Annotated in this window: 96 protein-coding genes, 1 tRNA gene and 3 pseudogenes (1 of these 100 running past the window's edge); 59 read left to right on the top strand and 41 right to left on the bottom strand. The window is 70.1% G+C overall.

What is annotated here, in order from left to right; all coding sequences use genetic code 11:
• The 3 genes in view from ACGFX9_RS01415 to ACGFX9_RS01405 are tightly spaced (at most 19 nt apart) and all read left to right on the top strand, a layout consistent with a single transcriptional unit that may run on beyond the window.
• On the top strand, positions 1-389 hold the end of the coding sequence (locus tag ACGFX9_RS01415) for a sugar ABC transporter substrate-binding protein (protein ID WP_393463158.1). 913 nt of this gene lie to the left of the window's left edge; 389 of the gene's 1302 nt are visible here — the last part of the coding sequence; its start codon lies off the left edge, out of view; the stop codon is at positions 387-389.
• Between the two features lie 19 nt (positions 390-408).
• Positions 409-1401 carry a carbohydrate ABC transporter permease gene (locus ACGFX9_RS01410; protein WP_393463157.1) on the top strand — a complete coding sequence of 331 codons (993 nt, stop codon included), beginning with the start codon at positions 409-411 and terminating at the stop codon, positions 1399-1401.
• Positions 1398-2231 (top strand): carbohydrate ABC transporter permease, encoded by an 834-nt coding sequence (locus ACGFX9_RS01405; protein ID WP_393463156.1) that lies wholly within the window; start codon positions 1398-1400, stop codon positions 2229-2231. Before ACGFX9_RS01410 ends, ACGFX9_RS01405 begins: the two co-directional genes overlap by 4 nt.
• 33 nt (positions 2232-2264) lie before the next feature.
• Here ACGFX9_RS01405 and ACGFX9_RS01400 read toward each other — a convergent pair whose 3' ends face one another.
• Positions 2265-3164 (bottom strand): chitosanase, encoded by a 900-nt coding sequence (locus ACGFX9_RS01400; RefSeq protein ID WP_393463155.1) that lies wholly within the window; start codon positions 3162-3164, stop codon positions 2265-2267.
• Between the two features lie 113 nt (positions 3165-3277).
• Between ACGFX9_RS01400 and ACGFX9_RS01395 the strand changes: the two genes are divergently transcribed.
• Together ACGFX9_RS01395 and ACGFX9_RS01390 are read left to right on the top strand one after the other, a co-directional pair.
• Positions 3278-3496, top strand: coding sequence for a hypothetical protein (locus tag ACGFX9_RS01395; protein ID WP_393463154.1), 219 nt, complete (start codon positions 3278-3280; stop codon positions 3494-3496).
• 14 nt (positions 3497-3510) lie between these two features.
• Positions 3511-4608: a hypothetical protein gene (locus ACGFX9_RS01390; protein WP_393463153.1), complete on the top strand. Its 1098-nt coding sequence runs from the start codon at positions 3511-3513 to the stop codon at positions 4606-4608.
• An 87-nt stretch (positions 4609-4695) separates the two neighbouring features.
• Here the strand turns inward: ACGFX9_RS01390 and ACGFX9_RS01385 are convergent, their stop codons facing one another.
• The gene (locus ACGFX9_RS01385; protein ID WP_393465510.1) at positions 4696-5427 is read right to left on the bottom strand and encodes an SDR family NAD(P)-dependent oxidoreductase; all 732 of its coding nucleotides are present in this window, start codon (positions 5425-5427) and stop codon (positions 4696-4698) included.
• Positions 5428-5456: 29 nt separating this feature from the next.
• Positions 5457-6404: a tyrosine-protein phosphatase gene (locus ACGFX9_RS01380; RefSeq protein WP_393463152.1), complete on the bottom strand. Its 948-nt coding sequence runs from the start codon at positions 6402-6404 to the stop codon at positions 5457-5459.
• A gap of 381 nt (positions 6405-6785) precedes the next feature.
• Between ACGFX9_RS01380 and ACGFX9_RS01375 the strand changes: the two genes are divergently transcribed.
• From ACGFX9_RS01375 to ACGFX9_RS01365, 3 genes are all read left to right on the top strand, one after another.
• Positions 6786-6989 carry a cold-shock protein gene (locus ACGFX9_RS01375; protein WP_160504463.1) on the top strand — a complete coding sequence of 68 codons (204 nt, stop codon included), beginning with the start codon at positions 6786-6788 and terminating at the stop codon, positions 6987-6989.
• A 94-nt stretch (positions 6990-7083) separates the two neighbouring features.
• Entirely contained in the window at positions 7084-8751 is a 1668-nt protein-coding gene (locus ACGFX9_RS01370) for a DEAD/DEAH box helicase (protein WP_393463151.1), read from the top strand.
• Between the two features lie 439 nt (positions 8752-9190).
• The gene (locus ACGFX9_RS01365) at positions 9191-10078 is read left to right on the top strand and encodes a pentapeptide repeat-containing protein (RefSeq protein WP_393463150.1); all 888 of its coding nucleotides are present in this window, start codon (positions 9191-9193) and stop codon (positions 10076-10078) included.
• A gap of 45 nt (positions 10079-10123) precedes the next feature.
• Here ACGFX9_RS01365 and ACGFX9_RS01360 read toward each other — a convergent pair whose 3' ends face one another.
• Positions 10124-11047 carry a hypothetical protein gene (locus tag ACGFX9_RS01360; RefSeq protein ID WP_393463149.1) on the bottom strand — a complete coding sequence of 308 codons (924 nt, stop codon included), beginning with the start codon at positions 11045-11047 and terminating at the stop codon, positions 10124-10126.
• A 283-nt stretch (positions 11048-11330) separates the two neighbouring features.
• Between ACGFX9_RS01360 and ACGFX9_RS01355 the strand changes: the two genes are divergently transcribed.
• Both ACGFX9_RS01355 and ACGFX9_RS01350 read left to right on the top strand, forming a co-directional pair.
• Positions 11331-12128: a S1 family peptidase gene (locus tag ACGFX9_RS01355; RefSeq protein ID WP_393463148.1), complete on the top strand. Its 798-nt coding sequence runs from the start codon at positions 11331-11333 to the stop codon at positions 12126-12128.
• Between the two features lie 465 nt (positions 12129-12593).
• Complete coding sequence (locus tag ACGFX9_RS01350; protein WP_393463147.1) at positions 12594-15692, top strand: endo-alpha-N-acetylgalactosaminidase family protein; 3099 nt, start codon at positions 12594-12596, stop codon at positions 15690-15692.
• 7 nt (positions 15693-15699) lie between these two features.
• On the opposite strand, the gene ACGFX9_RS01345 is transcribed toward ACGFX9_RS01350, so the two are convergent.
• On the bottom strand, positions 15700-17496 hold the full coding sequence (locus ACGFX9_RS01345) for a beta-galactosidase family protein (RefSeq protein WP_393465507.1): 1797 nt from the start codon (positions 17494-17496) through the stop codon (positions 15700-15702).
• 129 nt (positions 17497-17625) lie between these two features.
• On the opposite strand from ACGFX9_RS01345, the gene ACGFX9_RS01340 reads away from it, so the two are divergent.
• The 5 genes from ACGFX9_RS01340 (at position 17626) to ACGFX9_RS01320 (ending at position 24599) form a co-directional block, all read left to right on the top strand.
• Positions 17626-18534: a helix-turn-helix domain-containing protein gene (locus ACGFX9_RS01340; protein WP_393463146.1), complete on the top strand. Its 909-nt coding sequence runs from the start codon at positions 17626-17628 to the stop codon at positions 18532-18534.
• Positions 18535-18545: 11 nt separating this feature from the next.
• The gene (locus tag ACGFX9_RS01335; protein WP_393463145.1) at positions 18546-18881 is read left to right on the top strand and encodes a chorismate mutase; all 336 of its coding nucleotides are present in this window, start codon (positions 18546-18548) and stop codon (positions 18879-18881) included.
• Between the two features lie 84 nt (positions 18882-18965).
• The gene (gene pepN, locus ACGFX9_RS01330) at positions 18966-21479 is read left to right on the top strand and encodes an aminopeptidase N (protein WP_393463144.1); all 2514 of its coding nucleotides are present in this window, start codon (positions 18966-18968) and stop codon (positions 21477-21479) included.
• 292 nt (positions 21480-21771) lie between these two features.
• The gene (locus ACGFX9_RS01325; protein ID WP_393463143.1) at positions 21772-23169 is read left to right on the top strand and encodes a pyridoxal phosphate-dependent decarboxylase family protein; all 1398 of its coding nucleotides are present in this window, start codon (positions 21772-21774) and stop codon (positions 23167-23169) included.
• Positions 23166-24599, top strand: a complete 1434-nt coding sequence (locus ACGFX9_RS01320) for a lysine N(6)-hydroxylase/L-ornithine N(5)-oxygenase family protein (RefSeq protein ID WP_393463142.1) — start codon at positions 23166-23168, stop codon at positions 24597-24599. Before ACGFX9_RS01325 ends, ACGFX9_RS01320 begins: the two co-directional genes overlap by 4 nt.
• A 114-nt stretch (positions 24600-24713) precedes the next feature.
• Here the strand turns inward: ACGFX9_RS01320 and ACGFX9_RS01315 are convergent, their stop codons facing one another.
• Positions 24714-26522, bottom strand: a complete 1809-nt coding sequence (locus ACGFX9_RS01315) for a bifunctional metallophosphatase/5'-nucleotidase (protein WP_393463141.1) — start codon at positions 26520-26522, stop codon at positions 24714-24716.
• Between the two features lie 127 nt (positions 26523-26649).
• On the opposite strand from ACGFX9_RS01315, the gene ACGFX9_RS01310 reads away from it, so the two are divergent.
• Together ACGFX9_RS01310 and pyk are read left to right on the top strand one after the other, a co-directional pair.
• Positions 26650-27366 (top strand): SIMPL domain-containing protein, encoded by a 717-nt coding sequence (locus ACGFX9_RS01310; protein ID WP_393463140.1) that lies wholly within the window; start codon positions 26650-26652, stop codon positions 27364-27366.
• Positions 27367-27488: 122 nt separating this feature from the next.
• A complete protein-coding gene (gene pyk / locus ACGFX9_RS01305; protein WP_393463139.1) occupies positions 27489-28925 on the top strand; it encodes a pyruvate kinase in 1437 nt (478 codons plus the stop codon).
• 76 nt (positions 28926-29001) lie between these two features.
• Here the strand turns inward: pyk and ACGFX9_RS01300 are convergent, their stop codons facing one another.
• Both ACGFX9_RS01300 and ACGFX9_RS01295 read right to left on the bottom strand, forming a co-directional pair.
• A complete protein-coding gene (locus tag ACGFX9_RS01300) occupies positions 29002-29790 on the bottom strand; it encodes a helix-turn-helix domain-containing protein (protein ID WP_393463138.1) in 789 nt (262 codons plus the stop codon).
• A 79-nt stretch (positions 29791-29869) separates the two neighbouring features.
• Positions 29870-29952: transfer RNA gene (locus ACGFX9_RS01295), tRNA-Leu, on the bottom strand.
• Between the two features lie 98 nt (positions 29953-30050).
• On the opposite strand from ACGFX9_RS01295, the gene ACGFX9_RS01290 reads away from it, so the two are divergent.
• Positions 30051-30707 (top strand): ANTAR domain-containing response regulator, encoded by a 657-nt coding sequence (locus ACGFX9_RS01290; protein WP_393463137.1) that lies wholly within the window; start codon positions 30051-30053, stop codon positions 30705-30707.
• A gap of 87 nt (positions 30708-30794) precedes the next feature.
• On the opposite strand, the gene ACGFX9_RS01285 is transcribed toward ACGFX9_RS01290, so the two are convergent.
• The 7 genes from ACGFX9_RS01285 to ACGFX9_RS01255 form a co-directional block, all read right to left on the bottom strand.
• Positions 30795-31511, bottom strand: coding sequence for an ABC transporter ATP-binding protein (locus ACGFX9_RS01285; protein ID WP_393463136.1), 717 nt, complete (start codon positions 31509-31511; stop codon positions 30795-30797).
• Complete coding sequence (locus ACGFX9_RS01280; RefSeq protein WP_393463135.1) at positions 31508-32410, bottom strand: ABC transporter ATP-binding protein; 903 nt, start codon at positions 32408-32410, stop codon at positions 31508-31510. Before ACGFX9_RS01280 ends, ACGFX9_RS01285 begins: the two co-directional genes overlap by 4 nt.
• Positions 32407-34200, bottom strand: a complete 1794-nt coding sequence (locus ACGFX9_RS01275; RefSeq protein WP_393463134.1) for a branched-chain amino acid ABC transporter permease — start codon at positions 34198-34200, stop codon at positions 32407-32409. The genes ACGFX9_RS01280 and ACGFX9_RS01275 overlap by 4 nt, the downstream gene beginning before the upstream one ends.
• Positions 34201-34205: 5 nt before the next feature.
• Positions 34206-35135: a branched-chain amino acid ABC transporter permease gene (locus ACGFX9_RS01270; protein WP_393463133.1), complete on the bottom strand. Its 930-nt coding sequence runs from the start codon at positions 35133-35135 to the stop codon at positions 34206-34208.
• A 131-nt stretch (positions 35136-35266) separates the two neighbouring features.
• Entirely contained in the window at positions 35267-36481 is a 1215-nt protein-coding gene (locus ACGFX9_RS01265; RefSeq protein ID WP_393465504.1) for a branched-chain amino acid ABC transporter substrate-binding protein, read from the bottom strand.
• A 569-nt stretch (positions 36482-37050) separates the two neighbouring features.
• Positions 37051-37524, bottom strand: a complete 474-nt coding sequence (locus ACGFX9_RS01260; RefSeq protein WP_393463132.1) for a PaaI family thioesterase — start codon at positions 37522-37524, stop codon at positions 37051-37053.
• Positions 37525-37570: 46 nt separating this feature from the next.
• On the bottom strand, positions 37571-39850 hold the full coding sequence (locus ACGFX9_RS01255) for an FdhF/YdeP family oxidoreductase (protein WP_393463131.1): 2280 nt from the start codon (positions 39848-39850) through the stop codon (positions 37571-37573).
• A gap of 122 nt (positions 39851-39972) precedes the next feature.
• On the opposite strand from ACGFX9_RS01255, the gene polA reads away from it, so the two are divergent.
• The 4 genes from polA to ACGFX9_RS01235 all read left to right on the top strand — a co-directional run bounded on the left by polA (position 39973) and on the right by ACGFX9_RS01235 (position 45993).
• On the top strand, positions 39973-42714 hold the full coding sequence (gene polA / locus ACGFX9_RS01250; RefSeq protein ID WP_393463130.1) for a DNA polymerase I: 2742 nt from the start codon (positions 39973-39975) through the stop codon (positions 42712-42714).
• Positions 42715-42909: 195 nt separating this feature from the next.
• On the top strand, positions 42910-44628 hold the full coding sequence (locus ACGFX9_RS01245) for a lytic transglycosylase domain-containing protein (protein WP_393463129.1): 1719 nt from the start codon (positions 42910-42912) through the stop codon (positions 44626-44628).
• Positions 44629-44795: 167 nt separating this feature from the next.
• Positions 44796-44930: an SPW_0924 family protein gene (locus tag ACGFX9_RS01240; protein ID WP_393463128.1), complete on the top strand. Its 135-nt coding sequence runs from the start codon at positions 44796-44798 to the stop codon at positions 44928-44930.
• A gap of 61 nt (positions 44931-44991) precedes the next feature.
• Positions 44992-45993: a DUF3068 domain-containing protein gene (locus tag ACGFX9_RS01235; protein ID WP_393463127.1), complete on the top strand. Its 1002-nt coding sequence runs from the start codon at positions 44992-44994 to the stop codon at positions 45991-45993.
• Here the strand turns inward: ACGFX9_RS01235 and hrpB are convergent.
• Entirely contained in the window at positions 45983-48556 is a 2574-nt protein-coding gene (gene hrpB / locus ACGFX9_RS01230) for an ATP-dependent helicase HrpB (protein WP_393463126.1), read from the bottom strand. The genes ACGFX9_RS01235 and hrpB overlap by 11 nt on opposite strands.
• Before the next feature lie 4 nt (positions 48557-48560).
• On the bottom strand, positions 48561-49391 hold the full coding sequence (locus ACGFX9_RS01225) for a class I SAM-dependent methyltransferase (protein ID WP_393463125.1): 831 nt from the start codon (positions 49389-49391) through the stop codon (positions 48561-48563).
• 421 nt (positions 49392-49812) lie between these two features.
• Here ACGFX9_RS01225 and rpsA point away from each other — a divergent pair, with 421 nt between their 5' ends.
• The 4 genes from rpsA (at position 49813) to ACGFX9_RS01205 (ending at position 53850) form a co-directional block, all read left to right on the top strand.
• Positions 49813-51342 carry a 30S ribosomal protein S1 gene (rpsA, locus tag ACGFX9_RS01220; protein WP_393463124.1) on the top strand — a complete coding sequence of 510 codons (1530 nt, stop codon included), beginning with the start codon at positions 49813-49815 and terminating at the stop codon, positions 51340-51342.
• Positions 51343-51759: 417 nt separating this feature from the next.
• A complete protein-coding gene (locus ACGFX9_RS01215; RefSeq protein ID WP_393463123.1) occupies positions 51760-52698 on the top strand; it encodes a PAC2 family protein in 939 nt (312 codons plus the stop codon).
• Between the two features lie 23 nt (positions 52699-52721).
• Positions 52722-53327 (top strand): dephospho-CoA kinase, encoded by a 606-nt coding sequence (coaE, locus tag ACGFX9_RS01210; protein WP_393463122.1) that lies wholly within the window; start codon positions 52722-52724, stop codon positions 53325-53327.
• A gap of 127 nt (positions 53328-53454) precedes the next feature.
• On the top strand, positions 53455-53850 hold the full coding sequence (locus ACGFX9_RS01205) for a tetratricopeptide repeat protein (protein ID WP_393463121.1): 396 nt from the start codon (positions 53455-53457) through the stop codon (positions 53848-53850).
• Positions 53851-53939: 89 nt separating this feature from the next.
• Here the strand turns inward: ACGFX9_RS01205 and ACGFX9_RS01200 are convergent, their stop codons facing one another.
• Positions 53940-54200 (bottom strand): DUF6343 family protein, encoded by a 261-nt coding sequence (locus tag ACGFX9_RS01200; protein ID WP_393465500.1) that lies wholly within the window; start codon positions 54198-54200, stop codon positions 53940-53942.
• A 252-nt stretch (positions 54201-54452) separates the two neighbouring features.
• Here ACGFX9_RS01200 and ACGFX9_RS01195 point away from each other — a divergent pair, with 252 nt between their 5' ends.
• The 3 genes from ACGFX9_RS01195 (at position 54453) to ACGFX9_RS01185 (ending at position 56822) form a co-directional block, all read left to right on the top strand.
• A complete protein-coding gene (locus ACGFX9_RS01195) occupies positions 54453-55355 on the top strand; it encodes an acyltransferase domain-containing protein (RefSeq protein ID WP_393465497.1) in 903 nt (300 codons plus the stop codon).
• A 70-nt stretch (positions 55356-55425) separates the two neighbouring features.
• On the top strand, positions 55426-56235 hold the full coding sequence (locus ACGFX9_RS01190; protein ID WP_393465492.1) for a class I SAM-dependent methyltransferase: 810 nt from the start codon (positions 55426-55428) through the stop codon (positions 56233-56235).
• A 137-nt stretch (positions 56236-56372) separates the two neighbouring features.
• The gene (locus ACGFX9_RS01185; RefSeq protein WP_393463120.1) at positions 56373-56822 is read left to right on the top strand and encodes a DoxX family protein; all 450 of its coding nucleotides are present in this window, start codon (positions 56373-56375) and stop codon (positions 56820-56822) included.
• A gap of 190 nt (positions 56823-57012) precedes the next feature.
• On the opposite strand, the gene ACGFX9_RS01180 is transcribed toward ACGFX9_RS01185, so the two are convergent.
• The gene (locus ACGFX9_RS01180; RefSeq protein WP_393463119.1) at positions 57013-57459 is read right to left on the bottom strand and encodes an RNA-binding S4 domain-containing protein; all 447 of its coding nucleotides are present in this window, start codon (positions 57457-57459) and stop codon (positions 57013-57015) included.
• A 153-nt stretch (positions 57460-57612) separates the two neighbouring features.
• Between ACGFX9_RS01180 and ACGFX9_RS01175 the strand changes: the two genes are divergently transcribed.
• From ACGFX9_RS01175 to ACGFX9_RS01145, 7 genes and pseudogenes are all read left to right on the top strand, one after another.
• Positions 57613-59004 (top strand): M20/M25/M40 family metallo-hydrolase, encoded by a 1392-nt coding sequence (locus ACGFX9_RS01175; protein ID WP_393463118.1) that lies wholly within the window; start codon positions 57613-57615, stop codon positions 59002-59004.
• The gene (locus ACGFX9_RS01170) at positions 59001-60560 is read left to right on the top strand and encodes a YfcC family protein (protein WP_393463117.1); all 1560 of its coding nucleotides are present in this window, start codon (positions 59001-59003) and stop codon (positions 60558-60560) included. Before ACGFX9_RS01175 ends, ACGFX9_RS01170 begins: the two co-directional genes overlap by 4 nt.
• Positions 60557-61756, top strand: coding sequence for an MFS transporter (locus tag ACGFX9_RS01165; RefSeq protein ID WP_393463116.1), 1200 nt, complete (start codon positions 60557-60559; stop codon positions 61754-61756). The genes ACGFX9_RS01170 and ACGFX9_RS01165 overlap by 4 nt, the downstream gene beginning before the upstream one ends.
• Positions 61757-61803: 47 nt before the next feature.
• A pseudogene (gene pip / locus ACGFX9_RS01160) lies at positions 61804-62756 on the top strand (prolyl aminopeptidase).
• Positions 62757-62834: 78 nt separating this feature from the next.
• Positions 62835-63308: pseudogene (locus ACGFX9_RS01155) on the top strand (cytosine permease); the annotation flags it as partial.
• Positions 63308-64093 carry an aspartate/glutamate racemase family protein gene (locus ACGFX9_RS01150; protein ID WP_393463115.1) on the top strand — a complete coding sequence of 262 codons (786 nt, stop codon included), beginning with the start codon at positions 63308-63310 and terminating at the stop codon, positions 64091-64093. The pseudogene ACGFX9_RS01155 and the gene ACGFX9_RS01150, both read left to right, overlap by 1 nt.
• Positions 64094-64653: 560 nt before the next feature.
• On the top strand, positions 64654-65748 hold the full coding sequence (locus tag ACGFX9_RS01145) for a glycoside hydrolase family 6 protein (RefSeq protein WP_393465489.1): 1095 nt from the start codon (positions 64654-64656) through the stop codon (positions 65746-65748).
• Between the two features lie 62 nt (positions 65749-65810).
• Here ACGFX9_RS01145 and ACGFX9_RS01140 read toward each other — a convergent pair whose 3' ends face one another.
• From ACGFX9_RS01140 to ACGFX9_RS01125, 4 genes are read right to left on the bottom strand one after another with little or no spacing between them, the layout of a single operon-like run.
• Positions 65811-66224, bottom strand: a complete 414-nt coding sequence (locus ACGFX9_RS01140) for a RidA family protein (protein ID WP_393463114.1) — start codon at positions 66222-66224, stop codon at positions 65811-65813.
• Between the two features lie 42 nt (positions 66225-66266).
• Complete coding sequence (locus ACGFX9_RS01135; RefSeq protein WP_393463113.1) at positions 66267-67304, bottom strand: TolB family protein; 1038 nt, start codon at positions 67302-67304, stop codon at positions 66267-66269.
• Entirely contained in the window at positions 67301-68677 is a 1377-nt protein-coding gene (locus ACGFX9_RS01130) for an MFS transporter (RefSeq protein ID WP_393463112.1), read from the bottom strand. Before ACGFX9_RS01130 ends, ACGFX9_RS01135 begins: the two co-directional genes overlap by 4 nt.
• Before the next feature lie 9 nt (positions 68678-68686).
• On the bottom strand, positions 68687-69667 hold the full coding sequence (locus ACGFX9_RS01125; protein WP_393463111.1) for a metallophosphoesterase family protein: 981 nt from the start codon (positions 69665-69667) through the stop codon (positions 68687-68689).
• 232 nt (positions 69668-69899) lie between these two features.
• Between ACGFX9_RS01125 and ACGFX9_RS01120 the strand changes: the two genes are divergently transcribed.
• From ACGFX9_RS01120 to ACGFX9_RS01100, 5 genes are all read left to right on the top strand, one after another.
• Positions 69900-72812: a DEAD/DEAH box helicase gene (locus ACGFX9_RS01120; protein WP_393463110.1), complete on the top strand. Its 2913-nt coding sequence runs from the start codon at positions 69900-69902 to the stop codon at positions 72810-72812.
• Positions 72809-74086, top strand: coding sequence for an SWIM zinc finger family protein (locus ACGFX9_RS01115; protein ID WP_393463109.1), 1278 nt, complete (start codon positions 72809-72811; stop codon positions 74084-74086). The genes ACGFX9_RS01120 and ACGFX9_RS01115 overlap by 4 nt, the downstream gene beginning before the upstream one ends.
• Before the next feature lie 152 nt (positions 74087-74238).
• Positions 74239-75270, top strand: a complete 1032-nt coding sequence (locus ACGFX9_RS01110; RefSeq protein ID WP_393463108.1) for a hypothetical protein — start codon at positions 74239-74241, stop codon at positions 75268-75270.
• A gap of 302 nt (positions 75271-75572) precedes the next feature.
• Complete coding sequence (locus ACGFX9_RS01105) at positions 75573-76439, top strand: hypothetical protein (RefSeq protein WP_393463107.1); 867 nt, start codon at positions 75573-75575, stop codon at positions 76437-76439.
• Between the two features lie 47 nt (positions 76440-76486).
• Entirely contained in the window at positions 76487-77062 is a 576-nt protein-coding gene (locus ACGFX9_RS01100; RefSeq protein WP_393463106.1) for a Uma2 family endonuclease, read from the top strand.
• A 662-nt stretch (positions 77063-77724) separates the two neighbouring features.
• On the opposite strand, the gene ACGFX9_RS01095 is transcribed toward ACGFX9_RS01100, so the two are convergent.
• The 4 genes from ACGFX9_RS01095 to ACGFX9_RS01080 all read right to left on the bottom strand — a co-directional run bounded on the left by ACGFX9_RS01095 (position 77725) and on the right by ACGFX9_RS01080 (position 83248).
• A complete protein-coding gene (locus tag ACGFX9_RS01095) occupies positions 77725-80040 on the bottom strand; it encodes a tetratricopeptide repeat protein (protein ID WP_393463105.1) in 2316 nt (771 codons plus the stop codon).
• A gap of 322 nt (positions 80041-80362) precedes the next feature.
• Positions 80363-81160, bottom strand: coding sequence for a nucleotidyl transferase AbiEii/AbiGii toxin family protein (locus ACGFX9_RS01090; RefSeq protein WP_393463104.1), 798 nt, complete (start codon positions 81158-81160; stop codon positions 80363-80365).
• Positions 81161-81802: a type IV toxin-antitoxin system AbiEi family antitoxin gene (locus tag ACGFX9_RS01085; RefSeq protein ID WP_393463103.1), complete on the bottom strand. Its 642-nt coding sequence runs from the start codon at positions 81800-81802 to the stop codon at positions 81161-81163.
• A gap of 111 nt (positions 81803-81913) precedes the next feature.
• Entirely contained in the window at positions 81914-83248 is a 1335-nt protein-coding gene (locus tag ACGFX9_RS01080; protein WP_393463102.1) for a hypothetical protein, read from the bottom strand.
• A 258-nt stretch (positions 83249-83506) separates the two neighbouring features.
• On the opposite strand from ACGFX9_RS01080, the gene ACGFX9_RS01075 reads away from it, so the two are divergent.
• The gene (locus ACGFX9_RS01075) at positions 83507-85276 is read left to right on the top strand and encodes an FUSC family protein (protein ID WP_393463101.1); all 1770 of its coding nucleotides are present in this window, start codon (positions 83507-83509) and stop codon (positions 85274-85276) included.
• A 37-nt stretch (positions 85277-85313) separates the two neighbouring features.
• On the opposite strand, the gene ACGFX9_RS01070 is transcribed toward ACGFX9_RS01075, so the two are convergent.
• Positions 85314-85799, bottom strand: a complete 486-nt coding sequence (locus ACGFX9_RS01070) for a DUF3574 domain-containing protein (protein ID WP_393463100.1) — start codon at positions 85797-85799, stop codon at positions 85314-85316.
• A 210-nt stretch (positions 85800-86009) separates the two neighbouring features.
• Between ACGFX9_RS01070 and ACGFX9_RS01065 the strand changes: the two genes are divergently transcribed.
• Positions 86010-87071 (top strand): phosphatidylinositol-specific phospholipase C domain-containing protein, encoded by a 1062-nt coding sequence (locus tag ACGFX9_RS01065; RefSeq protein WP_393463099.1) that lies wholly within the window; start codon positions 86010-86012, stop codon positions 87069-87071.
• A 36-nt stretch (positions 87072-87107) separates the two neighbouring features.
• Here the strand turns inward: ACGFX9_RS01065 and ACGFX9_RS01060 are convergent, their stop codons facing one another.
• Positions 87108-87608 (bottom strand): winged helix-turn-helix transcriptional regulator, encoded by a 501-nt coding sequence (locus ACGFX9_RS01060; protein ID WP_393463098.1) that lies wholly within the window; start codon positions 87606-87608, stop codon positions 87108-87110.
• Between the two features lie 137 nt (positions 87609-87745).
• Between ACGFX9_RS01060 and ACGFX9_RS01055 the strand changes: the two genes are divergently transcribed.
• The gene (locus tag ACGFX9_RS01055; RefSeq protein WP_393463097.1) at positions 87746-88183 is read left to right on the top strand and encodes a nuclear transport factor 2 family protein; all 438 of its coding nucleotides are present in this window, start codon (positions 87746-87748) and stop codon (positions 88181-88183) included.
• A gap of 29 nt (positions 88184-88212) precedes the next feature.
• Here ACGFX9_RS01055 and ACGFX9_RS01050 read toward each other — a convergent pair.
• Positions 88213-89186 (bottom strand): annotated as a pseudogene (locus ACGFX9_RS01050) (endonuclease/exonuclease/phosphatase family protein).
• A 146-nt stretch (positions 89187-89332) separates the two neighbouring features.
• On the opposite strand from ACGFX9_RS01050, the gene ACGFX9_RS01045 reads away from it, so the two are divergent.
• The 3 genes from ACGFX9_RS01045 to ACGFX9_RS01035 all read left to right on the top strand — a co-directional run bounded on the left by ACGFX9_RS01045 (position 89333) and on the right by ACGFX9_RS01035 (position 91942).
• On the top strand, positions 89333-90694 hold the full coding sequence (locus ACGFX9_RS01045; RefSeq protein ID WP_393463096.1) for an amidohydrolase: 1362 nt from the start codon (positions 89333-89335) through the stop codon (positions 90692-90694).
• Positions 90695-90885: 191 nt separating this feature from the next.
• A complete protein-coding gene (locus ACGFX9_RS01040) occupies positions 90886-91584 on the top strand; it encodes a DUF899 domain-containing protein (RefSeq protein ID WP_393463095.1) in 699 nt (232 codons plus the stop codon).
• Positions 91585-91753: 169 nt separating this feature from the next.
• Positions 91754-91942: a hypothetical protein gene (locus ACGFX9_RS01035; RefSeq protein ID WP_393463094.1), complete on the top strand. Its 189-nt coding sequence runs from the start codon at positions 91754-91756 to the stop codon at positions 91940-91942.
• A 4-nt stretch (positions 91943-91946) separates the two neighbouring features.
• On the opposite strand, the gene ACGFX9_RS01030 is transcribed toward ACGFX9_RS01035, so the two are convergent.
• The 3 genes from ACGFX9_RS01030 to ACGFX9_RS01020 all read right to left on the bottom strand — a co-directional run bounded on the left by ACGFX9_RS01030 (position 91947) and on the right by ACGFX9_RS01020 (position 95117).
• Positions 91947-93893 carry an ABC transporter ATP-binding protein gene (locus tag ACGFX9_RS01030; RefSeq protein ID WP_393465486.1) on the bottom strand — a complete coding sequence of 649 codons (1947 nt, stop codon included), beginning with the start codon at positions 93891-93893 and terminating at the stop codon, positions 91947-91949.
• A gap of 249 nt (positions 93894-94142) precedes the next feature.
• A complete protein-coding gene (locus ACGFX9_RS01025; RefSeq protein WP_393463093.1) occupies positions 94143-94595 on the bottom strand; it encodes a hypothetical protein in 453 nt (150 codons plus the stop codon).
• Between the two features lie 45 nt (positions 94596-94640).
• Entirely contained in the window at positions 94641-95117 is a 477-nt protein-coding gene (locus tag ACGFX9_RS01020; RefSeq protein ID WP_393463092.1) for an ATP-binding protein, read from the bottom strand.
• A 155-nt stretch (positions 95118-95272) separates the two neighbouring features.
• Here ACGFX9_RS01020 and ACGFX9_RS01015 point away from each other — a divergent pair, with 155 nt between their 5' ends.
• Both ACGFX9_RS01015 and ACGFX9_RS01010 read left to right on the top strand, forming a co-directional pair.
• Complete coding sequence (locus ACGFX9_RS01015) at positions 95273-96133, top strand: helix-turn-helix domain-containing protein (protein ID WP_393463091.1); 861 nt, start codon at positions 95273-95275, stop codon at positions 96131-96133.
• Positions 96134-96226: 93 nt separating this feature from the next.
• On the top strand, positions 96227-96442 hold the full coding sequence (locus ACGFX9_RS01010) for a DUF397 domain-containing protein (RefSeq protein WP_361188955.1): 216 nt from the start codon (positions 96227-96229) through the stop codon (positions 96440-96442).
• A 31-nt stretch (positions 96443-96473) separates the two neighbouring features.
• Here the strand turns inward: ACGFX9_RS01010 and ACGFX9_RS01005 are convergent, their stop codons facing one another.
• Together ACGFX9_RS01005 and ACGFX9_RS01000 are read right to left on the bottom strand one after the other, a co-directional pair.
• Positions 96474-96953 (bottom strand): DUF1772 domain-containing protein, encoded by a 480-nt coding sequence (locus ACGFX9_RS01005; protein ID WP_393463090.1) that lies wholly within the window; start codon positions 96951-96953, stop codon positions 96474-96476.
• A gap of 248 nt (positions 96954-97201) precedes the next feature.
• A complete protein-coding gene (locus ACGFX9_RS01000; RefSeq protein ID WP_393463089.1) occupies positions 97202-97900 on the bottom strand; it encodes a DUF2293 domain-containing protein in 699 nt (232 codons plus the stop codon).
• Between the two features lie 122 nt (positions 97901-98022).
• On the opposite strand from ACGFX9_RS01000, the gene ACGFX9_RS00995 reads away from it, so the two are divergent.
• The 3 genes from ACGFX9_RS00995 (at position 98023) to ACGFX9_RS00985 (ending at position 99734) form a co-directional block, all read left to right on the top strand.
• Positions 98023-98682: a uridine kinase gene (locus ACGFX9_RS00995; RefSeq protein ID WP_393463088.1), complete on the top strand. Its 660-nt coding sequence runs from the start codon at positions 98023-98025 to the stop codon at positions 98680-98682.
• A 101-nt stretch (positions 98683-98783) separates the two neighbouring features.
• Entirely contained in the window at positions 98784-99188 is a 405-nt protein-coding gene (locus ACGFX9_RS00990; RefSeq protein WP_393463087.1) for a PPOX class F420-dependent oxidoreductase, read from the top strand.
• Positions 99189-99314: 126 nt separating this feature from the next.
• Positions 99315-99734, top strand: a complete 420-nt coding sequence (locus ACGFX9_RS00985) for a CBS domain-containing protein (protein WP_393463086.1) — start codon at positions 99315-99317, stop codon at positions 99732-99734.
• A 31-nt stretch (positions 99735-99765) separates the two neighbouring features.
• Here the strand turns inward: ACGFX9_RS00985 and ACGFX9_RS00980 are convergent, their stop codons facing one another.
• The gene (locus ACGFX9_RS00980) at positions 99766-100902 is read right to left on the bottom strand and encodes a magnesium and cobalt transport protein CorA (RefSeq protein ID WP_393463085.1); all 1137 of its coding nucleotides are present in this window, start codon (positions 100900-100902) and stop codon (positions 99766-99768) included.
• A gap of 159 nt (positions 100903-101061) precedes the next feature.
• Here ACGFX9_RS00980 and ACGFX9_RS00975 point away from each other — a divergent pair, with 159 nt between their 5' ends.
• Positions 101062-101865: a methyltransferase domain-containing protein gene (locus tag ACGFX9_RS00975; RefSeq protein WP_393463084.1), complete on the top strand. Its 804-nt coding sequence runs from the start codon at positions 101062-101064 to the stop codon at positions 101863-101865.
• Here the strand turns inward: ACGFX9_RS00975 and ACGFX9_RS00970 are convergent.
• Together ACGFX9_RS00970 and ACGFX9_RS00965 are read right to left on the bottom strand one after the other, a co-directional pair.
• Positions 101780-102790 (bottom strand): carbohydrate kinase family protein, encoded by a 1011-nt coding sequence (locus ACGFX9_RS00970; RefSeq protein WP_393463083.1) that lies wholly within the window; start codon positions 102788-102790, stop codon positions 101780-101782. The genes ACGFX9_RS00975 and ACGFX9_RS00970 overlap by 86 nt on opposite strands.
• On the bottom strand, positions 102787-103692 hold the full coding sequence (locus ACGFX9_RS00965; protein ID WP_393463082.1) for a pseudouridine-5'-phosphate glycosidase: 906 nt from the start codon (positions 103690-103692) through the stop codon (positions 102787-102789). Before ACGFX9_RS00965 ends, ACGFX9_RS00970 begins: the two co-directional genes overlap by 4 nt.
• 120 nt (positions 103693-103812) lie before the next feature.
• Between ACGFX9_RS00965 and ACGFX9_RS00960 the strand changes: the two genes are divergently transcribed.
• Entirely contained in the window at positions 103813-104178 is a 366-nt protein-coding gene (locus ACGFX9_RS00960; protein WP_393463081.1) for a cupin domain-containing protein, read from the top strand.
• A gap of 24 nt (positions 104179-104202) precedes the next feature.
• Here the strand turns inward: ACGFX9_RS00960 and ACGFX9_RS00955 are convergent, their stop codons facing one another.
• The 3 genes from ACGFX9_RS00955 to ACGFX9_RS00945 all read right to left on the bottom strand — a co-directional run bounded on the left by ACGFX9_RS00955 (position 104203) and on the right by ACGFX9_RS00945 (position 107069).
• Complete coding sequence (locus ACGFX9_RS00955; RefSeq protein ID WP_393463080.1) at positions 104203-105465, bottom strand: MFS transporter; 1263 nt, start codon at positions 105463-105465, stop codon at positions 104203-104205.
• 73 nt (positions 105466-105538) lie between these two features.
• Positions 105539-106096, bottom strand: coding sequence for a methylated-DNA--[protein]-cysteine S-methyltransferase (locus tag ACGFX9_RS00950; protein WP_393463079.1), 558 nt, complete (start codon positions 106094-106096; stop codon positions 105539-105541).
• 64 nt (positions 106097-106160) lie between these two features.
• The gene (locus ACGFX9_RS00945; protein ID WP_393463078.1) at positions 106161-107069 is read right to left on the bottom strand and encodes a glycerophosphodiester phosphodiesterase; all 909 of its coding nucleotides are present in this window, start codon (positions 107067-107069) and stop codon (positions 106161-106163) included.
• A gap of 250 nt (positions 107070-107319) precedes the next feature.
• On the opposite strand from ACGFX9_RS00945, the gene ACGFX9_RS00940 reads away from it, so the two are divergent.
• From ACGFX9_RS00940 to ACGFX9_RS00920, 5 genes are all read left to right on the top strand, one after another.
• Positions 107320-108183, top strand: a complete 864-nt coding sequence (locus ACGFX9_RS00940; RefSeq protein ID WP_393463077.1) for an MHYT domain-containing protein — start codon at positions 107320-107322, stop codon at positions 108181-108183.
• Between the two features lie 40 nt (positions 108184-108223).
• Complete coding sequence (uvrB, locus tag ACGFX9_RS00935) at positions 108224-110362, top strand: excinuclease ABC subunit UvrB (protein WP_393463076.1); 2139 nt, start codon at positions 108224-108226, stop codon at positions 110360-110362.
• Positions 110363-110495: 133 nt separating this feature from the next.
• Entirely contained in the window at positions 110496-111074 is a 579-nt protein-coding gene (locus ACGFX9_RS00930) for a TerD family protein (RefSeq protein ID WP_393463075.1), read from the top strand.
• Positions 111075-111120: 46 nt separating this feature from the next.
• Positions 111121-113100, top strand: a complete 1980-nt coding sequence (locus ACGFX9_RS00925) for a TerD family protein (RefSeq protein ID WP_393463074.1) — start codon at positions 111121-111123, stop codon at positions 113098-113100.
• 221 nt (positions 113101-113321) lie between these two features.
• Positions 113322-114323 (top strand): TerC family protein, encoded by a 1002-nt coding sequence (locus ACGFX9_RS00920; RefSeq protein WP_393463073.1) that lies wholly within the window; start codon positions 113322-113324, stop codon positions 114321-114323.
• Positions 114324-114465: the final 142 nt, after the last annotated feature.

Below are 114465 nucleotides of genomic sequence, written 5' to 3'. Positions count from 1 at the left end.
AGAACGGCGGCATGAGCAAGTCCTTCCTCGGCGGCTCCTACCTGTCCACGTTCAACACGGACAAGAAGGAACTCGCCTGGGAGTTCGTGAAGATGCTGACCACCGGTGAGTTCGCCGCCAAGTGGGCCGAACAGACCAACTACTTCCCCGGTCAGAACTCCGAGCTGAAGAAGATCGAGGCGAAGAAGGACCCGCTGGTCGAGCCCTTCGCCAAGCAGATGCTGGAGGCCGGCGCGACCGTCCCCAAGACCAAGGCGTACGGAGAGATCCAGGCGTCGAAGGTCATCCCCCGCATGGTCCAGTCGATCCTCACCGGCAAGTCGTCCGTCAAGGAAGCGGCGGACACGGCCGCCAAGGACATGGACGAAATCTTCGCCAAGGACAAGTAGGCAAGGACGAGTCGGCACTGTGAAAGACACGCTCGTCGACGGCGGGCCGAAGACATCGGCCCGCCGCGTCACCCGGCAGGCGGACGGCGGAGCCGAGGCGGCCCGCCGCCGCAAGAAACTCATCACCCTCACCCGCCCCTGGGTCCTCCTCGCCCCCTCCCTCCTCGTCCTGGCGGGCCTGCTGCTCTGGCCGCTGATCCAGGTCGGCAAGCTCTCGCTGCAGGACTACGCCGTCAAGTTCGGCGGCGGCGTGGGCACGTACATCGGATTCGAGCACTACTCCGACCTGCTCACGAGCGAACTCCTGTGGCAGACGGTGCTGCCCAACACGGCGTTCTTCGCGATCGCCTGCGTCGGCCTCACCGTCGCGATCGGCACGCTCGTCGCGCTGCTGCTCAACCGCCTGGGCCCGGTATGGCGGCTGATCTGCTCCATCGCGATCCTCGCGGCCTGGGCCATGCCTGCCGTCACCGGAACGTACGTCTGGATCTGGCTCTTCCAGCCGCAGGACGGCATGGTCAGCCAGATCGCGGGCTCGATGGGCCTGATCGACCCGGAGACCACCAACTGGTTCACCGAACGCGGACCGTTCTACGCGATCGCGACCCTGAACGTCGTCCACCACGGCTTCCCGTTCGTCGCCATCACCGTCCTCGCGGGCCTGATGACGATCCCCAAGGAACTCTACGAAGCAGGGGAGTTGGACGGCGCCAACGCCTGGCAGCGGTTCTGGAAGATCACGCTGCCGACGATCAAGCCCGTCTTCCTCGTGGTGACCATCCTCTCCACCATCTGGGACTTCAAGGTCTTCACCCAGATCTATCTGATGCCGGGCGGTGACGGCTCCAACGAAGAGGTCTACAACCTGGGCGTCTTCTCCTACATCCAGGCCTTCGCCAAGAACGACTACGGCACGGGAGCGGCCGCCGCCGTCCTGCTCACGCTGCTGCTCCTGCTCATCACCGTCGTCTACATCCGTACGCTGTTCCGCCAGGGGGAGGAGGACCTGTGACGGCCCGCCGTACGACACCCGCCGCACGCGTCGGACTGCCCGTGGCGGTCGCCGCGCTGCTGCTCTTCACGCTCTTCCCCGTGTACTGGATGATCTCCACGGCACTCGACCCGAAGGCCGTCACGCGCGGCTCGGACGTGCTGCCGAGCGGCCTCAGCTTCGAGCACTTCACCTACGTGTTCGAGAAGGGCAACTTCGGTACGTACCTGCTGAACTCGGCGCTCGTCGGCTTCGGCACGGTCCTGGCGGCCGGGGTGCTCTCGCTCTTCGCGGCCATCGCGGTGGCCCGCTTCAAGTTCCGGTTCCGCACCTCCGTACTGATCATGGTCCTGATCGTGCAGATGGTGCCGCTTGAGGCCCTGGTCATCCCGCTCTTCATCCAGATGCGGGACTACGAACTGCTCAACTCCCTGATCGGCCTGACCATCGTCTACATCGCGCTATCGCTCCCCTTCGCGATCTGGACCCTGCGCGGGTTCGTCCAGACCGTGCCCAAGGAGGTCGAGGAAGCGGCGTACATCGACGGGGCGTCCTGGTTCCGGATGTTCCGGTCGGTGCTGCTTCCGCTGGTGGCGCCCGGGCTTGTCGCGACCTCGATCTTCGCGTTCATCACGGCGTGGAACGAGTTCGTGTTCGCCTACACCTTCATGAAGGGCAGCGACAAATACACAGCGGCCGTGGGCATTTACCAGTTCTTCGGTGAGAACTCCACGGCCTGGGGTCCTGTCATGGCCAGCTCCACGCTGGTCACCGTGCCGGTGATGATCTTCTTCGTGATCGTGCACCGGAAGCTGGGCTCGGGCCTGGCGGCGGGAGCGGTGAAGGGCTGAGCCCCGGGGGGGCGTTCAGGGCCACGGGTCTGGTTACGGAACCCTGAACGTCTCCCCGTACACCTTCCACGTCAGTGGCGTCTTCAGGGCCAGATTGCCGTCGTAGAGGAACTGGCGCTGCGCCGTGTCCACGCGTGTCGTGTCGTGGTGCGCCTTCTCGGACTTCATCGCCGTGCGGCGGATGTCCAGGAAGATGTCGAGGTACGCCTTCTCCTTGCCGTCCTGCGCGGGAGTGTTCGCCTCCTTGAGCGCCTTCTCGCGCAGGCCGTAGAAGCCGTTCGGTCCGGTGCCGGGGCCGTGCAGCACCATCGCGTCGTAGTAGATGAACTGCCCGAGCGTGCCGAGCCCGTCGAGCTTGGCGAGACGGACCGCCGGGTCGAAGTAGATGCGGTCGCGCGCGGTGTTCTGGGCCTTGCGGAACGCGGGCTTGTCGGCCTCCGCCTTCCAGGCCTTGGTGAAGCCGGGGTCCAGGCCTTCGTGCGAGTCGCTGCCGTCGACCTTGCGCAGGGCGGGCAGATAGCGGGCGAGGCCGTTGTCCGGGTGGTCCTTCGTGTACCGCTCGACGAGGGTGAGCAGGTCGTGCGTACCGGTGCAGAAGCCGATGATCCCCGCGGTGTAGCCGTGGCTGTCGCCTATGTCCTCTATGTAGCCGTACTGCCCGCGCCAGTTCAGCGTGGAGTTCTCCGCGCTCGCGATCAGCTTCTGGGCCAGATCCTTCTTCGCGGGCGCCGCGAGCCCCGCGGGGAGGTCCGCGATCAGCTCGTCGTCGGCCTTGATCTCGGCCGACGACTTGTCCTTGTCGTAGGGCCGCTGGGTGCCGGGCGCCTTCTGGCCGCCCGCGGCGTCACCGCTGTCCGAGTCCCCGCCCATGAGGTAGACGGCGACCGTGGCGAGCGGGGCGACGGCGAGAAGAAGGAGGCCTGCACGTTTCATTCGGCCAAGATTACGTGCGGTTGTGCGGTAGCGCGCCTTCCGGATCCTGCTCTATTGACTAATAGTCAATTTCGCATCAGTCTCGGGAGCCGTACCCGGTCATGGGAGGCCCTATGAGCACCGAAGCGCGGGAGCAGCTCGGCAAGGAGCTGCGGGACGAACCACCGGAGTCCTTCGGCCAGTTGGCGCCCGAAGAGCTCGCCACGCTCGCCGATGCCTTGCGGCGTGAGCGCCAGAAGCGGGCCGCAGGCCTCAACGAAGCCGCCGAGGAGGCGCTGAAACTGGTGCCGGCGCTCGCACGCGGTCCGGTCCGCCGGATTCTGTTCCGATAGGGAGGCAGTGGGCCATGGACAAGCTACGCGGCAGGGCGGAGACCCTGAAGATCGCCCGTCTGCTGGACGTCGAGCCGGCCGAGCTCGCCTTCCTCCAGACGCTGCCTGTGGACGACGTACGCCGCTTCCGCGAGGAATGCGTCGCGGCGCTTTTCGACCGTACGCCCGAGATGCTGGACCGCATCGCGTCCGCGACGAAGCTGGTGCCCGCCGGGGTCGCCGCCGCGATCTCGCAGAAGGCCCTGGGCCCGCGGCTCGCCGCCGGGGTCGCAGGGCGCCTCGAACCGACGCGGGCCGCCGACATCATCGAGAAACTGCCGGTGGCCTTCACCGCCGAGTCGTGCGGACACCTCGACCCGCGCCGCATCAAGGGCATCGTCGACCGGCTCGACGAGGGCCTGGTCGTGCGGATCGCGGTGGCGCTCGCCGAGCGGGGCGACTACCTGACGATGGGCCGGTTCGTCGGCTACCTCCGGGACTCCGCGCTGAGCCGGATCCTGCCGCAGGTGGACGATGCCGCGGTCCTGCGGACCGGCTTCACGATCGACGTCCCCGAACGGCTCGGCCAGATCATCGAGCTGATGGGCGCGGAGCGGCTCGCCTCGGTCATCGCCTCGGCGTCGGGGGAGGGGCTGTGGCCCGAGGCGCTGGCCGTCGCCGGCATGGTGACGGGAGAGCAGCGTTCCCGCATCGCCTCGCTTGCGGCGGCGCAGCCGCAGGACCGGCTCGACTCGCTGGTCACGACGGTTTCGGAACAGGACCTGTGGGAGTCACTGCTGCCGCTGGTCGCGCTCCTCGGGGAGGAGGAACGCCGGGCGGTCGCGGTGCTTCCTTCGCTGCGGGACGCGGAGGTGCTGGGCGGGGTCGTGCGGGCGGTGGTGGTGACGGGGCTGTGGGCGGAGTTCCTGCCGCTGGTGGAGCTGCTGCCGGAGGAGTCCCGCAAGGTGGTCGCCGACGCTGCGGGGGCGCTGCCCGCGGCTGACCTGGACGCGCTTGCCCTGGAGGTGGACAAGCGGGACCTGTGGGAACTGGTCATGCCGCTGGTCGAGTTGATGGACGACGACGCGAAGACGCGGATCTTTGAGCTGCCGGCGTTTCAGGGGCAGGCGTAGGCCCGGAGCCTTGCATGCCGTCATCACCGGCTCCGCCGAGTTCGTCCTCAAACGCCGGACGGGCTGAGAACCAGCCCGTCCGCCCCCTCACCCCGCCGTCGACCCCCCGTCCACCGCGAACTCCGCCCCCGTGATGTACGACGACGCCTCCGAGGCAAGGAAGAGGACCAGCTCCCCCACCTCCTCGGGGCGTCCCATCCGGCCCAGCGGCAGATGGGACCAGTCCCGCCCCGCGGAGGCCGCGGAAATCATCGGGGTGTCAACAGCCCCGGGGTGAACGGAGTTGACCCGCACCCCGTACCCCGCGAGGTCGAGCGCCGAGGACCGGGTCAGCCCCCGCAGCCCGAACTTCGTCGAACCGTACGCCGCATGCCCCGGTATCCCCACGAGCCCAGCAGTCGACGACACGTTCACGATCGAACCGCCGCCCGCCTCCCTCAGCGCGGGCAGCACCGCCTGGATGCCCAGGAAGGGACCCAGCAGATTGACCCGGAGCAGGGTCTCGAAGTTCTCGTACGTCTCGTGCTCCACGGAAGCCGTCCGCCACAGCGCGGCATTGTTGACGAGGGCGTCCAGGCGGCCGAAGGCCTCCACCCCGGCCGCCACGGCCGACGACCAGCTCTTGGCGTCCGTGACGTCATGACGTACGAAAAGGCCCTGCGAACCAAGGGACTCGGCGACCTCGCGCCCCTCCTCCTCCCGCACGTCCGTGACCACGACCCGCGCCCCGGCCTCGGCGAAGAGCCGCGCCTCCGCGGCCCCCTGGCCCCGGCCCGCGCCGGTGATCAGGACAGCCTTGCCCTCAAGTCCGTAAGAGATCACGTCACCCCTCCAGCCTCGCTCACGCCCTAGCCGACCATCCGCTCCCGCAGCGCGAGAATCGTCCGTGCGTCAAGTCCGAGCCCCTTCGTCAGATAGCCGTTGAGGCTGCCGTACTTCTGCCTCACCTCGGTCAGCGCCGCCTCCAGATAGCCGGTGCGGACCTCCTGGAGCGGGATGAGCAGATCGGGATTCTGCATCAGACCGGCCTGCCTCAGGCCGTCGCGCACCTTCGCGTCGTACGCGGCCCGGTAGGTGTTGGACGCCAGGAAGTCGCCCACGACCGTCTGCTCGGGGACGCCGATGGCGCGCAGCAGCAGATAGCTGGTCCAGCCGGTACGGTCCTTGCCGGCCGTGCAGTGGTAGAGCAGCGGTGACGAGTCGCCGCCGCGCGCGATGTCGCGCAGGGTCGCCGCGAACTGCGCGCGGTTCGAGTCGTCGGTGACGAAGGTGCGGTAGACGCCGCGCATGAAAGCGTCCGCCTTGCCGTTGCCGAGCATCTCCTCCTGCTTGACCGGGTCCCTGGAGCCGATCACGGTCATCAGCGTCGCGAAGAGGCCGTTGTCGCTGATCGCCCGTGACGTCACGGCGAGCCCGGCGGGCAGCCGGTCGGCCCCGTCGTACTGGACCTCGGCGGGCACCCGGAAGTCGACGACCTTCTTCAGACGCAGCCCGGCGAGGGTGGCGACATCGGCGTCGGTGAGCTTCGCAAGGGCATCGGCGCGGAACACCTGCCCGTAGCGGACGCGCTCGCCGTCGTAGGTGCGGTAGCCGCCCAAGTCCCTTACGTTCACGGCGCCTTGGAGAGGGATGAGGCGTACCCCGTCGGATGCGGGGCGGGAGTGGTGCGGTGCGTGCCGCGCCGTGCTTCGCTCGGGAGCGGTGGGTTCGGCGTGGGCCGCCCAGGCGGGCAGGGTGCCCAGGGCGAGGGCGGAGATCGCGACTCCGACTGCCGTACGGGTGCGGGTGATGCGCATTGGGCCGCCTTCCTCGGTAGCGGTCGCCATGGCCACTCGTCGCTCAACCAAGCGATTGTTTGGTTGGAAGGTAGCGGGGCGCCCTGACACAGGGAAGATGCGTGGGGCAGGTATCTGGCCGGGGGTGGTGCTGCCGAGTGGAGTAAGGGGCTCCGCTTCGGCCCCCATGCGGCGCGAGAGGCCCGGAAGCATCGCGTCCCTCGTCCGTGTTAGGCTTATGCGTCGCAGTTTTGGTACCCATGAACTTTGTGTGCGCCTGACGGGAACGCTCCGAGGGCGCACTATTGTTTTCTTCCGGTCTCTCCGGGATGGGGGTCATTGCAGCGCTGGAAATCCACAATTCCGTGGTTTTCCTTTTCTGCCCCTGTTGAGGAGATTGACATGGCAACTGGCACCGTTAAGTGGTTCAACGCTGAAAAGGGCTTCGGCTTCATCGAGCAGGACGGCGGCGGCCCCGACGTCTTCGCCCACTACTCGAACATCGCGTCCTCGGGCTTCCGTGAGCTCCTCGAGGGCCAGAAGGTCTCCTTCGACGTCACGCAGGGCCAGAAGGGCCTGCAGGCCGAGAACATCGTTCCCGCCTGATCGTCGTAGCACGCGAACCTCATAGCCGGGGCCCGCACCAGGAAGGTGCGGGTCCCGGCTTGTGCTGTCACCAGGTCCAGGAAGGCATTTCCGTATGAATCGCTCCGAACGCCCCGCACGTCCTGCCCGCGGGCGCTCCACGAACGCACGCGGAAAGGCCCCGGTGGCCGGAGGCGGCCAGGCGAAGGGCGCCGCGAAGAAGCCCGGCCGCGCCAAGGCCAAGCCCGTCGGCGGTGAATTCGCGCTGCCCGAGAGCACCACGCCCGCACTCCCCGCGGTCGAGGCGTTCGCCGACCTGGACATGCCCGAGGCCCTCCTGAAGACGCTGGCCGCGCAGGGCGTGACCGAGCCCTTCCCGATCCAGGCAGCCACGCTCCCCAACTCCCTCGCCGGCCGTGACATCCTCGGCCGCGGCCGTACCGGCTCCGGCAAGACCCTCGCCTTCGGCCTCGCGCTCCTCGCCCGCACCGCGGGCCGCCGCGCCGAGCCGCGCTCTCCGCTCGCCCTCGTCCTGGTTCCTACGCGTGAGCTCGCGCAGCAGGTGACGGACGCGCTGACGCCGTACGCGACGTCCGTGAACCTGCGGATGTCGACCGTGGTCGGCGGCCTCTCCATCACCAAGCAGGCGGGTACGCTCCGCCGCGGCGCCGAGATCATGGTGGCGACCCCCGGCCGCCTCAAGGACCTCATCGAGCGCGGCGACGCCGACCTCTCGCAGGTGCGCACGACGGTCCTCGACGAGGCCGACCAGATGGCCGACATGGGCTTCATGCCGCAGGTCACCGCGCTTCTGAAGCAGGTCGAGCAGGGCGGCCAGACGATGCTCTTCTCCGCCACGCTCGACAAGAACATCGACCGTCTGGTCCGGATGTTCCTGACGGACCCGGTGGTGCACTCGGTCGACCCGTCCGCGGGCGCGGTCACGACGATGGAACACCACCTTCTGTACGTCGCCGACGAGACCGACAAGAAGGCAGTGGCCCTCCGTATCGCCGCCCGAGAGGGCCGGGTGATCCTCTTCCTGGACACCAAGCGAGCCGTGGACCGCTTCACCAAGCGGCTGCTGGCCGCTGGTGTGCGGGCGTCCGGTCTGCACGGCGGCCGTTCGCAGCCGCAGCGCAACCGGACCCTTGACCAGTTCAAGACCGGGCAGGTCACCGCGCTGGTCGCCACCAACGTGGCGGCGCGCGGCATCCACGTCGACGACCTCGACCTGGTCGTGAACGTCGACCCGCCGACCGACCACAAGGACTACCTCCACCGCGGCGGCCGTACGGCACGCGCGGGGGAGTCCGGCAGCGTCGTCACCCTCGTCCTGCCGGACGAGAAGCGCGAGATGACGCGGCTGATGTCCGACGCGGAGATCAGTCCGAGGACGGCGCGGGTGAAGTCCACGGACGAGGAGCTTTCGCGGATCACGGGTGCGCGGGAGCCGTCCGGGGTGCCGGTGGTCATCGACGTCCCGCAGCAGCAGCAGGCTTCGCCGCAGCGGGGGCGGCGGCGTCCTGCCGGGCAGGGTGGTGGGGGCCAGCGTCGCTCCCGCCCCCAGGGGTCGACCACCCAGGGCCAGGCCTCGCAGGGCCAGGGCCAGGGCCAGGGTCAGTCCAGGACTCGCTCGCAGTCCCAGGGCCAGGGTCAGGGTCAGTCCAGGACCCGGTCCCAGTCCCAGGGCCAGTCCAGGTCCCAGCCGCAGGGCGGCGGCAGCGGTGCCGGTGCCGGGGGCGGGCGTGGCCGCGGGGGCGCGGGGCGCCGGGCCGCGTAGCCCCGGGGGCGGGGGTGCCGCCGGGATTTTCAGCTCCCGGGGGTTGTCCTGCCGAACGGGCCTCTCCCACCCACCCGCCCGATTGCCCCGCATCCACCCGCACCGAACAGACCTTTCCCGCCCACCCGCCCGATTGCCCCGCGGTGCTCGCGGGCGGGCAGCCCCCACCCGGTCGCAGTCGGCAGCGCTCGCGAGGGGACGTGTCGGTATGTCTGCCCGGAGCACGGTGAGCCGGACTCCGGAGCCGGAGTGGCCCGGCGTTCGGACCGTGATGGCGAGGACGGACATACCGGCGCGGCCCCGCCCCACAGGCGAACAGGCACCGCACCCCGGTCACCCCGCACCCCTGTCACCCCGCACCCCGGCCCCGCCCCCAAGACGGGCCGCGTCGGCGGGGGATCCGCCACCAGTAACCGGAGCACAGAGGAGGAGGCCCCCCATGGCCGAGAAGTCGAAGCCGCGGCACAAGCCCCCGCGTGAGCGCGAGCGTCAGCCCGAGCGCACGCTGCTACCCCTGGCCGCCGACGACCGCCAAGACCTCCGCGCCGACTGCGGCAACTGCTTCGGCCTCTGCTGCGTAGCGCTCACCCTCTCGAAGTCCGCCGACTTCCCCGTCAACAAGCCCGCCGGCACCCCCTGCATCAACCTCCAGCAGGACTCCCGCTGCGGCATCCATCAGAACCTCCGCCAGAAGGGGTTCTCGGGCTGCACGGTCTACGACTGCTTCGGCGCGGGCCAGAAGGTCTCCCAGACCACCTTCGACGGCACCGACTGGCGACAGGACCCGGACACCGCCCGCCAGATGTTCGACGTCTTCCCGGTGATGCGCCAACTCCACGAACTGCTCTGGTACTTGACGGAAGCGCTCACGCTCCCACAGACCGGCCCGATCGAAGCGGAACTCAGCCGCGCACGGGAAAAGACCGAGCGACTCACCCAGGGCACCCCCGCCGCCATCGCCGAGACGGACGTCGCCACGCACCGCGAGGACGTCAACGTCCTCCTCCTGCGCACCAGCGAACTCGTCCGCGAGGGCATCCGCCGGAAGAAGAAGGACCGCCGGGGAGCCGACCTGTTCGGCGCCAGGCTGAAGGGCGCCGACCTCCGAGGCGTCACCCTCCGCGGCGCGTACCTCATCGCCGCCGACCTCCGCGGCGCGGACCTCCGCGAGACCGACCTGATCGGCGCGGACTTCCGGGACGCGGACCTGCGGGGCGCCGATCTCACCGGCAGCATCTTCCTGACCCAGTCGCAGGTGAACGCGGCAAAGGGCGACGCGGAGACGAAACTGCCGCCGTCCTTGGCCCGCCCCGCGCACTGGGGCTGAGAGCACTGGGCCTGAGGGGAACCAAGGCCGCAGAAAGCCAGGGGCTTACGTATCGCACTCCAGCACAGTCCGGCACACCCCACACCGCGCCCGCACCCGCCCCTGAGCAGGCAACCGGATCCGCTGCTGACACGTAGGGCAGGGGAACGAGACCCGCAGAGGCTCGGCGGCCCCGCCTGGCCCGCGGGAGAACGAGTACACCCCGCCGTCCCGAAGCGAGGCCCCCGCCGCCGCTCCACCGGAGCCCCGCCCCTCCGCCGACCGCCGATCCTTCGCGTACCGCCTCCGCCCCGCCCACCCCGCAGCCGTCAACGGCGGCTGCTGCTCGTCGCGCCGGGCCTGCGCGAGGCCCTTCGTATAGGCGGTGTACGCCTGCGCGCTCGTGAACCACGTCTCCGGTGCCTCACCGAAGGCAATGGCCCGTTTGGCGAGTACGTATCCGAACTCCTCCGGCGTGAGATAGCCGAGCTTCTGCGACGAGACGCCGTCCTCCCGATAGGCGTCGAGCAGTAGCCAGCCCGCCCCCAGATAGGTCGTGGCGGTATCGGTGAGGATTTCGTTGTCGCGCGTGCCGGGGAATGCCAGATCGAGCCGGTGCAGATACACGTGCATGACTTCGTGGGCGAGCGCCGCGCCGATGTCCCTGCGGTGCGTACGGAACCGGTCGTTGAGTTCGATGAAGTACTCGGGCCCCGCGGCGAGTTCGACGTACGCCGCGTGTTCCATCTCGCGGAAGCTGACGATCATGCGGGCGTCCGGCAGCCGGAGGTGCCGCACCATCTCGCGGGCCACCCGCTGCACGCCCAGATGCAGATCGTCCTGGTCGCAGAAGGCGACGTCGGCCGGGGCGATGCTGGTGTCGAAGGTGTGGACGGTGTCGTACGAGAGGCGCTTGTAGAGCGCGGTGATGGCGGAGCGCACCGTCTCCAGGTGGGGATAGCCATGTACCACCGGTCCGCCGTCCGTCACGCCAGTACCCCCCTGGAGACGTTTCAACTCGCCTCCACTGTAAGGCGGGTGCTCAGGCGGGTGCTCAGGCGGTCGCCAAGGTCGCTCCGATTGACGGAACCAGGCCATACGGGGTCGCTGGCCGAAAACCGCCCCTTGCTCTATGCGGACACCGATCTCCATAATCCGCAACAACGCTTTGGCGGGCTCATGCCATTCTCGCGTTCGTCGCGGGGAGGGGATGGGTCCGCCGTCGCGTGCAACCCCCACAACCCCCCACGAACCCCCCACGAAGGGAACCCCGTTGAACACCAAGCTGCGTGGAGTCAAGAGAGCCGCAACCCTCGGTGCCATCGCCCTCGCCGCCGTCAGTCTCCAGCCCGTCGCCGCCTCCGCGGCCCCGCACCCCGGCCCCACTCCGGGTGAGCGCGTGGTCGGCGGTACCCCCGCCGAGCAGGGTGAGTTCCCGTTCATGGTCCGTCTGTCGATGGGCTGTGGCGGCGCGCTGTACGCCAAGGACATCGTGCTGACCGCCGCCCACTGTGTGGACGGTTCGGGCGACAACACGAGCATCACCGCCACCGGTGGTGTCGTGGACCTGGAGAGCGCGGACGCGATCAAGGTGAAGTCCACGAAGGTCCTGCAGGCGCCGGGTTACAACGGCAAGGGCAAGGACTGGGCGCTCATCAAGCTCGAGAAGCCGATCGACCAGCCCACGCTGAAGATCGCCAAGGACACCAAGTACAACGAGGGCGAGTTCGACATCGCCGGCTGGGGTGCCGACAAGGAGGGTGGCGAGCAGCAGCGCTACCTCCTCAAGGCGAAGGTCCCGTTCGTCAGCGACGCGGACTGCGAAGCCGCGTACGGGGCGGACCTCACGCCCGGCGAGGAGCTCTGCGCGGGGAACCTGGCGGAGGGCGGCACGGACACCTGCCAGGGTGACTCCGGTGGGCCCATGTTCCGCAAGGACGAGGCGGGCGAGTACGTCCAGGTGGGCATCGTGAGCTGGGGCAACGGCTGTGCGCAGCCGAAGTTCCCCGGGGTGTACACCGAGGTGTCGACGTTCGCCGGTGACATAGAGAAGGCGGCGTCGGAGCTCTGAGGTTCCGCTGGGCGCGGGGCCGGACCAGATCTTGGTTCGGCCCCGCGGTCGTGCGGTGCGGTCCTTCCTGATTCGGCCCGCGGTCGTGCGGTGTCTGTTCGTCTGTGGGGGCGGGGCCGCGCCGGTATGTCCGTCCTCGCCATCGTCCGGTGGCTGCGTGGGTGCTGCGGCACCCGGAGTGCCGCGAACCGTGCTCCGGGCGGAAATACCGACACGTCCCCTCGCGAGCGCTGCCGACTGCAGCCAATCGGTTGTGCTGCGGGGCAATCGGGTGGGTGGGCGGGAAAGCTTGTTCGTCCAGGGCTGGATGCGGGGTGAACGGGCGGGTGGGCGGGAAGGGCCTGTTCGGTGCCGGCACGTGCCGGGTGCGGTTAGTCCAAGACCTGTCACCCCTTTGTCCATGGGCGCAGAACTCCCTCCCGGCGCAGGGTGACCGCACCGAGATCCGTCCCACGGAGGGGTGCCATGCAGCAGCCGTCAGACACGTCCGGCCCAAGCCGCAGAGCCGTCGTCGCCACGGGAGCGCTGGCCGGAGCGGGCGCCTTCATCGGCCTCGGCGCCGGAACCGCCTCGGCAAAGGCGGGGGAGGCGGATGGGGAGGAGGAGGTCGTTCTTCGCTCCGGTGACCTGGCCGTGCGCGTCGCCACCGACTTTCCTCGCATCGTCTCGTACACCGACCGAGTGACCGGCGCCGTCCTGCACGCCGCCTCGGAAGCCGTCGCCACGCTTGTGGTGGACGACAAGACACACACCCCCGCCGTGACCCACACCGCCGGGGACGACCGCGTCGCGTACACCCTCAGCCTTGCCGGTGGCACCACCATCGCCGTCGAGATCTCCCTCAAGGGCCGCCACGTCCAGTGGCGGGTGACAGCCATCGACGACACCGACGCCCTGCGCGTGGGCACACTCCGCATTCCGGGCCTCGCCCTCCTCTCCGTACGCAGCGATCAGCCCGGTGCCACCCTCCTCGCCGCCAAGGTTCAGCTCGACAAGGCCAAGAGCGGCGACACCGAGGTCAAGCTGACACCGGACACCGCCGCCGAGGTGGCCACCGGATGCGCCTACGCCGTCGTCGCACACGACACGCTCGCTGGCGCCGTCGAGACCAACACCGTCTACGACAAGCCCACCAGCCAGGCCGGGACCACCTGGGACAACGGGCGGCTCTGGCGGGAGACCGTCAGGAAGAGCGGGTACGTGGAGGCGCGGTTGGCCCCCGGCCAGTGGACGCACCGTGCGGCCACCGCAGGCGTCGACGACACCGAGCCGCTGCCCTATGCCACGGTCGTCATCACCGGTGACCGCAACGGCGACGGCAAGGTCGACTGGCAGGACGCCGCCATCGCCTTCCGCGACATCATGGTGAAGCCGCTCGGCGCCGACGAGCAGCATCTGCGGGTCGTCCCGCACATTCCCTTCAACTTCGCGTCGCAGGCCACCAATCCGTTCCTCGCGACCCTCGACAACGTCAAGCGGATCCACTTGGCCACGGACGGGCTGCGGCAGTACACCTTGCTCAAGGGATATCAGTCCGAGGGGCATGACTCCGCGCACCCCGACTACGCGGGCAACTACAACACGCGCGCGGGCGGGCTGAGTGATCTCAATATCCTCGTCAGAGAAGGCAAGAAGTGGAACAGTGATTTCAGTGTGCATGTGAATGCCACCGAGTCCTATCCCGTCGCGAACGCCTTCTCCGAAAAGCTCGTCGACAAGGCCAATGAGCAGTGGGACTGGCTCGATCAGAGTTACCGCATCGACCAGCGAAGAGACCTGGTGTCCGGCGACATCATCAAGCGGTTCGCCGATCTGCGGGGCGAGGCCGATGGTGCGCTCAACGCCCTCTACATCGACGTCTTCCGTGAGTCGGGGTGGACATCCGACCGGCTGCAGCGCGCCTTTCGGGAGCAGGGCTGGATCGTCACCAGCGAATGGGGGCACGGCTTCGAGCGCTCCTCCCTCTGGTCGCACTGGGCGACGGAGACGGACTACGGGCCGGATACGTCACGGGGCATCAACTCCCGGCTGATCCGCTTCATCCGGAATCATCAGAAGGATGTCTTCGCCGACAAGTGGCCGACCCTTCTCGGCATTGCTCGCATGGGCAATTTCGAGGGGTGGGTCGGCAAGACCGATTGGAATTACTTCTACGATCTGATCTGGACCGATTCGCTGCCCGCAAAGTATCTCCAGGCCCATCCCATCAAGTCCTGGGGCGAGCACGAGATCACCTTCTTCGGGGAGGGCGGTACGGCGGTCTCCGACACCGGAGGTGTCCGCCGCATCGTCACAGACGGCCGTGTCGTCTATGACGGCGGCAGCTATCTGCTCCCCTGGGAGCCCCGCGAGGCCACCGACCCCGGCAAGCTCTACCACTACAACCCCGAGGGAGGTTCGGGGAGTTGGCGGCTGCCGCGTGGGTGGGCCGGGCTCGGCAAGGTGGCGTTGTACCGGCTCACCGATCAAGGGCGTGTCTTCGTCGCGGACGTTCCCGTGCGCGGCGGCAAGGTCACCCTCGATGCCAAGGCCAAGCAGCCGTACGTCCTCTACCGCAGGCGTACGGCGGCGCTGCCCGACCCCGGCTGGGGGCAGGCGACCCCGCTGTACGACCCTGGATTCAACTCCGGCTCCCTGGACGGCTGGAAGGTCTCCGGGCCGGCCTCCGTCGAGCTCAGTGAGCTCGGGGACCACGAACTCGTCGTCGCCGCGGGTGGCAAGGCCTCCGTCGGTCAGCGACTGCGGCGGCTGAAGGCCGGGGCGTATGTGGCCTCCGTACAGGTCGAGGTCGGGGAGAAGGCCGGTGAGGAGCGCAGGGCCTCCCTCGAAGTGCGTACGGCCGACGGTGTCACCGCCACCAACTGGACGCGCACCTCCACGGCGGGCAACTACGTGGCGGCCGACCGCAAGCACGGCACCCGCTTCCAGCGCATGTTCGTGCGCTTCACCGTCCCCCCGGGCGGTGGGTCGGCCGAGCTGACGCTCCGGGCCGGCGAGGGCCACGCGCGCGTGCGCTTCGACAATGTGCGCATCGTCCCCTCCGTGCGTGACGGCGCCCCCGTAGAGGGCCGGATTGTCTCCGAGAACTTCGAGCACGTCCCGCAGGGCTGGGGGCCCTTCGTCAAGGGCGACTCGGGAGCCGTCACCGACCCGCGTACGCACATCGCGCAACGCCACGCCCCCTTCACGCAGCGCGGCTGGAACGGCAAGGCCATCGACGACGTCGTCGACGGCTCGCAGTCGCTCAAGTCCCGCGGCGAGAACACCGGCCTCGTCTACCGCACCGTCCCGCACACCGCGCGCTTCGAGGCGGGCAAGCGCTACCGCGTCTCCTTCCGGTACGAGAACGAGAAGGCGGGGCAGTACGCCTGGATCACCGCCGTCGACGAACCCGCGGCCCGCGAACTCGACCGCAAGGAGCTGCCGGTAGCCGTCGAACCCACCCTCATCTCCTACGAGTTCACCGCCCCCACCGAGGGCGAGGCATGGGTCGGGCTGCGCAAGAGCGGGGACGACGGCACCGCGGAATTCGTCCTTGACGCCTTCGACGTACGCGAGGTCTAGGGGCCGCCTAGGGGAGGGCCGGGATGGGGGAGAGGCAAACAGCCCCCATCCCGGCCGCTCCCTCACCCGCCCCCTCCAGCTCAAGCACCCACACCTCATTGCTCCCCTCCCGCAGCACCACTCCAGGGACGTACAGCGAGAACTGCGGCCCCACCCCCCAGTAGCGCCCCAGATTGAAGCCGTTCACCCACACGAACCCCCGCCCCCAACCCGGCAGTTCAATCAGCGCGTCGCCCGGCCCGTGCACCTCCATCTGACCCCCGTACAGCCCGGGACGCCCACCGACGGACCCGCCGCCGGACCCGCCCTCGCCAAGCACCCCCCGCACCTTCTCCGCCTCGGAGAACGAGTCGAGCCGCAGCCCCGCCGCCTCCACCCCGTGCAGATACTGCCGCTCATGCAGCACCCCGCCCGTGATCCCCTTGGTCTCCCCGGTCCGCGGCCCGTAGTTGACCCGCCCCAGGGACTCCACCCACAGCTCCACGCGCGCGTGGCCCGCGACAGGCTCGGGAAGCGTCGGCTCCTCCTCGGTGAGGACACCCGCCCGCACCCCGTCCACGTACACCACGGCCCGGTCCCGCAGCCCCCGCACACTCAGGGGGTACGGCCGCCGCGGACCCGGCACGGTCAGCGTGTACCGGACCAGGCCGCGGTCCACGTCGAGCTCTTCGAAGGTGGGCGGTACGGCGTATTCCGCCACGGGGCCGCCGAGCGACTCCATGACGGCCGACAGCGGCGCCCACCGCGTCAGTTCCACCGAAGCGTGCTCCCCGAGCGAAGGCGGCGACGTCGGCAGATCCGGTAGCGGCCCCTCCGCGTACCGCGCGAGCACCTCGCGGAAGCGCCAGAACTTCTCCGTGGGGCGCCCGTACTCGTCGATGGGCGCGTCATAGTCGTACGAGGTGACGTCCGGCTCCAGGACCCCGTCGTGCAGGGCGCCGCCGCCCCGGTTCGCCCCCGCCCATCCGGCGAAGTTCGTGCCGCCGTGCGCCATGTAGAGGTTGACCGAAGCTCCGCACTCCAGGATCTCGCGCAACGCCTCCGCCGCGTCGCCCGCGTCCCGTACGACGTGCTCCGCGCCCCAGTGGTCGAACCAGCCGCACCAGAACTCCATGCACATCAGCGGCCCCTTGGGGCGGTGCACGCGCAGCGTGTCGAAGCCCGCGCGGGCCTGCGAGCCGAAGTTGGCCGTGGCCAGGACACCGGGGATGGAGCCGCCGGTGAGCATGTGGTCCTCAGGGCCGTCGGAGGTGAAAAGCGGCACGGTCACACCCTCGGTGCGCAGCAGCTCCGTGAGGCGGCGGAGGTAGACCTGGTCCGAGCCGTAGCTGCCGTACTCGTTCTCCACCTGCACCATGATCACGGGGCCGCCCCGGTCGTGCTGACGCGGGACGACCTCCCCCAGGAGGCGGCCGAACCAGCTGCCTACGTAGCCGAGATACTCCGGATCGCGGGTACGCGCGCGTGCCCCTACCGCGCCCGTCACCCAGTGCGGAAGGCCGCCGTTCTCCCACTCGGCGCAGATGTACGGGCCCGGCCGGACGATCGCCCACAGGCCCGCGTCCCTCGCGGCGTCCAGGAAGCGGCCGAGCGCCCCCACGTCACTGAACTCCCCGGGACGCGGCTCGTGCAGGTTCCACGGGACGTACGTCTCCACGCAGTTGAGCCCCATCGCCCGCAGCATCGCCAGGCGGTGCCCCCACTGCGCCTCGTGCACCCGAAAGTAGTGCAGCGCCCCGGAGAGCAGCCGTACGGGCCGCCCGTCCAGTTCGAAGTCGTCCTCGCCCACCCTGAAGCCGTCCATCGTGTCCCTCTCGCTCACGTACTGCTTCGCCACGATCACCTCTGGCGGGCGGCGGGGTCCATGGACAAAGATCGAGGCGGGTTGGACGCAGCGAGCGGGCCGCGGCCCGGACGGAAGGGGCAGAAGCGGATGTACCACACGTGGATGCGGTATTTCACGCCGAGCCCGGCCCACCACCGCCTCGGCCTTGCCTGCCTCGGCGTCGGCCTGCAGCACGGCACCCTGCCGACTGTGGGCCCGCGCACCCTCGACCACCACGTCGCCGTCGTCGTGAGCGCGGGCGGCGGCTGGTTCCAGGGGCCTGACGGCAGGCGTACGACGGTGACGGCGCCCGCGCTGATCTGGCTCACTCCCGGAGTGCGCCACCACTACGGGCCCGACCCGGAGACCGGCTGGGACGAGTGCTTCGTCGACTTCACCGGGCCCGCCACATCGACGTACACCGAACTCGGCTACATCGAACCCACCCGGCACGTCGTGCCGCTCTCCGACGCGACCGGCGCCCGGGCCGCCGTGGGGCGCATCGCGCGCGCGGCACGCCGCGGCAACCCCCTCCTGGAGGTGGAGACAGGCGCCGCGGTCCACGAACTGCTCGTCGCGCTGCGCCGGGCCCGCGCCGACATCGCCCCCGACGGCGACCCCGTGCTGCAAGCCCTGGCCCGCGACGCCTTCCAGCCACTTTCCGTCGCCGAACACGCGGCACGGCACGGCATGACCCCCGCCGAACTGCGCACGGCGGTGCGCCGCGGCGCGGGCTGCAGCCCCAAGGACTACCTCCTCGGCATCCGGCTCGGACGCGCCAAGGAGCTGCTCGCCGCCACGGAACTCCCGGTCGCGGCGGTCGCACGCCGCGTCGGCTACGACGACCCGGCCTACTTCTCGCGGCTCTTCACACGCCGCGTGGGAATGGCGCCCGTCCGCTTCCGCGACCAGCAAGGACGCACGGTCCCCGGCGGCTGGTCGCAACAGATACCCGATCCGGACGACCCGCCGATGGTGCGCTCTTCCGCCGTCGGCGGCGGCGGACCGGCAACGTAGGCTCGTGACCCATGACCACCAGCCACACAAGTGACGCGAACGGCGCCGGGGCCACGGACGAGGCCGTGCGCGCCGAGCTGTCCCGCCTGCGCGCCAGCATCGACAACATCGACGCCGCCGTCGTCCACATGCTCGCCGAACGCTTCAAATGCACCCAGCAGGTCGGCCACCTCAAGGCCGACCACCACCTCCCGCCCGCCGACCCGGCCCGCGAGGCCCGCCAGATCGAGCGCCTGCGCGAACTCGCGGAGAGCGCGAAGCTGGACCCGGCGTTCGCCGAGAAACTGCTGAACTTCATCATCGCGGAGGTCATCCGCCACCACGAGACGATCGCCAAGTCGGCCTGACGCGGGCCCGCTCCATCGCTCACGGCTGAGCCCCGATCTCCGGGCGCCCGCACCGTTGTCAGTGGCATCAGGCAGCATGGACCCATGCCCGTACTGACGCGCGACGAAGCGCAGACCCGAGCCCAGCTCATCGACGTCCAGCGGTACACGGTCGAGCTCGATCTGACGTGCGGAGCCGAGACCTTCGACTCCCGCACCGTCATCCGGTTCACGGTGCTAGGCGAGCCCGCCGCCGCGGTGGACACCTTCGTCGAGCTCAAGCCCGCCGAGCTGCGCTCCGTCACCCTGGACGGGCGGCCACTGGACCCGGAGGGCCTCGCCGACAACCGGCTCCCGCTCACCGGACTCACCGCGGGCGAGCACGAACTGCGCGTCGACGCGGCCATGCGCTACTCGCACACCGGCGAGGGCATGCACCGCTTCACCGACCCCACGGACGGCGAGACGTACACGTACACGCAGCTGTTCATGGAAGACGTGCAGCGCGTCTTCGCCGCCTTCGACCAGCCCGACCTGAAGGCCGTCTTCGAGCTCACCGTCACCGCCCCCGAAGACTGGACCGTCCTCGCGAACGGCGTCACCGAGGACATCGGCGGCGGCACCTGGCGGGCCGCGGCCACCCCGCTGATCTCCACCTACCTCGTCGCCGTCGCCGCGGGACCCTGGCACTCGGTCCGCACCGAACACCGCGGACTGCCCTTCGGCATCCACTGCCGCCGCTCCCTCGCGCCCTTCATGGACGCCGACGCCGACGAGATCTTCGACGTCACGCGCGCGTGCTACGACCGGTACCACGAGAAGTTCGAGGAGCCCTACCCCTTCGACTCCTACGACCAGGCGTTCGTCCCGGAGTTCAACGCGGGCGCCATGGAGAACCCCGGACTCGTCACCTTCCGCGACGAGTTCATCTACCGCTCCGCCGTCACCGAGACCGAGCGCCAGACCCGCGCCATGGTCATCGCCCACGAGATGGCCCACATGTGGTTCGGCGACCTCGTCACCCTCAAGTGGTGGGACGACATCTGGCTGAACGAGTCCTTCGCCGAGTACATGGGCTTCCAGACCACCGCCGAGGCCACCCGCTTCACCGACACCTGGACCGACTTCGGCGTCGCCCGCAAGGCCTGGGGGTACGACGCCGACCAGCGCCCCTCCACCCATCCCGTCGCGCCCGACCCCGACGCGGTGCCCGACACCGCGTCCGCGATGCTCAACTTCGACGGCATCTCGTACGCCAAGGGCGCCTCCGCCCTGCGCCAACTCGTCGCCTGGCTCGGCGAGAAGGACTTCCTCGCCGGCATCAACACCCACATCGCCCGGCACCGGTTCTCCAACGCCACCCTCGCCGACTTCATCGAGTCCCTCGCCCACGCCACCGACCGCGACGTGCACGGATGGGCCGCCGACTGGCTGCGCACGACCGGCGTCGACACACTCACCTCCACGGTCACGCACACCGCCCGGGAGTGGAGCCTCGCCGTCGACCGCGCAGGCAGCCGCCCCCACCGCATCTCCGTCGGGGTCTACGACCGCGACCTCGGCGACGCCCAGAGCCTCGTCCTGCGCGAGCGGTACGAGACGGACGTGCCCCGCTCCGCCCCCGTGGCGCCGCGCGACGGCGGGCGCCCCGCCCTGATCGTCCCGAACGACCAGGACCTCACGTACGCCAAGATCCGCCTCGACGAGGTCTCCCAGGAGACGGCCCTGCGCAGCCTCTCCAGCGTCCCGGACGCCCTCACCCGCGCCGTCCTCTGGAACGGCCTGCGCGACCAGGTCCGGGACGGTGAACTCCCGGGCGCCACCTATGTGGACACCGCCCGCGCGCACCTCCCCGCCGAGACGGATCTCGCCCTCGTCCAGGGCGTCCTCGCCTTCGCCACCACCTACGTAGCGGGCCGCTACCTCCCCGCCGCCGGGCGGACCGCCGCCCTCGCCACCCTCACCGAGCTGTGCCGCGACCTGATCCGGCGCACCGAGGACGGCTCCCACCCGGGGCTGCGGCTCACCGCCGTACGCGGCTTCATCGACGTGGCGACGCGGCCCGAACCCCTCCAGGCATGGCTCACCGAGGGCACCGTCCCCGGCGGCCCCGAACTCGACCCCGAGCTGCGCTGGCGCGCCCTGACCCGCCTCGCCGTCCTCGGCGCCGCCGACGAGGACGCGATCACCGCCGAGCTGGAGCGCGACCCCAGCGCCACCGGCCAGGAAGGCGCGGCCCGCTGCCGTGCCGCGCTGCCCGACCCCCAGGCCAAGCGCCGCGCATGGGAGGAGATGTTCGCCGCCGACGACCTCTCCAACTACCTCCTGACGGCCACCGCCCAGGGCTTCTGGCAGCCCGAACAGGCCGACCTCGTCCGGGAGTACATCCCGCGCTACTTCGAGGACGCGGTCGCCGTCGCGGCCAGGCGCGGCCCCGCCATCGCCGACGTCGCGGGCCGCTGGGCCTTCCCCGCCCCCATGGTCGACGCCGAGACCCTCCGCCTGGGCGAGCAGTGCCTGCGCGACGCCGCCCCCATCCCGGCCCTTCGCCGCAAGCTGGCCGACCAACTGGACGACCTGGCAAGGGCGTTGAGCGTCCGGGAGGCGACAGGGTCCTAGCCCGACGGCGCGAGGACCAGGTCCGCGGCCCTACCGCGGACCTGGTCCCGCCCGACGAACCCGCGGGGCCGTGCGGCCGGGCGCGGGGAACGGCGCGACAAGCCACGCCGAACCCGCGGAGACAGGAAGCCGCCCACCCCGCGGAGCGCCTAGCACACCCCTGCCCCGCCAACACGCCCCCACCGCAGGGCAGTACCACTTTCGGGTTCGGATCGTTGAGCTCCCCGGGCGTGCCGCCTGATCGGCAGACAGGCTGGTGCCCCCGCTCACGCGCACCCGAAGGACGTCCCTCATGAGCACTCCGCCGCCCCTCGCCGGAGGCGCCCAAGGATCCCAAGCGCTGCGGCCGCTGCTCACCGCCACCCTGGAAGCCCTGCGCACCGGCGCCGCCGCCCGCGGCGGTCCGCTCCCGGCAGGCGGCCCCACCGCCGTCGCCGCCCGCGTGCGCGAGGCCACCGGAGAGGTCCTGCCCGAACGCGGCGAAGGCGCCGAAGCGGCCCTGCGCACCCTGGTGCACGCGCTCGCCGAAGGCGCCGCCGACCCCGCCGACGCCCTGTGCGCGGCCCACCTGCACTGCCCGCCTCTCGCGCTCGCCGTCGCCGCCGACCTGGCCGCCTGCGCCCTCAACCCCTCCATGGACTCCTGGGACCAGGCCCCCGCCGCCTCGGAGATCGAAGCCCTGGTCACGCGCGCCCTCGCGGCAGAGCTCTACGGCACCGGCCAAGGCGGCGCAGACGCCCTCGTCACCACCGGCGGCACCGAGTCCAACCAGCTCGCCCTCCTCCTCGCCCGCGAACGCACCGCCGCCCACGGCCCCGTCCAGCTCCTCACCGGCGAGAACGCCCACCACTCGCTCGGCCGCGCCGCCTGGCTCCTCGGCATGCCCGACCCGGTCACCGTGCCCGCGCCCGCCGGAGTCCTCGACCCCGCCGCACTCGACGAAGCGCTCACCCAACTCACCGGCCCACCAGGCACGTTCCTCGTCGCCGCCACCGCCGGCACCACCGACGCCGGACTCATCGACCCCCTCGGCCAGATCGCCGACCTCTGCGCCGAGCACGGCGCCCGCCTGCACATCGACGCCGCGTACGGCGGCCCCCTCCTCTTCAGCGGCGTACGAAGAGAGCTCCTGCACGGCATGGAGCGCGCCGACAGCGTCACCTTCGACCTGCACAAACTCGGCTGGCAGCCCGTCGCCGCCGGGCTCCTCCTGGTCCGCGACCCGCACGACATCGCCGCGCTCGGCCACCACGCCGACTACCTCAACGCGGACGACGACACCGAAGCCGGGCTCCCCGACCTCCTCGGCCGCTCCCTGCGCACCACACGCCGACCCGACGTCCTCAAGATCGCCGTCACCCTCAAAGCCCTAGGACGCGAAGGCATCGGCGCGCTCGTCGACCAAGTCTGCGACCAGGCTCTGGAGTTCGCCGCGCTCATCGACGCCCACCCCGGCTTCGAACTCTACGACCGGCCCGCCCTCAGCACGGTCCTCTTCCGGCCCGTCGGCGCCGACGACGACCACATCGCGTACGTACGACGCGAACTGCTCAACCAAGGCCGCGCCGTACTCGGCCGGGCCGTGATCGACGGACGCCGCTGGCTCAAGGCCACCCTGCTCAACCCGCACACCAGGTCCGGCGACCTCGCCGGGATCCTGAAGCTCGTGGAAGGAACCACCCCCCGATGACCGGCCAGAACGCCAACCCCGCCCCGCCGCTCACCACACCCGAGGAACCCCGGGACCTGGTAGGCATCGGCATCGGCCCCTTCAACCTCTCCCTCGCCGCCCTCGCCCACCCCCTCACCGGACTCGACGCTGCCTTCTACGAACAGCGCCCCGGCTTCCACTGGCACCCAGGGCTCCTCATCGACGGCGCGAGCCTCCAAGTGCCCTTCCTCGCCGACCTGGTGACCCTCGCCGACCCCGCGAACCCCTGGTCCTTCCTCAGCTACCTCAAGACCCGCGAGCGGCTCTTCCCCTTCTACTTCGCCGAGCGGTTCCACATCCAGCGCGCCGAGTACGACGCCTACTGCCGCTGGGTCAGCGAGAACCTCCCCGCCCTGCACTTCGGGCACCAGGTCGACGCGGTGCGCTGGAACCCCGAACGTGACCTCTTCGAAGTCGACTTCACGCAGCTCGACGCAGACGGAGAAGCCGAGGCGCTCGGCCGGACATACACGAAGAACGTCGCCGTCGGCGTCGGCACCGCCCCCTTCATCCCCGAACCCCTCAAGCCCCTCGCGGACGCCCCCGCCGTCCCCGTGATCCACTCCGCGGACTACCTCCTGCACCGCGACCGCCTGCTCGCCGCCGACCACATCACCGTCATCGGCTCCGGCCAGTCCGGCGCCGAAGTCTTCCTCGACCTGCTCAGACACCGCCCCCCGGGCGCCGAGAAGATCCACTGGCTCGCCCGCACCGAGGCCTTCGCCCCCATGGAGTACTCCAAGCTCGGCCTCGAACACTTCACCCCGGACTACACCCGCTACTTCCACTCCCTGCCCCAGTCCGTGCGCGACGGCCTCGTCCCCCACCAGTGGCAGCTCCACAAGGGCATCGACGCCGACACCATCGCCGCCATCCACGAAGAGCTCTACCAGCGCACACTCCACGGTGGCTGGCCCGACGCCGTCCTCACCCCCGGCGTCTCCGTGCGCACCGCGGGCCGCGTCGCCAACACCCGCGTGGAACTCCACCTCGAACACCTCCAGCAAGGCACCCGCTCCCGCCTCACCACCGACGCCGTCGTCCTCGCCACCGGCTACCGCGAACGCCCCCTCGACCAGCTCCTCGCCGGCCTCGACCCGTACATCCGCCGGGACTCCGCCGAGCGCCCCCGCATCGACGAGCAGTACCGCCTGGTCCTCGACCCCTCCGTCACCGGCGACATCTACGTACAGAACGCCGAGCGCCACACCCACGGCGTCGGCGCCCCAGACCTGGGCCTCGCCGCCTGGCGCAGCGCCACCATCCTCAACACCCTTACGGGAACGTCCCCTTACCCGCTGCCGCGGCGCACCGCGTTCACCAGCTTCGGCCTCCAGGAACCCAAGCAGCACACCGCGACCGGCCTGATCGGCGAGCAGCGCGGCAACCTCGTACGCCTCAAGAACTGACGGACCCGCCAACTGCTGCGCCGCGCCCTGATACTCCTGAGTGCGTCATCCATCACCATCCCGGTCGGCGAGGAGGTCGTCAGCGACGCCGTCGACCTCACGCCCCCTGACGGCCTAGAAGACCGGCGTGCCGTCCCGCGTCAGCTTCCAGTCCACCGAGGCGAACTGGGCGGGATCCACCGTCCCCTTCGCCCGCACCCACTGGATGATCGTGTTCCGGATCTCGTCCGAGTTCGCCCACAACTGCTTGGCGCCCGGCACATGCGGGAAGTTGCCGCCGCCGCTCGCCCGGTAGTTGTTGACCGCGAGCACGAACTCCGCCTTCGGGTCGAGCTCCTTGCCGTCGAAGCTCAGCTTCGCGATGCGCGAACCCGCCGGCTTGGCGATGTCGATCTCGTACGTCACGCCGTACAGCGCGTCGTAGTTGTAGTCCGGAGTGCTGTTCGCGTTGGTCAGCTTCGCCGGGTCCACCGGCGCGCCGGCCGCCGTCTGGACGTAGTAGCGCGCCGAGAACTCCAGGTAGTCCCTGAGCTGCGCGCCCGTGATGAGCCGCGCCTCAAGAGTGTTCTCGAACGGGTAGAGCCCCGCCGCGTCCTTGATCGTCACCTCACCCGCCGGGATCCCCGCTGTACGCGAGAAGCACGACGCCTGGGAGATGACGGGCAGCGCCGCGTACTGGCCGCCCTTCAGCGCCTCCCTCACCGTCTCCGCCTGGACATGGCTGATCAGGTCGATGATCGCGACATCCTTGTACGGGCCTTCGGCCGTGCTCATCGCCTGCGTCGACGTGCCGATGACCTGGTTGACGTACGCGACGACCTTCTTGTGCTCGTCGGCGAGAAGCCCGGTGACCTTCTTGTCCTCCGCCGCCGTGTTGGAGTTCAGAACCTTCGCGCCGACCTTCTCCACCGTCCAGCGGCCCTTCGACCACACCAGGTCGAAGTCGAACAGAGTCAGGCGCTGGCCCCACTTCAGCGGCTCGGACAGGACGACCTTCTTGCCGGTCTCCTTGTTCTGAACGAAGTACTCGGGGATCTCCGTGTGCGCGTGCCCCACCAGGATCGCGTCGATGCCGGGCACCTGCTCGGCCACCAGACCGGCCGCGTTCTCGATGTACGGGAGCTGATCACCGTACGAGGATGTGCCGCTGGAACCGGAGTGCGCCGAGACGATCACCACGTCCGCACCCATCGAGCGCAGCTTCGGCACCCACTTCGCCGCCTGCTCCTCCAGACCCGGGAACGTCATCTTGCCCTGCACGTTCGCCTTGTCCCAGATCGCGATACCGGGATTCGTCAGGCCGAGGACCGCCACCTTCACGTCGTGGCCGTGCGGGGTGCGCAGACGCTTCATGAAGTACGGCGGGAAAGCGGGCCTCTGCGTCTTCGCGTCGAGCGCGTTGGCACCGAGCAGCGGGAAGTCGCACTGCTCCTCGAATTTCCGCAGCACCGGAATGCCGTAATTGAACTCGTGGTTTCCGAGCGCCGCCGCGTCATAGCCGATGCTGTTCATCGCCTGCGCCATCGGGTGCACCGGGCCGTGCTCGGCCGTGATCGGATCGATCTTGGCGTAGTAGTACGAAAGCTGCGTGCCCTGAATGGTGTCGCCCGCGTCGATGAGAAGCGTGTTGCGGCGCCCTCTCTCCTCGCGGATCTCGTTCACGAGCGTCGAGATCTTCGCCAGGCCCACGTCGTTGTGGTCCTTGTCGTCGAACTCCTTGTCCGTGAAGTAGTCCCAGTTGAAGACATTGCCGTGCAGATCCGTGGTGCCCATCACGGTGAACGAGTACCGCTTCTTCCGCTTGGCGGGCCTCCCGGCTGCCCGCGCGCTCGCGGACGGCGCGGCGGCCACCCCGCCCACCAGCGCCACACCCACACCCGTGGCGGCGGACTTGCCCAGGAACTTCCGGCGGTTCAGCGGCATTTCGTACTCCTTGGTCGACCGATGTAACGCGCGTAGATTCTGACCCCCGTCACCCCACCCGCAACAGACCCCGCAGGTTTCGATCCGATGACTGTCCGGTGCCGCCCCCCGGTGCGAGAGTGGCCGCATGAACGAGACCACCCCTGCCCCGGCCCCCTACGGCACCCCCGACTTCCCCCGCCTGGCCGTCAAGGGCGAGGCGCACCTCGAAGTCGACCCCGAGATCGCCCGCATCGGCATCACCGTCAACGCGCGCGGCACCGACCGACGTGACGCCCTCAACGACCTCACACGCCGCAACGCCACCGTCATCGACCTCGTCAAGACCTACGGCGAAGCCGTCGAGAAGCTGGAGACCGGCTCCTTCTCCATCAGCCCCGAACTCACCAAGCACGGCCGCGCCGAACGCGTCCGCGCCTACCACGGCCGCGTCCACGTCACCGCCGAACTCGCCGACTTCACCGCACTCGGCGAACTCACCACACGCCTCGCCGACCTCGAACTCACTCGCGTCGACGGCCCCTACTGGGCCCTGCGACCCGACTCACCCACCCACCGCCAGGCCCGCCAGCAGGCCGTACGGGAAGCGGTACAGCGGGGCCGGGAGTACGCCCAGGCACTGGGGACCACCCTCGCCGCCCTCGTCGAACTCGCCGACATCGGCGCCGAGAACGCCCAGCCCTACGGCTACGGAGGCCCATCGGCCCCCTCCATGCGCACCGTCGCCTACGGCGGCGCGGGCGACATGACCGAGCAGGCCGCGCCCCTCGACCTCGAACCCGAACGGCAACACGTGTACGCACAGGTCAACGCACGCTTCACGATGGCACCGCCCCAGCTGTAAACCGCTCATCGGAGCAGCGCCCCGCACACATTCAATTCTTGTCAATAGCCCTTCACGCAAAGGTTGTTGAGTAGTCATGCTCAGCCAATTCCCTACCGGTCGGTAGGGCCTAGGCTCGAAACATGCGCCGAGCAAAAATCGTCTGCACCCTGGGCCCAGCCACCCACTCGTACGACCAGATCAAGGCACTGGTCGAAGCCGGAATGGACGTGGCCCGATTCAACCTGAGCCACGGCACCTACGCCGAGCACGAGGAGCGCTACCAGCGTGTACGCAAGGCCGCCGACGAGACCGGCCGCAGCGTCGGCATCCTCGCCGACCTTCAAGGCCCGAAGATCCGCCTCGGCCGCTTCAGCGAAGGCCCTGTACTCCTTGAACGCGGCGACGAGTTCACCATCACCGTCGAGGAAGGCTTCCAAGGCGACCGGCAGACCTGCGGCACCACCTACGCCGGCCTCGCCCAAGACGTCACCCCCGGCGAGCGCATCCTCGTCGACGACGGCAAAGTGACACTGGAGGTCACCGGAGTCGACGGACCCCGCGTCACCACCACCGTCGTCGAAGGCGGCATGGTCTCCGACAACAAGGGCCTCAACCTCCCCGGCGTCGCCGTCTCCGTCCCCGCCCTCTCCGACAAGGACGAGGCGGACCTCCGCTGGGCCCTGCGTTCAGGATTCGACGTCATCGCCCTGTCCTTCGTACGCAGCGGCCGCGACATCGAAGACGTCCACCGCATCATGGACGAGGAAGGCCGCCGCCTCCCCGTCATCGCCAAGGTCGAGAAGCCACAGGCCGTCGAGAACATCGACGACATCGTCGCCGCCTTCGACGCGATCATGGTCGCCCGCGGCGACCTCGGCGTCGAGATGCCCCTCGAACAGGTGCCGATCGTCCAGAAGCGCGCCATCAAACTCGCCAAGCGGAACGCGAAGCCGGTCATCGTCGCCACCCAGATGCTCGACTCGATGATCGACAACTCCCGCCCCACGCGCGCCGAAGCATCCGACGTCGCCAACGCCGTCATCGACGGCACCGACGCCGTGATGCTCTCCGGCGAGACCAGCGTCGGCAAATACCCCATCGAGACCGTCCGCACCATGGGCCGCATCGTCGAAGCCGCCGAGGAGGACATCCTCGCCAAGGGCCTGCCGCCCCTGACCGAGCGCAGCAAGCCCCGCACCCAGGGCGGCGCCGTGGCCCGCGCCGCCGCCGAGATGGGCGACTTCCTCGGCGCCAAGTTCCTCGTCGCCTTCACCCAGTCCGGCGACACGGTCCGCCGCCTCTCGCGCTACCGCTCGCCGATCCCCCTCCTCGCCTTCACCCCGGACCGCGCCACGCGCTCCCAGCTGAACCTCACCTGGGGCGTGGAAACCTTCCTGGGCCCGCACGTCGACTCCACCGACGCCATGGTCGACCAGGTCGACGAACTGCTCCTGAAGATCGGCCGCTGCGAGAGGGGCGACGTGGTGGTCATCACCGCGGGCTCCCCACCCGGAGTCGCGGGCTCCACCAACCTGGTACGCATCCACCACATCGGCGAGGACGACAGCCCCAAGTAGCCGATCGCAGACGGGTGTTGAGGGACCGCTTCCGGGGGGAGCGGTCCCTCGACTGTGTGTGAGGGGAGTGCAGGGCTCAGTACTTGGGGCCTACGTGGGTGTCCATGAGGGCTACTGAGGCTTTGCGGGCTACGGAGATGTTGTACGGACTGCCGTGGCGGGTGCAGTGCTTCCATTCGACGCCAAGTTTGTCGAGCGTGTCCGTGTAGAGCTTCCGGATGTCGTCCGAGACGTTGGTGAACCAGTACCGGGGATACTCGTAGCGCTTGCGCTCACCGCCGACCAGACGGGTCGTCCAGTTGATGTTCCGGCATCCGTCGGAGTGAATGAGACCGCGGATGAAGCCCCACGGCTGGGCATCGACAATCTCCTGTTGCCAGGGCTCCAGGACGATCCGGCGCTGGTGCTTCTTGCCTGTTCCGTGCTGCGGGAACATGCACCACAGGTGGTTCGAATAGAGCTTGATGTTGCGGCAACCGGTCCTGCGGACCCGGCAGACGGAATTCTCGGGGAAGACGTCGCGCATGGCTTGCTCGCAGGCGTCCATGAGGCCCGGCCATGACTCGGCGCAGGTGATCATGAGGCTGGGAACGCGGTGCCCCGAGTACTGGATGATGTGCCCGTCCCCGAGGTAGAGCCCCAGCAAGTACGAGTAGGCGGCCTCGTCTAGCCGGCGGCCGTCGCACCGCGGACACTCGGGGTCGGGTCTGCCGGGACACTCGCCCCGCTTGGCGCGGTCCATGTGCAGCCAGTAGCCCACGGTGCCGTGCGGGACGTTCAGCAGGCGCGCCACGTCGGCGTTCTTCGTGCCGCCTCGGAGCAGAGTGAGAGCCCTCTGCCGTATCGCTGTGCCATGGAAGATCATGTGGCCACTTTGCGTGACTGACCGTGGCTCCGCGTATAAAAAAAGAGAGGTCCACGCGAACGTGGACCTCCACTTGAAGTGCCGGGTGCGGGACTCGAACCCGCAAGCCCTTTCAGGCAGAGGTGTTTGAGACCTCCGTGTATACCGTTCCACCAACCCGGCCAGCCACTGCCGGAACTATACCGGGTCACCGCACAGCGCCGCAGCTAGGTAGGCTGCAGAGGCAGCAGTACCTGCCCGGCCCGTTACAAGGAGCCCCCGTGACTTCCCCCGAGTCGCCCCAGCCCGTAGCCGATGACGACGACAAGTCGCACGTGCCTCCGCTGACGACCCGTGTCGTCATCGCCGAGGACGAGGCTCTTATCCGGCTCGACCTCAAGGAAATGCTCGAGGAAGAGGGTTACACCGTCGTCGGCGAGGCCGGAGACGGGGAGAAAGCCGTCGAGCTGGCCCGGGAGCACCGGCCGGACCTGGTGATCCTTGACGTGAAGATGCCCGTCATGGACGGCATCTCCGCGGCCGAGAAGATCGCCGAGGAGTCCATCGCCCCGGTGCTCATGCTGACCGCGTTCTCGCAGCGTGACCTGGTCGAGCGGGCCAGGGACGCGGGCGCGATGGCGTACCTCGTGAAGCCCTTCAGCAAGACCGACGTCGTGCCGGCGATCGAGATGGCCGTCTCGCGCTTCACGGAGTTGAAGACGCTGGAGAAGGAGGTCGCCGACCTCACTCTGCGTCTTGAGACGCGGAAGCTGGTGGACCGCGCGAAGTCGATCCTGCAGACCGAGTACGGCCTGACGGAGCCCGCCGCGTTCCGCTGGATCCAGAAGACGTCGATGGACCGGCGTCTTTCGATGCAGCAGGTCGCGGAGGCGGTCATCGAGGACGCCGACGAGAAGAAGGCGTCCAAGGGGCAGTAGCCCCTGGTTCACGTCGTACGACAAGGCCCGCACCCCGAAGCCGGGGTGCGGGCCTTGTCGTATACGTACGAATACGTACGAAGCCGCTCAGTCCTCGCCGAGGTACGCCTTCCGCACGGACTCGTCGTGCAGCAGATCGCTGCCCGAACCGGACAGGACGATCTTGCCGACCTCCATGACGTGACCATGGTCGGCGAGCGAGAGCGCGGCCTGCGCGTTCTGTTCGACGAGCAGGATGGTCGTGCCGTTGGATTTGAGCTCGGCGATGGTCGCCATGATCTTCTGCATCATGATCGGCGAGAGGCCCATGGAGGGTTCGTCGAGCATGAGCAGTTTCGGCTGGGACATGAGGGCGCGGCCCATGGCGAGCATCTGCTGCTCGCCGCCGGAGAGGGTGCCCGCCGCCTGCTTCCGTCGTTCCCCGAGGATGGGGAAGAGGTCGTAGGCGCGCTGGATGTCCTTCTCGATGCCCGCCTTGTCGTCGCGGAGGTACGCGCCGAGCTGGAGGTTCTCCGTGATGGTGAGCCGGGGGAAGATGTGCCGGCCTTCGGGGGAGTGGGCGAGTCCCAGCGCGACGATCTTGTGTGCCGGGACCGTGTTGAGCGGCTTTCCGTCGAAGGTGATCTTCCCGCCGAGCGGCTTGAGGAGCCCGGAGAGGGTGCGCAGGGTGGTGGTCTTGCCCGCGCCGTTGGTGCCGATCAGGGTGACGACCTGGCCTGCCTCGACGCTGAAGGAGATGCCCTTGACGGCTTCGATCTTGCCGTAGGCGACCCTGAGGTCTTCGACCTCGAGGAGTGCGGTCACTGGGCTGCTCCTTCCGGACCGGTCGTCTTGCTCCCGGTGTTGCTCTGTGCCTCTGAGGCGTTGGCCTCCGCGGCTTCCACCTCGGCGAGTTCGGCGTCGCCGGGGGCGCCCTCGAAGGGTGTTCCGAGGTAGGCGGCGACGACGCGTTCGTCGGCCTGGACCACTTCGGAGGTGCCTTCGACGAGTTTCTTGCCCTGGACGAGGACGGCGACGCGGTCGCAGAGGTTGAAGATGAAGCGCATGTCGTGCTCGATGACGAGGACGGCGATGCCCTGGTCGCGGATGGACAGGACGAGTTCTTCGGTCGCCCTTGTCTCCTGCGGGTTCATGCCGGCGGTGGGCTCGTCCAGGAGGAGCAGACCGGGCTCGCTGGCCAGTGCCCTGGCGATCTCCAGCTTGCGCTGTTCGCCGTAGGGCAGGTTGCGGGAGAGGTGGTCGGCCTTGTGGGCGAGGCCGATGAACTCGAGGAGTTCCATGGCCCGGGCGTGGGATGCGGCTTCGGCCTTCTTGAATCCGGGTCCGCGCAGGAGGGCCGACCAGAGGCCTTCCTTCGTCCTGGTGTGGCGTCCTACGAGGACGTTCTCCAGGACGGTCATGTTGGCGAAGAGCCGGATGTTCTGGAAGGTGCGGGCGATTCCCGCGTCGGTGACGAGGTGGGGCTTGGCGGGCAGGACGCGCCCTTTGTACGAGACCTTGCCCTCGGTGGGGACGTACAGCCCGGTGAGGCAGTTGAAGAAGGTGGTCTTGCCCGCGCCGTTGGGCCCGATGAGCCCGACGATTTCGCCGCTGTTGACGGTGAGATCGACGGAGTGGACGGCGGTGAGGCCGCCGAATCGCATGGTGACACCGCTGGCGTCGAGGACGGTGTCCGTGGTGGTCGTCGCGGTCATGGTGTTCACGCCCCCGCCTTGCTGGTGCCGACGGTGCCTTCGGGCAGTTGCTGTTGGTCCGGTACGTCGAGCTGGCCGGTCTCGTGGTACTCGAGCTGGGCGCGCTTGTTGGCGACGAGCCCTTCGGGCCTGAAGCGCATGAGCAGGATCAGTGCGAGCCCGAACAGGAGGAGCTGGAAGTCCTCGAGGAACTGCAGCTTGGCCGGGATGAGGTAGAGCAGTGCCGCGCCGATGAGGGGGCCGCTGATGGTGCCCATGCCGCCGAGGATGACCGCGGCGAGCAGGAAGGCGGAGTTGGGCGGCACGGTGTTGGCGAAGAGGTACTGCTCGGGGGTGATGCTGTAGGAGACGTGGGCCTGGACGCTGCCGGCGAAGCCGGCGAGGGTCGCGCCGAGGGCGAAGGCGATGAGCTTCACCCGGAAGCCGTTGATGCCCATGGCGGTGGCCGCGGTCTCGTCCTCGCGGATGGCGACCCAGGCGCGTCCGATGCGGGATTCCCCGGAGCGCCTGAAGACCAGGACGACGACTGCCGTGAACAGCAGCATCAGGAGGTAGTAGTTGGCGGACCGGCCGAGGGCGAATCCGGCGACGTCGTGCGAGATTCCGAGGTTGAACCCGAAGATTTCGAGGTCGGGGATGTTCGGGATGCCCTGGGAGCCGTTGGTGAGGTCGGGGCCGCTGTTCCCGTTGAGGTTGTTCATGGTGATGCGGAAGATCTCGCCGAAGCCGAGGGTGACGATGGCGAGGTAGTCGCCGCGCAGCCGCAGGGTCGGGGCGCCGATGAGGACGCCGAAGACGAGTGAGGCGGCGGCGCCGGCGAGGACGGCGGCCCAGAAGGGGAACTGGACGCCGAAGTAGGCCTGGGGCGAGCCCGAGACGAGGGCGGCGGTGTATGCGCCGACGCCGAGGAAGGCCACGTAGCCGAGGTCGAGGAGGCCGGCGAGGCCGACGACGACGTTCAGTCCGAGGGCGACGGTCGCGAAGATGAGGATGTTGACGCCGATGAGGGCGTACGACTCGTCGGTCTGGGTGAACGGGAAGAGCGCGGCGGCGATGAGTGCCGAGGCGAGGGTGACGTTGCGGTGCTTGGCGGTGAGCGTGTTGAGGCGGGCGATGAGGCCTGCTCGGAACAGTGCGGTGGCGCCGAAGGAGGTGGTGATCAGGAACCCGATGAAGAGTTCGGAGTAGGCGTCGATGCCGTAGGCGAAGATGTACAGGCCGACGCCGAACGAGGCGGCGATGATGAGGAGTTCGGCCCACGCCGGGAGTTCTTTGGCGCGTGGCGGATTCGGTGCCTTGAGGCTGGTGCGCAGGCGCTGCCAGGCGTTCTCCTTCTCCCCGGTTCCGGCCTCGGGGGGCAGGTCGACGGGGAGGCCGAGGGCGGCGATGACGGCGATGAGTGCGCCGATGCCGGAGACCCATGCCCCGGGGTCGAGGTTGACGACGCCGCCGAGCTGCTGGGATATGGCTCCCATGGCGTATCCGGTGGTGCCGAGGACGCCGAGGGTGAGGAAGAGCACGGGGCTGTTGGTGCCGCCGGGGGTGAGCCAGCTCAGGCCGCGGATGCCGTATCCGGAGAGGGTGAAGAGCAGGGCGAGCGCGGAGCCGGCGAGGGTGATGACCTGGAGGCCGCCGGGGTAGCCGGTGACGGTGAGGTCGCCGGGGAACGCGCTGGTCCAGGTCCAGGCGAGGAAGGTGCCGATGAGGGCTGCGGCGGAGCCGATGAGGACGCCGAGTCGCGCGGTGGCTTCGGGCAGCCGGAGGACGGGCGTGGGCGTGGTGTCGGTTTTCGTGGTCATGGGTATCACGCCCTGTCCGCGACGCGTTCGCCGAGTAGCCCTTGGGGCCTCAGGAGGAGGACGAGGATGAGGAGCGCGAAGGCCCAGACGTCCTTCCAGGCGCCGCCGCCGAAGAGTTCCATTCCGGGTACGTCGGCCATGTAGCCGGTGGCGAGTGATTCGGCGACGCCGAGGACGATGCCGCCGAGCATGGCGCCGTAGATGTTGCCGATGCCGCCGAGGACGGCTGCGGTGAAGGCCTTGAGGCCCATGATGAAGCCCATTTTGAAGCCGACCTGGCCGTTGTGGAGGCCGTATCCGACTGCTGCGACGGCGGCGAACGCGGCACCGATGGCGAAGGCCATGACGATGATGCGGTCGGTGTTGATGCCCATCAGCTTGGCGGTGTCGGGGTCCTGGGCGGTGGCCTGCATGCCTCGGCCGGTGCGGGTCTTGTTGACGTAGAAGCCGAGCGCGAGCATGCAGACGGGTGCGGCGATGATCAGGAAGAGGTCACCGCGCTGGATGCTGATGCCGAAGACGTCGATGGCGTTGCCGGAGAACTGGGGGAAGGAACGGTCCTTCTTGGCTTCCGGGTACCACTTCCACACTGCTTGCTGGAGCAGGATGGACAGCCCGATGGCGGTGATCAGCGGGGCGAGGCGGGGTGCGCCGCGCAGTGGCCGGTAGGCGAAGCGTTCGGCTGCGGTGCCCACGGCGACGGAGCATATGATGCCGCCGATGATCATGAGGGGTATCGCGGCCAGGAGAGAGAATCCGCTGGGGAGCCAGAGGAAGACGGTGAGAGCGCCGAACCCTCCGACCATGAAGATCTCGCCGTGGGCGAAGTTGATGAGCTGGACGATTCCGTAGACCATCGTGTAGCCGATCGCGATGAGACCGTACATCGCGCCGAGGATGAGTCCATTGGCCAGCTGTTGCGGCAGTTCGTGCACCGCAGGGCCTCCGTGTGGGTGGTTCGGATATGGCGCCGCGCGGGAGCGCTCGTAGCGCTCCCGCGCGGTCGTGGTCAATGCCCTTGTCGTGCGGGCGGGGGAGACTTCGTGGCCGCCCGCACGGTGTGCGCCTACTTCTTGTACGCCTCGCTGAACTTCGGAACCCACTTGTTGGACTTGATCTCGTAGGCCGTCATCATGGTGTTCGTGGTGTCGCCGTACTCGTCGAACGAGACGGCGCCGGTCACGCCGTCGAACTTGACCTTGCTCATCGCGCCGAGGACCTTGGCGCGGGCATCGTCGGGCAGCTTGCCGTCGTTGTCGTCGGCAGCGACCTTGACCGCCTGGATGATGGACCACGTGGCGTCGTAGGTGCCGCCGCCGTAGGTCTCCATGTTCTCTTTGTAGCTCTTGTTGTACTGCGAGATGAAGGTCTTCGCGGAGTCGAGCTGCTCGACGGGCGCGCCGACGGAGGTGCCGAAGTCACCTTCGGCCTTCTTGTTGAGCTTGGGGAACTCGTCGCTCTTCATGCCGTCGCCGCCCATGAGCGGGATGTTGGCGCCGGTCTCCTTGAGCTGCTGGCTCAGGGGCGCCGCGGCGGGGTACTCACCGCCGTAGTAGACGGCCTTGGCGCCGGTCTTCTTCACCTTGGAGACGACGGACTTGAAGTCGCGGTCCTCGGGGTTGACGTGGTCGTTGCCGACGATGGTGCCGCCGAGCTCCGTGTAGGTGCTCTTGAAGGAGGCGGCGAGGCCCGCGCCGTAGGTCTTCTGGTCGTCGATCAGGTAGACCTTTTTGATCTTCGCCTTGCTGTACAGGTAGTTGGCGGCGAACTGGCCCTGGACCTGGTCGGTGGTGGCCGTGCGGAAGAAGGACTTGAAGGGGCGCTTCTTGTCGCCGGTCTTCCAGCCGTCGCCCTGGGTCAGCTCGGTTCCCGTGTTGGCGGGCGAGATCTGGGTGAGGTTGGCGTCGTTGAAGGGCTTCTGCATCGACTGCGAGACGCTGGAGTTCAGCGGGCCGACGACCCCGAGGACGTCCTTGTTGCTGATGAACTTCTGGGCGTTCTGGCCGCCGACGGAGGGCTGAGCCTGGTCGTCGAGGGGCTCGAGCTTGAACTCGACGCCGTCGACCAGGTTTTCCTTGTTCGCGTTCTTGACGGCCAGTTCGGCGGAGTTGCGCATGCCGATGCCGAGCGCGGAGAGGTCACCGGTGAGGGGGGCGTCGAAGCCTATGACTACGGTCTTCTTGTCCCCGTCGCTGCCCCCGTCCTTTTTGTCGTCGTCGCGCGAGCCGCAGGCGGTGAGGGTGAGTGCCCCGGTGGTCAATACCGTGGTGAGGAGGAGCACGGAACGGTTTCGCACGATTGGTCCTTTCCCTGGCGCGGCTCCTCTGCTGAGGTGCCGTGGAGATCGCCGGGCCGTACTGGTGGTGGTACAGGGCCGTGCAATTCAGTTCGCGCCCGGCGGCGCGGTGACTGGCCGTGACTCTAAACGCAGGTGAAGGGCTCGGGGAGAAGCTGGCAGAGGATGTGACTGTCTTGTTATCCGAGGTGAAACGGGGCGGGGCCCCACCTACGGCGTACACCACCAGTGGCGTCGCCAGGTGTCCACGTTGTGAGAACTTGCAGTTCCGCTAAGGGGCTTGAGGCGGTATTGCTACTGACATGGGCCGATGCGGCGCGGAAGCCCGTGCGGCTGCGCCGGGGTGCGGGCGGGCGCGGCGTGCGATGACGTGATCGAGGCCGGCGTATGTCGTGCTTGTTACGCAGGGTGAGGGGCGGCCGAGGAGCCCTGTGCAAAGCAGAGGGCCGCGCACCGTGATGCGCGGCCCTGTTTCCGTGCTGAAGGCGTCCCGCGTGTTTCTGTGCTGGAGGCGTCCCGCCTGTTTCTGTGCTGGAGGCGTACCGCCTGCGGGATCAGCCCGCCGAGCCGTTCGGCGCCACGTCGCGCAGCAGGCAGGTCAGGCGCGCGGTGCACACCCGCTTGTCCTGCTCGTCGCTGATCACGATCTCGTACGTCGCCGTGGAGCGGCCCCGGTGCACGGGCGTCGCCACGCCGGTGACCAGGCCCGAACGCGCGCCGCGGTGGTGCGTGCAGTTCAGGTCGACGCCTACGGCGAGCTTCTTGCTCCCGCCGTGCAGCATCGAGCCGACCGAGCCGAGGGTCTCGGCGAGCACGGCGGACGCGCCGCCGTGCAGCAGGCCGTACGGCTGGGTGTTGCCCTCGACCGGCATGGTGCCGACGACGCGGTCGGCGGAGGCCTCGATGATCTGGACGCCCATCCGGGTGCCGAGGTCGCCCGCGGAGAACAGGGCGGGCAGGTCGACGCCCAGCGCGGCGTACTCGTCGATGACCTCTTGCGGGAACTTCACGCTGTGCTGCTCACCCATCGGGCCCGGCTCCGTTCGTCGTCCTCACCTGTGGCTGAGCGAACGCTCAGTCGGTGCCCGATTGTTCCAGGCGCACGACGACGGACTTGCTGGCGGGGGTGTTGCTGGTGTCGGCGGTCGCGTCCAGCGGGATCAGTACGTTCGTCTCCGGGTAGTACGCCGCCGCGCAGCCACGGGCCGTCGGATAGTGCACGATCCGGAAGCCGGGCGCGCGCCGCTCGACGCCGTCCTTCCACTCGCTGACGAGGTCGGCGTACGACCCCTCGGCGAGGTTCAGCTCGCGGGCGTCCTCGGGGTTGACCAGGACGACACGGCGGCCGTTCTTGATGCCCCTGTAGCGGTCGTCAAGGCCGTAGATCGTGGTGTTGTACTGGTCGTGCGAGCGCAGCGTCTGGAGCAGCAGCCGCCCTTCGGGGAGGGCGGGGAACTCGACCGGCGCCGCGGTGAAGTTGGCCTTTCCGGTGGCCGTCGGGAAGCGGCGCTCGTCGCGCGGGGCGTGCGGCAGGGCGAAGCCCGCGGGGTCCGCCACCCGCGTGTTGAAGTCCTCGAAGCCGGGGATGACGCGCGCGATGCGGTCGCGCACCGTGGCGTAGTCCTTCTCGAACTCCTCCCAGGGCGTGGCCGATCCGGGTCCGAGGACACGGCGGGCGAGGCGGCACACGATGGCAGGCTCGGAGAGCAGGTGCGCGCTCGCGGGCTCCAGGCGGCCGCGGGACGCGTGCACCATGCCCATGGAGTCCTCGACGGTGACGAACTGCTCGCCGCTGCCCTGCAGATCGCGCTCGGTGCGGCCGAGGGTCGGCAGGATCAGGGCGCGTGCGCCCGTGACGGCGTGCGAGCGGTTCAGCTTCGTCGACACATGGACGGTCAGGCGGGCCTTGCGCATCGCCGCCTCCGTCACCTCCGTGTCCGGTGAGGCCGCCACGAAGTTGCCGCCCATCGCGAAGAACACCTTCGCCTCGCCGTCCCGCAGCGCCCTGATCGCGCGGACGACGTCGAAGCCGTGCTCGCGCGGCGGCGCGAAGCCGAACTCCTTCTCCAGGGCGTCCAGGAAGGCGGGCGCGGGCCGCTCGAAGATGCCCATCGTGCGGTCGCCCTGCACGTTGGAGTGCCCGCGCACCGGGCACACGCCCGCGCCGGGGCGGCCGATGTTGCCGCGCAGCAGAAGGAAGTTGACGACCTCGCGGATGGTCGGCACGGCGTGCTTGTGCTGCGTCAGGCCCATCGCCCAGCACACGACGGTGCGCTTGGAGGCGAGCACCATGGCGAGTGCTTCCTCGATGCGTTCGCGGGCCAGGCCGGTCGCGGCGAGGGTCTCGTCCCAGTCGGCGCCGCGCGCGGCCCCGGTGAACTCCTCGTACCCATGGGTGTGTTCGCGGATGAACTCCTCGTCGACCGCGCCTTCCGTCTCCAGGATGAGCTTGTTGAGGAGACGGAACAGCGCCTGGTCGCCACCGAGGCGGATCTGCAGGAAGAGATCGGTGAGGGCCGTGCCCTTGAACATGCCCTGCGGGGTCTGCGGGTTCTTGAAGCGCTCCAGGCCCGCCTCGGGCAGCGGATTGACCGTGATGATCTTCGCGCCGTTATTCTTCGCCTTCTCCAGGGCGGAGAGCATGCGCGGGTGGTTCGTGCCCGGGTTCTGCCCGGCCACGATGATCAGGTCCGACTTGTAGAGGTCTTCGAGGAGGACGCTGCCCTTGCCGACGCCGATCGTCTCGGTGAGCGCGGAGCCCGACGACTCGTGACACATGTTCGAGCAGTCGGGGAGGTTGTTCGTGCCCAGCTCGCGGGCGAACAGCTGGTACAGGAACGCCGCTTCGTTGCTGGTGCGGCCCGACGTGTAGAAGACGGACTCGTCCGGGCTGTCCAGCGCGGCCAGTTCCTCGGCGACGATGTCGAAGGCCCGCTCCCAGGAGACGGCTTCATAGCGCTCGGCGCCCTGCGCCAGATACATCGGGCGGGTGAGGCGGCCCTGCTGCCCCAGCCAGTACCCACTGCGGGTGGCGAGGTCGGCCACGGGGTGCGCGGCGAAGAAGTCGGGGGTGACGCGGCGCAGGGTGGCTTCCTCGGCGACCGCCTTCGCGCCGTTCTCGCAGAACTCCGCCTTGTGCCGGTGCTCCGGCTCGGGCCAGGCGCAGCCGGGGCAGTCGAAGCCGTCCTTCTGATTGACCCGCAGCAGGGTCAGCGCCGTGCGGCGCACCCCCATCTGCTGCTGGGCCATGCGCAGGGTGTGACCGATGGCGGGGAGGCCGGCCGCCGCGTGCTGCGCCTGCGCGACCTGCGGCGCGTCCTGGACCGGATCACCCTTGGGCGGCTTGCTTGCCATGGTCGGCTCCCCTTCGAGCACGTACGTGAGCTACGTCTTCGATCCTCCCACGCGGCACTGACAGTGCGGCGGCGGGTGAGGGTTGGACCGGAGTGTCAGTGGGGCGTGGCAGGATCGGGGACGTGGCAGAAAAAGCAGCGAAGAAGAAGTCCGAGACCGCGACGAAGCCGAGTGGCGAGCAGCGTCCGCGCCTGCTCCTCATGGACGGGCACTCCCTGGCCTACCGGGCGTTCTTCGCGCTGCCCGCGGAGAATTTCACGACGGCGACGGGCCAGCCGACGAACGCGATCTACGGCTTCGCGTCCATGCTGGCGAACACGCTGCGCGACGAGGCGCCCACGCACTTCGCGGTGGCGTTCGACGTCTCGCGCAAGACCTGGCGCTCCTCGGAGTTCCCGGAGTACAAGGCGAACCGCTCCAAGACCCCGGACGAGTTCAAGGGCCAGGTCGAGCTGATCGGCGAGGTGCTCGACTCGATGAACGCCGTGCGGTTCGCGGTGGACGGCTTCGAGGCGGACGACGTCATCGCCACGCTCGCCACCCAGGCGGAGGCGGACGGCTTCGAGGTCCTGATCGTCACGGGCGACCGCGACTCCTTCCAGCTGATCAGCGACCACGTGACCGTGCTGTACCCGACCAAGGGCGTATCGGAGCTGACGCGCTTCACCCCGGAGAAGGTCGTCGAGAAGTACGGCCTCACGCCCAGCCAGTATCCGGACTTCGCGGCCCTGCGCGGCGACCCGTCGGACAACCTCCCCGGCATCCCCGGTGTCGGCGAGAAGACCGCCGCGAAGTGGATCAACCAGTTCGGTTCGTTCGCGGATCTCGTCGAGCGAGCGGACGAGGTCAAGGGCAAGGCCGGGCAGAACTTCCGCGACCACCTGGACGCGGTGAAGCTGAACCGCCGTCTCACGGAGATGGTGCGCGACGTCGAACTCCCCAAGACGATCAGCGACCTCCAGCGCGCTCCGTACGACCGCACGGCCCTCGCCCTGGTCCTCGACACCCTGGAGATCCGCAACCCCTCGCTGCGCGAGCGCCTCCTCGCCGTCGACCCCGGCGCGGAGGAGGCCGATGAGACCCCGGCCGAGCCCGGCGTCGAGCTGGACGGCACCGTGATCGGCGCGGGCGAGCTCGGCCCCTGGCTCGCCGAGCACGGCAAGGCGGTCCTCGGTATGGCCACGGTCGACACCTGGCAGCTCGGCGCGGGCTCGGTGACCGAGGTGGCCCTCGCGGCGGCCGGGGGAGCGGCGGCCTGGTTCGACCCCTCCCGCCTGGACGAGTCCGACGAGAACGCGTTCGCGGCATGGGTCCGTGACCCGAAGAAGCCCAAGGTCCTGCACAACGCCAAGGCCGTGATGCGGGTCTTCCCCGAGCACGGCTGGACCGTGAACGGCGTCAGCATGGACACCGCGCTCGCCGCGTACCTGGTCAAGCCGGGCCGCCGCTCCTTCGCCCTTGACGCGCTCTCGCTGGAGTACCTCGGCCGGGAGCTCGCCCCCGCTTCGGCGCCGGACGGACAGCTCTCCTTCGGTACAGAAGAGGACGACCAAGCCGAGGCCGACGCGCTGATGTCGCAGGCCCGCACGATCCTCGACCTGGGCACGGCCTTCGGCGAGAAACTGCCGCAGGTCGGTGCGGGCAACCTCCTGAAGGACATCGAACTGCCGACGTCCATCCTCCTGGCCCGCCTGGAGCGGCACGGCATCGCGGCGGACCGCGCCCACCTGGAGGCGATGGAGCAGCAGTTCGCCGGCGCCGTGCAGCAGGCGGTGAAGGAGGCGCACGCGGCGGCCGGGCACGAGTTCAACCTCGGCTCGCCCAAGCAGCTCCAGGAAGTCCTCTTCGGCGAGCTGAACCTCCCCAAGACGAAGAAGACCAAGACCGGGTACACCACGGACGCGGACGCCCTGGCCTGGCTCGCGGCCCAGACCGAGAACGAACTGCCGGTCATCATGCTGCGCCACCGCGAGCAGGCGAAGCTCCGCGTCACGGTCGAGGGCCTGATCAAGTCGATCGCCGCGGACCACCGCCTTCACACCACGTTCAACCAGACGGTGGCGGCGACGGGCCGCCTGTCGTCCACCGAGCCGAACCTCCAGAACATCCCGGTCCGCACGGACGAGGGCCGGGCGATCCGCCGCGGTTTCGTGGTCGGCGAGGGCTTCGAGTCCCTGATGACCGCGGACTACAGCCAGATCGAACTGCGGGTGATGGCCCACCTCTCCGAGGACGAGGGCCTCCTGGAGGCGTTCGCGTCGGGCGAGGACCTGCACACCACGGTCGCCTCGCAGGTGTTCGGCGTGGAGCGCTCCGGTGTCGACGCCGAGATGCGCCGCAAGATCAAGGCCATGTCGTACGGCCTGGCGTACGGCCTGTCGGCGTTCGGTCTCTCCCAGCAGCTGAACATCGAGGCGGGCGAGGCACGCGCGCTGATGGACACCTACTTCGAGCGGTTCGGCGGCGTCCGCGACTATCTGCGCCGAGCCGTCGACGAGGCCCGCGCGACGGGCTACACAGAGACGATGCTGGGCCGCCGCCGCTATCTCCCCGACCTCAACAGCGACAACCGCCAGCGCCGCGAGATGGCCGAGCGGATGGCCCTGAACGCGCCCATCCAGGGCACGGCGGCGGACATCGTCAAGATCGCCATGCTGAACGTCGACAGCGCGCTTCAGAAGGCGGATCTGAGGTCGCGGATGCTGCTCCAGGTCCACGACGAAATCGTCCTGGAGATCGCCGCGGGCGAGCGCGCTCAGGTCGAGGAGATCGTCCGCCGCGAGATGGCGGGCGCGGCGTCGCTTCGGGCTCCCCTGGATGTCTCGGTGGGCGTGGGCGCGGACTGGGAGTCGGCCGCACACTGACCGCGTCGGGCCTGGGCGGGCCCACGCCCCTCCCGGGACACCGCTCGAACAACACTCGGCCAACCGGTGAAAATCGGGCGCGAACGGGTGTCTGGGCGCTGGAAGTTGTCGTAGTGTCGCCTGAGTCGGCCCGCAGGGGAGCACGAGAGTGCGGGCGGCGGCACGCAGAGTCGTCCAGGGGAGGGGTCCACGGTCATGGCGGCGGTATTCGGCAGGCGGTTGCGCAGGGGAGCGGTGACCACCGCGGTCGCCGCGGCGGCGGTGGCGGCGCTCGCGGCGTCCCAGGCCCCGGGCGTGACGGACATCCCTCGCGACGAGCGGGCGGGAGCGTCCGGCGCCACGCCACCGGCCGAGGACTCCGCGACCGGCAACTCGCCGTACTACACCGACCTGCCGGAGCTGAAAAGCCCGGTCCCGCCGACCGGAGCGCCGGAGGGCAGCAGCGACGCGAAGGACGCGGGCCTGCCGGCCACCGTCCTCGACGCGTACAAGAAGGCCGAGGCGTCCCTCGCCACCTCCAAGCCGGGCTGCAACCTCCCCTGGCAACTGCTCGCCGCGATAGGCAAGGTCGAGTCGGGCCAGGCACGCGGCGGCCGTGTGGACGCGAACGGCACGACGCTCGCCCCGATCCTCGGCCCGGTCCTCAACGGCAACGGCTTCGCGAAGATCACGGACACCGACAACGGCGCGTACGACGACGACAAGACGCACGACCGCGCGGTCGGCCCCATGCAGTTCATCCCCTCCACGTGGGACACCTGGGCGCAGGACGGCAACGCGGACGGCAAGAAGGACCCGAACAACATCTACGACGCCGCGCTCGCCGCCGGCCGCTATCTCTGCGCCGGCGACCGCGATCTGTCCGTCCAGGGCGATCTCAACAAGGCGATCCTGAGCTACAACCACTCCACGGAGTACCTGAACACGGTCCTGACGTGGCTGGAGTTCTACCGCAAGGGCACCCACGAGATCCCCGACGGCACGGGCGTCCTGCCGACCGACCGCAGCGACGTCAACACCCCGGGCGCGAGCCCGAGTCCGACGCCTCCGGCGTCCGGTTCGCCCTCGCCCCACCCTTCGCCGAAGCCGCCCGGCTCCGGATCCGGGTCCGGGTCCGGCAAACCGAACAAACCGAGCAAGCCCGGCAACGGCGGTGGCAGCACCAGCCCGACCCCGCCGTCGAACGGCGGCGGCTCCGAGACCCCCGCGCCCCCCACGCCCGCCGAGCGCGTGGCGAGCCTGAAGGACGCGGGCACCGGCAAGCTCTCCGCGACGGCGGGCGACTCCTTCGCCGAGCGTGTCGAGGTGCGTACGCAGTCCACTTCGGGTTCGGCGGTGGCCAAGGCCAAGGTGAAGTTCGCGATCGTCGGCGACACCGACGCTCGCTTCCCGGGCGGCGCCACCACCGCGACCGTCACCACGAGCGCCACGGGCAAAGCCACCGCGCCGGCGCTCAAGGCGGGGGAGAAGACGGGCGAGTTCACGGTGCGCGCCACCGTCGTCGGGCGTTCGCTGCCCGGCATCGACTACACGGCAACGGTCACCGCGCGTCAGGCCGACGCCCTGGCCAGGACCAGCGACAAGGCGCTGACCTGCGCGCCGGGCGCCGAGTTTGCCGACCAGGTGGAGGTCAAGGCGACGTACAAGGGAGCGGCCGCCGACCGGGTCGCGGCCACCGCCACCATGATCAAGTCGGCGGGCGACGCCACGGCCAACGACAAGGGCCCGTACTTCAAGGACGCGGACGGCAAGCCCGTCCGCACCCTCAAGACCCTGAAGACGGACGCGAACGGCGTGCTGAAGCTCCCGAAGATGTACGCCGACGACACGGCGGGCACGTTCCTGCTCCGCGTCACCACCGCGGGCGGCGCGACGCTCACGGTCGAACTGAAGGTGGCGGCTCCGGCGGCCTAGCCGCACAGGCACGTCCTGCATGCAACGCCCCTGCGCCCGCCCGGCGCAGGGGCGTTCGTCTGTGTGCAACGTGTTCTCATCTCGCCGCCGCGTTGCTACGGTGCCCCAGCCCTGACGCCCTGTCAGCTCATGGTCCGTCAACGTTTTCCCGCCTCGGGAGGATCCGCATGCGCGCTCTCATCGCCGCCGCGACCGGACTTGCCGTCGCCCTCGCCCTGGTCCTGACGATCACGGCCATGGGCTCCCCGCCCGGCGAGACATCGCCCGAGCCACTGCTCACCACCGTCCCCAAGCACCCATGAGCGCCCGTCCACCGGCACCCATGACCGCCAACCGCCCGTCTCCGTAGGGAGGGCCGCCGCGATGCGCCGCAAGGCCAGCCTGATCCTGCTCGCCTTCGCCGTGTTCTTCACGGCGATGTCCCCGCTGATGCGCTGGTACGCCTTCCCGCGCCTTGCCAAGATCCCGCCCAGCCAGTACCAGGAGGCGGTGCTCGAGGCGAAGAACCCCACCCTCGTCGACTACGGCACCATGACGGCCAAGAAGGTCTCCAAGGTCACCGTCGTACAGACCCTCAAGGGCAACGTGGAGGCCTCGGAGAAGATCGAGAAGACCGATGAGGACTCTTCCCGCGACGTCGTCGTCTGGGACGCCCTCTCCTACGTCCAGGGCCCCGACGGCAAGATGGTCTCCAAGGTCCCCGAGCGCTACATCTTCGACGCGCACAGCCAGGAACCGGTGCACGCCGCCGGCGAGATGGTCGACGGCGACGCGGTCAAACGCCAGGGCATCGAGTTCAAGTGGCCCTTCCTGACCGAGAAGCGGGACTACGAGTACTTCGATGCCCAGGCCCGCGTCACCAAGCCCATCCATTACAAGGGCACCCAGACGTTCCGCGGCGTGAAGGTCTACTACTTCGAGCAGACCATCCCCTGGACCAAGGTCCCCATGCCCAAGACGATGCCCATCAAGGGCATCACTCCGGAGTCCCTCGACAAGACGGGCACGACGCGCTGGTACACGACCATCCGCAAGTTCTGGGTCGAGCCGACCACCGGGGCGCCCGTCTACGGAGAAGAGATCCAGAAGAACGAGCTGCGCGGCGGCACACTCCTCGGCGACCGCGACAAGGTCACCGTCTTCGCCGGGCACGTGAAGATGCGCGAGGACTACATCAAGGACACGGTCGACCTGGTGAAGTCCCAGCGCGTCCTCGTCCTCCTCATGACGTCCTATCTGCCCTGGGGCTTCCTCGGTCTCGGCCTGCTCCTGCTCGCGCTCTCCCTCTGGCTCGAGGCCCGCAGCCGCAGGCCCGGCGAGCCCGAACCCACGGCGGCGCCCGAACCGGAACCGGTCAACGCCTGAGCCGCGCGTTGGTGAACCGAGTCGCCTGCGCCGCCGCCGGATCCTCCGGCCACGGATGCTTCGGATAACGCCCGCGCAGCTCGGCCCGCACGGCCCGGTAGCCGTCCCTCCAGAAGGACGCGAGATCGGCGGTGACGGCGGCGGGGCGCCCGGCGGGGGACAGCAGATGCACGAGGAGAGGCACGGCGCCGTCCGCGATGCGGGGGGTCTCGGCGAGCCCGAACATCTCCTGCAACTTCACCGCGAGGACGGGCTGTTCGGGCTCGGCGTAGTCGATCCGGATCCTGGACCCACTGGGCACCGTCACCCGCTCCGGGGCGAGCGCGTCGAGGCGGGTGGCTTCGCCGGTGGCCCAGGGCAGCAGCCGGTTGAGCGCCTGGCCCGCGTCGATGCGGCGCAGATCGGCCCGGCGCCGCGCCTTCGAAAGCTCGGGCTCCAGCCACTCGTCCACGCGCGCGTGCAGGGCGTCTTCGGACACGTCGGGCCAGGGCGCACCGAGATGCCGGTGCAGAAAGGCCAGCCGCTCGCGCAACTCCCGCGCGCCCTGGGACCAGTGCAGGAGAGAGGTCCCTTCCTCCTTGAGCCCCGCCAGGAGCCCTTCGCGTACGAGGCCGGGGGCGGGCTTCTTGAGGGGCCGCACCGTCAGCTCCACGGCCCCGAGCCGCTCGATGTGCCGCGCCACGAGGTCCCCGTCGGCCCAGGCGACCTCGTCCCCTTCGCCGTACAGGGGTGCCGCCGCGCTCCGGGCGGCGTCCTCGTCGATGTGCCCGCCGAGCAGCACGCGCGCGTGCCCCGCGCCCACGGGCCGGTCGGCGACGGCCACGGAGATCCACTCGGCGCCGGTGAGCGCGGACCCGGGCCGCACCTCGGCGCGGGTCCCGTTCACCATGAGGTACGTCCCGTCTCCCACCTGCCGGGCGACCCGCTCGGGGAACGCGAGGGCGGCGACGAGGCCTGCGACCTGTTCATCGCCCCTGTCGTGCTTGTCTGCTCCGGGGATACGGGTGGGCGCAGAGGCCGCTGCCGGGTCCGGGGTACCAGCTCCGGGAGGCGACGCTCCCGCAGCGGCAAGACGCCGCACCTCCGTGCGCCAACGCGCCGCGTAACCGTCACCGCCCCGCCGGGCCGCGCGCCAGGCCGCCGCCAGGTCATCCCCGTACTCACGAGGGGGCTCCTCGCTGAGCAGGGCCACCACCTCGGCGGCGCGGCGCGCCCCGACGAGGGGAGCCGCGTCCAGCAGCGCCCGCGCCAGGCGGGGGTGCAGCCCGACCCGCGCCATCCGCGCCCCGCGGTCCGTGACCTGCCCCGACTCCGGGGACACCGCGCCGACCGCCGTCAGGACGGACCGCGCAGCGGCCATCGCCCCACCCGGCGGGGGGTCCAGCAGCGCGAGCCCGGAGGCGTCAGGATCCCCCCAGCAGGCCGCCTGCAGGGCGAACGCGGAAAGGTCGGCCAGCTTGATCTCCGGCGCCGGAAAGCGCGGCAGACGCCCGTCCTCGGCCTCCGCCCAGCACCGGTACACGGCCCCCGGCGCCTCACGTCCCGCACGGCCCGCCCGCTGCCGGCCCGACGCCTGCGAAGCCCGTACCGTCGTCAGCGCGCTCAGCCCCCGCGCGTGGTCGACGCGCGGCTCACGCGCGAGCCCCGAGTCGACGACGACCCGCACCCCGGGCACCGTAAGCGAGGACTCGGCCACCGACGTCGCGAGGACAACCCGGCGCGCGCCCGGCGCCGAGCCCGCGAGCACCGAATCCTGCACCGCGGCAGGCGCCCGCCCGTGCACCTGTAGGACCTCGGCCGGCACGTCCGCCAACTGACCGGCCACGCGCGCGATCTCGCCGACCCCGGGCAGGAAGCACAGCACGTCCCCGTCCCGCTCGGCGAGCGCACGCCGCACCACCGACGCCACATGCGTGAGCAGCACCGGATCCACCCGCATCCCGTGTGCCGGCCGCACCGGGCGCGCGGGCGGCGCCCAGACGACCTCCACCGGATGCGAGACCCCGTGGGCCTCCACCACGGGAGCGTCCCCGAGGATCCGCGCCCACCCCGCGGCGTCCGTCGTCGCGGACGCCGCCACAAGCCGCAACTCGGGCCGCAGCGCGGCCCGTACGTCGACCAGGAACGCCGCCACGGTGTCGGCGTCCAGATGCCGTTCATGGCACTCGTCGATGATCACCACGTCGACGCCCGCCAGCTCCTGGTCCCGCTGAATCCGCTGCAGCAGCACACCCGTCGTGACGACCTCCACGCGCGCGTCGCGCCCGACCACACGCTCGCCGCGCACCGTGTACCCGACGCTCTCCCCGACCTTCTCGCCGAGCAGCCACGCCATCCGGCGCGCGGCGGCCCGAGCGGCGATGCGCCGTGGCTCGGCGACCACCACACGACGTACCGGCGCGTCCCCGAGCAGCCCGGCGAGCGCCAGCGGCACCAGCGTCGTCTTGCCCGTCCCCGGCGGCGCGCACAGCACGGCGCTGCCCGGCCCCTCCAGAGCGGTACGCAGCGCGGGCAGCGCGCCGCTCACGGGCAGGTCCAGGGCGTCGTTACGGAGACGGATCACGCACTCAGTCTCGTACGCAGACGAAGATCGCCGACCCCGGGATCAGATTCCCGCGCAACGGAGACCAGCCGCCCCACTCCTGGGTGTTCCACGCGGGCCACTCCGGCTCGACGATGTCGACGAGGCGGAAACCGCCGGCCACCACGTCCCGCACCCGGTCGCCGACCGTCCGATGGTGCTCTACGTAGACGGCGTTTCCGTTCTCGTCCTGCTCTACATAAGGAGTGCGGTCGAAGTACGAGGCCGCGACCGAGAGGCCCTCGGGCCCCGGCTCGTCGGGGAAGGCCCAGCGCATCGGGTGCGTCACCGAGAACACGAACCGGCCGCCGGGCCGCAGCACGCGGTGTACGTCCTTGAGGACGCGCACCGGATCGGCGACGAACGGCAGCGCCCCGTACGCGGAGCACGCGAGGTCGAAGCTTCCGTCGGCGAACGGCAGCGCCCCCGCGTCCGCCTCCACCAGCGGCACCCCGCCACCGATCCGCAGCGCGTGCTGCAACTGCCGGTGGGAGAGGTCGAGGGCGACGGGACGTGCTCCCTGCGCGGCGAGCCAGCGCGAGCACTGCGCCGCTCCCGCCCCGATCTCCAGGACGTCCTTGCCCGCCAGGTCCTCGGGCGGGCCGAGCAGCTCGGCCTCCACCTCGTCGAGGCCCTCGGGTCCCCACACGAACCGGTCGTCCCCCAGGAAGGTGCCGTGCTCGACCTGGTAGTCGTCCGCGTTCCTGTCCCACCAGCCGCGATTGGCGCGACTGCTCTCCGTGACGTCGGCGTCACGCCGGGTGGCTTCGGGCTCGGGCGTCTCGGGCAGCTGGGACTCTTGGATGATCGGCTCCATCGTCGTACTCTTCCGTCTGGCTTGTCGCGACTCGTCGCAGCGGGGCAGTGGTGGGGCAGTGGTGGGGCGGTGGCGGGGCTGGTCGAAAGCGGTCGCGACAGGGCGCGGTGCGGCCCGTGTGGCCTCATGCGACAGCATTTGTGCCGGGTATGCGGCGTTCCGCCCTGGGTGTGCGCCTTCGCGCATTGACCCTGTCCGGCTGCCCCCGTATGCTACAAGTTGCGCTGCGAGCCTGCCGTCCTCAGACCTAGCAGGATGCGCTCGCATCTGTTGCATGTCCCCTCGGTTGTCGAGGCGCCTTCCGTTTCTTCGGAAACTCAGGAATCGGCGCTTCCCAGGCTGTCCGGCTTCTTCAGAGCGAAAGCGGCTCCGGCGCTAGCAGTACCTACGACTCACTGTCCGTACCGGAGCCCTTACCCACATGACGAGCAGCACCGAGACCACCGCTTCCACCACCCCGCAGGTAGCGGTCAACGACATCGGTAACGAGGAAGCCTTCCTCGCCGCGATCGACGAGACGATCAAGTACTTCAACGACGGCGACATCGTCGACGGCGTCATCGTGAAGGTCGACCGGGACGAGGTCCTGCTCGACATCGGTTACAAGACCGAAGGCGTCATCCCGTCCCGCGAGCTTTCCATCAAGCACGACGTCGACCCCAATGAGGTCGTCGCCGTGGGCGATGAGATCGAGGCTCTTGTTCTCCAGAAGGAGGACAAGGAAGGCCGTCTCATCCTGTCCAAGAAGCGCGCACAGTACGAGCGCGCCTGGGGCACGATCGAGAAGATCAAGGAAGAGGACGGCATCGTCACCGGTACCGTCATCGAGGTCGTCAAGGGTGGTCTCATCCTCGACATCGGCCTCCGTGGCTTCCTGCCGGCTTCCCTCGTCGAGATGCGCCGCGTCCGCGACCTCCAGCCCTACGTGGGCAAGGAGCTCGAGGCCAAGATCATCGAGCTGGACAAGAACCGCAACAACGTGGTCCTGTCCCGCCGTGCCTGGCTCGAGCAGACCCAGAGCGAGGTCCGTCAGACCTTCCTCACGACCCTGCAGAAGGGCCAGGTCCGCTCCGGCGTCGTTTCCTCGATCGTCAACTTCGGTGCGTTCGTGGACCTCGGCGGCGTCGACGGTCTCGTGCACGTCTCCGAGCTTTCCTGGAAGCACATCGACCACCCCTCCGAGGTTGTCGAGGTCGGCCAGGAAGTCACCGTCGAGGTTCTCGACGTGGACATGGACCGCGAGCGCGTGTCCCTGTCGCTCAAGGCGACGCAGGAAGACCCGTGGCAGCAGTTCGCCCGCACGCACCAGATCGGGCAGGTTGTTCCCGGTAAGGTCACCAAGCTCGTTCCCTTCGGTGCGTTCGTGCGCGTCGACGAGGGCATCGAGGGCCTGGTCCACATCTCCGAGCTGGCCGAGCGCCACGTGGAGATCCCGGAGCAGGTCGTCCAGGTCAACGACGAGATCTTCGTCAAGGTCATCGACATCGACCTTGAGCGTCGCCGGATCTCGCTGTCGCTGAAGCAGGCCAACGAGTCCTTCGGCGCCGACCCGTCGGCCGTCGAGTTCGACCCGACCCTGTACGGCATGGCCGCGTCCTACGACGACCAGGGCAACTACATCTACCCCGAGGGCTTCGACCCCGAGACGAACGACTGGCTCGAGGGCTTCGAGACCCAGCGTGAGGCTTGGGAGGGTCAGTACGCCGAGGCGCAGACGCGCTTCGAGCAGCACCAGGCCCAGGTCATCAAGTCCCGCGAGGCGGACGCCCAGGCCGAGGCGGAGGGCGCTGCGGCTCCCGCTTCCTCGACCGGTACCCCGGCTGCCGGTGGCAGCAGCGGTGGCAGCGGCGGCGGTTCGTACTCCTCGGAGTCGGACGACAACTCCGGCGCCCTGGCGTCGGACGAGGCGCTTGCCGCCCTTCGCGAGAAGCTCGCGGGTGGCCAGAGCTGAGGCTCGCCCCTAGGCGGTAACAGCTGAACACTGCGGGCCCGCATCCCTTCGGGGGTGCGGGCCCGCAGTGCGTTTCCGGGTCGCTGCTCGACTTCCGGAAGTGGACGCCCTCCATGTCGACGCCGTGGACGGTCACCCCGCGACCCGCACGCCCGCCACAGTGGACGGCACCCTCGACTACTGCCGTGAACTCGGCGTCCCCTTGGGGGTGTTCACGCTGCTGCTCCTTCGAGTTCGGCTTCGACCAGGCGACGTTGATGTTCCAGCCGGTCGGCGTCATGGACCGGATACCGAAGGCGCTGCCCCGGGCGATCGGTGCGCACAAGGTGTGTACGGGCAGGCACGGGCGGGAATGCCCGCGCTCCATGGCGCGTTCTTCTGTACGAGTCACGACGAAGAGGGCGAGGAGCGGTCACAGTGCTTGATCCGCAGGATTTGTACGCATGGGAGCCGAAGGGCCTCGCGGTCGTCGACATGGCGCTCGCCCAGGAGTCGGCCGGACTGGTCATGCTCTACCACTTCGACGGCTACATCGACGCGGGTGAGACCGGCGACCAGATCGTCGAGAGCCTCACCGACAGCCTGCCCGGCCAGGTAGTGGCGCGCTTCGACCACGACCGGCTCGTGGACTACCGCGCCCGCCGCCCGCTGCTCACGTTCAAGCGCGACCGCTGGACCGACTACGAAGTGCCCACCCTGGAGGTGCGGCTCCTCCAGGACGCCACGGGAGCGCCCTTCCTGCTGCTCGCCGGCCCCGAGCCGGACATCGAATGGGAGCGCTTCGCCGCGGCCGTCCGGCAGATCGTGGAGCGGCTCGGCGTACGCCTCTCGGTGGACTTCCACGGCATCCCCATGGGCGTGCCGCACACGCGCCCCGTGGGCCTCACCCCGCACGGCAACCGCACCGACCTGGTCCCGGGACACCGCAGCCCCTTCGACGAGGCGCAGGTGCCGGGCAGCGCGGCGTCGCTTGTCGAGTACCGCCTCCTGGAGGCGGGCCACGACGTCCTCGGTGTCGCCGCGCACGTCCCGCACTACATCGCGCGCTCGGCGTACCCGGACGCCGCTCTCACCGTCCTCGAGGCGATCACCGGCGCGACGGGTCTGGTGCTGCCGAGCGTCGCGCACGGCCTGCGCACCGAGGCGCACCGCACCCAGACCGAGATCGACCGGCAGATCCAGGAGGGCGACGAGGAACTGGTCGCCCTCATCCAGGGGCTTGAGCACCAGTACGACGCGGCGGCAGGGGCCGACGCCCGCGGCAACATGCTCGCGGAGCCCGTGGACATCCCCTCCGCCGACGAGATCGGCAAGGAATTCGAACGCTTCCTCGCCGAACGGGAAGGCGACGCGTAACGCCACCCCCTAAGCTGCCGGTCATGCTGAAGGTGGGCCTGACCGGCGGTATCGGCGCCGGCAAGAGTGAAGTCTCGCGTCTCCTGGTCTCGTTCGGAGCCGTGCTGATCGATGCCGACAAGATCGCGCGTGAGGTGGTGGAGCCGGGAACTCCGGGCCTGGCAGCGGTCGTTGATTCCTTCGGCCGGGAGATCCTCGCGCCGGACGGCTCCCTGGACCGGCCGAAGCTCGGCTCGATCGTCTTCGCCGACCCCGAGAAGCTGGCCGTACTGAACTCGATCGTGCACCCGCTGGTCGGCGCCCGCTCCGCCGAGCTGGAGGAGGCCGCCGCTCAGGACGCGGTGGTCATCCATGACGTGCCGCTGCTCGCGGAGAACGGCCTGGCACCGCTGTACGACCTCGTGGTCGTCGTCGACGCGTCCCCCGAGACCCAGCTGGACCGTCTGGTGCGGCTGCGCGGCATGAGCGAGGAGGACGCGCGTGCGCGGATGGGCGCTCAGGCGACGCGCGAGAAGCGCCTGGAGATCGCCGACATCGTGATCGACAACGACGGCCCGCTCGAAGGCCTGGAACAGCGTGTCCGCGCGGTGTGGGCGGACCTTGAGCGGCGGGCGGGCGGACACGGGTGATGGGGGTGTCCGAGTCCGGCCGGTGCGGTGCGGTGCGCTGCGGTGCGGTGCGGGAGGCAGGGCTTCGCGCGGAATAGGTGTCGGCGTGACGTGCGTTGACACCGAGCAGCGAGGGAAGGAGTCACGCGTGCCCGAAATAACACCGGAGACCCATGTCATCGACTTCCGTGCGGCGGAGCAGCTCCTTGCCGCGCGGGATCCCCGAGGTGCGGTGAAGCTGCTGGACACGGTCATCGCGGCTCACCCCGAGAACACCGCGGCGCGGCTGCTGCGGGCCCGTGCCTTCTTCGCCGCCGCTCAGCTGCGCGCTGCCGAACTGGAGTTTTCCATCGTCCTGGAGCGCGAGCCGGACAACGCGTTCGCCCACTTCGCGCTCGCCCGCACGTACGAGCGCGCGGCCAAGCCCGACCAGGCCCGGCGCCACTTCCGCCTCGCCGCGGCGCTCGATCCGCAGCCGGAGTATCTGGCGGCGGCGCGTTTCGAGGGCGGGAGCGGGACTGAGGCAGCCGAGACCGAGGATTAGCCGGTCCGCGGCGGATGAGCTGACGGCTCAACCGGTCCGCGGCGGATGAGCTGACGGCTCAACCGGCCTGCGGCGGATGAGCTGACGGCTCAGCTAACCCGCGGCGGATCGTACGGCGGGACGTCGCGGCCCGGCTGATAGTGCGGGCCCTGGTGGATGTGGCGCACGATCATCGCCATATCGGCGGTGACGATCAGCCAGAGCACGCCACAGGCCGCCGCCCATGCGGGGCGTCCCGTGACGGCGAAGGCGACGGTGCCGAACGTGGCCCAGATCAGGCCCCAAATGCTGAGCCAGAAGCGCATGCGCAGGGGACTGCGCGCGGTCACCGGCTCACTGCCTGTGCGCATCATGGGAGGTCATCTCCACCCTCTCCACCCTCAATGCCACCGAGTCTCCACCTTCTAGGATCCACCCGTGGGTGGTGGACCGGAAGGGCCGGAGGCTTCAAGATCGTAGATGTGTCGATCGGGGGTATGGCTGTGCTGGACGTATTAAGGAACCGGGCGAAGACGGACGAGCGGCTCGCCGCGTGGCTCAAGGATCTTGAGGGCGCGGACCCGGTGGCGGGCGAGGGCGCGGGGGCCCCGCGGGCCGAGGCGGTGCTGCCGGCCGCCGACGAGCTGGCGGATGTGCTGCTCGACCTGGCTGTGCCACATGAGGACATCAACGACCTGGTGGCGTTGCGCGGGCGGCTGATGGGCGACCCGGACGCGCGGTGGCTGCTCGACCGCTGCGTCGACGTGACGGTGCGGGACATGGGGAAGATTGGAGCGAGCCCCCAATACGCGCCTCTGCCAACCGAGTTGGGCGCCCTCGCATCCTTCTTCTACGTGTATGTCTTCGTGGCGTCCCTGCCGTACGTGCGGGCCTACCACCGGAGCCACGGCATCCCGGACGACGTCTCACGACGTACGCTCGCCGACCTCGGACGGCACATAGCGGTGCACCGCCGGGCGCGCGGCGGCCCCGGCCTGCTGCACCCGAGCTGGAACTCCCTGCATTTCCGGGGCGAGCTCTATCAACTGGGGCGGCTGCAGTTCCAGCGCGCCGTGCTGGGGAAGCGGATGGGTGGGTCGGCGGCAGCGGCGGGGCATACCGCGGGTCAGGACGACCTGTGCCTGAACCTCCACATCACCGACTTCCGGGGGCCGCTGTCTGCCGAGGCGTGCGAGCGGTCGATAGAGCTGGCACGGGAGTTCTTCGCACGGCACTTCCCGGATGAGCGTTATGAGACAGCCGTGTGCCACTCCTGGCTGCTCGACCCGCAGCTGAAGCGGTATCTGCCGGGGGAGTCGAACATCGTCCGCTTCCAGGAGCGCTTCCGCCCGGCGGACGGGTATGAGAAGGAGCCGGACGACAGCGAGCCCATAGCCTTCGTCTTCGGTGACGGGAACCTGCCGGTGGCCGAACTGCCAAGGCGGACAAGGGTGGAGAGGGCCGTGGGGGACCATCTGCGGGCGGGAGGGCACTGGTATGGGGGGCGTGGCTGGTTCGCGCTGTAGACCGTGGGGCCACGGGGAGAGGTGGGAACTGGCCCTCGAAGCGCTTCGTTGACGGGGCATGGCTGCTGAGATGCGTGAGGGATACGAGGGGACGGGCCCCGGAGCGATTACGCCGGACGGCTGCGCGGTGGACCTGTACGCCCGCTTGTCCGTCGGGGACGAGCCCGATGTCATCGCCGGAGCGGTGCCGGCCGGGGCGCACATTCTGGAGCTGGGCAGCGGGGCGGGGCGGGTGACGCGTCCGCTGCTGGAGCGGGGGTTCCGCATCACGGCGGTGGACGAGTCCGCGGAGATGCTGGAGAAGGTCGACGAGATCGGCCGGCTCTATCGGGCTGACGGATCCCCTGGGTCCGGCGGGTCCGGCGGGTCCGGCGGGTCCGGCGGGTCCGGCGGGTCCGGCGGGTCCGCTGGGTCCGCCGGGTCCGCCGGGTCCGGTGACGCGGTGCGTACGGTGCGCAGTGCGGTCGAGTCGCTGGAGCTGGACGAGACGTTCGACGTGGTGATGCTGGCGTCGTTCCTCGTGCACAACGGAGACCGGGCGGTGCGGCGGGCCATGCTGAACACCTGCCGGCGCCATGTCGCGGATGACGGCTGTGTGCTGTTCCAGCGGGAGGGCGCGGACTACCACACGAACCTGCCACGGGAGCGTGTCGACCCCGCGGGCCACACGGTACGGATCGTGTCGGCGGAGCCGGTCGGTGACGGGGTGAACCGGGTGCACGCGGAGTACATCTTCCCGGACGCGCGGTGGACCCAGACGTTCCTCTCGCGGCCCCTGACGAAGGAGGAGTTCGAGGGGGCGTTGGCGGAGGCGAGGCTCAGGGTCGACAAGTACCTGACGAGTGACGGGATTTGGGTGAGGGCGGTGCCGATCTCCTGAGGTGACCGCCGGTGGGCCGTGCCCCGTGTCACTGCCGATGCGTGGTGCCCGGAACTCCCCTCGGTGCGGGCGACCGATGAGTTTCGCGGGGCGGGGCTGTCTAACCAGACAACAGCCCACGCACCGAGGAGCCCAAGATGTCGCACACCGTCGCCGCCGCCACCGCAACCACCACCGCGACCCCCGCCGTCACCTCCACGCGCCCCCGTGCCGCACGCATCGCGCTGCGCTCGCTTGAGGTGCTGCTCGGCCTGTTCTTCGGCGTCGCCAGCGGGCTGCCCAAGTTGTTCGCGCACCCGACGGCCGTGGAGGCGTTCGAGAGGCTCGGGTGGGGTGATGCGGGGATGTACACGATCGGGGCGCTGGAGTTGCTCGGCGGGATCGCGCTGCTGATCCCGGTGCTCAGTTCCGTCGCCGCGACGGCTTTCATCGGGCTGATGATCGGTGCGTCCATCGTGACCGTCACCGCTCTCGGCGGGGAGAACGCGGCCACGCCACTCATCCTGATCCTGCCGCTGGCGTGGATCGCCTGGGCGCGGCGCGGGCAGACGGCGGAGCTGGTCCGTCTCGTCCGCCGCAGGGTGTGAAACGGAGCCAAGGGGAGGGGAGTTGTCGCTACGGCCGACTCTCCGTAGTTGTCACGACTCTCCGCGTTGAGGGGCCACCCGGCACTGCCGGGTGGCCCCTCAACGTACGTACGGGCTGTCGGCCACCCCGCGGACCCGTCACCCCACGGGCGGGCGGACCTCTCACCCCACAGGCGGACTCGGCGCCCCGCTAGGCCCCGCCGCCCCGCAGCCGTTCCATCTCGCGGCGGTCGCGCTTGGTGGGGCGGCCCGTGCCGCGGTCGCGGATACCGGCGGGGGCCACGGCCTCGCGGGGAGGCGGGGGCGGGCTGTTGTCGACGTAGCACTCGACGGCGACCGGAGGGCCGACGCGCTTGCGGATCACGCGTTTGACGATGACGACGCGTTCGTGGCCGCCCGCGTGGCGCAGGCGCACCTCGTCGCCGACGTGGACGGGGGAAGCGGGCTTCACGCGCTCGCCGTTGACCCGTACATGGCCGCCCTTGCAGGCCGCCGCGCCCATGGAGCGGGTCTTGACCAGGCGTACGGACCAGATCCAGACGTCGGCCCGCGCGGATCCCGCGCCGCCGCCCACGCCCACGGGACCGCCGCCGGTCCCGCCGCCACCACTGCCACCGCCTGAAGTCTCCGAAGCCATGCTCCGACTGTAGTGCGGCAGCGGTGCGCCGTGGTGCGGCAGCGGTGCGGCATCCCCGCTCGCACGGCGAGCCGTTCGGGAACGGTTGGCCCCGTAGTCCGATAATTCGGGCTAATTGCCGTAAAGCAGGACGTAGATCTAGGGGTGCCGCCCATGAAGCTCGAAGCTGCCGTCGATGACCTGATGGGCACGTTGTGCGCCGACCTGGAGCGGCTTGCCCGTATCCCCTCGATCGCCTTCCCGGGTTTCCCGGCCGAACCGGTGCTGGAGGCGCACGATCTGCTGGTCGAGCTGTTGCGGGGAGCAGGGGTACCGACCGTCGAGCGGCTCGATCTGCCGGACACCTCGCCCGTGATCTACGGGGAGATCCCACCGCCCACCCCCGATGCGCCGACCGTCCTGCTCTACGGCCACTACGACGTCCAGCCGCCAGGCGACGAGAGCCTGTGGGAGTCGCCGCCCTTCGAGCCGACACCCCTTGAGGGCACCGAGGCCGGACTGCGCGCCCGTGGCATCGCGGACGACAAGTCCAACATCATCGCGCACCTGGGAATGCTGCGGGCCTACGGGGGACGGCCGCCGGTCGGGATCAAGATCGTCGTCGAGGGGCAGGAGGAGTACGGCAGTGCGTTCGACGACTATCCGCCATCCGACCCGGAGCGGTTCGCCTGCGACGCCATGGTCATCGCCGATCTCGGCAACCTCCGGCCCGGCACCCCCACCCTGACCACCGCCCTGCGCGGCGCCTGCGAAGTGGTCGTCGAGGTCCGCACCCTCGACGAGCCGCGGCACAGCGGGGAGTTCGGCGGTGCGGCGCCCGACGCGCTGCTCGTCCTGCTCAAGGCCCTGGCCACCCTCCACGACGTACATGGCGATGTGGCCGTGGAGGGCCTGCGGCGCGAGGACTGGAGTGGCACGAGCTACACCGAGGACGAGTTCCGCGAGCTGGCCGGGGTGGTGGACGGAGTGCCCCTAGTCGGCAGCGGCAGCCTCGGCGAGCGGCTGTGGACCGGCCCCGCGATCACGGTCATCGGCCTGGACGCGCCCGGCGTCGAGCATGCGGCGTCGGCCGTCGTGCCCTACGCCCGCGCCAAGCTGAACCTGCGCTTCCACCCCCACCAGGACGCGAAGGAGGCGCAGAACAGGCTCGTCGAGCATCTGCGCTCGCTCACGCCGTTCGGCGTCCACCTCACCGTCACGCCCGGCGACACCGGCCCCGGCTACGAGGCGGCCACCGGCGGCCCCGCCTACCGCGCCGCCCGCGCCGCGCTCAAGGAGGCCTGGGGAAAGGACGCCTCCTTCGTCGCGACCGGCGGCTCCATCCCCCTGGTCAACGGCCTCGCGAAGGCGGCACCCGGCGCCGAGGTCCTGCTCTTCGGGGCCCAGAACAGCATGTGCAATCTGCACGCCCCGAACGAGCGCGTCCTCTTCTCCGAGCTGCGCAACACGGTCGTCGCCATGGCCGCCTTCGTGCGCGAGTACGCCGACGGTTTCGCCGCGACCGACGTGACCGCCCAGGGCGGCACCGGGGAGAGCCGCGCATGAGCACCACCACGACCGACCACCCCGGCACCGAAGAACCGCGGCACAAACCGAAGTTCACCTTCCCCAGCGCGCTCACCATCCTCGCCATCGTCACCGTGGCCGTCTGGCTGCTCGCCTTCCTCATCCCGTCCGGCGCCTACGACCGGAACGACAAGGGCGCCCCCGTACAAGGCAGTTACCACCGCGTCGACTCGGGACAGAGCTTCGTCGACCGGCTGAGCGACCTCTTCCTCGCGCCGGTGAACGGCCTGTACGGGATCCAGGACGAGAAGTCCGGCGTCGTCGGGCCCGACATGGCCGGCGAGTTGTACGGCAGCGCGGGCGTGTTCCTGTTCGTGCTCGCCATCGGCGCGTTCATCACCGTCGTCTTCGCCACCGGTGCGCTCGACCGTGGCATCGGCCGCCTCGCCCACCGGCTGCGCGAGCGCGGCGCGATGCTGATCGCGGGCGTGATGGTCGTCTTCTCCGTACTCGGCACGGTCGAGGGGTTCGCCGAGGAGACGCTCGGCTTCTACGGGCTGATCGTGCCCCTGATGCTGGCCCTCGGCTACGACCGCATGGTGGCGGTCGGGGCGATCATCCTCGGGGCCGGGATCGGGGTGCTCTGCTCGACGGTCAACCCGTTCGCGACCGGAGTCGCCTCCTCCGCCGCGGACATCTCGCTGGGCGACGGCATCGTGCTGCGGTTCGCGATGTGGATCGTCCTGACCGCGGTCACCATCGCCTACGTCATCCGCTACGCGAAGCGCGTACAGAAGAACCCGGAACGTTCCCTCTCCGGGTTCCTGCCCGGCGACCGCGAGCAGACCGCCGACGACACGGACACGGACACGGACACGGACGCCGACACCGACGGGGTGCCGGAGCTGACGGGCCTGCACAAGGCCGTGCTCGTCCTGGTCGCCCTGGTCTTCGCCCTCATGATCTTCTCCGTGGTGCCCTGGTCGAGCGCGCTCACGGGCAACGCGGACGCGAAGCCGTACGGCTTCGAACTCGGCTGGTCCTTCCCGCAGTTGGCGGCGCTTTTCCTCTGTGCGGCCGTACTGGTCGGGGTCGTGGCGCGGATGGGGGAGCAGAAGCTCAGCTCGACGATCATCCAGGGCGCGGCCGACTTCATCTCGCCCGCGCTGGTGATCGTGCTCGCCCGTGGCGTCACGGTGATCATGAACAACGCGAAGGTCACCGACACCGTCCTGCACTCGATCGAGGGCGTGGTGAAGGGCACGTCGTCCGGCCTCTTCGCGATCATCGTCTTCGTCGTGAACCTGCCGCTGGCCTTCCTGATCCCCTCCACCTCCGGGCACGCGACCCTCGCCATGCCGATCCTCGCCCCGCTCGCCGACTTCGCCGGGGTCTCGCGCTCGGTCGTCGTCACGGCCTGGCAGGCGGCGAGCGGCTGGATGAACCTCTGGGTCCCGACCACGGCCGTGACCATCGGCGGCGTCGCGCTGGCGAAGGTCGGCTACGACAAGTACCTGCGGTTCGTGTGGCCGCTGCTCGCCATCCTCTTCGTACTCATTTGCGCCTTTGTGGCGGTAGGAGCAGCGCTGACATGACAACGAACTCACCAGGTGGAGCGGCCCGGCCGTCGGCCGCCGCCTACCGGAATCTCGCGGTCGTCACGATCGGATTCACGCTCACCTTCTGGGCGTGGGACCTGATCGCGCCGCTCGGCAGCGACTTCGGGGACCGGCTCGGGCTCTCGTCGTTCGCGCAGTCGCTGCTGGTCGCCGTGCCGGTCATCGTCGGCTCGCTCGGCCGCGTCCCGGTCGGCGCTCTCACCGACCGCTACGGCGCCAGGCTGATGTTCCCGCTGGTCTCGGCGCTCACGATCGTGCCGGTGCTGCTGATCATCCCCGCCAAGGGCAGCTACGTGGCGATGCTGGCGGTCGGCTTCCTGCTCGGCCTCGGCGGGACGACGTTCGCGATCGGCATCCCGCTGGTCAACTCCTGGTTCCCGCCCGCCCATCGGGGCTTCGCGCTGGGCGTCTTCGGGATGGGCATGGGAGGCGTGGCGCTCTCCGGGTACTTCACGCCGCGGATCGCCAAGCACGGCGAGAACCTGCCGTTCCTGGTCGTGGCGGTCGCTCTCGCCGCCTTCGCGGTGGTCGGGGCACTGCTGATCAGCGACCGCCCCGACCGGCCGGTGCCGACGAGCCCGCTCGCGACGCGGCTCGGGGAGGCCGGACGGCTGCGGGTGACATGGGAACTCTCCGCGCTGTACGCGATCGGCTTCGGCGGCATCGTGGCCTTCGGGGTGTATCTGCCTACGTATCTGAAGACCTGGTACGACCTCTCGCCCACGGACGCGGGCACGAAGGCGGCCGGGTTCGCCCTGGTCACGGTCGTCTTCAGGCCCATCGGCGGCTGGCTCTCCGACCGGCTGCACCCCGCCACGGTCACCTCGGCCGCGCTGGCCGTAGTCGCGCTCTTCGCCATCGCGCAGGCCTTCGAACCGACGCTGAACCCGGGCGGCACGATCTGCTTCCTGGTCATGGCGGCGGGCCTCGGCACCGCGAGCGGCAGCGTCTTCGCCCTCGTCTCCCAGGTGACGCCACAGGCGCAGGTCGGATCCGTGACGGGGATCGTCGGGGCGATGGGCGGCCTGGGAGGCTTCGTGCCGCCGCTGGTCATGGGCGCGATCTACAGTGCGAAGGACTCGTACTCGATCGGCTTCATGCTGCTCTCGGATCTGGCGCTCGCGGGGTGCGTGTACGCGTACGGGCGGATGCGGATTCTGAAGGCGGGGTAACTGGTGGGGCCGCGGGGTGAGCGTGGTGAGCGGGTTATCTTCGGTCGGTGGGCCTCTATCCGGAGATCGAGCGTACGACCACGGCATGCTCGAAGTCGGCGACGGCAATCGCGTCTACTGGGAGGTCTGTGGCAATCCGCTGGGAAAGCCGGCGGTGGTGCTGCATGGCGGGCCGGGGTCGGGGTGCACGCCGTTCTTCCGGCGGTACTTCGACCCTGCGGCGTATCAGGTGGTGCTCCTGGACCAGCGCGGGTGCGGGCGGTCGACGCCGCCCGCGAGTGATCCCCGTACCGACATGAGCGTCAACACGACTCGGCATCTGCTTGCCGACCTGGAGTTGCTGCGGCGGCATCTCGGCATCGAGCGGTGGTTGGTGTGGGGCGGGTCCTGGGGGTCCGTGCTTGGGCTTCGGTACGCGCAGACGTACCCGGGCCGGGTGTCGGAGCTGGTGCTCACGGGGCTCGCTACGGGGAGTCGCGGCGAGGTCGAGCTGCTGACGCGGGGGCTTGGACGGCTCTTCCCGGAGGCGTGGGAAGCGTTTCGGGACATGGTTCCGGAGGGGGAGCGGGACGGGGATCTCGCGGCTGCCTACAACCGGCTGCTTGAGTCGCCCGACGCGGAGGTCCGGGGTGCCGCCGCGCGGGCCTGGACCGACTGGGAGACCGCCTTCGCGTCGCAGCCGCCTCGGTCCGTTCCCCGGTACGAGGATGCCGTCTTCCGTGAGGGCTTCGCGCGGACGGTCACGCACTACTTCGCCAACGATCACTGGCTGGGCGGCGACGAGGTCGTCCTGCGGGATGCGGGGGCGCTGGCCGGGATCCCGGGGACCCTGGTGCAGGGGAGCCTCGACTTCGGAAATTTGGTGGGGGTTCCATGGCGGCTGCGGGAGGCGTGGCCGGACTGCGAGTTGGTCCTTGTCGGGGATGTGGGGCATGACGCGGGGGCGAGGGGGATCGCCGGTGAGCTGGTGAGGGCGACGGATCGGTACCGGGCGCGGTGAGCGCCGGCTGCGCCGGAGCTGCGCGCACCGTTGATCACCGGCCCCCCGGAGCTGCGCACACCGTTGATCACCGGCTTCGCCAACTTCGTCTCACCCGCGTACGACCTGGCCAACGTCTGGCCGCAGAAGATCAGCTTCAAGATCGGCGGGATCATCTCCACGGTCGCCGCGCTGCTCGTCACGCCGTGGAACCTCTACTCCAACCCGACCGTCGTCAACTACTTCCTGGGTGGCCTCGGCGCTTTCCTCGGACCGCTGTTCGGGATCATCGCGGTCGACTACTTCTGGGTGAAGCGCGGGCGTATCGACACCGAGGCGCTGTTCAGGGCAGAACCGGGATCGCCGTACTACTACAAGAAGGGCGTCAACCCGAAGGCGCTCGCGGCCTTCGTGCCGACGGCGGGGTTCGCCGCGGTGTGCGCGCTGGTGCCGTTCTTCGACTACGTCGCCCCGTACTCCTGGTTCATCGGCACGGCCACCGCCGCACTCCTGTACGCCGTGCTGTGCCGCTCCGAGCGGAACGCGGGGCCCGCGGCCGAGGTGGAGGCATAGTGCCGCGCATCGTCGTCACCAACTGCAATACGACGCGGGCGATGACCGAGGAGATCGTGCGGGGCGCCAGGGACGCGGCGTCCCCCGGCACCACCATCGCCGGGCTCACGCCCGCCTGGGGCCCCGAGTCCGCCGAGGGCTGGCTCGACAGCTATCTCTCGGCCGCCGCCGTCATCGACACCCTGCGCGGATACGAGGAGTCGTACGACGCCGTCGTCATGGCCGGTTTCGGCGAGCACGGACGCGAGGGCGCCCGGGAGCTGCTCGACGTGCCCGTCGTGGACATCACCGAGGCGGCTGCCCACCTGGCCTGTCTGCTGGGGCGGCGGTACGGCGTCGTCACCACCCTCGACCGGGCCCGCGGCCAGATCGAGGACAGCCTGCACGCGGCGGGCGTCGCGCAGAACTGTGCCGCCGTGGTCGGGACCGGGCTCGGCGTCCTCGACCTCGACCTCGGGGACTCCGAGATCACCGTCCGTGCCTTCCTCGCCGCGGCGGAGCGGGCCCGCGACGCGGGGGTCGAGGTCCTGGTCCTCGGCTGCGCGGGGATGACCGGGCTGCAGGAGAAGGACGGCGCCGCGCTCGACATGCCCGTGGTGGACGGGGTCGCCGCTGCGGTGAAGCTCGCGGAGTCGCTGGTCGGCCTCGGCCTGACCACGAGCCGCGTCGGCGGCTACGCCAAGCCCCTGCCGAAGTCCCGTACTTGGGGGCGGCCGCCTGTGGTGCGACCGCCTGCGGTGCGGTCGCCTGTGACGCGGTCGCCTGTGGTGCGGCCGTCGGAGTGATCTTCCGGGGATCTGCCACCCGTCCGGCGGTGTACGAGGCTTCGCGGGGGCAGGGCGAACGCAGACTCCGGGGAACGCGCCGGGCCCATCCGGCGCCGAGCGACTGGAGGCGCCGGGTGTCGCAGCCGTCCTTCCGATCACGTGGCCGAGCCGGCCTGAGCCCGCGTGGCGTCCGCTTCGGTTTGCGTCTCCGTGGCGTCCGCCTCCGGCTGAGTCCCCGTGGCGTCCGCCTTGGCTTGAGTTCTCGTGGCGCCCGCTTAAGGCTGAGCCTCCGTGGCGTCTGCCGCGGCTTGGGCTCGCGTGGTGCCCGCCTCGGCTTGAGTCTGCGTGGCGTCCGCTCCCGCCTGAGTCCCCGTGGCGTCCGCCGCGGCTTGGGCGCGCATGGTGCCCGCCTCGGCTTGAGTCTGCGTGGCGTCCGCTCCCGCCTGAGTCCCCGTGGCGTCCGCCGCGGCTTGGGCGCGCGTGGTGCCCGCCTCGGCTTGAGTCTGCGTGGCGTCCGCTCCCGTCTGAGTCCCCGTGGCGTCCGCCGCGGCTTGGGCTCGCGTGGTCCTCGCCCCCGCCTGAACCCCCGCGGCGTCCGACCCCGCCAGCACCCCCATGCCCCCCGCCCCCGCCTCGCCTGGATCCTCGCCGTCGCGTTGATGCTGGGCGCGGGGGCGCCTGCCGGGGCGCCTGCCGTGGCGGCGGAGGGGGGTCGTGCGGTGTGGGGCGTCGCGGATGGGGCTGGCTCCGGTCCCGGCTCGCCGGGCACCTCCGCGTCGGCGGACACCGTCCCCGACACCGACTTCTGGGTCGACCCGAACAGCGCCGCCGCCCGCCAGGCCGCCGAGTGGCGAAGCCAGGGCCGCACCGACGACGCCCGGCTCATCGAGCGCATCGCGGACCGCCCCCAGGGCGTGTGGCTGTACGGCCCGAGCCCCGGGCCCACGGTCCGCGCGGCCACGGTCGCGGCGACCGCGGAGCGGCGCACCGCCGTGCTCGTCGCGTACTTCATCCCGCACCGCGACTGCGGCGACTACTCCGAAGGCGGAGCGGCGAGCGCGGCGGAATACCGGCAATGGGTCGACGAGTTCGCCGAGGGGATCGGTGACCGAGCCGCGTACGTCATCGTCGAGCCGGACGCCATCGCCCAGGGGGTCTCCGGCTGCGCCAAGGCGGACACCTACGAGCGGTACGGGCTGCTCGCCTACGCCGTCAACCGCATCAAGGCGCGCCCGCACGCCAGGGTCTACCTCGACGCGGGCAACTCCAGCTGGATTCCCGCCGTGAGCCGCCTGGTCGCCCCGCTGCGGGAGGCAGGCATCGCCCGGGCCGACGGCTTCGCGCTCAACGTGTCCAACTACCAGACGAATGAGGTGACTTCGGAGTACGGCAACCAGCTTTCCGCCGCGCTCGGCGGCGGCGAGCACTTCGTCGTCGACAGCAGCCGCAACGGCAACGGCCCCTACGCCGGCGACGGCGTCCAGCCCTGGTGCAACCCGCCAGGCCGCGCCCTCGGAACCCCGCCCACCACCCGCACCGGCGCCCCGGCACTCGACGCCTACCTGTGGATCAAGCGCCCCGGCGAGTCCGACGGAACCTGCCGGGGCGGGCCGCGGGCCGGTCAGTGGTGGCCGGAGTACGCGCTGGGGCTGGCGAGCAGGGCCAAGGGCTGAGGGCGGCTCCCCGAAAGGCGCCGGGGGAGGCGCCCAGGGAGGCGCCGGGGAAGGCGCCGGAGTCAGGCGGTTTCGGGGACGGTGGCCGTCGCCGTGATCTCCACGAGCTGACCGGGGTAGCCGAGGCACGTCGTACCGAGGAGCGTCGAGGTGTGCGGGCCCGCGTGCAGGTCCGAGGCGCGGATGACCTCCCATGCCTCGCTCAGGACACCGCGTTCGTCGCTCACGACGTACACCGTGCTTGCCACCACCCGAGACAGATCGCTGCCGATCGCGCGCAGAGCCTCGTCGAGATTGGCGATGACCTGCTGGGTCTGGCGGGCCACGTCTCCCTCCCCGACGAGGTTCCCCTCGGGGTCGAGCGGCACCGAGCCCGCCATGAACGCGAGCTTGGTACCGGCCTCGACAACGGCGGAGTGGGCGTATCCGGGCGGCGGGAAGAGGGTGGGGACGACGGTGCGGTGAGTGGTGGTCATGAGCCGATCCTGCAGGAGGCGGGTGGTGATGTGCAGCTGAATTCAGCCGGAGGCGCGGGGGACCACCGCCGGTGAAGTGCCGCCCCGTATCAGCAGGTTGGGCTCTGATGTGCCGTCCGCCCGCGTGGTCCAGATGTCCTGCTTGCGGCCACCTGTTCCGGGCAGGGCGTACGCGAGGGTGTCGTCGTCCAGCCAGGCGGCCTGGTCGTCGACGCTGCGGGTCTCCGCGAGGGGGCGTTCGCGCATCGTGCGGAGGTCCAGTACGTAGAGGCGCCAGGGATCCGAAGTCCCTTTGCGTACGCGCTTCTTGAAGGCGATGCGGGAGTTGTCGGGGGAGAGGGAGGGGCACTCGACGTTGGTACGGAGCGCGCGTGCCGCCCACTTTTTCATGTCGCCCTGGACCAGGTAGGTCTTGCCCTTCGTCGAGACCGTCGCGTAGAAGCGGTTGTCGTCCTTGGCGAAGGTGACGCCCCAGTAGTTGACGTCGGGGGAGTGGTGACGGCGGCCGTCGAGGGTGAGGGGAATCTCCTCCATGTTCTTGATGAGGTAGCCCGTGCGGGTGTCCAGGATCGAGGTGCGGGTGGAGAAGGAGGAGCCCGCGTAGGAGTCCCCCGTCGCGAACATCGTCCAGGACAGCATCCGACCGGACGCCGATACCCGGGCCCGGTTGGGGATGCCGGTGAGGGCGATGCGGCGCTTCTCGCGGAGCTTGTCGTCCAGGACCAGGGCGTACGACTTGGGCGGGATCCCGGAGCGGCGCTGCAGGCAGAGCGCGGTGCCCCCGGCGGCGTAGAAGCGCTCGCAGGAGGGGCCGCCGAGGGTGCGGTGGCCCTTGCCGGTGGGGGTGGCGGTGCGGGCCACGCGGCCGGCTTCCGCCTCCGTGCCGCGGAAGTAGACGTGACCCGCGTCGAGGGCGAACTCCGAGGTGGCGGCGGCAGGTTCGGCACGGTCCGCCGCGCGCAGGGTGTAGACGACGGCCACCGTGGCGAGGACCGCGGCGGCCACGGCGACGGCGATGATCCGGGCGCGCAGAGAGCGTGGAGGTGGGGGAGGGGGCGGAGGTGGAGGTGGGGCGGTCATGACGGCCTCTCGGTGGTCTCGGTGGTCGCGTCGCTCTCTGCGGTCGAGGTGGTCGCAGGGGTTTCGTGGCACGCGGCTGCTCCGAGGCGGGGAAGCAGCCGCGCCGCCCCGGCCAGCGCCACCGTCAGGGCGAGCACCGCGCACGTCAGCGCCGGGCGGATGCCCCACAGGGTCCAGGCCGCGCCGAAGCCCGCCGCCGCGATAAGACGGGCCAGCGCCTGGCCCGTCTGGAGCAGCGCCATGCCGCTCGCCCGGCGTCCCTGCGGAAGCACGGGCGTGGCGAGTGCCATCAGGACGCCGTCGGTGGCGGCGTAGAAGATGCCGAGCAGGAGCAGTACGCCGATGAGCAGGGCCAAGCCACTGGTCGGGGCCAGCAGCAGGACGTACCCGCCGAGCAGGGCCGCGTGCCCGGCCAGGAACGGGACCCTGCGGCCCACGCGGTCGGCGAGCCGCCCCACGGGCACCGCGAGCAGCAGATAGACGGCGGCGGAGCCGAGGGGGAGCAGCGGGAACCAGCTGACGGCGAAGTCGAGCCGCCGCTGGAGGAGGAGATAGAGGAAGGCATCGCCGATGGTGGCCGCGCCGAGGAGAGCCGCGGCCCCGAGGACGCGCCGGAAGGCCGGGACGCGAAGAAGGCCAAGTACCGGTGCGCGCACCGCCGTTGAGCCCGGCGGCGCAGGGGCGGGCCCGCGCTCCCCATGCCGCCCCGGCACGAACGCGACCAGTATCAGGACTCCGAGCAGCCCGAAGCAGAAACTGACCACGAACACGGCGTCGTACGCGTCCGCCGTCGCCCAGAGCAACGCGAACGCGGCGAGCGGCCCGAGCAGCGCGCCCGTCGTGTCCATCGCGCGGTGTACGCCGAACGACCGGCCGAGCGTGTCGGGCGTACTGCTGAGTGAGATGAGCGCGTCGCGCGGCGCGGTCCGTACGCCCTTGCCGACGCGGTCCGCGGCGAGCGCCGCGCCGATCCCGGCCGTGGCGCCGCCCGCGAGGAGCAGGCCGAGCCGGGAGAGCGCGGAGAGGGCGTAGCCGCCGCCCGCGACGAGCTTGTGCCGCCCGCCGCGGTCGGCGGCGTACCCGCCGATGAGCCGTACGACGGCGGTGACGCCGTTGTAGAGACCGTCGAGGAATCCGAACTGGAGTGGAGAGAGACCGAGTTGGAGGACGAAGTAGAGGGGAAGGACCGCCGTGACCATCTCGGAGGAGATGTCGGTGACCAGGCTGACCGCGCCGAGGGCGAGGACGGGTCCGGCGACGCGTACGCGCCCGGACTTGGCCTCTCCTTCAGTTCCGGCCCCCGCCTGGGAGTTGGCCTTGACCTTGGTCTTGTTCTTGGTCTTGGCGACCGCGTCCGTTGACGCCAGATACATCGCGGCGGCTCAGCGGCACTTGTAGGACGGGCTGCTGTCCTTCGTCGTGCCGCTCGTGTTGATGAGGTTCCAGGAGAAGCCGGTGTCCGTGAAGTTCAGCTTCACCACGCCGAAGGTCTTGGTGATCCGCTTCTGGCTGTTGGGCTGGACTTCCTCGATCTTGTACGGGTTGGCGCCGCCCATGCCGCCGAGCAGCTCGACGATGCCGTTGGCGTCGGCCTTACCGTCCGGGTTCTGCGGGGCGAAGCGCTCGTAGTGGTGATCGTGGCCGTTCATGACGAGCTCGGCCTTGTTGGCGTACAGGAGCTTCCAGACGGGCCTGCTGACCGGGTCGTTGCCGTGCTCGCCCGAGGAGAAGAGCGGGTGGTGCCAGTAGGCGGCCACGCACTTCTTGGAGTTGGCGGCGAGGTCGGCCTTGAGCCAGTCGATCTGCGCCTTGTCGTCGAAGCTGTTGGAGTCCAGGGCGATGAAGTGCCAGTTGTCCTGGTCGTAGCTGTAGTAGCTCTCGCCCTTGGGGTAGGCGATGCTGCCGAAGTAGGCCTTGTAGCCCTCCAGTTCGCCGTCCGGGTCGTACGTCTCGTGGTTGCCCGGCACCGGGCGGGTCTTGTCCTTGAACGCGCCCCAGCTGGTGTCGTAATAGTCCTTGAAGTCGCGCAGCCGGGCGTCGTCGTACTGGTTGTCGCCCATCGTCATCACGAAGGACGGGTCGAGCTTCTCGACGAGCGCGGCGGTCTTGGGGTGCGCGCAGCCGCTGTCGTCGGAGGTGCACTGTTCGGCGATGTCTCCGGCGGCGACGGCGGTGAACGCCGCCTTCGTCTCCGGGCCGCTCGGCGCGGCGTCGGCCTCGCCGGCCGGGGACCAGAGGAGGACCCCGCCGACCAGGGCGAGGGAGGCGCCTGCGGCGAGGGGGATGGCCCAGCGGGCCTTCTTCGTACGGGACGTGATGGGGGAGGTGTCGCGGGAGTTCGTGGCGCGGGGGGTGGGCGGCATGTCCGTCTCCTAGATCGGCGTGGGGGGCCGTGAGCGGTGCGGGGCCGTGGGTGGTGTGGGGACCGTTCCGCAGGCATCTTGTCGAGGCGACATGTCCGCGTCAATAAGATGGACGCATTATTGTTAGGAAAGTTTCCTACTAGCTCCGGTCGACCCTCGTCCCGAGGTGGCGGAGGGGGGCAGAGGTGCTGACTTAGGGTTGCGTTCGGGAGTGACGCGCGGGTGGCTGAGGATGAGCGAGGCGGTGAACGTGGACGCGAGCATGGAACGGGCGGTGCGTTCGTGCGCCGCCGTCTTCCTGCCGGCCGAGGTGCCGAGGGAGGGTCGGGTCGCCTTCTGGGCGCCGGACGGGGGGCTGCCCGCCGAGCCCCGGGGCGGGACCGAAGCCGTAGCTGACGATGAGCTCGTCGTCGTACGCCGACACGGCAAGGGAGTACGCACGCGTACCGTCCCGGCGGTGATCCTCCCGATGGCGGACGCGTTGCCGCTGCTCCTGGCGCAGGCGGCTCCGGGCGCACCGGCCCCCCAAGCCCACCCCGCCACCGCCTGCTGGGCCGCCGCCGCCCGGCACGCCCTGCACCTGGCCGCGCGCGGAAGGCTGCTGCCCGGTCTGACCGGCGGTGACCTGGACGCGTGGCGGGCCGGGCCGCTGGACGCCGAGGACGTCACGCAGCTGCGGGCCATCGCCGCGGCGATGCCGGCGGAGGCGCACGCCGTACCGCTCCCCGGCAGCAGGCCCCTCCTGCTCCCCGAGCCGTTCACCCTGGTCAGGGCCTTCGTCGACGCGGTGATCGACACCCTCCCGCGTACGCCCGCCGCCGCGCACGCCGTCGGCGCCCCCTTCGCCGCCCGCGAGCCGCAGCGGCTGCCGGGAGCGCGTGAGTGGGCCGCGGAGGTCGCGGCCGGGATGGACGCCGGGGTGCGGGTGTCGCTCCGCCTCGACCTGAGGGCGTACGAACTCTTCGACAGCACGTCCGGCGACGAGGACGACGACGCGGCGGCCGAGAGCCCCGCCGCCGCGGTGGTCCAGGTCCACAGCCTCGCCGACCCCACCCTCATCGTGGACGCCGCCCAACTCTGGTCCGGCGCCGACCACTTCGGGCCGCGCGCCCAGGTCGACACCGTGCTCGCGATCCGCCGCGCGGCCCGGGTCTGGCCCCCGCTCACCCGACTGCTCGACCGCCCGCGACCCGACGTACTCCCCCTGAACGAGGAGGAGTTGTACGAACTCCTCGGTGTCGCGGCGACCAGACTGGCCGCGGCGGGAGTGGCCGTCCACTGGCCGCGGGAGCTCACGCGCTCACTGACGGCGACGGCGGTCGTACGCCCCGCGCCGGGCACGGCGGCGGACAACTTCGACTTCTTCAAGACGGACCAACTCCTGGAATTCCGCTGGCAGGTGGCGCTCGGCGACGAGCCCGAGCCCCTGACGGAGGCGGAGATGGACGTTCTGGCGGAGTCGCACCGCCCGGTGGTGCGACTCCGGGACCAGTGGGTTCTGGTCGACCCCGATCTCGTACGCAAGGCACGCAAACGGGATTTGGGCCTGCTCGATCCGGTGGACGCGCTGTCGGTGGCGCTGACCGGCGCGGCCGAAGTGGAGGGCGAGCGGGTCGAGGCCGTGCCGGTGGGCGCCCTTGCACGCATGCGCGAACGCCTGACCGGCGAACTTCCCCCCGCGCCCCAGCCTCCCGGCCTCGCCGCCCCCCTCCGCGACTACCAGCTGCGGGGCCTTGCCTGGCTGGACCGCATGACATCACTGGGCCTCGGCGGCTGCCTCGCGGACGACATGGGACTGGGAAAGACGATCACGCTGATCGCCCTGCACCTGCACCGGGCCGCTCGCACACCACACCGCGACGACACGCGGTCCGGTGCCCCGACCCTGGTGGTCTGCCCGGCCTCCCTCCTCGGCAACTGGCAGCGCGAGATCGAACGCTTCGCGCCCGGAGTGCCGGTCCGCCGCTTCCACGGCGCGGGCCGCACCCTGTCCGACCTGACGGGCGGCTTCGTCCTGACGACGTACGGCACGATGCGCACGAGCGCACCCGAACTGGCGGCAGCCGACTGGGGGTTGGTGGTGGCGGACGAGGCGCAGCACATCAAGAACCCGCACGCGTCGACGGCCAAGGCGCTCCGCACGATCCCGTCGGCGGCACGCGTGGCCCTCACCGGCACCCCCGTGGAGAACAACCTCTCCGAACTCTGGGCCCTGCTCGACTGGACGACACCGGGCCTGCTCGGCCCGCTCAAATCCTTCCGCGCGCGCCACGCCCGCCTGGTGGAGGGCGGCGAGTTCGCCGAGAACGACGAGGCGATGGCGCGCCTCGCGCGCCTGGTCCGCCCCTTCCTCCTGCGCCGCAAGAAGTCCGACCCGGGCATCGCCCCCGAACTCCCCCCGAAGACGGAGACGGACCACCCGGTCACGCTCACCCGCGAACAGGCGTCGCTCTACGAGGCAGTCGTACGGGAAACCCTCGCCCGCATCGAGGCCTCCGAGGGCATCGCGCGCCGGGGGCTGGTGATGAAGCTCCTGATGGCGCTGAAGCAGATCTGCAACCACCCGGCGCAGTACTTGAAGGACGGCGAGATCGCGACGCGCGGGGGCCGCTCGCGCTCGGGCAAACTGGAACTCCTTGACGAACTCCTCGACACGATCCTCTCCGAGGACGGCGCGGTCCTGATCTTCACGCAGTACGTGGAGATGGCCCGCCTCCTGGAGTCACATCTGTCACGACAGGGCATCGGAGCCCAACTCCTGCACGGCGGCACACCCGTACCGCGACGGGAGGAAATGGTGGACCGCTTCCAGTCGGGCGAGGTCCCGGTGTTCCTCCTGTCCCTGAAGGCGGCGGGCACGGGCCTGAACCTCACCCGGGCGGGCCACGTCATCCACTACGACCGCTGGTGGAACCCGGCGGTCGAGGAGCAGGCAACGGACCGCGCGTACCGCATCGGCCAGACCCAGCCGGTCCAGGTGCACCGTCTGATCGCGGAGGGCACGGTGGAGGACCGCATCGCCGAACTCCTGGCCGCGAAGCGGGCGTTGGCGGACGCGGTCCTCGGCGACGGCGGCGAAACGGCGCTCACGGAACTCTCGGACGCGGACCTGGCGGACCTGGTGTCGCTGCGGAGGCCGGCATGAGCTACGTGAGCCGTACGGGCAGCGCACCACGGGTCTTCCCCCAACTCCCCACCCACAGCACCCCCCACGCCCCCTTCGCCACGTCATGGTGGGGCAACGCGTGGATCACCGCCCTGGAGGAGACCTCCATGGACGCGGCCCGCCTCTCACGCGGGCGGGCCTACGCGCGCGAGGGCTCGGTGGACACGATCACGATCACACCGGGCCGCATCGTGGCCTACGTACACGGCAGCCGCCCGCGCCCGTACCGCGCGGAAATCCGACTGCGTACGCTGACTCCGCAGGACTGGGACCACTTCCTGGACGCGGTGGCGGCGGACCCGGCCCACATCGCGGCACTCCTGGACAAGGACATGCCGCAGGCGTTGGTTCAGGCATCGGAGCGCTCGGAGGTCCAACTACTCCCCTGCACAGGTGACTTGATCCCGTCCTGCTCCTGCCCGGACCACGGCCGCCCGTGCAAACACGCGGCGGCACTCGCCTACCAGACGGCACGCCTGCTGGACGCGGACCCGTTCGTGCTGCTGTACCTGCGGGGCGGGGAGGAGGCGGACCTGCTGGACGAGCTGGCGCGAAGGAACGCGCGCAGGGCAGCGGCACCGGAGGGCGAGGCTCTACCGGCCTCGGTGATGGGGCCCGGCCCGGGTGTGCCGGCCCGCGAGGCCCTGACAACGGAGTACCGCCCGGCGCTCCCGCCCCCACTGCCACCCCCGCCCCACCCCGGCGAGCCGCCCCTGCTCCCCGACGTCCCCGGCGCCCCGGCCCCCGCATCCCTGGAGTTCCTGGCAACGGACGCGGCAGCGCGGGCCCACGCGTACCTCACCAAGGGCACGGACCCCTTCGCCGTGACCTCCCCCTGGCACGACGCGGTCCGCCTGGCGGCGTCACACCCGGGCCTGACGGGCCGCCGCACGTTCAGCCGCCAATTCGCCGAGCTTGCAAGGGCGGTGGACCGCACTCCCACGGGCCTCTCCCGAGCGGCGGCGGCATGGCGCCAGGGCGGCGAGGAGGGCCTGTCGACCCTGGAAACCCCCTGGGACCCCCCGGCGGGCCCGTTCGACCGAGCCAGAGGCGCACTGATCGCGGCAGACCTCCCCCGCATGACCATCCGCAGAAACCACCTCACGAACGCGGCGGGCTCATTGCAACTCCGCTTCGGCCGAGACGCCCGCTGGTACCCGTACCGAAGCGAGCCGGGAGCGGAGGACTGGTGGCCGGAGGGGGAGGCGGACGAGGATCCGGTGGGGGCGCTGACGGGAATGCTCGGCTCGTAGAACCACGCCTCGGCTGAGGCCGCCGGGTCGGCCTAGGGCTGCGCGTTTCCACCGTGCCGCGGGGGAGCCGGGGCCAGCAGGCCGCTCACCTCATCTGCAGTAGCGTGCAGGGCAGTTGTGGGGCCCGGCTCTCAAGTGAGGTGCAGCCAATCATGGTGCGTGTTCTCGTCTCTCCGTCGTACGGAAGTTCGGAGGCCCGTCGACACTGGCGGGACACTCTCGACACAGAGATTCCGTTCGCACATGCGCGCTACCGCGGCCTGCTCTCCGACGACGAGATGCGTGCCCTTCTCGTGGCACACCCCGAGGGCACCGCGCGGTTCTGGGGGGCGCGCAGAGCCCATGACAAGAAGATGGCCGGAGTCGCTGCCGGGGACGTGGTTCTCTTCACCGGCGGAAACGAGGTGCGAGCCGTAGGCGAGATAGGGGCCGTTTTCCGCAACACCGCCCTAGCGGACGAGTTGTGGCCCCCGAAGGCCGGTGGCGAGAGCTGGCACACCGTCTACAGCCTGAGTGCGTTCGAACTCACTGATATCCCGTACGGGGAACTCAGTTCACTGCTCGGGTACAGCCGTGCGTTCCAGTACCCGGGGCAGCTTGTGCTGGAGGGCGACAGAGCGGCGGCGGTGGTGGACGGCTTCCTCATCACCACCAGGCACGCCGTACAGCAATCGATCGTCGCCCCGGAGACATCCGGCTTGGATGAGGCGGCGCGCTACGCGGTTCGGGTGGCCGCTGCCGAAGAGTCACGAACCTCGCAGACCTCGTACGAGAGGAGCGCCGGCACCCAACTGGTCAGGCGTCGGGAGGGCACGCTGGTCACCGCCTATCGAGAGACGTTGACCGGCGCCGACGCACGCCGCTTCTTCTTCCCCGGAGTGGTCTGCGATCTCTACATCAAAGCGGCGGACGGGAACAGTGCGGAGGTGATTGAGGCGAAGAGCGGGACGTCGAGGAACCATGTGCGGCAGGCGCTGGCTCAGCTCCTGGATTACGCCCGCTTCAGCCCAGAGCCGGTCGAGCGCCTCAGCGCATTGTTCCCGGTCGAGCCCGCGGTTCCTGAGATTTCGCTCCTTCACCACTACGGCATCGATTGCATATACCAAGTGGAGTCGGGGACTTTCGAACGGAAGCCGGCACCGGACGGGGCGAGGGACAGGATGCGTTCGTTCTGGGTGGCATGACCGGGCAGCTGACTTGACTGGTCGGCACCGGGGCGCGGGATTCCGCGCCCCGGTGAGGCGCGCCGCCCTTTAAAGGAACGGGAAAGAAACCAACCCGACCAAACCCTCCCTCGCGGCCCAACTCCCGCCCCAAATCCACCAGTCACACGTTCTGATGACTTGGCGTCCGGAATGCGGATGGGTGAGGTACGGTCGCCGCAACACAGACGCACAGCGCAACCCTCACAACAAAAGAGACGGCCCCCGGCAGGACTGCAATCCTGACCGAGGGCCTGACCGACCAGGAAGCAGACCCCTTCCCGATGGCTGATCCGCAGTCTAACGCGGGCGTGCCCGCGCACCCGCTCCCCGATGACGCTCCTCGCGCCGGTGTCCTCCACGTACGGCACCGGCACACCGACCGCTTCACGGTCGTCGGCAACCACCTCGCCCAGCACCCGAGCCTCTCCGCGACCGCGATCGGGTTCGCCGTGCACATCCAGTCGCTGCCCGACGGCGCCTCCGTCACCGCGAAGGCGCTGACGCTCCGCTTCCCCGAGGGGGAGACGACCGTGCGCCGTGCCCTCAACGAGCTGGAGGAAGCGGGCTATTTGGAGCGGCGCCGCGTTCCGCTCGGCGGGGGCCGCGTTGCCACCCGTACGTTCTCCTTCGACAAGCCCGGCTGCGTATCGGGCACGCCCGCAGTGAAGTCCGTCTCCGGAGGCGAGCCCGGACCGGCACCCACAACTCCCGCCCGAACCACACCAGTCGGCACCCCCGTCCGCGTACCGTCGAAGCAGTCGCCACCGCCCTCGCCGCCAGTAGGGCCCGCCGCCGACCTCCTCGCGCGCCTCCGTCTGGCCGATCCCCGGCTGCTCCTCTCCGCCACCGACGTACGCATGCTCATCCCGGCCGTCGACGCCTGGCTCGCCCGCGACGCCGCCCCCGCCCAGATCACCCGCACCCTCACCACGAACCTCCCGCCCGACCGGGCGCCCATCCACCACCCGGCGCGCTTCCTCGGATACCGCCTCACCACACTCCTCCCACCCCCGCTCCCCACAGCGGAGCCACCACCCCAGCGCGCGGCACCTCTACAGACCTGCGACGGCTGCGATCGCGCCTTCCGCACCCACGACGCCACTGAGCTGTGCGTCGACTGCCGCACGGACGCCCCGGCCGCAGCCTGATCCCTTTCGTGAAGTGTTCTTCGCCCACGCGGCTAGGAGGAGGCGCCTTGGCCGGCCCGGCCCATCACCCCATCCCGGTCCGCCGGGGGCACTTGCGCGAGGCCGCCGAGAGCATCGAGCAGGCCACGGGTATGCGTGTCGAGATCATCGGCGGAACCCTCGTGATGTCCCCGAGCCCGAGCGCCAAGCACGCCGGGATCGTCATCGACCTGCGCGACGCCATCCGGCCAGCCCTGACCGCGGCGCAGGAAGCCTTCGAGAACGTATCCGTGCCGATGCCCGACGATCCGGACGACTATGCGACCCCGGACCTGACCATCGGCCCGCGGGCGTTCAAGGACGACGACGGCTGGCTGCTGGACGCGGACGCGGTCGAGTTGGCCGTGGAGGTCATCTCACCGAACGAGCGGCTCAAGGGGATCAACGAGAAGACCGCGTGGTACGCCGCCGCAGGTGTCCCGCGGCTGCTGCAGATCGACCCACGCACAGGAACATGGTCGCTGTTCACGCTCCCCGCGGAGGAGCCCGCCGGGCTCGGCGCCGACCTCGACACGACCGGCTTGCCTCTGTATCGCCCGTCGGCGAGTGAGTGGGGGACGCCGGGTGCCTCACTGTCTCCGTGATGACTGTCTCCGTGACGGCAGGACTCGGCCTCTGTCCTCCGAGGCCCGCCACGCGTAGATTCCAGGCCTTGATGCGGTGATCACTGTTGGGGGAATCGTGGACTGGGGGACGCTCGTCGCGGCGGTGAGCGGTGGGTTCATCGCCATCACCGGCACCGTTCTCGCCGACCACCTGCGCAATCGCCATGATGCGGGTCGTGGCCTCAGTGAGCGGCGGCGGGCGGTGTACATCGAGTTCATCAGTGCCGCCGAGGCGTGTCACTCGCGGCTGCGGCAGATCGCGCAGGCGCCCGGTGCGGAGGATGACCTCGACGCCGTCACGCGCACGGCCCTGGCGGAAGCCGCGATCTATGAGGTGCGTGAACGGCTGTTCATCGACGCCAGCTCCGCCGTTGTCGGCGCGGGGCAGGTGATGTTCGAGCGGCTTCGCGCGCACTTCGGAGCACGGTCGCGACGGGCGCCACGCACACCTCGCCCGCCTTCCATGACGCCTACCACCCCTACATCGGCAGCGTCTGGGGCTATCGGGTCGCCGTACGCAAAGAGCTGGACGGGCAGTCCCTTACGCCCGCGGTGTTCGGGTGGTCCAGGTGGGATGGCAGGGATCGGTGCCCGCTGTGCCGAGGGGAGGTTGCAGGGAGTGGGGCCGCGTCGCCGGCCCCTCAGTGACCTGCGTCGCGCAGCGCTGCCAGTGAGCGTTCTAAAGCCTCTCGGCTTTCGACTGCCTCCGGGTGTTCGGCGTCGTCCGTGATTCGTATCCTCGCCTGGAGTACGTCTCGGTGGATCCGGCACGCTTCGCCGTAATGGCCGAGGCCGTGCAAGGCCGTGGCGAGTGCGTGGCGGCCGTTCAGGGTGCGGGGGTGATCGGGGCCGAGCGCCTCGTGGGCTCTGCCGACCGTCTCGCGGGCGAGACGAGCGGCCTGCGCGTACGCGCCGAGGCGGTTCAGCGAGTCGGCCAGGTGGTTGAAGCTGGAGATCGTACGAGGGTGCGTGGGTCCCAGCACCCGGGTACGGATCTGCGCCACCGCGGTATGGATCTCGGCCGCCTCCTCGTGACTCCCCAGGCTGTCCAAGGCCAGCGCGAGGACGTCGCGGCTCGCCAGCGTCTCGGGGTGGTCCGGGCCGAGCGCGCTGGTCAGGGCGCTCGTGGCGTCCCTGGCCAGGTCGGCGCTCTCCACGTGCCGACCCATGTACCGAAGCGCCCTGGCGAGGTGGTGACTGCTGGAGATCGTGTCGAGATGACGCGGGCCGAGCACACGGGTTCGCTCGGCAAGAACCTCCCTGTGCCGGTCGATGGCCGCGCTGTAGTCCCCCATGGCACGCAGCGCGCGAGCGTACTTGCTGAGGAACTCCAGCGTGTCCGGATGGTCCGCGCCCAGCACCTGCCGGACCATGTCGTACGCGCGTCGCCGCAGGGTGAGTTGGAGCGGATGCGCGCCCGCGTCGCTGAGGAGTGCCGCGAGATCCTCAAGGGCGTCCCGGGCGTCGATCAGGGGGAGCGAACCGTCCGTGCCCAGCTCGGCCACCAGCTCGAAGTGGGGCGCGATGAGCCGGGCGCGGCTCCATGACGACTGCGAGATGTCCGACAGTTCCCGGGCCCGGGACATCAGATGCAGCGCGACCTTCCGGCGCCACGCGGGAACGTCCGCCGACGTCGTGGAGAGGATGTACGCGTTGACTTCGCGCACCAGCGGGTGCAGGACGAGGCAGGGGACGGTGACGTCACTGCTGAGGCCACCACCGTGGGCGGTGTCCGTGGTCTCCAGCAGGTCGTAACGGCGCAGGCCGGACAGGGCCGCGTCGAGAGCACCTTCGGTGACGGGTTCGCCGATGACCGCCTGGACGAAGTCACCGCCGATCAGGTCTCTGGGAATCGGCGCGTCGGCGAAGAGGGACAGCAGCCGCAGAACGGGGCGCGCGAGCGGCTTCCGGTCCTCGGCGAGCTGGTTGAGGGAGAGCTCCCAGGTATGGCGGACCACGTGCCGGGCCACTTCCGGGTCGGTCGCGTCGGGCTGCTCCGGGCCGAGCAAAGGAGACAGGTCCTGGTCCAGCGCCTGTTGGTAGGTGGTGAACTCGCGGTAGCGGCTGGTGACTTCGGTGAGATAGCGGCCGGCCGCCCGCAGTGCGAGGGGCAGTCCTCCCAGGCGGGCCGCCAGCGATTCGGCCGCGGACAACGTGCCCGAATCCGGAGCAAGAGCGAGAAGGACCTGACCTCCTGCCGTCGTGTTCAGCGGCCGGATCCTCAGCAGTTCGGCTGCCGGGCCCCAGTTGTCCTGGCTCGTGTCACGGCTCGTCACGAGAAGGAGGCCGCCGCCGTAGGGCCGTATCCAACCGCGGTAGAGGCTGAGCTCTTCTGAGGTGGGGGTGAGTGGCTCGGGATTGTCGATGTTGTCGATGACCAGCAGCCACTTGCGGGTACGGGCGAGATGCAGCCAGACGATGTCCGCAAGGTTGCCGTGACCGGCCCGGGCCTGGTCCAGGAGAGCGGATGGGAGGCCGCAGTCGATGGCGACCTGGGTGAGTTGTGCCTGGAGGAACTCGATGTTCTGCCAGCGGGTCCAGTAGACGCTGTATCCGGTCTTCTCCGCTTCGGCGCACAGCATCGCGGCCACGGTGGTCTTCCCCATGCCGCCGCCTGCGCACAGCACGGCGAAGTGCCCTGCCGGGGTGCGCAGCAGATGAGCGAGACGGTCCAGTTCCGGCTGCCGGCCGTGCATCAGCTCCGCCTCGATGTGCGGGGCGCGAAGGGAGGCTGGGCCAACCGTAGCGAGTGGGGGAACGGGAGGCAGGGGCGTGGGCGGGGCCGGTTCCGGCTCGCTGTCCTGGCGGCTGCTGAACCACGTCAGTCCCACGGCGAGAAGAGCCAGCGTGCCGAAGACCGGCCAGATCACCCAGCCGTGGCCGGCCCATGAAGGTACGGATGCGCTGGCGTAATTCGTCACCGGTCCCATGAGCACCAGGACGGCAGCCAATAACACGGCGACTCCCGCACCTGCGCGGGCCCGAGACCGATCTCGCATGCTCTGCTCCTAGCCCGGCGTGTTGCTGCCGGGTTATCGATTCCCGCGGTTCGGGGCGACGACACCGGGGCGACAAGATCGGGGCGTACGGATGCGGCGTACGTTGCGTGCGGCGGAGCATGGCTGGGCTGGGCCGGGCCGGGCCAAGGCGACCCTGCGGTAGGCCCGGTCCGACTACGCCCCACGCGGCCGGCACATCGAAGTCGCCGGCGCCATTGCCTGCTCTGGGCACGGCGATCACTGAGGCGCGGGGCCTCTCTGGGTGATGTGAGCCCTCACATCAGGCGAAGGGATCGTACGGCGGTGGCCAGTCGAGTGTGTCGGCGAAGGCGGCCCGGACCGTGTCGAGGCACTCCTCCGCAGAGGGGAGAAAGCCCGTCTGGTGGGCGAGCTGGGTCTCCCACTCCACCTGCGGCAGCGAGCTGGAGCTGAACATATGCGGCGCGGGAGCCGTGCCGGTGGCGATGCGGACGAGTTCCGCCGCGTCGGCACTGATGGCGCCCGACTGCGCCAGAGCCGCCAGGTCGAAGAGATCGCGCGGTGCGTGGCGGTCGCAGTACGCGGACACCTTCATGGCGACGAACGCGGCCAACGTAGGCACCCTCAGTACGGCAGGGCCCGGGATGTCGCGGTAGCGCAGCTCGACGCTGTGCCGCTCGATGGGCCAGCGCTTCCATACGGAGTGGCCGCTGTTCGTGGCGAGGAGCTGGACACGCAGGCGCAGGCCGTCGCCGGTGACCAACTGGGCGGGATCCACCCCGCGGACGTCGGAGAGTGCGGGTTCCCAGCGTGAGCGGGGGAATTCGCGCCGGAGCAGGCGGGGGATGCTGGAGCCGATGGCCTCGGCGACCGCCGGACGGTTCTCCGTGAAGAGGTCGATGTCCTCGGACAGCCTGCCGCCGGACTGGGCTGTGGTGAGGTACGTGCGCGAGAGCGCAGTGCCCCCGAAGAACACCACCGGCAGGTCGAGCGAGGCCAGCGCCCACAGCACGTGGCTGATCAGATGGTCCCTGCGCACCTGCCCCTCGGCGGCACCGTACTCCGCGCCGACGCGCGCGAGATCACTCCGGTCCAGCATTTAGGCCCCCTCGATCAGCTGCCGTGCCCGCCGCAGAGCGGCCGTCTTGCGCTGCCCAGCCGCCAGTTCGGTCACCAGGTCGGTGTCGACCCGCGGCCAGAGTGCGCGGAGTGCCTCGGTGATCGCTTCGGCGGGCAGGCCGCCCAGCGTAGGTCGGGCGGCGATGTCCAGGAGGGTTTGTTCCGCCGTGGTCACCCATCCGAGGGTCACCTCGGTCTCGATCCGTTCCAGGTCAAGGCCTGCCACGTCCCTGCGGACAAAGACGACCTGCCCGAACTCCGTTACCAGCGGCGGGCGTTGCTTCGACACGGCAATGAAAGTAGCGGCGATCTCGCGCGGGACGGCCCCCAACTGGCGGGCCGCTCCGATACCCATGAGGGCGGCGCCGTCCCGGCCGTAATCCGCCTGCCCGATACCCAGACCGACCGCGTGGAGGTCGGGACGCCAGGTGTCGTCGCCGAGATGACGGCCCGGTACGAGGAGGTAATAGCCGGCGGCCAGGCGGCGCGCGGCCCCGTTCTTGACCAGGCGCGCCAATTCGGGACGGGGGTGGGCGTAGACATCGGCCGCGTCCTTGGGGCGCAGCACGAGATTCTCCCTGCGGGCCAGCTCCGGGGGCAGGCCGATCGCTGTCCTCTTCATCAGTACCACCTACGTAGGGTTAAAGCCTACGCTCATCATAGTGCTGGTGGGGTGGACCCCCGAGGAGGGCGGTCTGGTCGTCGGCGCTGTCCCGCAGCGGAATGCCGGGCTTCAGTGTCGGCTCGGCAACCCCCGGATTTCCTCTTCCAGCTCCGGTACATGGATTTCGTGGCCCCTGCTGAAGCTCTTGACCGTCGCGTAGCTCTCTCGTTTCGGGACGCGTGAGGTGTAACAGATCTCCATATCCCTGCATTGAGTACAGAACGTATACGTGATGAAGGGCGACAGAGGTACTCGTCCTTCCGGCGCGAGTACGTAGAACCCGTCTGTAGACACCGGCTGGTCCCATTCATACGTCTGGCGTTCGAAAACCGGGTGGTCGCCCGTGGCGTTCCGTGCTACGACATGGAAGTCTCCCGTTCTCTGCCGGTAGTCGCACGACGCGATGCACAGCCACGGCAATTCCTCGAGGAATCGTGCTGTGGAGAGAGCTTGTTCGAGGAATTGCCTGCTCTCTGCCACCCGCAGCGCGCACTCGGGCTGGCTGAGCGGCTTGTCGCCGTGAGCCGTGCGATTGCGTTCGCGCTTCAGGGCCTTGAGGTCATCGATCACGCCGACCACGTTTGCGGAGAATCCTGTGGGCAGCAGCTGGGGGTGCTCCTCGGCGGTGACGCAGACCTGGTCCAGGCCGACCGTCCAGGTGCCGAACGTGGTGCCCGGTCCGAGGTAGGCGCTCCTCAGTACCGACAGGACACCCAACCCTGAATCCGTCCCGGGCTTGTGCAGCAGCGCGGCCGCGGTCACACACACCGTGAGGGAGAGGCTCTCGGCTGCGTCGAGCATCGCCTCGTACTGGTCCCTGGGGGTGTCCGCCTGCTGGAGCGCGCGGATGGTGCGGGCGACCGGGTGCGGCAGTGTTTGCCGTGCGTGCGTCAACACCCGGGACGGGTCCACCGGGTCGGGGGCGGGTCTCCGTGGGGGCACAGATGTGACGGTGGGCATGGGTGTAGGCGCGTGTGTGAGGGTCGGCGCGTGAGTGGGGGGCGCCTTCAGGCGTACTCCGGGCTCCGCCTGCTGCGCCGGGCTCTGCATCTCCTGGGCCTGCGAACGCGAGAGCGAATGTTTCGGACGCGCCGCTGCCGGGCTGTCCTGCGCACGCCATCTTCGCCGCCTGTTCCGGAGGCGAATCCACGTCGGCAATACCCCGAACAGCACGGTGAACGTGATGGTGGCCAGCAACGTGTCCAGCCACGCGGGCATGCCGCGCGGGTCGTCGCTCGTCCCGATGGCGAAAGCCGTCATTACCACCATGAAAGCCGTTGTCCAGGCAGCCCAGTCCCGGTAGAGGGGCGCGTCGTAGAGCTTGAGCACCGTGTTGCGCCGCTTTGCCGGCGGCAAGGGCGGAGGCGGTGGAGGCGAAGGCGTGTTTCCGGCGCCGCTGTTCATACCTGCATGGTGACCCCCAGACGCCACCCTCCGCGAGCCCCTCACCCGCCCAGCGTCCGCGAACCGTCACACCGCCGAAACACGCACGTTCCTTTTTCTCCAGAATCACCGCTTACCGTTGATCACAAGCCCAGGCCGAAGTCGTCCGGCGGCACGTACCCGTCCCGATGACGACAGGAAACGGTGAGCCCGGTGATCCCGCGCGTTGCTTCTCTTCCGCCTTGGCTCGGCCATGCCCTGCGTACGCAGCGTGGACCCGTGCCGTGGTACTCCGTGCTGCGGGGTGTGCTGGCCGCGGGGCCGTTGTTGTGCGTGGGCGTGGTCGCCGGGCGGGCCTCCGTGGGGGTGATCGCCGCGCTCGGGGCCATGCTCGCCGGGATCAATGACCGGCCGGGGAGCCGCCGGGCAGCCGTGCGGCGGCTCGGAGCGCCCGCGTTCGCCGGCGCGGGCGGGGTGGTTTTTGGGGCCTACGTTGCCGGAGTGAGCGCAGAGCCCTCCCTGCTGCCCCTGGCGTTCGCCGTCCTCGGACTCCTCGCCGGAGCCTTCAGCGCCGTCGGGCCCGTCGCCTCAGCCGGCGGTACGCAGCTTCTCGTCGCCGCCGCCATCGGGGCCGGGATGCCGTTGCCCGAGCCGGGGTGGCTGCGGGCCCTGTGCTTCCTGGCCGGAGCGGGGTGGCTGCTCGCGCTGCGGCTCGTGCTGCCTTCGCCCGACAGCCGTATGGGTGCTGCCGGGCCCTACCGACTCGACGGCGAGCGCGCCGCCGTGTCCGCCGTCTACGAAGCCGTCGCCGCGCTCCTCGACGCGGTCGGCACCCCGCGCGCGACCGACCGCCGCGTCGCCCTCACCGCCGCACTCGACCAGGCACAGGACGCCCTCTCCGGACCGCTCCTGGGGCGGCGCGCCAGCTCGGCCGCCGAGCGGCGGCTGCACGCGCAGTACCTCGCCGCACTGCCGCTCGGCGAGGCCGCGACCGCGCTCGCCTGGGCCGGGGAGCCGCTGCCGCCGCGTGCTGGAGAGGGGCCGCGCCGCCTCGCCGCCGCCGTCCGCGACGGAGTCCCCAGCGGCCCGCTGCCCGCCCCCGCCCGCTCCGGCGCCGGGCTCCGCGCCCTCGACGACGCCCTCCTGTGCGCCGCCGAAGTCTTCGACAGAGGGAGCAACAGGGCGCCGAAGCCGCCGCGCGCCCGACGCCCGCGGCCCCTTGACCTGCTGCGCACAGCCACCGGTCCCGGCGGGCGTGAGTACGGCGTGCGCGTCGCGCTCTGCTTCGGGGCGAGCGCCGCCGTCGCGCAAGCCCTGCACCACGAGCACTGGTACTGGCTCCCCGCCACCGCCGTCTTCCTGGTCAAGCCCGACCTCGGGCCGCTGGCCTCACGCGTACTGTGCCGCGCCCTTGGCACCGTCCTCGGCGCCGTCCTCTTCGCGGGGCTCGCGGCGCTGCTGCCCCGGCCCGCCGGGCTCATCGCCGTCGTCGCCGTGTGCGGCGCGCTGATACCCGTCGCCACCCGTCACTTCGCCGCCCAGACCGCCGTCGTCACCGTCCTCGTCCTCGCCCTCGTCATGGTGGGCGGTGAGCCGCAGGCCGCCTGGGGCCGGATCGGCGAGACGCTGCTCGCCTGCGGGATCGTCCTGCTCGTCGGGCATCTGCCGTGGCCGGTACGGCGCGGCGGTCGCGTACAGGACCGGCTGTTGGCCGCCCGCGAGTCCGCGCACGCCTATCTGCGGCATGTCCTGAGCGACGCCGACAAGAGCGGGCCGCCGGCCGCCGAAGACCGCGCCGCCCGGTGGGCCCTGCGGCGCGAGGCCTATCGGACGCTGGCCGAGGCACGCGCCGCGATCGACCTGGCGGCCGCCGAACTCCCCACCCTGGCACGGCACTCCGCGGGCTCGGAGCAAGTGGCGGCCACCCTCGAACGCCTCGTCGACACCACGACCGCCTGCGCGGTACACGTCGACGACACGGGGCAGCTGCCGCGGCGGCACGCGGAACGGATCGACGCCCTGCTCGCGGAGCTCACCACGGTGGCGTGAGCCGGAGGCCTGACCCCGGCCCCCGGCTCAGCCGCCCTCAGAAGTCCACCCGCGCCCGATCGTCCAGACGGGCCACCGAATCCTGCGCGAACTCCTTCACGTAATCCTCGCGGATCTCCTCGATCTGGGCGTCGCGCTTGTGCGCCTGCGGCGTCGGATACAGCAGGATCAGCTCGTAGGAACGCTCACGCTCGATCTTGCCGTTCGAGTCCCGCCACTGGCCACGGCCGTCCTGCACGGTGAGCCCGTCGGGGAACGACGTCGTCACCTCGTCGTCGATGAACTTCATGAACTGCTTGTCGGTCACGTCGGGTCCGCCATCGGGGCGTTCGGTGCCGAAGAAGAGCCGGGTCTCGGTGTAGGCCTCGCCACGGGACACCTGCGTCGTCGTGGTCGTCCTCGGGGCGTGCGTGTCCGTGTCGAACGCCGCGTACGCGGCCGGGGCACCGACCGCGAGGACGGCGGTGGCGGCCGCGGCCACCGCGAGGCGGGTGCGGGAGGTGCGGGAGAGGGTGACGGGCATGGCGGATTGATCCCTTTCTGACGCCGATCAGTCAGTACGTTGATCCATAACGGGCGCAGACGGTAGCGGACACGCGGTGTCCCCGTCGCCCGTCCTTCCCCGGCTCGGCTGGATCCCTCTCCCCGCCGGTAAGTCGCCGTCTTCCCTTTCGCCACACAACTCCCTTACGTTGCGCTGGACTTGGCCGCAGCGGTGAAGGGTGACGGTGGGATGAGAGTACGTACACGGGCAGGCCTCGCGACGGCGGTCGCGACCGCGGGCGCACTCGCGTTCACGGCCCCGGGATCCGCGAGCGGCACCGCCCCCGCCGCCGGCGATCCGGCACCGCAGTCGCCGTACGCGTCCACCACAGGCGTCGGCGTCCACAACGCGTACGAGAAGTCGAAGTACCCGTACTTCGCCGACGCGCTCGACTCCGGCGCCGGGATGCTCGAACTCGACGTGTGGACCAATGTGTTCGGGAGCGGATGGCGCGTCTCGCACAGCAACCCGGTCGGGAACGACAACAACTGCGAGAACGCCGCGACTCCGGCCGAATTGCGCACCAAGTCCCGCAATCAGAGCCTCGCCGGCTGCCTCGCCGACATGAGGAGCTGGCACGACGCCCACCCCGGCCACCGCCCCATCCTCGTGAAGGTCGAGCTGAAGGACGGCTTCCAGGGGAAGAACGGGCGTGGGCCCGCCGACCTGGACACCCTCCTGACGAGCAAGCTCGGCGACGCCGTCTACCGCCCCGCCCAGCTCACCGGCGCACACGCCACCCTCGACGAAGCCGTACGGGCGGACGGCTGGCCCCAACGCGGTGCCCTCGCGGGGAAGTTCATCGTCGAGCTCATACCCGGCACCGTCGAGCAGGGCAACCCGGCCGACACCCTGTGGACCGACCGCGAGTACGCCACGCATCTGCGGGACCGCGCGGCGGCCGGCCGCCTCGGGGAGGCCGCCGCCTTCCCCGCCGTGCTCGGCGCCGAGGCGGGCGACCCGCGCGGCCGGTACGCGGACGCGGCGATCCGGCCCTGGTTCGTCCTGTTCGACGGCGACGCCTCCGCCTACGCGGGCGGCACCATCGACACCAAGTGGTACGCCGACCGGCGCTACCTCGTCGTCATGTCCGACGCCCACAACGTCGCCCCGGCCATCGACTCAGTCAACCCGACCGAGGCGCAGGCCCGGGAGCGGGTCGCCCTGCTGGCGCGCGACCACGCCAGCATCGTGTCGTCGGACTGGTATCCGCTGCCGGGTGTTCTCTCGACGGTCGTTCCGCGGGGCTAGGCGCCGCGGCCCCGGCCATGATCCACCGGACAGGCCCTAAGGGGCGGCGTGCAGCACCGTATGCACCAGCGCGGTCCCCGGCGCCGTCCGCCCGCCGGGCCCCGGCGTATGCGTCACCGTCCCCGGCGTCAGCTCCCCGCCGCAGTGCGCGCACGTCACCCGGGGCTCGGCCGGGTGGCCGCAGGTGTCGTGGACGGGCAGCAGGGGAGGGCCGCCGCCGTCGGAGCGGTGGCGGTCGCCCCAGGTCATGAGGGTGAGGACGGTGCCGTAGAGCTCGCGTCCCGCCGGTGTCAGTACGTACTCGTTGCGCACCGGACGGTCCTGGTACGCCCGGCGCTCCACGACGCCCTCTGCGGTCAGATGGTCGAGGCGGTCCGCCAGGATGTTCGTCGCGATGCCCAGGTCGGCGCGGAGATCCTCGTAGCGGTTCAGGCCGAGGAACAGGTCGCGCAGGATCAGCACCGTCCACTGGTCGGCCGTCACGGCCGCCGCGCGCGCCACCGAGCAGTGCATCCGGGCAAAGCGTTCGCCTCTCATGGCGCCCACGGTACTCGCTTGTGGTTTGCAAGGGACCGCCCTAGGGTGACGAGTGGACAGTCCCTTGCGTATTGCAAGTGACCTGCGCGTCATTTGCACGTCACTTGCGCGTCACCCCCCTCACTGGAGGTGCTCCGATGTACCACGCCATCGTCCGCAGGAAGGTCCGAGCGCTCTGGCGCATCACCGGCGACGGCAGCGGCAACTACCACCCCGCCGTCGCCATGGCCTCCCCCGACCTGCGGTTCCGCTTCATCGGCGACAGCATCCTCGGCGCCGACCTGCGCGGCCCCGAAGCGTTCGCCGACTGGTTCGAGCAGGCAGGCCGGTGCTTCCCCGGCATGCGGCTCAGCCTCACCGACGTGATCGTCAAGGGCTGGCCGTGGAACACCACCGTCGTCGTCCGGCTGCGCGTCGAAGCGACCCTCGCGGACGGCAGTCCGTACGAGAACGAGGGCGTCCAGTGGGCCAGGATCCGCTGGGGGCGGATGGTCGAGGACACGGTGCTCGAAGACACGCTGCGGCTGCAACAGGCCTGGCAGCGCCAGGAGTTGGCGACTTCGGGGCAGGGTTGAGGCCACTGCCCGGCCGATCGGCCGGGTGCCTACCGCTCGATCCGCACCCACACCGGCGCGTGGTCCGACCCCGTCGCGTTCCTCCGCTCCGCCGGATCCTCGTCCCCGACCGAAGGCAGCGCGGTCGCGGTGGATCCCGGTATGCCCGTGCCCGCCGCCCTGACCAGGTTCAGGATGCTCCGGCTCATCAGGATGTGGTCGATCAGCTCGCGGCGCCCCGCGTGGATGCGGGAGTAGCGCTGCTCCGGCGGGATCAGCGGGGCGACGTTCCACAGCCGCTTCGCGTCGCCCTTGTCCGGCTTGTCGAAGCCGGGGGTGCCGATCTCGGAGCCGGGCGGGCCGAGCGGGATCTGGGTCGTCGCCGCCGGAGCCTCGTCGTTCAGATCGCCGAGGACCACGACGCCATGCTCGCGTCCGTCGCCCTTCAGGAGACGGTCGGCCAGCGAGCGCACCAGCGTGGCCTCCGCCGTGCGCCGGTAAAGCGCGTACGCCCCGAAGCGGGCCCGTTCGCCCTCGTCCCGCGGCTGGAAGCGGCCGTTGCCGTACGACAGGAGCTTCGACTTCAGATGGCACACGGCCACGTCGAAGGAGAAGGCCCGCGTCGTCACCGTCACCGCGAGCACCCCACGGCCCGCCCGTGCCACCGGCCCGCCCGTGCCACCGGCCTGCCCGAGTCACCGGACTGCACCGGGCGCAGCGGTTCGGGGAAGCGGTCCTCGTCGGCCACGACGAACACCGGCAGGGAGCTGAGGAAGCCGACGCGGATGCCGCGCTCGTCCGCGTGCTCCGAGAGCGTGGTGTGCCAGGTGCCGTCAAGCATCCCCGCCAGATCCGCGAGGGCCAGCGGATCGCCGACCTCCTGGACGCCGAGGACGCTCGGCTTCAGTGCCGTGATCGTCGCCGCCAGCGAGGCCAGCTTCGCCTCGTACGCGGCCTTGTCGTCGGGCCCGAACTTGCCGCCGGGCCGGTAGAGGTTCTCCAGGTTCCAGGTGCCGAGGAGCATGGCGGGCTCCAACTGTTCTCGCGCAGCGGGTGGGTTGTCGTGTGGGGGTGTCGTGTGAGGCTCTCGTGTGGGGGTTGTCGCCAGCGTGCTCGCGAAACGCGCGACGCGACAGGGCACGGGATGCGCACTCCCCGTACCGTGAAGAGATGACGCCGCCTCCCGCGCACGGCCCCGCCGATCTCGTCATCACGGGCTGTACGGCCCTCGTCCACGACGAGGACGACCAGATCGGATTCCTCGACGACGCGGCCATCGTCGTACACGGCGGACGCGTCGAAGCCGTCACCACCACCCCCGTCGTGGCCGGGCTCCCGGCCACCGAGCGCATCGACGCGCGTGGCCAGGCAGCCCTGCCGGGGCTCATCAACTGCCATACGCACACGCCGATGGTGGCCCTGCGCGGCCTCGCCGAGGATCTGCCGGCGCACGAGTGGTTCAACGAGTGGATCTGGCCCATCGAGTCCAACCTGACCGAACGCGTCGTCGCGCTCGGCGCGCGGCTCGCCTGCGCCGAGATGATCCGGGGCGGGGTGACGACCTTTGCCGACCACTACTTCGCCATGGACACCGTCGCCGCCGTCGTCGCGGAGAGCGGACTTCGCGCCAATCTCGGCGCGGCCTTCTTCTCCTCGCAGGGGCCCGCGGGACGCGAGGCCTCCCTGGACTTCGCGCTGCGGCAGCGCGGCGCCGCCGACGGCCGGATCACCACCTCGCTCGCGCCGCACGCCCCGTACACCGTCGACGACGCTGACCTCGCCGCGACCGCCGAACTCGCCCGCGAGCACGGCCTGTTGGTCCATCTGCACGCCTCGGAGAACCGTGCCCAGACCGACAACAGCCTGGACCGCCACGGCCGCACCCCCATCGAGATCCTGCACCGCACCGGCCTGCTCGACGTCGACGTCCTCATCGCGCACGGCACCGGCATCCTCGACCGTGACCTGCCCGTCCTGCGGCAGGGCACCGGACGCATCGCCGTGGCGTCGGCGCCACGCGGGTACCTCAAGTTCGGCTGGGACACCACGCCCATCCGCGCCCTGCGTGACCTCGGCATCCCCGTCGGCCTTGCCACGGACGGCGCCGCGTCCAACAACACCCTGGACGTATGGGAGTCCATGGCGCTCACCGCGCTCGTACAGAAGTCAACGCAGCGCGACCCGGCCTGGCTTACCGCACGGCAGGCCCTCGACCACGCCACGCTGCAGAGCGCGCGGGCCGTCGGCCTGGGGCAGGAGATCGGCAGCCTCGCACCGGGGCGCCGCGCCGACATCGTCCTCGTCGACCTCGCCGGGCCGCACACCCAGCCCGTGCACGACCTCGCGGCCACGCTCGTGCACAGCGCACGCTCGGCCGACGTCACCACGACGATCGTCGACGGCCGGGTCCTGATGCGCGACCGGCGGCTGCTGACGCTCGATGTCCCGGACATCGTCCGGGAGTTGAGCGCCGAGCTGCCCGCGCTGATCGACCGGAGCCACGGGAAGCGGATCCAGGAGTACGAGGGCTGAGGCTCGCTCTTCCAGGATTCCTGGGTCTCTCAGGGTTCCGACGATTCTTAGGACTCTCAAGGACTCTCAAGGACTCTTAAAAATTCTTCGAGAATTCTTCGCCGCGACCGATGAGTTCCGGTGAGCCCGCAGGTCACCCCTCGCAGAAGCATGGATCCGAGGGGCGGGTCCGCAGGAGGGACTGAGGGACCATGGGACTTCCCGACATCGTCACGCGCGAGGAGTGGCTCGCCGCGCGCCAGGAGCTGCTGGCCAAGGAGAAGGCGGAGACCCGGGCGCGTGACGCGCTCAACGCCGAGCGGCGCAGGCTCCCGATGGTCGAGATCGGCAAGGAGTATCTGTTCGACGGTTCCGACGGCAAGGCGACGCTCTTCGACCTGTTCGACGGCGACGCCCAACTCATCGTCTACCACTTCATGTTCGCCCCGGAGTGGGACGCGGGCTGCACCAGCTGCTCGGCCTTCCTCGACCAGATCGGGCACCTCGCGCATCTGCGGGCCCGCAGCACGAACTTCATCGCCGTCTCCCGCGCCCCCTTCACCAAGATCCTGCCCTTCAAGGCACGCATGGGCTGGACCGTGCCCTGGTACTCCTCGAACGGCAGCGACTTCAACCGTGACTTCCGCGCCACCGTGGACGACGTGGACGACGGGGACCGCACCGCCGAGCAGCCCGGCATCAGCTGCTTCCTGCGGGACGGCGACCGCGTCTTCCACACGTACTCGACGTACGACCGGGGCGTCGACTGGATCGCCTCCTACTCCAGCCTCCTCGACCTCACGGCCCTCGGGCGGCAGGAGGAGTGGGAGGAGCCGAGGGGCCGGTCGACAGGGCTCGGGGCTCCGGCGGGCAGCAGTCGGGTGCGGTACCACGACGAGTACGAGGACTGAGCACGAGGACTGAGCACGAGGACCGAGTTGAAGGACCGAGCATTACGAAGGGTGAGGAACTGGCGCAACTCGATGTCACGTCCGTCACGTTGCGAGCCCTTTCCGCCCCCGGCGCGTTGTACTGCACAAGAGTCCGACGACGGACTGCCAACGGGGGAGCAGAAAGAACATGATGAACAGTCGAGTAGTACTGGAACGCTTTCCGGCCGGTGGTCCGCGAGGTTCATGGCCCGCGGAGGAGTTCGCGAGGGATCGCCGCAAGGAGGGCCAGCAGGCGGAGGTCGTGATGGACCTCGTCTCCGATGCCTTCCTGGTGATCGTGCGCGAGGACCAGGTCGAGGTGGCGGCCGCGGCATAGGACCTCAGCGCTCGGCGTGACCGCTCGGTGACGGGACCTTCGGGCTCTTCGGGCTCTCAGGGCCCTTCGGGCCCTTCGGAATCTTCGCCGTGAACTGGTCGGCCTGCAAGGCATACAGCTCCGCGTAGAGGCCGCCCGTCCGCAGCAGTTCGTCCGGCGTGCCCGACTCCACAAGGCGCCCGCCGTCCAGGACATGGACGAGATCCGCGTGGCGCACCGACGCCAGGCGGTGGGTGATGAGGATGACGGTCTGGCCCGTCCCAGCGAGGGCCCTGATCTTCTCGAAGACCTCCAGCTCCGCGCGGGCGTCGAGCGCCGCCGTCGGCTCGTCCACGATGAGGATGGAGCCGCGCCGGTACGCGGCCCGCGCGATCCCGAGCCGCTGCCACTGGCCGCCCGACAGCTCGTGCCCGCCGGTGAACGCGCGGGCAAGGAGCGTGTCGAGGCCGCGCGGCAGATCGGCCACGACACCCCCGGCGCCGGCCTCCCCGACGGACGTACCGATCCGGTCGTCGGTGAGCGGCACCGAGGTCCGGCCGATCGCGATGTTCACGCGCGCCGTGAACGGCCACCGTTTGAAGTCCTGCGCCACCATCGCGATGCGTTCCGCAAGCTGGTGCCGGTCCGCACCCGCCGCGTCGACGTCGTCCCAGAGGATCCGCCCTTCGCCCGGCGGGTAGAGGCCGGCGAGCAGTTTCACCAGGGTGGTCTTGCCGGAGCCGTTCTCACCCACCAGGGCGACGATCTTTCCGGTGGGCAGGGTGAGGGAGACATCGCTGAGTGCGTCCCTGCCCGACGTCCCCGGATAGCGGAAGGTGACGTTCTCGAACCTGATCTCCCGTGGATCCGGCGGCAGTTCGCTCCCGCCGACCGGGATCGCGCGCTGCTCCGCCTCCACGAAGAGCCGCTCCAGGTCGCCGACGAACATGGCGTCCTCGTGCAGGGAGTTGATCTCGACGACGAGCGTGTCGAGGTTGGAAGCACCGGTGCGGATCGCGATGACGGCGGTGCCCGCGACGGACAGCGCCATCGCTCCCGCCAGCAGCAGACCGCCGAGCGTCGCGTACGTGGCCACGGTGGCGATGCCCGTCCAGGCCGCCGCGAACAGACCCGTACGGGCGGCGAGCCGTGCCAGGCGCGCCTGCTCCTCCTCCGCGGCCTCCGACATGGACCGGAAGTGCCGCAGCAGGAAAGGAGCCACGCCGTGGACGCGGATCTCGGGTGCCGCTCCCGTGTCCGTGAGCAGGCTGCCGATGAGGCGTCCCGCGCGGGCGTGCTGCACCCAGGCGTGGAAGGAGACGTACCGGCGCCGGGCGATCGTCAGGGCGCTCCACGCGCTCGGCAGGGTCATCGTCGTCAGGAGCGGCAGGAGCAACGGGTGCAGGACGGTCAGCACGCCCGCGGCCGCGATCAGTGAGATCAGCGCGTTCACCACACGGGTGGAGATGCCGACCATGCGACGGGCGGACGCGGCGCCGTACTGCGCGGTGTCGAGCAGCTTGTGGAACGCGTCGTCCTCGATGGCCGACAGCTCCACGGACGCCGCCTTCCGCAAGTACTGCTCGGTGGCGACCCGTTCGACCTTCGGTTCGAGACGGCCCGTTGCGTACGTCGACGCGGCGCGCAGCAGCGCGGCGACGAAGAGGACGGAGGCCACCGTCACCAGGGCGGGGATCGCGCCGCGCAGCCGGTCGGCCACCGGGGCGTCCGTCAGCAGCCGCCCGAGCACGCTGTTGACCGCCAGCAGGCTGACCGCCTGCGCGAGGCCACGGCCGAGCTCGGCGCCGATGACGAGGCGCGCGGCCTGCCGGTCGGCCTGCCAGGCGAGCCGGAAGCTGGCGGCGAGGAGCACCGGAAGGCGCTTCACCATGGACCGGAACCCCAGCTGAAGGAAGGCCTCCTCGTACTGGGCCCAGCCGGTGTCGTACCGCAGCGGACCGCCGAAGAGCAGCGACTCCGAGTCGGAAGTCCGGCCCTGTTTACTTGAGTTGCTCGGGTTTTCGCTCGTCTGCTTCCCCTTCTCCGAGTGCGTACGTCGTCTGCGGTCTGCAACCCCGGGCAACTGTTGCCGGTTTCACCGGGAGAGCAGTGCCATACCCCATGCAGCCGACTCCGCACCCGCGCAGGCAAAGGAGTTATTCCGTGACCGACACGCTCCGGACACCTCAACCGGCCACTTCGAGGGCGAGCGCCGAGAGGATTACGCCCGAACTGCCCTGGACCACTCCGGCGTTGTCCCCGTCACCCTGCACAGGGCCAGGTACAGCGGGATCGGCGGCGTATAGGGCACCTCGCCGCCCGCGGGGGAGTGGATCAGCGGGGGAGAGTGGTGGGCGCCGGGGATCACGGCGCCTGCGGCGTAGTACGCGGGGGGCGGCCATTCGAGTGCGACGTCGGAATCAGCGGGCACGATCCACCACCACCGCGCCGCCTCTACATCTTCGTACACACATCCGGCCCGTGGCAGCCGCGCCATCAGCTCGGGTCCGAACGCCGAAGGGACGGAGACCGCGTCGCACCCCAGGGGCTGCGACATCCCGTCCGGGACGGCGAGCCGCGTCGGCGGCAGTGCAGGGGAGGCGGCGGACCGGCCCCGTTCAAGGCGTACCAGCGTGTCCAGGTCCAACAGCCGCCGTACCGTCACCGCGCTCACACGCCTCCTGCCCACGTCGTCCTCACGCCCACACCCACCGTCACCTCACGCCCGCAGTTCCGCCCACACGGTGAGCCCGGCCCCGGGGCCCTTGTCCCGGACGCCCCACGCGGTGCTCACCGCCTCGACGAGAAGCAATCCCCTCCCGTGCTCCTCGTCCGCGTCGGGTCCCTCCTGGGGAGGGCGCGGGACACCCGACCCGTAGCCGTCGTCACGCACAGCTATCCGCAGCTTCCCCGGGCCAGTGCAGAGCTCGCAGATGATCCGGTGGCTCGCTGTGTGCACGATCGCGTTGGTGACCAGCTCGGAGACCACGAGGGCCGCGGCGTCACGGGTGTCCTCACCGATGTCCCAGCCCACGAGCTGCGCCTTCGCCAGCCGTCTGGCCTGCGACGCCGAGCCCGGCCGTGGCACGAGCGCGAAGCTGACACAGAGCTCGGAGTCGCCCTCGGCCCACGCGTCGGCGGTGATACCGACAGGGGGAGCGGCGGCTGCTGTATGTAACGGCGCGGGCGGAGTCACAGCATCCACTATCGCCCCGCCGGGAACACCTTGGCAAGACCCACTCTGAAAAGTGCACAGTGGCGTGTTCCTTCGGGACGGCACATGGCACACTGCTCGCAACGGCTCCAGCTGCGGAGTGAATTGGCATGTCTTGGAGTACGTGGAGGTAGGACGTGAGCGAACCGCGGTCCGCGCCGACCGTCGGCCAGGTCGTCCTAGGCCGTCGTTTGCAGGACCTGCGTGAGCGCGCAGGCCTCAAACGAGAGGAGGCCGCGCGGATCCTTCGCGTGGCCCCCGCCACGGTCCGCCGCATGGAAATGGCCGAGGTCGCGCTGAAGATCCCGTATCTCCAGCTGCTCCTGAAGTCCTACGGCGTCGCCGACGACGAGGCCGACGCCTTCGTGACGCTCGCCGAGGAGGCGAACAAGCCGGGCTGGTGGCAGCGCTTCCACGACATCCTGCCGGGCTGGTTCAGCATGTACGTCAGCCTGGAGGGCGCGGCCAGCCTCATCAGGTCCTACGAACCGCACTTCGTGCCGGGGCTGCTGCAGACCGAGGAGTACGCACGCGGTGTGATGCGCTCCGGAGCGATCGGCCAGACCAACCCCGATGACATCGAGCGGTACGTGGCCCTGCGGATGGAGCGGCAGTCGCTGCTCGCCCGCGAGGACGCGCCGCGGGTCTGGATCGTGATGGACGAGACCGCCCTGCGCAGACCCGTGGGCGGTCCCGATGTGATGCGAGAGCAGATCGACAAGCTGCTCGAAGCCGTCGAACTTCCTCATGTGACCCTGCAGATCGCGCCGTTCGCGGCGGGTCCGCACCCGGGCACGTACGGGCCGTTCGTGCTCTTCCGCTTCGCCATGGCGGAACTGCCGGACATGGTCTACAGCGAGTACCTGACCGGCGCGGTCTATCTGGACGCGCGCACCGAGGTGGCGACCCACCTCGAGGTCATGGACCGCATGGCGGCGCAAGCCGCGACGGCACATCGCACAAAGGAGATCCTCCGGGATCTCCGCAAGGAGCTGTGAATGGATCGACACCGAGCCGGCACGCGACCCGGGTCCAAGCCCGGAGCCGGGTCCCGCCCCGAGTCCCGGGACGACTCCCGGATCTACAACGGCATGCCCGCCCGTGAACTCGGCAGCGAGGGCTGGCACAAGCCGTGGAGCGGCGGCAACGGCGGCAACTGCCTGGAGGCCATGAAGCTGGCCGACGGCCGGGTCGCGGTCCGCCAGTCGGCCGATCCGGACGGTCCCGCGCTGATCTACACGTACGGCGAGATCAACGCGTTCATCCAGGGAGCCAAGGCGGGGGAGGCGGACTTCCTGCTGTCGTGAGGCTCCCGCTTCCCTCGCCTCGCCCCGTCGCTCAGGTGAGGGCGAGGATGAAGGACGCCGACGCGGCCAGCGAGGCGCCGACGCGGATGTGGTTCCACATGGTCCATTCACTGACGTACGTACGCCAGTGATCCGCGCTCTGCGGCGCCTGCGCGTCGAGCTTGGCGAGGGCGTCGTTGCGGGGGACGTTCGCGGCGACGGTCACCCCGAACGAGCCGAACAGATACAGCGCGCTGCCGAGCAGCAGCTCGACGGTGCCCTCGTCGGGCCAGAGCACGAAGGTGACCACGGCGACGACCGCGGTGAGTCCTGCGGCGCCCATGAACACGGCCATGAACCCGGCGGTGACCGCCTTGACGTTGATCGACTGCATCGCGGCGATGCCTTGCGCCGGGGGCAGGGCGGCGAGGCCCTTCATCACGAACGTCGAGAAGGCGACGAACGCTCCGGCGACCAGGCCGCAGGCGAGCGCGCCCAGGACGACGAGCACGAAGTACGGTCCCTCGATCATGGCAACTCCCGCGTTGAGTAAGGCAGCCGTGAGGTGAGCCTCAGATGAGCGAGCCGCGAGTGATCCTCCATGGCGCGGCGGCACACCACAAGTGAATTGCCCGGAGCGGGTGCGAGGCCATGTGCGGGGGTCGCGGGAACATACGGGGGCGTCGCAGCGGTGTCCTGGATTCCCCCCCGGCTGCCCGCCTGCCCGCCTGCCACCCCGCGTTGCGGACCGACCCCGCCGCACCCGCGCCCCTCCCACCCTCAGACCGCCACCTCCTCCCGCCCAGCTCCCCGCCAGGCCCGCAGTGTCTCCTCCACCGTGGGGGCGATCCGGCGTCGTGCCTCCCAGCGGGGGACTCCGCTCATCAGGAGGCGGTCGTACGGCGTGTCCGTGTGGCGGACGGCGGCCGCCACTGCCGCCGTCACCGCGGCGGCGGACAGGGCTCGGCCCGCCGCGCTCCGGCCCACCCGGCCGCTGCCCCGCACCGACGCGTGCGCGGCGATCGCCCGGGAGCGTTCCCCGGGGCAGCCGGGGAAGAGGCGACGTATCTCGTCCGCGAAAGCCGCGGTGAAGCGGACGTCCTGCGTGGCCCGGCGTGCCGCGTCCCGCGCCCGGCGGCGTGCCCGTGCCTCCGCGTCCGCCAGGCACCGCTCCTCGGCCCGTGCGAGCGCCCCCTCCTCGACGAGGACACCCTGCCGCTCGTACCGCCCCTGACGCCGGTTGAAGCGGACGACCACCGCGGAGAGGCCGCTCCCTTCGCGGGCCCTCCGTGTCAGCGCGGTGTCCCCGCGCGGCAGGAGGACGAGATGGTCCAGGTCGGCGCAGTCCAGGCAGCGCGGCTCCCCATCCTCGATGACCAGCAGGGAGAGCGGCCCGCCGCGGCACTCCGCGCAGTGGCGGCGCTTCAGGGGTTGGATGGCGATAAGGGCGTGGCGGGGGAGGGGAGTTGGAGCTGCCATGCAGGGTTCATTCCCCGGGCGGAGGGTGCGTATCACCGTGGGGGCCATCGTGGGGGAGGGGCGGGAGAAGCCGGCGGTACGGGATGCGGGGCCCGGCATCCTGGGACGGCCGACCCTGCATCATGGGACCCGTGCGACTCGAAGCGATCACCTGGGACCGGCTCACGGACGTCCTCGCCGACCGGCTGCTCGACCTGAAGACGGCCGACGAAAGCCCCTGGCCCCGCATCGCCTTCGACGGGGCCCCGGCGGGCAGACCCGGAGAGCTGGCCGGGCGCGTGGCCGACGCGCTACGGGTGCGCGGGCGATCCTCACTCGTCGTCGGCACGGAGGGCTTCCTGCGCCCCGCGTCGCTGCGCCTCGAATACGGGCGTGAGGACGTGGAGGCGTACTACAGCGGCTGGTTCGACACCGGCGCGCTCTGGCGCGAGGTCTTCGGGCCGCTGGATCCGGGCGGCACGGGACGCGTGCTCCCCGATCTCTGGGACCCGGCCGCGGACCGGGCGACCCGCAGCCCCTACGTCCAACTCCGGCCAGGTACCTTCCTGTTGCTGCACGGGCCGCTGCTGCTCGGCCACTGGTTCCCCTTCGACCTGACGGTTCACACCAGCCTTTCGCCGGGCGCCCTGCGGCGACGTACCGAAGAGGGCGAGCGGTGGACGCTGCCCGCCTTCGAGCGGTACGAGACGGAGACGGACCCCGGTGCGGCGGCCGACGTCGTCGTACGTGCGGACGATCCGCGGCACCCGGCGTGGAGCGGCTGGACGGACCCGGGGGAGTGAGACTCGACGAAGGGAAGTGATTCGCTAAAGAAGAGGGCGACGGACGTACCGAAACACCGAAACCCCTTATATATGCACGTGCATGTAGTTAGAGTCTGGGCATGACAACGGCAGCGATCAACTTCAGTGAATCCGTCCGCGCTCTCCTCGACGGCAAGAACTTCGCCAGCATCGCGACCCTCGGCCCCGACGGCGCCCCCCAGAACTCGGTGGTGTGGATCAAACGGGAAGGTGACACCGTGCTGTTCTCCTCCACGGCGCGGCGCCAGAAGGTCCGCAACCTCGAACGCGATCCACGTATCAGCGTCTCGGTCTACGACCTGGCCAACCCGTACACCTCCACCGAGATCCGCGGCGTCGCCGAGATCCTCCCCGACCCGCACAAGCGGCTCCCGCGCGAGCTCTCGCACAAGTACCTGGGCATCGACCCGCCCGGCGAGAAGGACGAGGAGACCCGGGTGATCATCAGGATCACCCCGGAGAAGGTCATCGGCTTCTCCGCCTGAGGCCCAGGCCCTCGGGGCTGCCCCCTCTCCGGCGTGCGGGCCCGCGGGGGCCCGGAGAGAATGAGGGGGCCGGGACTAGCGGCGCCCCCGCGCCGCGCCGGCCACCCCGGCACCGGGAGGCATCACATGACCACCGCCGGAGACATCATGCACAGCGGCGCCCAGTGGATCCCCGCACACGAGACCCTGGACCGCGCCGCACAACTGATGCGCCAGCTCGACGTGGGCGCACTGCCCATCAGCGACGAGAACGAGCGGCTCTGCGGCATCCTCACCGACCGCGACATCGTGGTCGAGTGCGTGGCGATGGGGCACGACCCGTCCAAGGTGACCGCGGCCGAGATGGCCAAGGGCACGCCGCGCTGGATCGATTCGGGCGCGGACGTTGGCGAGGTCCTGCGCGAGATGAAGGGCCGTCAGATCCGCAGGCTTCCTGTCATCGAGAACAAGCGTCTGGTCGGCATGATCAGCGAGGCGGACCTCGCCACTCACCTCACCGAGGAGCAGCTCGCGGACTGGGTGGAGAGCGTCTACGCGAAGAGCTGACCCCCCAGGCCGTGCGCAGGGCCCGTGCGGATCAGAGCCAGCCGTTGCGCCGGAACCCCCGGTAGAGCGCGAAACAGGTCGTGACGATCACGCCGATGACCAGGCCGTAGCCGTACTTCCAGTGCAGCTCGGGCATGTGGTCGAAGTTCATCCCGTACACACCGCAGACCATCGTCGGTACGGCGATGACGGCGGCCCAGGCGGTGATCTTCCGCATGTCCTCGTTCTGCGCGACCGTCACCTGTGCGAGATGGGCCTGAAGGATGGAGTTCAGGAGCTCGTCGAAGGAGGCGACCTGCTCCGTGACCCGCTTGAGATGGTCGTCGACGTCCCGGAAGTACGCCTGTATCTCCGGGGCGACCGCCCGCATCGGCTGGGTGGCGAGGGTCTGCAACGGCCGGGCGAGGGGCGCCACGGCGCGCTTCAGTTCGAGCAGTTCGCGCTTGAGCTGGTAGATGCGGCCGGGGTCGGCGCGCTCCCCCTCCTTGGAGAACACATCCATCTCGACCTGGTCGATGTCGGCCCGCACCGCGTCCGCCACGGCGAGGTAGTCGTCCACGACGTGGTCGGCCAGCGCGTGCAGCACGGCGGCAGGACCCTGGGCGAGCTGCTCGGGCGCCGACTCCAGCTCCTCGCGCAGCGGGCCGAGCGAACCGTGCCGCCCGTGCCGCACGGTGATCACGAACTCCGGGCCGACGAAGACCATGATCTCGCCGGTGTCCACCACCTCGCTGGTCGCGGTGAGTTCGGCGTGCTCCACGTAACAGACGGTCTTGAAGACGGCGAACAGCGTCTCGTCGTACCGCTCCACCTTCGGCCGCTGATGGGCGTGGACCGCGTCCTCCACGGCGAGGGGGTGCAGGTCGAAGAGGTCGGCGATGCCGGCGAACTCCTCTTCCGTGGGCTCGTGCAGCCCGAGCCAGACGAACCCGTCACCGCTCTTGCGGACGCGCCCGACCTCCTCGACCAGGTCATGACCGCCCTCCTGGCGCACGCCGCCCCGGTACGTCACGCACTTCACCACCGCCGAGCCCAGCGGGGAGCGGGCGGGGTGGCTCAGGTCGACGCGGGTGTTCTTGCGTACGAACTGGGCGACCCGCGCGACTCTCCGCAGGCTGCCCACCTTCCGGAGGTTGCCTACCTTCCGCAGGTTGCCTGCCATCGACATGCGTGGCTCCTAGTCCTGGTGACGTGACGTGCCAGTCTGCCAGTACGTTCCGACAGTGCCGCCTCGCCCTGTGGGAACGGAAGGCTCCGCTCCGGCTTGCCGCAGCCCGCTCCGGGGCGCCCTCCCCGGAGCAAGCGGGACAACTGGAATGATCGGCACATGACGCTCATCGACGGTTATCTCACCGGAAACAGGAATCGGAACGCAGAGGCAGGCGCGGGGCAGCGGCCCGGCTCCGACGCCTTCTCGGCGCTCTTCGACCCCACGGCCTTCCGGCACATCGAGCGGCTCGGCATCGGTCCGGGGTGGCGCTGCTGGGAGGTCGGGGCGGGCGGCACCTCGGTCGTCTCCTGGCTCGCGAAGCGGGTCGGTCCCACGGGACGGGTCCTCGCGACCGACACGGACATCTCCTGGCATACGTCGGCCGCGCGCACGCCGGTCGAGGTCCGCGTCCATGACGTGGGCGTGGACGGGCCGCCCTCCGGGGGCTTCGACCTCGTGCACGCACGGCGGGTCCTCGCGGGGGTGCCGGACCAGGAGTCCGCGCTGCGGTCGATGATCAGGGCCCTGCGTCCTGGGGGCCGCCTGCTGATCGAGGAGGCCGACCCCGCGCTGCAGCCGCTGTCCTGCCCGGACGAGCACGGCCCGGCGCAGCAGTTGGCGAACCGCCTGCGGCACGCGCTCATCACCCAGCGCGGCACCGACCTCGCGTACGGCCGCGGCCTGCCCCGCCTGCTGCGCGCGGCGGGCCTGCGCCAGGTGGAGGCCGACGCGTACTTCCCCCTGACGTCACCGGCGTGCACGGCCTTGGAGGCGGCCATGATCCAGCAGTCCCGCACGGCCCTGACCACCGCGGGCCTGGCCACCGACGACGACATCACCGCCCACTTGGCGAACATCGCGGCAGAACCGATGGACTTGGCGACGGCGCCGCTGATCTCGGCGTGGGGGAGGAAGGGGTAGGGGCTCCCTCCGCGGGGGCCCGCGACTCAGGCCTTCCCCCAACCACCTCGACGGCCCGAGCCCCCGCCCCGCACCCCTCCGCCACCGCCTCGCCGAGCCCCGCGCCGCCCAGGTGCGAGGCGAGGAACGCTCCGGTGAACGCGTCGCCCGCGCCCGTCGTGTCGTGGGGTGTCGCGGACCGGGCGGGGGTCTCGGCCCGTACCTCGCCGTCCTGGGCGGCCAGTGCGCCCGCCGCGCCTCGCTTGACCACCACCGTGGGGTATCTGCGGTTCAGTTGCGTGGCCGCCTTCGCCAGGTCCGGAGCGCCCGTGAGCAGCCGCGCCTCGTCCTCGCTCGGCAGCAGTACGTCCACTCCGTCCGTCGCCGCCAGGAAACGGTCCACCCCGAGAGCCGTGAGGAACCCCGCCGAAGCCGGGTCCACACTCACCGGCACTCCACGCGCGCGTGCCGAAGCGAGTGCCGCCCCGGCCGCCGCCCGGCTCGGCTCCGCGAAGAACAAATACCCCGACAAGTGCAGCCACCCGACGCCCTCCAGGAGCGCGGGCGACCAGTCGGAGACCGAAAGCCGCAGGGCCGCGCCGCTGTCGGTCAGGAACGTCCGCTCCGCACCGGCGCCCCCGTCGACCACGCAGATCACCGTCCCCGTAGGCGCCTCGGGGTCGACGACGAGTCGGGGACGCACCCCCGCGCGCGTGAGCGCCTCCTCATGCCACCTCGCCGACTCCGCGCCGACCCGCCCCAGGAGGCGTACGTCCGGGCAGCCCCAATCAGCAGCCCAGCAGGCGACGTTGGCGCCCGCGCCGCCCGGCACCGTACGGATCGCCGCCGCCGTGTCCGTGCCGGGTGCCAGCGGTGTGCGGTGCCGCGCGACGATGTCCGTCACGATGTCGCCGACGACCAGCAGGGCCCCGCCCCGCGAGGTCACCGCCCCGCCCAGGCCGCCGCGATCCGCCCCGCGAGCCGTACGTTGCCCCGGACCGCCGCCAGGTTCGCGCCGAGCGAGGCGCCGTCGGTACGCCGCACCAGCTGGTCCAGGAGGAACGGCGTGACCGCCTGCCCGGTGATGCCCCGCTCGGCGCACGCCTCCAACGCCTCGGCGAGCACGCGCGCGTGCAGCGCGGGATCGAGCTGCTCGGACTCCGGCACCGGGTTGGCCACGAGCAGTGCGGACTCGGGGCCGCCGACCGCGTCCTGGGCCCGCATCACCGCGGCGACCTCCGCGGGCGTACGCAGCGTCCAGTCCACCGGATGCCCGGAGTCGGTGAGGTAGAAGCCGGGGAAGCGGTCCGTCCCGTACCCGGCCACCGCGACGCCAAGCGTCTCCAGGCGCTGCAGCGTCGCCGGCACGTCCAGGATCGACTTCACGCCCGCGCAGACGACCGTGATGCGCGTTCGCGCCAGCAGCCCCAGGTCGGCGGACTCGTCCTGCGTCACCGTCCACTCCCGGTGCACCCCGCCGAGCCCGCCCGTGGCGAACACCCGCACGCCCGCGCGGGCGGCGAGCAGCGCCGTAGCGGACACGGTCGTCGCCCCGCTCGCCTCCGCCGCGACGGCGAGCGCCAGGTCGCGGTGGCCCAGCTTGCGGATGCCGTCCTCGTTCGCGACCCGCTCCAACTGCTCCTTGTCCAGGCCGACATGGGGGCGCCCGTCCAGTACGGCGATCGTCGCGGGGACCGCGCCCTCCTCGCGTACGACTTCTTCGAGCTCACGCGCCACCTGGAGATTGCGCGGGCGCGGCAGCCCGTGCGCGATGATCGTGGACTCCAGGGCGACGACCGGCCGCCTCTCCGCCACAGCGGCCTGTACCTCGTCGGACACCACCAACACGGGCCTGCCTCCTGCCTGTCGGGTCTCCCCTCATCCCTGGCGGGCGGGACCCGTCCGCAAACCCCGTGCGCCCCGCCCCGGCGCGCACGCCTTGGGAGGGCGCGATTAGGGTGACCCGCCATGACTACGAATGATCAAGCCGCCGCCTCGTTCGCCGTGCACATTCCGGACGCCGATCTTGAGGCGGAGTCGCTCGACCCGGAGCAGATCGTCTCCGGCACCCCGGAGGTCACCGGCAAGGTGCTGTGGGAGTCCGCCGACGGCAAGCAGCTGCGCGGCATCTGGCAGATCACGCCCGGCGTGGTCACCGACACCGAGGCCAACGAACTCTTCGTGGTCGTCAGCGGGCGCGCCACCGTCAAGGTGGAGGGCGGCGACGTCCTGGAGATCGGCCCCGGCGACGCGGCCGTCCTGCGTGAGGGTGACCGTACGACGTGGACGGTGCACGAGACGCTGCGCAAGGCGTACCACATCACGCTGCCCTGACCGCCGGGCTCAGGAGCTGCGGGCTCAGGCCTTCTTGAGCGTACGCAGGAGTGCGAGCGCCGCCATCGGCAGCAGTACGCACACGCCGATGAGGTTGAGCCAGCCGTAGCTCGCCCGCGCGACGATCAGGCCGGCCGCGGCGCCGCCGATGCCCGCCGCCGTGTTCATGGTCAGGTCCGACAGACCCTGCACGGCGGCCCGGGCGGGCTGCGCCACCGAGTCGGTGAGCAGCGCGGAGCCGGAGACAAGGCCCGCGGACCAGCCGAGGCCGAGGACGAAGAGACCGGCGGCGGTCTGGCCGTGGCTGGGTCCGGCCGTGCCGGCGAGCAGCGCGGCGCAGCCCAGGAGCCCGACGGCAAGGCCGATCACGGAGAGCCGCCCGAAGCGGTCGGCGAGCCAGCCCATCACCGGCGAGAGCGCGTACATGCCCGCGATGTGGCCGCTGATGACGAGGCCGACCAGTTGCAGGCTCGCCCCGTGGTGCCCCAGGTCCACCGGGGTCATGACCATGATCGAGACCATCACGGTGTGCGAAGCGGCCACCGTCACCAGGGCGAGCCGGGCCATCGGCGACGCGGCCACCGCGGCCACACCGGCCCGCAGCGAGCGGCTCTGAGCGGAGTGGTTCTCCTCCGGGGCGAGGGCGCGGGCGGTGAGCAGCGGGTCGGGGCGCAGCAGCACCGCCACCACGAGCCCTGCGACGGCGAAGATTCCGGCGGCGAAGAGGAAGGGGCCCGCGGCCTCGGGTATGGCGGTGCCGGAGAAGAGGCGGCTGGTGGGCGCGGCGATGTTCGGGCCGAGGACCGAGCCGACGGTGGTGGCCCAGATGACGAGGGAGATGGCACGCCCGCGCCGGTCGGGCTCGGCGAGATCGGCCGCGGCGAAACGGGCCTGCAGATTGGCCGACGATCCCGCGCCGAAGCCCGCCATACCGAGCAGCAGCAGGGGGAAACTGTCGACGACCGCGGCGAGGACCACGAGCCCGGCCCCCAGCGCGCCGATCAGATACGCAAGGACGAGCCCCGGCCGCCGCCCGCGCGACGTCATCACCGCGGCGAGCGGCAGCGACAACAGGGCCGTGCCGGCCACGGACGCGGTGGGCGCGAGGCCGGACAGCGCCTCAGTCCCGCTCACGTCGGTCGCGAGCATCGGGGCAAGCGCGATACCGATCGGCACCCCGAGCCCGCCCAGAATCTGGCTGGTGATCAGCACCGCCGTCGTACGGCGGCGCAGGGCGGGCAGCGCCTCTGGCGTGGGTATGTCAGGGGCGTCGAGGGTCGAGGTCACTGGCGCAGTGTGCCAGGACGCCGTCCCGGGGGAAACAGAGTTGTCCGCGGCATGCGAGGCGTACGACGGAGGTTCAGAACAGCGGCTGCGGCAGCACCCCTTCCAGGGCCAGCAGCTGCCGTTTCGTCTCGACGCCGCCCCCGAAACCGCCGATGCCGCCGTCGCTCTCGACCACCCGGTGGCACGGCACCACGACCGGCAGCGGATTGGCGCCCATCGCCATGCCGACCGCCTGGGCCGCGCCTGGCTGGCCCACGCGACGGGCCAGGTCTCCGTAGCCGACGACCGCGCCGTACGGAACGGTCGTCAGTTCGCGCAGGACCTGGCGGTTGAACCCGGAGATCAGCGACCAGTCGAGCGGCAGCTCGAAGGCGTGCCGCTCGCCCGCGAAGTAGGCGGCGAGCTGGCGTATGGGCTCGGCGAGAAGAGGTGAGCCGGGCGCTTCGAGCGGTTCGGCCCCCAGCCGGGAACCGAGCCGCTCCACTGCCTTGTCGCGCACCTCGTCCGTCGCGTGGAAGACGACGCTGACCAGGCCTTCGTCCGTCGCGGCGAGCAGCAGTGGACCGATGTCGCTCGCGACGACGCCCCACACCACCTGCCCGAGCTGCTCGTGCTGCCCTTTGGCGTTCATGTCGACCACGGTACGACCGGGCACTGACAACGCCGCCGCGAGCGCGTACGCGGCAGCCCCGCCACTAGTCGGAGAGCGCCTCACGCACGACATCGGGCTTGTTCGTGATGATGCCGTTCACCCCGAAGCCCGCCACCCGCTGCGCGGCGGCCGCGTCGTTCACGGTCCAGGTGAAGATCTCCAGGGGCTTGCCGTGCGGCCCCTTGAACGCGTGGATCGCGGCGACGTACTTGTCGGAGATCGTCGTGTGCGACGAGTTGATCTGGTCGGCGAACTCCGCGTACTCGGGCAGCTCGGCGACCGCGGGCGTGCCGAGGAAGCCCGTCTTGATGTCGGGCCGCAGCTTGTGCACCTTCTTGACGCTGTCCGCGCTGAAGCTCTGGATGACGAGCTTGCTCTTGACGTGGTGCCGGTCGAGCCAGCCCGTCTTGCGCAGGACGGCCAGGCCCTGCTTCTCGATGCCCGGGTACAGCTCCGGCTTCTTGAACTCGAAGACGAGCTTCTGGTGGTTGCGCGAGACGCGGTTCATGTACTGCTTCAGCGTCGGCACCCGCTGGCCCGCGTACTTCGGGCTGAACCAGCTGCCCGCGTCCAGCTTGGCGATCTCCGCCGCGGTGAAGTCCGATACCTTCCACGGCGCGCGGTCGGGGAAGACCTGTTCGACGTCGGTCGTCCGCGTCAGCGTGTCGTCGTGCATGATCACGAGCTCGCCGTCCTTGGTGCGCTGTACGTCGTTCTCGACCCAGCGGAACCCCATGTCAGCCGCCTTGTCGATGGCTGAAAGAGTGTTCTCGGGGGCGTAGGCGGAAGCACCCCGGTGCGCGACGACCAAGGGACTGTCGTGCCGTGCGGACGTCGGGGTGGCCTTCTGTACCGAAGACCGGTCCGCGGCGTGAGCGGTGGCGGAGGGAAGGGCGAGTGCACCGGCTCCCAGAAGAGCGGCGGTGGTGGCAGCGGCAACGCGTGCGTACAACGGTGACTCCTCGCGATGTGTGTGGTCACGGACCGGATGAGAGTGACAGTCCATGGCCAACGCGAGACAGGTGCAGGATGGCCACAGGTTGAACGGGGGCAGCCGGGATTCTTTCCCGGAAAATCGTTCGTAAGTTCCGGAGTGAGCTTTACTCTCTGCGTCAGCTCATGGCCTGTCAGTAGACAGTCTGCTGGGGCTTTTTGGGGGTAATCCCGGCAATCAGACACATTAGGCGGAGGGGCTACCGCGCATGCAGGGGACGATCGACGGTTTCAGCTATGGACTTGTCACACCGGTGACGGCATACCTCATGGCGTTTCTCGGGGGAGCGCTCGGCTTGCGGTGCACCACCAGGTCGCTCCTTGTCGCGCACTCCTGGCGTCCAGGCTGGCTTGCGCTCGGCTCCGCGGCGATCGGCTCCGGCATATGGACCATGCACTTCATCGCGATGATGGGCTTCACCGTCGAGGAAGCCCCGATCCACTACGACAAGGCGCTGACCTTCGCGAGTCTCGCCGTCGCCATCCTCATGGTCGGCATCGGGATCTTCATCGTCGGCTACCGGGGCGCGACCGGGTCGGCCCTGTTCACCGGCGGCACGATCACCGGTCTGGGCGTCGCCTCGATGCACTATCTGGGAATGGCCGGTATGCGTCTGCGCGGGACGCTGGAGTACAACACCCTCACCGTCTCCGCGTCCGTGGTGATCGCCGTCGTCGCCGCGACCGCCGCCCTCTGGGCGGCCGCACAGGTCAGAGGATTCCTCTGGAGCCTGGGCGCGAGCCTCGTCATGGGCCTGGCCGTCACCGGTATGCACTACACCGGGATGGCCGCGATGAGGGTCCATCTGCACGGCTCGACCGCGACGCCGACCGGTGACTCGCCCGCCGAGCTGCTCGCGCCCATGATGATCGGCCCGCTGGCCTTCCTGCTCCTCGCGGGCGTGATCGTGATGTTCGACCCGCTGATGGTCATGGGCAAGGCCGACCTCCAGAGCTCCGCCCAGGGGCCGCACGCCCCCTACCCCGTCCCGCGCTCCGGCGACCGGCACGACCCCCGGGCGGGCCGCAGGCCCCCGCAGCGACCCGGTCCGAGGGCCCCGCAGAGCTGGTGACCGGACCCCGTTGTCAGTGCGGGGTCGTACGGTGGATTCCATGCGGCCCGTATCCAAGATCGAACGCACGGTGGCGCCTTTCGAGGTCGTCAGCAACTACACGCCAAGCGGCGACCAGCCGGCGGCCATCGCCGACCTGGAGCGGCGCGTCCGCGCAGGTGAGAAGGATGTCGTCCTGCTCGGCGCGACCGGCACCGGAAAGTCGGCCACCACCGCGTGGATGATCGAGAAGCTCCAGCGCCCCACCCTCGTGATGGCGCCGAACAAGACGCTGGCCGCCCAGCTGGCCAACGAGTTCCGAGAGCTCCTGCCGAACAACGCGGTGGAGTATTTCGTCTCGTACTACGACTACTACCAGCCCGAGGCGTACGTCCCGCAGTCGGACACGTACATCGAGAAGGACTCCTCGATCAACGAGGAAGTCGAGCGCCTGCGCCACTCCGCGACGAACTCGCTGCTCACCCGGCGTGACGTCATCGTGGTCGCCTCCGTCTCCTGCATCTACGGCCTCGGCACCCCGCAGGAATATGTCGACCGCATGGTGTCGCTCAAGGTCGGCGACGAGATCGACCGCGACCAGCTCCTGCGCCGCTTCGTCGAGATCCAGTACACCCGCAACGACGTGGCCTTCGCCCGTGGCACGTTCCGGGTCCGCGGCGACACCATCGAGATCTTCCCGGTCTATGAAGAGCTGGCCGTCCGCATCGAGATGTTCGGCGACGAGATCGAGGCGCTCTCCACGCTGCACCCCCTCACCGGCGAGGTCATCAGCGACGACGACCACCTCTACGTCTTCCCGGCCTCGCACTACGTGGCGGGCCCCGAGCGCCTGGAGAAGGCGGTCACCAACATCGAGAAGGAGCTCGCCGAGCGCCTCGCCGAGATGGAGAAGCAGGGCAAGATGCTGGAGGCCCAGCGCCTGCGCATGCGCACGACGTACGACCTGGAGATGCTCCGCCAGATCGGCTCCTGCTCCGGCGTCGAGAACTACTCGATGCACTTCGACGACCGCGAGCCCGGCTCCGCGCCGAACACCCTCATCGACTACTTCCCCGAGGACTTCCTCCTCGTCATCGACGAGTCGCACGTCACGGTCCCGCAGATCGGCGCGATGTACGAGGGCGACGCCTCACGGAAGCGGACCCTGGTGGACCACGGCTTCCGGCTGCCGTCCGCGCTGGACAACCGCCCGCTGAAGTGGGAGGAGTTCCTCGGCCGCGTCGGCCAGACCGTCTACCTCTCGGCGACCCCGGGGAAGTACGAGCTCTCGCGCGGCGACGGCTTCGTCGAGCAGATCATCCGCCCCACTGGCCTCATCGACCCGCAGGTCGTGGTCAAGCCCACCGAGGGGCAGATCGACGACCTGGTGCACGAGATCCGCACCCGCACCGAGAAGGACGAGCGCGTCCTGGTCACCACGCTCACCAAGAAGATGGCCGAGGACCTCACCGAGTACTTCCTCGAACTGGGCATCCAGGTCCGCTATCTGCACAGCGACGTCGACACCCTGCGCCGCGTCGAGCTCCTGCGCGAGCTGCGCGCCGGTGAGTACGACGTCCTGGTCGGCATCAACCTCCTGCGTGAGGGCCTCGACCTGCCCGAGGTCTCCCTGGTGTCGATCCTCGACGCCGACAAGCAGGGCTTCCTGCGCTCCGGCACCTCACTGATCCAGACCATCGGCCGCGCGGCGCGCAACGTCTCCGGCCAGGTCCATATGTACGCCGACAAGGTCACTCCGGCGATGGAGCAGGCCATCGAGGAGACCAACCGCCGCCGCGAGAAGCAGATCGCGTACAACAAGGAGAAGGGGATCGACCCGCAGCCGCTGCGCAAGAAGATCAACGACATCGTGTCGGCGATCGCGCGCGAAGAGGTCGACACCGAACAGCTCCTCGGTACCGACTACCGCAAGGGCAAGGGGGCCGACGCGGGAACAGCCGCCAAGGCGCCGGTGCCCGCGCTCGGCGGCAAGGCGGGCAAGGCCGCCAAGGGCAAGGCCGCGGAGAAGGTGCCCACCGACCGGCCCGCGGCCGAACTGGCCGAGCAGATCGAGGAGATGACGGCCCGTATGCGCGCGGCCGCCGCCGACCTCCAGTTCGAGATCGCCGCCCGGCTGCGTGACGAGGTGTCAGAGATGAAGAAGGAGCTCAGGCAGATGAGGGAGGCGGGGCAGCGCTAGGCGTACTGCCTGGTGTGTTGCAAGACCGACACAAAGTGCCGCCCACAGTGCGGCACTGTCCGTGGCTCTGCGTAGGGTGCTGGGCAACCGCACAGACCGGCGGTTGCCCAGGCAGTTCGAGAGGGGACAGCGCGTGACGGTCAACATGACCAAGGGTCAGGCCATCAGTCTGCAGAAGGACGACGGGGGCGCCCTGACCGCGGTGCGCATGGGTCTCGGCTGGCAGGCGGCCCCGAGGCGCGGCCTGTTCGGTACGCGCACGCGTGAGGTCGACCTGGACGCGTCGGCGGTCCTGTTCGCCGACAAGCAGCCGGTGGACGTCGTGTTCTTCCGTCATCTCGTCAGTGACGACGGCTCGGTCCGGCACACCGGTGACAACCTCGTCGGCGGCGTGGGCCAGGGCGGCGACGACGAGGCGATCCTCGTAGACCTGCAGCGGATCCCGGTCCACATCGACCAGATCGTCTTCACGGTGAACTCCTTCACGGGACAGACGTTCCAGGAAGTGCAGAACGCGTTCTGCCGCCTGGTCGACGAGACCAACGGCCAGGAGCTCGCCCGCTACACACTCGACGGCGGCGGTCAGTACACCGCGCAGATCATGGCGAAGGTCCACCGCGCGGGCGCGGGCTGGCAGATGACGGCCATCGGCACTCCCGCCAACGGCCGCACCTTCCAGGACCTGATGCCGTCGATCCTGCCGCAGCTGTAGATACACGGCACCAATAAGTACAGAGGGCACGAGGGGGACGAAGGCGATGACGGCCGAGCTGGTCCGGGGGCAGAACCACCCGCTTCCCGGAACCCGTCTGGAGATCAGGGTCTCGGTCGGCAAGCCGATCGTGGCCGGGGTGACGCTCAGCGACGACCAGGGCAAGGTCCGGGGCGCGGAATGGGTGGCCCACCCGGGCTCGCCCACGCTGCCCGGCCTCGAAGTGCCCCGCCAGGCCGCCGCCGACCACCGCCTCGCGGTGGACCTCGGCGCCGTCCCCGAAGCGGTGCACCGGGTCAATGTGCTGCTCGCGCTGCCCGTCGGCGTAGGGGGGCCGATCAGCTTCGGCGCCCTCGCCGCCCCCTTCGTCGCCGTCACCGGACTCGACGGCTCCGAGGTCGCCAGCTACACCATCACCGACCTGAACGCCGAGTCCGCCGTCGTCGCCCTTGAGCTCTACCGACGGCAGGACGCCTGGAAGGTGCGCGCCGTCGGCCAGGGGTACGCGGGCGGCCTCGCCGACATGCTCACCGACCAGGGCCTGCCGCAGGCGCGCGAACTGGCGGGCGCGATCAACGAAGCGGTGGCCCAGGGCCTCGCCCGCTCGGTGGCGGCGCCGCCACCCCGCTCCTCGGACGACACCCGCGTACGGACGACGGGGCAGGCCGCCCCCGCCCCCGCCCCTGCCCCAGGCCCCGCCCCCGCAGCGCCGGGCCCGGACAGCGCGGCCGGCCAGCCGCCCCCGCCCGCTCAGCCCGCCCCACCCACGCCCCAGCCGGCCGCCACCGGCAGCACGGCCGCCGCAGGACCCGTCAACTACACCCACCCCAGCCGCCAGACCACCGCCCCGCCACCGCCCCCGCCGACCGCGGCCCCCGCCGAGCCGGGCAAGGCCGCCCAGCCCGTGGCGGGCGACGCGACCGGCTGGTCCATGGAGGAGCGGCTCTACAACCAGGTCTGGGGCATGTTCGAGGACCTGGCCCGCACCACGGCCGCGTACCGCAGCGCCGTCGACTTCGCCGAGTCCCGCATGGAGCAGGAGCTGGACAAGGTCCTCTCCGACCCCCGCAGCCGCATCGGCAACACGGGGGACACCGCGCGCGAGGCCGCCCGCGCCAAGCACGGCCTCCTCGTCGACCAGGCCAGGGCCGCCCTCGACCGGGACCTGGCCCAGCTCGCCACCGAGTCCGACGTCGTCGAGCCCGCCCTGCCCATGGCGTACGCGGGCTGGGACAGCCCCGTCTGGCACGCCTACCGCACCCCGATGGAGATCCCCATGGCCCTGCGCCTGGGCGACCTCCACCTGCCCGAGCGCCCCGGCCTGCACATCCCGCTCCTTGTCAGGCTTCCCCTGGAGCGCGGCCTGTGGATCGACAGCGGCCGCTCATCCGGCACGGACTCCCTGGCCGACGGCGACCAACTGCGCCGCCTCGCCATGGACAGCGCGGTCGCGCACGCCGCGCGGCTGCTCGCCGTCTATCCGGCGGGCGAGTTCACGGTGCATGTGATCGACGCGGCGGGCTCCGCCGCGGGCGCGCTCACCCCGCTCACGGCGGCCGGAGTGCTCGCCGAGCCGCCGGCCTCCGGCGCGGCAGGCGTCTCCGCGGTCCTCGCCAAGCTCACCCAGCGGGTGGACCTGGTGCAGATGGCGATCCGCGCGGGCGCCGCCGACGCGCTGCCGCCGGACCTGGACACCGCCGAGCAGCTCCTGATCGTCAACGACTTCCCGCACGGCTTCGACGACCGCGCCGTGACCCAGCTCCGCTACCTCGCGGACGAGGGCCCCGCGGTCGGCGTGCACCTCATGATGGTCGCCGACCGCGAGGACGCCGCCGAGTACGGCCCGCTGCTCGATCCGCTCTGGCGCGCGCTCCTGCGCCTGACGCCGGTGGCCGACGATCACCTCTCCGACCCCTGGGTCGGTCATGCGTGGACGTACGAACCGCCGATGACACCGCCGGGCAGCCAGGTGCTCCGGCAGGTCCTCGGCCAAGTCGCGCGCGCCCGCCGCACGGGTAGCCGCTGACCTGGACTTTTGGCTTTCATTTGCCACCAGCTTTACCAAACCTTGGTGTTTCGCGTACTCTTCATACAGCGGAGGGGAGTACTCCCGAACGCGACGTACCCGTCAATACGGACCGCCATCGGTCCCGGGGCGTCGGCCCGCGGGGCGGTGAGCCGCCTCGGGTGGAAGAGACCTCCGGCAGCGACGACGCTGATCAGTAGCCGTACGACGCCGGAGGCGCAGTGGACGTTTCAATGACTCTCTGGGTGCTGACCATTCTTGGTCTGTGTGCCCTCATCGCGGTCGACTTCTTCATCGGCCGCAAGCCGCACGACGTATCCATCAAGGAAGCCGGAACCTGGACGATCGTCTGGATCGTGCTGGCCGCGCTCTTCGGAGTGGGCCTGCTCATCTGGGGTAACAGCCAGGCGTCCGGCGAGTTCTTCGCGGGCTTCATCACCGAGAAGTCGCTCAGCGTCGACAACCTCTTCGTCTTCATCCTGATCATGGCGAAGTTCTCGGTGCCGACCCATCTCCAGCAGCGGGTGCTGCTCTTCGGTGTGCTGATAGCGCTCGTCCTGCGGGCGATCTTCATCGCCGCCGGCGCCGCGGTCATCGCCAACTTCTCCTGGGTCTTCTACATCTTCGGCGCGTTCCTGATCTACACCGCCTGGAAGCTCATCCAGGAGGCGCGCGCTGACGACGAGGACGAGGAGTGGGAGGAGAACCGCCTCCTGAAGACGGTCGAGAAGAAGTTCGGCGTCGCCGACCGGTACCACGGCACCAAGCTGTTCATCGAGAAGAACGGCAAGAAGATCCTGACGCCCCTCATGGTCGTCATGCTCGCCATCGGTACCACCGACATCCTGTTCGCGATGGACTCGATCCCCGCGATCTTCGGCCTCACCCAGGACCCGTACATCGTCTTCACGGCGAACGCCTTCGCCCTGATGGGTCTGCGCCAGCTGTACTTCCTCATCGGCGGACTGCTCAAGAAGCTGGTCCACCTCAGCTACGGCCTCTCGGTCATCCTGGGCTTCATCGGCGTGAAGCTGGTCCTGCACGCACTGCACGAGAACGGCGTGCACGTCCCCGAGATCTCCATCCCGGTCTCGCTCGGCGTCATCTGCGGTGTCCTGATCATCACGACGATCACCAGCCTCATCGCCTCCAAGAAGCAGTCCGAGAAGGAGGCCGCCGAGCAGGCGTCCGACGAGACTTCGAAGGACAGCATCGAAGCCTGACGGTGGCGCAGTAAGTACAGCAAGGGGTGTGGCCCCCGGCGCTCCGCCCCGGGCCCCACCCCCTCCAGCGGTGAGGGGCCGGGACCGAAGTCGCGGGGGCCCCGCGCCCCGGGCACCCTCGGGGGGCAGATACCATTGGCCC

Origin of the sequence: Streptomyces sp. NPDC048436 (assembly GCF_043200355.1) — a bacterium.
GTDB lineage: Bacteria > Actinomycetota > Actinomycetes > Streptomycetales > Streptomycetaceae > Streptomyces.
This window is presented reverse-complemented; position numbering and strand designations above follow the sequence as displayed.

What these genes read in the sequence shown, in the direction of transcription:
- ACGFX9_RS01040 (WP_393463095.1), top strand. Translation starts at nt 90,886, where the DNA reads ATGGGACTTCCCGACATCGTCACGCGCGAGGAGTGGCTCGCCGCGCGC.
- ACGFX9_RS01045 (WP_393463096.1), top strand. Translation starts at nt 89,333, where the DNA reads ATGACGCCGCCTCCCGCGCACGGCCCCGCCGATCTCGTCATCACGGGC.
- ACGFX9_RS01255 (WP_393463131.1), bottom strand. Translation starts at nt 39,850, where the DNA reads ATGGCAAGCAAGCCGCCCAAGGGTGATCCGGTCCAGGACGCGCCGCAG.
- ACGFX9_RS00975 (WP_393463084.1), top strand. Translation starts at nt 101,062, where the DNA reads ATGACGCTCATCGACGGTTATCTCACCGGAAACAGGAATCGGAACGCA.
- ACGFX9_RS01175 (WP_393463118.1), top strand. Translation starts at nt 57,613, where the DNA reads ATGAAGCTCGAAGCTGCCGTCGATGACCTGATGGGCACGTTGTGCGCC.
- ACGFX9_RS01240 (WP_393463128.1), top strand. Translation starts at nt 44,796, where the DNA reads ATGCGCGCTCTCATCGCCGCCGCGACCGGACTTGCCGTCGCCCTCGCC.
- ACGFX9_RS01170 (WP_393463117.1), top strand. Translation starts at nt 59,001, where the DNA reads ATGAGCACCACCACGACCGACCACCCCGGCACCGAAGAACCGCGGCAC.
- ACGFX9_RS01275 (WP_393463134.1), bottom strand. Translation starts at nt 34,200, where the DNA reads ATGACCACGAAAACCGACACCACGCCCACGCCCGTCCTCCGGCTGCCC.
- ACGFX9_RS01000 (WP_393463089.1), bottom strand. Translation starts at nt 97,900, where the DNA reads ATGGCAGCTCCAACTCCCCTCCCCCGCCACGCCCTTATCGCCATCCAA.
- ACGFX9_RS01005 (WP_393463090.1), bottom strand. Translation starts at nt 96,953, where the DNA reads ATGATCGAGGGACCGTACTTCGTGCTCGTCGTCCTGGGCGCGCTCGCC.
- ACGFX9_RS00990 (WP_393463087.1), top strand. Translation starts at nt 98,784, where the DNA reads ATGACAACGGCAGCGATCAACTTCAGTGAATCCGTCCGCGCTCTCCTC.
- ACGFX9_RS01080 (WP_393463102.1), bottom strand. Translation starts at nt 83,248, where the DNA reads ATGAACAGCGGCGCCGGAAACACGCCTTCGCCTCCACCGCCTCCGCCC.
- ACGFX9_RS01400 (WP_393463155.1), bottom strand. Translation starts at nt 3,164, where the DNA reads ATGAAACGTGCAGGCCTCCTTCTTCTCGCCGTCGCCCCGCTCGCCACG.
- ACGFX9_RS01350 (WP_393463147.1), top strand. Translation starts at nt 12,594, where the DNA reads ATGCAGCAGCCGTCAGACACGTCCGGCCCAAGCCGCAGAGCCGTCGTC.
- uvrB (WP_393463076.1), top strand. Translation starts at nt 108,224, where the DNA reads ATGCGGCCCGTATCCAAGATCGAACGCACGGTGGCGCCTTTCGAGGTC.
- ACGFX9_RS01190 (WP_393465492.1), top strand. Translation starts at nt 55,426, where the DNA reads ATGCGTGAGGGATACGAGGGGACGGGCCCCGGAGCGATTACGCCGGAC.
- ACGFX9_RS01365 (WP_393463150.1), top strand. Translation starts at nt 9,191, where the DNA reads ATGGCCGAGAAGTCGAAGCCGCGGCACAAGCCCCCGCGTGAGCGCGAG.
- ACGFX9_RS01135 (WP_393463113.1), bottom strand. Translation starts at nt 67,304, where the DNA reads ATGACCGCCCCACCTCCACCTCCGCCCCCTCCCCCACCTCCACGCTCT.
- ACGFX9_RS01085 (WP_393463103.1), bottom strand. Translation starts at nt 81,802, where the DNA reads ATGAAGAGGACAGCGATCGGCCTGCCCCCGGAGCTGGCCCGCAGGGAG.
- ACGFX9_RS00940 (WP_393463077.1), top strand. Translation starts at nt 107,320, where the DNA reads ATGCAGGGGACGATCGACGGTTTCAGCTATGGACTTGTCACACCGGTG.
- ACGFX9_RS01370 (WP_393463151.1), top strand. Translation starts at nt 7,084, where the DNA reads ATGAATCGCTCCGAACGCCCCGCACGTCCTGCCCGCGGGCGCTCCACG.
- pyk (WP_393463139.1), top strand. Translation starts at nt 27,489, where the DNA reads ATGCGCCGAGCAAAAATCGTCTGCACCCTGGGCCCAGCCACCCACTCG.
- ACGFX9_RS00950 (WP_393463079.1), bottom strand. Translation starts at nt 106,096, where the DNA reads ATGAACGCCAAAGGGCAGCACGAGCAGCTCGGGCAGGTGGTGTGGGGC.
- ACGFX9_RS01245 (WP_393463129.1), top strand. Translation starts at nt 42,910, where the DNA reads ATGGCGGCGGTATTCGGCAGGCGGTTGCGCAGGGGAGCGGTGACCACC.
- ACGFX9_RS01310 (WP_393463140.1), top strand. Translation starts at nt 26,650, where the DNA reads ATGAACGAGACCACCCCTGCCCCGGCCCCCTACGGCACCCCCGACTTC.
- ACGFX9_RS01395 (WP_393463154.1), top strand. Translation starts at nt 3,278, where the DNA reads ATGAGCACCGAAGCGCGGGAGCAGCTCGGCAAGGAGCTGCGGGACGAA.
- ACGFX9_RS01055 (WP_393463097.1), top strand. Translation starts at nt 87,746, where the DNA reads ATGTACCACGCCATCGTCCGCAGGAAGGTCCGAGCGCTCTGGCGCATC.
- ACGFX9_RS01235 (WP_393463127.1), top strand. Translation starts at nt 44,992, where the DNA reads ATGCGCCGCAAGGCCAGCCTGATCCTGCTCGCCTTCGCCGTGTTCTTC.
- ACGFX9_RS01105 (WP_393463107.1), top strand. Translation starts at nt 75,573, where the DNA reads ATGGCTGATCCGCAGTCTAACGCGGGCGTGCCCGCGCACCCGCTCCCC.
- ACGFX9_RS01340 (WP_393463146.1), top strand. Translation starts at nt 17,626, where the DNA reads ATGTACCACACGTGGATGCGGTATTTCACGCCGAGCCCGGCCCACCAC.
- ACGFX9_RS01320 (WP_393463142.1), top strand. Translation starts at nt 23,166, where the DNA reads ATGACCGGCCAGAACGCCAACCCCGCCCCGCCGCTCACCACACCCGAG.
- ACGFX9_RS01300 (WP_393463138.1), bottom strand. Translation starts at nt 29,790, where the DNA reads ATGATCTTCCATGGCACAGCGATACGGCAGAGGGCTCTCACTCTGCTC.
- ACGFX9_RS01180 (WP_393463119.1), bottom strand. Translation starts at nt 57,459, where the DNA reads ATGGCTTCGGAGACTTCAGGCGGTGGCAGTGGTGGCGGCGGGACCGGC.
- coaE (WP_393463122.1), top strand. Translation starts at nt 52,722, where the DNA reads ATGCTGAAGGTGGGCCTGACCGGCGGTATCGGCGCCGGCAAGAGTGAA.
- ACGFX9_RS01070 (WP_393463100.1), bottom strand. Translation starts at nt 85,799, where the DNA reads ATGCCCGTCACCCTCTCCCGCACCTCCCGCACCCGCCTCGCGGTGGCC.
- ACGFX9_RS01035 (WP_393463094.1), top strand. Translation starts at nt 91,754, where the DNA reads ATGATGAACAGTCGAGTAGTACTGGAACGCTTTCCGGCCGGTGGTCCG.
- ACGFX9_RS00960 (WP_393463081.1), top strand. Translation starts at nt 103,813, where the DNA reads ATGACTACGAATGATCAAGCCGCCGCCTCGTTCGCCGTGCACATTCCG.
- ACGFX9_RS01130 (WP_393463112.1), bottom strand. Translation starts at nt 68,677, where the DNA reads ATGTATCTGGCGTCAACGGACGCGGTCGCCAAGACCAAGAACAAGACC.
- ACGFX9_RS01375 (WP_160504463.1), top strand. Translation starts at nt 6,786, where the DNA reads ATGGCAACTGGCACCGTTAAGTGGTTCAACGCTGAAAAGGGCTTCGGC.
- ACGFX9_RS00995 (WP_393463088.1), top strand. Translation starts at nt 98,023, where the DNA reads ATGGGACCCGTGCGACTCGAAGCGATCACCTGGGACCGGCTCACGGAC.
- ACGFX9_RS01260 (WP_393463132.1), bottom strand. Translation starts at nt 37,524, where the DNA reads ATGGGTGAGCAGCACAGCGTGAAGTTCCCGCAAGAGGTCATCGACGAG.
- ACGFX9_RS00980 (WP_393463085.1), bottom strand. Translation starts at nt 100,902, where the DNA reads ATGTCGATGGCAGGCAACCTGCGGAAGGTAGGCAACCTCCGGAAGGTG.
- ACGFX9_RS01165 (WP_393463116.1), top strand. Translation starts at nt 60,557, where the DNA reads ATGACAACGAACTCACCAGGTGGAGCGGCCCGGCCGTCGGCCGCCGCC.
- ACGFX9_RS01060 (WP_393463098.1), bottom strand. Translation starts at nt 87,608, where the DNA reads ATGAGAGGCGAACGCTTTGCCCGGATGCACTGCTCGGTGGCGCGCGCG.
- ACGFX9_RS01345 (WP_393465507.1), bottom strand. Translation starts at nt 17,496, where the DNA reads ATGGACGGCTTCAGGGTGGGCGAGGACGACTTCGAACTGGACGGGCGG.
- ACGFX9_RS01010 (WP_361188955.1), top strand. Translation starts at nt 96,227, where the DNA reads ATGCCCGCCCGTGAACTCGGCAGCGAGGGCTGGCACAAGCCGTGGAGC.
- ACGFX9_RS01185 (WP_393463120.1), top strand. Translation starts at nt 56,373, where the DNA reads ATGTCGCACACCGTCGCCGCCGCCACCGCAACCACCACCGCGACCCCC.
- ACGFX9_RS01335 (WP_393463145.1), top strand. Translation starts at nt 18,546, where the DNA reads ATGACCACCAGCCACACAAGTGACGCGAACGGCGCCGGGGCCACGGAC.
- ACGFX9_RS01200 (WP_393465500.1), bottom strand. Translation starts at nt 54,200, where the DNA reads ATGCGCACAGGCAGTGAGCCGGTGACCGCGCGCAGTCCCCTGCGCATG.
- ACGFX9_RS01065 (WP_393463099.1), top strand. Translation starts at nt 86,010, where the DNA reads ATGAGAGTACGTACACGGGCAGGCCTCGCGACGGCGGTCGCGACCGCG.
- ACGFX9_RS01090 (WP_393463104.1), bottom strand. Translation starts at nt 81,160, where the DNA reads ATGCTGGACCGGAGTGATCTCGCGCGCGTCGGCGCGGAGTACGGTGCC.
- ACGFX9_RS01125 (WP_393463111.1), bottom strand. Translation starts at nt 69,667, where the DNA reads ATGCCGCCCACCCCCCGCGCCACGAACTCCCGCGACACCTCCCCCATC.
- ACGFX9_RS00925 (WP_393463074.1), top strand. Translation starts at nt 111,121, where the DNA reads ATGACGGCCGAGCTGGTCCGGGGGCAGAACCACCCGCTTCCCGGAACC.
- ACGFX9_RS00985 (WP_393463086.1), top strand. Translation starts at nt 99,315, where the DNA reads ATGACCACCGCCGGAGACATCATGCACAGCGGCGCCCAGTGGATCCCC.
- ACGFX9_RS01315 (WP_393463141.1), bottom strand. Translation starts at nt 26,522, where the DNA reads ATGCCGCTGAACCGCCGGAAGTTCCTGGGCAAGTCCGCCGCCACGGGT.
- ACGFX9_RS01380 (WP_393463152.1), bottom strand. Translation starts at nt 6,404, where the DNA reads ATGCGCATCACCCGCACCCGTACGGCAGTCGGAGTCGCGATCTCCGCC.
- ACGFX9_RS01140 (WP_393463114.1), bottom strand. Translation starts at nt 66,224, where the DNA reads ATGACCACCACTCACCGCACCGTCGTCCCCACCCTCTTCCCGCCGCCC.
- ACGFX9_RS01225 (WP_393463125.1), bottom strand. Translation starts at nt 49,391, where the DNA reads ATGGAGCCGATCATCCAAGAGTCCCAGCTGCCCGAGACGCCCGAGCCC.
- ACGFX9_RS01390 (WP_393463153.1), top strand. Translation starts at nt 3,511, where the DNA reads ATGGACAAGCTACGCGGCAGGGCGGAGACCCTGAAGATCGCCCGTCTG.
- ACGFX9_RS01115 (WP_393463109.1), top strand. Translation starts at nt 72,809, where the DNA reads ATGAGCTACGTGAGCCGTACGGGCAGCGCACCACGGGTCTTCCCCCAA.
- pepN (WP_393463144.1), top strand. Translation starts at nt 18,966, where the DNA reads ATGCCCGTACTGACGCGCGACGAAGCGCAGACCCGAGCCCAGCTCATC.
- rpsA (WP_393463124.1), top strand. Translation starts at nt 49,813, where the DNA reads ATGACGAGCAGCACCGAGACCACCGCTTCCACCACCCCGCAGGTAGCG.
- ACGFX9_RS01325 (WP_393463143.1), top strand. Translation starts at nt 21,772, where the DNA reads ATGAGCACTCCGCCGCCCCTCGCCGGAGGCGCCCAAGGATCCCAAGCG.
- ACGFX9_RS01120 (WP_393463110.1), top strand. Translation starts at nt 69,900, where the DNA reads ATGAGCGAGGCGGTGAACGTGGACGCGAGCATGGAACGGGCGGTGCGT.
- ACGFX9_RS01110 (WP_393463108.1), top strand. Translation starts at nt 74,239, where the DNA reads ATGGTGCGTGTTCTCGTCTCTCCGTCGTACGGAAGTTCGGAGGCCCGT.